The organism is Haloarcula sp. CBA1131 (assembly GCF_008728975.1).
GTDB lineage: Archaea > Halobacteriota > Halobacteria > Halobacteriales > Haloarculaceae > Haloarcula > Haloarcula hispanica.
Genome location: NZ_RPCY01000002.1, coordinates 1 through 115,343, shown reverse-complemented (window position 1 = coordinate 115,343; position 115,343 = coordinate 1). Strand labels below are relative to the sequence as shown.

Annotated in this window: 98 protein-coding genes and 6 pseudogenes (1 of these 104 running past the window's edge); 47 read left to right on the top strand and 57 right to left on the bottom strand. The window is 61.6% G+C overall.

Annotated elements, in window-relative coordinates; all coding sequences use genetic code 11:
• Positions 1-2,095, top strand: a pseudogene (locus tag Har1131_RS15930) (FAD-binding and (Fe-S)-binding domain-containing protein); it begins 949 nt to the left of the window's first position.
• Between the two features lie 35 nt (positions 2,096-2,130).
• Here the strand turns inward: Har1131_RS15930 and Har1131_RS15925 are convergent.
• From Har1131_RS15925 to Har1131_RS22175, 7 genes and pseudogenes are all read right to left on the bottom strand, one after another.
• Positions 2,131-2,577, bottom strand: a complete 447-nt coding sequence (locus tag Har1131_RS15925; RefSeq protein WP_151147416.1) for a hypothetical protein — start codon at positions 2,575-2,577, stop codon at positions 2,131-2,133.
• Positions 2,565-4,319 carry an Nramp family divalent metal transporter gene (locus tag Har1131_RS15920; RefSeq protein WP_050038426.1) on the bottom strand — a complete coding sequence of 585 codons (1,755 nt, stop codon included), beginning with the start codon at positions 4,317-4,319 and terminating at the stop codon, positions 2,565-2,567. Before Har1131_RS15920 ends, Har1131_RS15925 begins: the two co-directional genes overlap by 13 nt.
• A gap of 8 nt (positions 4,320-4,327) precedes the next feature.
• Entirely contained in the window at positions 4,328-4,897 is a 570-nt protein-coding gene (locus Har1131_RS15915) for a helix-turn-helix transcriptional regulator (protein WP_014031253.1), read from the bottom strand.
• Positions 4,898-5,112: 215 nt separating this feature from the next.
• Positions 5,113-6,446 (bottom strand): annotated as a pseudogene (locus tag Har1131_RS15910) (metallophosphoesterase).
• Positions 6,447-6,570: 124 nt separating this feature from the next.
• The gene (locus Har1131_RS15905) at positions 6,571-7,575 is read right to left on the bottom strand and encodes an alcohol dehydrogenase (RefSeq protein ID WP_191907495.1); all 1,005 of its coding nucleotides are present in this window, start codon (positions 7,573-7,575) and stop codon (positions 6,571-6,573) included.
• Between the two features lie 199 nt (positions 7,576-7,774).
• Complete coding sequence (locus Har1131_RS15900; RefSeq protein ID WP_008312162.1) at positions 7,775-8,599, bottom strand: M48 family metallopeptidase; 825 nt, start codon at positions 8,597-8,599, stop codon at positions 7,775-7,777.
• A 129-nt stretch (positions 8,600-8,728) separates the two neighbouring features.
• Positions 8,729-8,986, bottom strand: coding sequence for a class I SAM-dependent methyltransferase (locus Har1131_RS22175; protein WP_225308142.1), 258 nt, complete (start codon positions 8,984-8,986; stop codon positions 8,729-8,731).
• A 510-nt stretch (positions 8,987-9,496) separates the two neighbouring features.
• Here Har1131_RS22175 and Har1131_RS15890 point away from each other — a divergent pair.
• The 5 genes from Har1131_RS15890 to Har1131_RS15870 all read left to right on the top strand — a co-directional run bounded on the left by Har1131_RS15890 (position 9,497) and on the right by Har1131_RS15870 (position 14,016).
• On the top strand, positions 9,497-10,117 hold the full coding sequence (locus tag Har1131_RS15890) for a hypothetical protein (protein ID WP_225308141.1): 621 nt from the start codon (positions 9,497-9,499) through the stop codon (positions 10,115-10,117).
• 156 nt (positions 10,118-10,273) lie between these two features.
• Positions 10,274-11,065, top strand: a complete 792-nt coding sequence (locus tag Har1131_RS15885) for an aldo/keto reductase (protein WP_079891654.1) — start codon at positions 10,274-10,276, stop codon at positions 11,063-11,065.
• Between the two features lie 146 nt (positions 11,066-11,211).
• Complete coding sequence (locus Har1131_RS15880; RefSeq protein ID WP_146417883.1) at positions 11,212-12,210, top strand: DMT family transporter; 999 nt, start codon at positions 11,212-11,214, stop codon at positions 12,208-12,210.
• 86 nt (positions 12,211-12,296) lie between these two features.
• Entirely contained in the window at positions 12,297-13,043 is a 747-nt protein-coding gene (locus Har1131_RS15875) for an NAD(P)-binding oxidoreductase (RefSeq protein ID WP_014031245.1), read from the top strand.
• 49 nt (positions 13,044-13,092) lie between these two features.
• Entirely contained in the window at positions 13,093-14,016 is a 924-nt protein-coding gene (locus tag Har1131_RS15870; RefSeq protein WP_014031244.1) for an LLM class oxidoreductase, read from the top strand.
• Positions 14,017-14,133: 117 nt separating this feature from the next.
• Here Har1131_RS15870 and Har1131_RS15865 read toward each other — a convergent pair whose 3' ends face one another.
• Complete coding sequence (locus tag Har1131_RS15865) at positions 14,134-14,505, bottom strand: cupin domain-containing protein (protein ID WP_014031243.1); 372 nt, start codon at positions 14,503-14,505, stop codon at positions 14,134-14,136.
• A 315-nt stretch (positions 14,506-14,820) separates the two neighbouring features.
• On the opposite strand from Har1131_RS15865, the gene Har1131_RS15860 reads away from it, so the two are divergent.
• The 3 genes from Har1131_RS15860 (at position 14,821) to Har1131_RS15850 (ending at position 17,426) form a co-directional block, all read left to right on the top strand.
• Complete coding sequence (locus Har1131_RS15860) at positions 14,821-16,527, top strand: cbb3-type cytochrome c oxidase subunit I (RefSeq protein ID WP_174878676.1); 1,707 nt, start codon at positions 14,821-14,823, stop codon at positions 16,525-16,527.
• A gap of 227 nt (positions 16,528-16,754) precedes the next feature.
• Positions 16,755-17,021 (top strand): hypothetical protein, encoded by a 267-nt coding sequence (locus Har1131_RS15855; protein WP_014031241.1) that lies wholly within the window; start codon positions 16,755-16,757, stop codon positions 17,019-17,021.
• A 3-nt stretch (positions 17,022-17,024) separates the two neighbouring features.
• Entirely contained in the window at positions 17,025-17,426 is a 402-nt protein-coding gene (locus tag Har1131_RS15850; protein WP_008312181.1) for a PIN domain-containing protein, read from the top strand.
• 103 nt (positions 17,427-17,529) lie between these two features.
• Here the strand turns inward: Har1131_RS15850 and Har1131_RS15845 are convergent, their stop codons facing one another.
• Complete coding sequence (locus Har1131_RS15845) at positions 17,530-18,132, bottom strand: bifunctional 2-polyprenyl-6-hydroxyphenol methylase/3-demethylubiquinol 3-O-methyltransferase UbiG (protein ID WP_014031240.1); 603 nt, start codon at positions 18,130-18,132, stop codon at positions 17,530-17,532.
• Between the two features lie 134 nt (positions 18,133-18,266).
• Here Har1131_RS15845 and Har1131_RS15840 point away from each other — a divergent pair, with 134 nt between their 5' ends.
• From Har1131_RS15840 to Har1131_RS15815, 5 genes are all read left to right on the top strand, one after another.
• Positions 18,267-19,112: a DUF726 domain-containing protein gene (locus Har1131_RS15840; RefSeq protein WP_014031239.1), complete on the top strand. Its 846-nt coding sequence runs from the start codon at positions 18,267-18,269 to the stop codon at positions 19,110-19,112.
• A 106-nt stretch (positions 19,113-19,218) separates the two neighbouring features.
• Positions 19,219-19,464 (top strand): hypothetical protein, encoded by a 246-nt coding sequence (locus Har1131_RS15835; RefSeq protein ID WP_050038431.1) that lies wholly within the window; start codon positions 19,219-19,221, stop codon positions 19,462-19,464.
• Positions 19,465-20,132: 668 nt separating this feature from the next.
• The gene (locus Har1131_RS15825) at positions 20,133-20,843 is read left to right on the top strand and encodes a metallophosphoesterase family protein (RefSeq protein ID WP_050038432.1); all 711 of its coding nucleotides are present in this window, start codon (positions 20,133-20,135) and stop codon (positions 20,841-20,843) included.
• Positions 20,844-20,847: 4 nt separating this feature from the next.
• Positions 20,848-23,361, top strand: a complete 2,514-nt coding sequence (gene ppk1, locus Har1131_RS15820; protein WP_151147405.1) for a polyphosphate kinase 1 — start codon at positions 20,848-20,850, stop codon at positions 23,359-23,361.
• Between the two features lie 140 nt (positions 23,362-23,501).
• A complete protein-coding gene (locus tag Har1131_RS15815) occupies positions 23,502-24,173 on the top strand; it encodes an AIM24 family protein (RefSeq protein WP_014031234.1) in 672 nt (223 codons plus the stop codon).
• An 11-nt stretch (positions 24,174-24,184) separates the two neighbouring features.
• Here the strand turns inward: Har1131_RS15815 and Har1131_RS15810 are convergent, their stop codons facing one another.
• The 3 genes from Har1131_RS15810 to Har1131_RS15800 all read right to left on the bottom strand — a co-directional run bounded on the left by Har1131_RS15810 (position 24,185) and on the right by Har1131_RS15800 (position 26,995).
• A complete protein-coding gene (locus Har1131_RS15810) occupies positions 24,185-24,853 on the bottom strand; it encodes a class I SAM-dependent methyltransferase (RefSeq protein WP_191907493.1) in 669 nt (222 codons plus the stop codon).
• A gap of 73 nt (positions 24,854-24,926) precedes the next feature.
• Positions 24,927-26,396 (bottom strand): MATE family efflux transporter, encoded by a 1,470-nt coding sequence (locus tag Har1131_RS15805; RefSeq protein WP_014031232.1) that lies wholly within the window; start codon positions 26,394-26,396, stop codon positions 24,927-24,929.
• On the bottom strand, positions 26,396-26,995 hold the full coding sequence (locus Har1131_RS15800) for a TetR/AcrR family transcriptional regulator (protein ID WP_064289004.1): 600 nt from the start codon (positions 26,993-26,995) through the stop codon (positions 26,396-26,398). The genes Har1131_RS15805 and Har1131_RS15800 overlap by 1 nt, the downstream gene beginning before the upstream one ends.
• Positions 26,996-27,173: 178 nt before the next feature.
• Here Har1131_RS15800 and Har1131_RS15795 point away from each other — a divergent pair, with 178 nt between their 5' ends.
• Complete coding sequence (locus Har1131_RS15795; RefSeq protein ID WP_008312200.1) at positions 27,174-27,764, top strand: TetR/AcrR family transcriptional regulator; 591 nt, start codon at positions 27,174-27,176, stop codon at positions 27,762-27,764.
• 73 nt (positions 27,765-27,837) lie between these two features.
• Here Har1131_RS15795 and Har1131_RS15790 read toward each other — a convergent pair whose 3' ends face one another.
• From Har1131_RS15790 to Har1131_RS15775, 4 genes are all read right to left on the bottom strand, one after another.
• A complete protein-coding gene (locus Har1131_RS15790; protein WP_225306823.1) occupies positions 27,838-28,092 on the bottom strand; it encodes a hypothetical protein in 255 nt (84 codons plus the stop codon).
• A gap of 213 nt (positions 28,093-28,305) precedes the next feature.
• A complete protein-coding gene (gene ric / locus Har1131_RS15785) occupies positions 28,306-29,016 on the bottom strand; it encodes an iron-sulfur cluster repair di-iron protein (RefSeq protein ID WP_151147402.1) in 711 nt (236 codons plus the stop codon).
• Between the two features lie 77 nt (positions 29,017-29,093).
• Positions 29,094-30,158, bottom strand: coding sequence for a DUF2249 domain-containing protein (locus tag Har1131_RS15780; protein ID WP_151147399.1), 1,065 nt, complete (start codon positions 30,156-30,158; stop codon positions 29,094-29,096).
• A 263-nt stretch (positions 30,159-30,421) separates the two neighbouring features.
• Positions 30,422-30,889 carry a metal-dependent transcriptional regulator gene (locus Har1131_RS15775; protein ID WP_151147396.1) on the bottom strand — a complete coding sequence of 156 codons (468 nt, stop codon included), beginning with the start codon at positions 30,887-30,889 and terminating at the stop codon, positions 30,422-30,424.
• Between the two features lie 128 nt (positions 30,890-31,017).
• Between Har1131_RS15775 and Har1131_RS15770 the strand changes: the two genes are divergently transcribed.
• Positions 31,018-31,512: a hypothetical protein gene (locus Har1131_RS15770; RefSeq protein WP_079980861.1), complete on the top strand. Its 495-nt coding sequence runs from the start codon at positions 31,018-31,020 to the stop codon at positions 31,510-31,512.
• Positions 31,513-31,570: 58 nt separating this feature from the next.
• Here the strand turns inward: Har1131_RS15770 and Har1131_RS15765 are convergent, their stop codons facing one another.
• Both Har1131_RS15765 and Har1131_RS15760 read right to left on the bottom strand, forming a co-directional pair.
• Positions 31,571-31,750 carry a hypothetical protein gene (locus Har1131_RS15765; protein WP_023843008.1) on the bottom strand — a complete coding sequence of 60 codons (180 nt, stop codon included), beginning with the start codon at positions 31,748-31,750 and terminating at the stop codon, positions 31,571-31,573.
• Between the two features lie 355 nt (positions 31,751-32,105).
• Positions 32,106-32,384 carry a PRC-barrel domain-containing protein gene (locus Har1131_RS15760; RefSeq protein ID WP_050006946.1) on the bottom strand — a complete coding sequence of 93 codons (279 nt, stop codon included), beginning with the start codon at positions 32,382-32,384 and terminating at the stop codon, positions 32,106-32,108.
• Positions 32,385-32,732: 348 nt separating this feature from the next.
• Between Har1131_RS15760 and Har1131_RS15755 the strand changes: the two genes are divergently transcribed.
• Positions 32,733-34,088: a BGTF surface domain-containing protein gene (locus Har1131_RS15755; protein WP_225308140.1), complete on the top strand. Its 1,356-nt coding sequence runs from the start codon at positions 32,733-32,735 to the stop codon at positions 34,086-34,088.
• A 187-nt stretch (positions 34,089-34,275) separates the two neighbouring features.
• Here the strand turns inward: Har1131_RS15755 and Har1131_RS15750 are convergent, their stop codons facing one another.
• Positions 34,276-34,893, bottom strand: coding sequence for a helix-turn-helix domain-containing protein (locus tag Har1131_RS15750; protein ID WP_151147393.1), 618 nt, complete (start codon positions 34,891-34,893; stop codon positions 34,276-34,278).
• A gap of 63 nt (positions 34,894-34,956) precedes the next feature.
• Positions 34,957-36,257: pseudogene (locus Har1131_RS15745) on the bottom strand (S8 family serine peptidase).
• A gap of 561 nt (positions 36,258-36,818) precedes the next feature.
• On the opposite strand from Har1131_RS15745, the gene Har1131_RS15740 reads away from it, so the two are divergent.
• Both Har1131_RS15740 and Har1131_RS15735 read left to right on the top strand, forming a co-directional pair.
• Complete coding sequence (locus tag Har1131_RS15740) at positions 36,819-37,670, top strand: type II CAAX prenyl endopeptidase Rce1 family protein (protein WP_050038438.1); 852 nt, start codon at positions 36,819-36,821, stop codon at positions 37,668-37,670.
• Between the two features lie 204 nt (positions 37,671-37,874).
• A complete protein-coding gene (locus Har1131_RS15735; RefSeq protein ID WP_146417890.1) occupies positions 37,875-38,606 on the top strand; it encodes a creatininase family protein in 732 nt (243 codons plus the stop codon).
• Positions 38,607-38,839: 233 nt separating this feature from the next.
• Here Har1131_RS15735 and fdhF read toward each other — a convergent pair whose 3' ends face one another.
• Both fdhF and Har1131_RS15725 read right to left on the bottom strand, forming a co-directional pair.
• Positions 38,840-42,151: a formate dehydrogenase subunit alpha gene (gene fdhF, locus Har1131_RS15730; RefSeq protein ID WP_151147390.1), complete on the bottom strand. Its 3,312-nt coding sequence runs from the start codon at positions 42,149-42,151 to the stop codon at positions 38,840-38,842.
• Positions 42,148-43,671, bottom strand: coding sequence for an NADH-ubiquinone oxidoreductase-F iron-sulfur binding region domain-containing protein (locus tag Har1131_RS15725; protein WP_151147387.1), 1,524 nt, complete (start codon positions 43,669-43,671; stop codon positions 42,148-42,150). The genes fdhF and Har1131_RS15725 overlap by 4 nt, the downstream gene beginning before the upstream one ends.
• A gap of 178 nt (positions 43,672-43,849) precedes the next feature.
• Between Har1131_RS15725 and Har1131_RS15720 the strand changes: the two genes are divergently transcribed.
• The gene (locus Har1131_RS15720) at positions 43,850-44,119 is read left to right on the top strand and encodes a hypothetical protein (protein ID WP_011222717.1); all 270 of its coding nucleotides are present in this window, start codon (positions 43,850-43,852) and stop codon (positions 44,117-44,119) included.
• Between the two features lie 21 nt (positions 44,120-44,140).
• On the opposite strand, the gene Har1131_RS15715 is transcribed toward Har1131_RS15720, so the two are convergent.
• Both Har1131_RS15715 and Har1131_RS15710 read right to left on the bottom strand, forming a co-directional pair.
• Entirely contained in the window at positions 44,141-44,521 is a 381-nt protein-coding gene (locus tag Har1131_RS15715; protein ID WP_007190568.1) for a Rid family detoxifying hydrolase, read from the bottom strand.
• 90 nt (positions 44,522-44,611) lie between these two features.
• Positions 44,612-45,022: an EamA family transporter gene (locus Har1131_RS15710; RefSeq protein ID WP_004966000.1), complete on the bottom strand. Its 411-nt coding sequence runs from the start codon at positions 45,020-45,022 to the stop codon at positions 44,612-44,614.
• Positions 45,023-45,194: 172 nt separating this feature from the next.
• On the opposite strand from Har1131_RS15710, the gene Har1131_RS15705 reads away from it, so the two are divergent.
• Together Har1131_RS15705 and Har1131_RS15700 are read left to right on the top strand one after the other, a co-directional pair.
• Positions 45,195-46,445, top strand: coding sequence for an NAD-binding protein (locus Har1131_RS15705; protein ID WP_151147382.1), 1,251 nt, complete (start codon positions 45,195-45,197; stop codon positions 46,443-46,445).
• Between the two features lie 102 nt (positions 46,446-46,547).
• Positions 46,548-48,404, top strand: coding sequence for a BCCT family transporter (locus Har1131_RS15700; RefSeq protein WP_050038443.1), 1,857 nt, complete (start codon positions 46,548-46,550; stop codon positions 48,402-48,404).
• Positions 48,405-48,422: 18 nt separating this feature from the next.
• Here Har1131_RS15700 and Har1131_RS15695 read toward each other — a convergent pair whose 3' ends face one another.
• A complete protein-coding gene (locus Har1131_RS15695) occupies positions 48,423-48,995 on the bottom strand; it encodes an aminodeoxychorismate/anthranilate synthase component II (RefSeq protein WP_014031214.1) in 573 nt (190 codons plus the stop codon).
• Positions 48,992-50,503 carry an anthranilate synthase component I family protein gene (locus Har1131_RS15690; protein ID WP_050038469.1) on the bottom strand — a complete coding sequence of 504 codons (1,512 nt, stop codon included), beginning with the start codon at positions 50,501-50,503 and terminating at the stop codon, positions 48,992-48,994. Before Har1131_RS15690 ends, Har1131_RS15695 begins: the two co-directional genes overlap by 4 nt.
• A 317-nt stretch (positions 50,504-50,820) precedes the next feature.
• On the opposite strand from Har1131_RS15690, the gene Har1131_RS15685 reads away from it, so the two are divergent.
• On the top strand, positions 50,821-51,714 hold the full coding sequence (locus Har1131_RS15685) for a bifunctional methylenetetrahydrofolate dehydrogenase/methenyltetrahydrofolate cyclohydrolase (protein WP_151104125.1): 894 nt from the start codon (positions 50,821-50,823) through the stop codon (positions 51,712-51,714).
• A 42-nt stretch (positions 51,715-51,756) separates the two neighbouring features.
• Here Har1131_RS15685 and Har1131_RS15680 read toward each other — a convergent pair whose 3' ends face one another.
• Positions 51,757-51,957, bottom strand: coding sequence for a hypothetical protein (locus Har1131_RS15680; RefSeq protein ID WP_008312239.1), 201 nt, complete (start codon positions 51,955-51,957; stop codon positions 51,757-51,759).
• 151 nt (positions 51,958-52,108) lie between these two features.
• On the opposite strand from Har1131_RS15680, the gene epsC reads away from it, so the two are divergent.
• Positions 52,109-52,972, top strand: a complete 864-nt coding sequence (gene epsC, locus Har1131_RS15675; protein ID WP_050038445.1) for a serine O-acetyltransferase EpsC — start codon at positions 52,109-52,111, stop codon at positions 52,970-52,972.
• 202 nt (positions 52,973-53,174) lie between these two features.
• Here the strand turns inward: epsC and Har1131_RS15670 are convergent, their stop codons facing one another.
• The 12 genes and pseudogenes from Har1131_RS15670 to Har1131_RS15615 all read right to left on the bottom strand — a co-directional run bounded on the left by Har1131_RS15670 (position 53,175) and on the right by Har1131_RS15615 (position 65,493).
• A complete protein-coding gene (locus Har1131_RS15670) occupies positions 53,175-54,479 on the bottom strand; it encodes a dicarboxylate/amino acid:cation symporter (RefSeq protein ID WP_151147379.1) in 1,305 nt (434 codons plus the stop codon).
• 332 nt (positions 54,480-54,811) lie between these two features.
• The gene (locus Har1131_RS15665) at positions 54,812-55,744 is read right to left on the bottom strand and encodes a DMT family transporter (RefSeq protein WP_014031209.1); all 933 of its coding nucleotides are present in this window, start codon (positions 55,742-55,744) and stop codon (positions 54,812-54,814) included.
• 323 nt (positions 55,745-56,067) lie between these two features.
• On the bottom strand, positions 56,068-56,706 hold the full coding sequence (locus tag Har1131_RS15660) for an HAD family phosphatase (RefSeq protein ID WP_064288993.1): 639 nt from the start codon (positions 56,704-56,706) through the stop codon (positions 56,068-56,070).
• A 1-nt stretch (position 56,707) separates the two neighbouring features.
• A complete protein-coding gene (locus tag Har1131_RS15655) occupies positions 56,708-57,082 on the bottom strand; it encodes a Rid family detoxifying hydrolase (protein WP_014031207.1) in 375 nt (124 codons plus the stop codon).
• A 10-nt stretch (positions 57,083-57,092) separates the two neighbouring features.
• On the bottom strand, positions 57,093-57,935 hold the full coding sequence (locus Har1131_RS15650) for an SDR family NAD(P)-dependent oxidoreductase (RefSeq protein WP_146417897.1): 843 nt from the start codon (positions 57,933-57,935) through the stop codon (positions 57,093-57,095).
• Between the two features lie 49 nt (positions 57,936-57,984).
• Entirely contained in the window at positions 57,985-59,154 is a 1,170-nt protein-coding gene (locus Har1131_RS15645) for a mandelate racemase/muconate lactonizing enzyme family protein (RefSeq protein ID WP_146417898.1), read from the bottom strand.
• Positions 59,155-59,198: 44 nt separating this feature from the next.
• On the bottom strand, positions 59,199-60,350 hold the full coding sequence (locus Har1131_RS15640; RefSeq protein ID WP_151147373.1) for a hypothetical protein: 1,152 nt from the start codon (positions 60,348-60,350) through the stop codon (positions 59,199-59,201).
• Between the two features lie 40 nt (positions 60,351-60,390).
• Entirely contained in the window at positions 60,391-61,236 is an 846-nt protein-coding gene (locus Har1131_RS15635; RefSeq protein ID WP_008312256.1) for a carbohydrate ABC transporter permease, read from the bottom strand.
• Positions 61,233-62,171 (bottom strand): carbohydrate ABC transporter permease, encoded by a 939-nt coding sequence (locus Har1131_RS15630; protein WP_050006943.1) that lies wholly within the window; start codon positions 62,169-62,171, stop codon positions 61,233-61,235. The genes Har1131_RS15635 and Har1131_RS15630 overlap by 4 nt, the downstream gene beginning before the upstream one ends.
• A gap of 9 nt (positions 62,172-62,180) precedes the next feature.
• Entirely contained in the window at positions 62,181-63,539 is a 1,359-nt protein-coding gene (locus Har1131_RS15625) for a sugar ABC transporter substrate-binding protein (protein WP_064289118.1), read from the bottom strand.
• A gap of 55 nt (positions 63,540-63,594) precedes the next feature.
• Positions 63,595-64,394, bottom strand: a pseudogene (locus Har1131_RS15620) (creatininase family protein).
• A 1-nt stretch (position 64,395) separates the two neighbouring features.
• Complete coding sequence (locus tag Har1131_RS15615; protein ID WP_151147370.1) at positions 64,396-65,493, bottom strand: ABC transporter ATP-binding protein; 1,098 nt, start codon at positions 65,491-65,493, stop codon at positions 64,396-64,398.
• A 531-nt stretch (positions 65,494-66,024) separates the two neighbouring features.
• On the opposite strand from Har1131_RS15615, the gene Har1131_RS15610 reads away from it, so the two are divergent.
• The 4 genes and pseudogenes from Har1131_RS15610 to Har1131_RS15595 all read left to right on the top strand — a co-directional run bounded on the left by Har1131_RS15610 (position 66,025) and on the right by Har1131_RS15595 (position 70,256).
• The gene (locus tag Har1131_RS15610; RefSeq protein ID WP_014031198.1) at positions 66,025-66,807 is read left to right on the top strand and encodes an IclR family transcriptional regulator; all 783 of its coding nucleotides are present in this window, start codon (positions 66,025-66,027) and stop codon (positions 66,805-66,807) included.
• 136 nt (positions 66,808-66,943) lie between these two features.
• Positions 66,944-67,183, top strand: a pseudogene (locus tag Har1131_RS15605) (aldehyde dehydrogenase family protein); the annotation flags it as partial.
• 630 nt (positions 67,184-67,813) lie between these two features.
• Entirely contained in the window at positions 67,814-69,052 is a 1,239-nt protein-coding gene (locus tag Har1131_RS15600; RefSeq protein WP_050038452.1) for an MFS transporter, read from the top strand.
• Positions 69,053-69,155: 103 nt separating this feature from the next.
• On the top strand, positions 69,156-70,256 hold the full coding sequence (locus Har1131_RS15595) for a carbon-nitrogen hydrolase family protein (RefSeq protein ID WP_050038453.1): 1,101 nt from the start codon (positions 69,156-69,158) through the stop codon (positions 70,254-70,256).
• A 133-nt stretch (positions 70,257-70,389) separates the two neighbouring features.
• Here the strand turns inward: Har1131_RS15595 and Har1131_RS21870 are convergent, their stop codons facing one another.
• The gene (locus tag Har1131_RS21870) at positions 70,390-70,557 is read right to left on the bottom strand and encodes a hypothetical protein (RefSeq protein WP_175055176.1); all 168 of its coding nucleotides are present in this window, start codon (positions 70,555-70,557) and stop codon (positions 70,390-70,392) included.
• 408 nt (positions 70,558-70,965) lie between these two features.
• Here Har1131_RS21870 and Har1131_RS15590 point away from each other — a divergent pair, with 408 nt between their 5' ends.
• Positions 70,966-71,619: a helix-turn-helix domain-containing protein gene (locus Har1131_RS15590; RefSeq protein ID WP_014031192.1), complete on the top strand. Its 654-nt coding sequence runs from the start codon at positions 70,966-70,968 to the stop codon at positions 71,617-71,619.
• A gap of 171 nt (positions 71,620-71,790) precedes the next feature.
• Here the strand turns inward: Har1131_RS15590 and Har1131_RS22725 are convergent, their stop codons facing one another.
• Positions 71,791-72,066: a hypothetical protein gene (locus Har1131_RS22725; protein ID WP_151147367.1), complete on the bottom strand. Its 276-nt coding sequence runs from the start codon at positions 72,064-72,066 to the stop codon at positions 71,791-71,793.
• Positions 72,067-72,400: 334 nt separating this feature from the next.
• Here Har1131_RS22725 and Har1131_RS15580 point away from each other — a divergent pair, with 334 nt between their 5' ends.
• Complete coding sequence (locus tag Har1131_RS15580) at positions 72,401-72,898, top strand: dihydrofolate reductase (protein ID WP_014031190.1); 498 nt, start codon at positions 72,401-72,403, stop codon at positions 72,896-72,898.
• Positions 72,899-73,135: 237 nt separating this feature from the next.
• On the top strand, positions 73,136-74,512 hold the full coding sequence (locus tag Har1131_RS15575) for a glycine cleavage system protein T (protein ID WP_014031189.1): 1,377 nt from the start codon (positions 73,136-73,138) through the stop codon (positions 74,510-74,512).
• A gap of 295 nt (positions 74,513-74,807) precedes the next feature.
• Here the strand turns inward: Har1131_RS15575 and Har1131_RS15570 are convergent, their stop codons facing one another.
• The 3 genes from Har1131_RS15570 to Har1131_RS15560 form a co-directional block, all read right to left on the bottom strand.
• Positions 74,808-75,668: a methylenetetrahydrofolate reductase gene (locus Har1131_RS15570; RefSeq protein ID WP_151147364.1), complete on the bottom strand. Its 861-nt coding sequence runs from the start codon at positions 75,666-75,668 to the stop codon at positions 74,808-74,810.
• A 78-nt stretch (positions 75,669-75,746) separates the two neighbouring features.
• Positions 75,747-76,943, bottom strand: coding sequence for a hypothetical protein (locus Har1131_RS15565; RefSeq protein WP_151147361.1), 1,197 nt, complete (start codon positions 76,941-76,943; stop codon positions 75,747-75,749).
• Positions 76,944-77,081: 138 nt separating this feature from the next.
• Positions 77,082-78,038: a succinylglutamate desuccinylase/aspartoacylase family protein gene (locus Har1131_RS15560; RefSeq protein WP_151147358.1), complete on the bottom strand. Its 957-nt coding sequence runs from the start codon at positions 78,036-78,038 to the stop codon at positions 77,082-77,084.
• Between the two features lie 367 nt (positions 78,039-78,405).
• Between Har1131_RS15560 and Har1131_RS15555 the strand changes: the two genes are divergently transcribed.
• The 4 genes from Har1131_RS15555 (at position 78,406) to Har1131_RS15540 (ending at position 85,599) form a co-directional block, all read left to right on the top strand.
• The gene (locus tag Har1131_RS15555; RefSeq protein ID WP_151147355.1) at positions 78,406-80,976 is read left to right on the top strand and encodes an FAD-dependent oxidoreductase; all 2,571 of its coding nucleotides are present in this window, start codon (positions 78,406-78,408) and stop codon (positions 80,974-80,976) included.
• A gap of 216 nt (positions 80,977-81,192) precedes the next feature.
• Positions 81,193-83,745, top strand: a complete 2,553-nt coding sequence (locus Har1131_RS15550; protein WP_151147352.1) for an FAD-dependent oxidoreductase — start codon at positions 81,193-81,195, stop codon at positions 83,743-83,745.
• Positions 83,746-83,801: 56 nt separating this feature from the next.
• On the top strand, positions 83,802-85,064 hold the full coding sequence (gene ilvA, locus Har1131_RS15545) for a threonine ammonia-lyase (protein ID WP_050038311.1): 1,263 nt from the start codon (positions 83,802-83,804) through the stop codon (positions 85,062-85,064).
• Between the two features lie 91 nt (positions 85,065-85,155).
• The gene (locus tag Har1131_RS15540; RefSeq protein WP_014031182.1) at positions 85,156-85,599 is read left to right on the top strand and encodes a universal stress protein; all 444 of its coding nucleotides are present in this window, start codon (positions 85,156-85,158) and stop codon (positions 85,597-85,599) included.
• A 6-nt stretch (positions 85,600-85,605) separates the two neighbouring features.
• On the opposite strand, the gene Har1131_RS21865 is transcribed toward Har1131_RS15540, so the two are convergent.
• Entirely contained in the window at positions 85,606-85,767 is a 162-nt protein-coding gene (locus Har1131_RS21865) for a hypothetical protein (protein WP_005533017.1), read from the bottom strand.
• 414 nt (positions 85,768-86,181) lie between these two features.
• Here Har1131_RS21865 and Har1131_RS15535 point away from each other — a divergent pair.
• A pseudogene (locus Har1131_RS15535) lies at positions 86,182-87,941 on the top strand (BCCT family transporter).
• A gap of 77 nt (positions 87,942-88,018) precedes the next feature.
• Here the strand turns inward: Har1131_RS15535 and Har1131_RS15530 are convergent.
• Positions 88,019-88,627: a hypothetical protein gene (locus Har1131_RS15530; RefSeq protein ID WP_050006941.1), complete on the bottom strand. Its 609-nt coding sequence runs from the start codon at positions 88,625-88,627 to the stop codon at positions 88,019-88,021.
• A gap of 106 nt (positions 88,628-88,733) precedes the next feature.
• Between Har1131_RS15530 and Har1131_RS15525 the strand changes: the two genes are divergently transcribed.
• Complete coding sequence (locus Har1131_RS15525) at positions 88,734-89,165, top strand: hypothetical protein (RefSeq protein ID WP_225308138.1); 432 nt, start codon at positions 88,734-88,736, stop codon at positions 89,163-89,165.
• Between the two features lie 115 nt (positions 89,166-89,280).
• Here the strand turns inward: Har1131_RS15525 and Har1131_RS15520 are convergent, their stop codons facing one another.
• Positions 89,281-89,514 carry a hypothetical protein gene (locus tag Har1131_RS15520; protein WP_014031178.1) on the bottom strand — a complete coding sequence of 78 codons (234 nt, stop codon included), beginning with the start codon at positions 89,512-89,514 and terminating at the stop codon, positions 89,281-89,283.
• Between the two features lie 25 nt (positions 89,515-89,539).
• Positions 89,540-91,939 carry a dihydropteroate synthase gene (gene folP / locus Har1131_RS15515; RefSeq protein WP_050038313.1) on the bottom strand — a complete coding sequence of 800 codons (2,400 nt, stop codon included), beginning with the start codon at positions 91,937-91,939 and terminating at the stop codon, positions 89,540-89,542.
• Positions 91,940-92,265: 326 nt separating this feature from the next.
• On the opposite strand from folP, the gene Har1131_RS15510 reads away from it, so the two are divergent.
• Positions 92,266-94,011, top strand: coding sequence for a formate--tetrahydrofolate ligase (locus Har1131_RS15510; RefSeq protein WP_014031176.1), 1,746 nt, complete (start codon positions 92,266-92,268; stop codon positions 94,009-94,011).
• Between the two features lie 85 nt (positions 94,012-94,096).
• On the opposite strand, the gene Har1131_RS15505 is transcribed toward Har1131_RS15510, so the two are convergent.
• Positions 94,097-94,690 carry a cyclodeaminase/cyclohydrolase family protein gene (locus Har1131_RS15505; protein WP_050038314.1) on the bottom strand — a complete coding sequence of 198 codons (594 nt, stop codon included), beginning with the start codon at positions 94,688-94,690 and terminating at the stop codon, positions 94,097-94,099.
• A gap of 152 nt (positions 94,691-94,842) precedes the next feature.
• Between Har1131_RS15505 and Har1131_RS15500 the strand changes: the two genes are divergently transcribed.
• Entirely contained in the window at positions 94,843-95,223 is a 381-nt protein-coding gene (locus Har1131_RS15500) for a hypothetical protein (RefSeq protein ID WP_050038315.1), read from the top strand.
• A gap of 52 nt (positions 95,224-95,275) precedes the next feature.
• Here Har1131_RS15500 and Har1131_RS15495 read toward each other — a convergent pair whose 3' ends face one another.
• From Har1131_RS15495 to Har1131_RS15470, 5 genes are all read right to left on the bottom strand, one after another.
• On the bottom strand, positions 95,276-96,244 hold the full coding sequence (locus tag Har1131_RS15495) for an electron transfer flavoprotein subunit alpha/FixB family protein (protein WP_014031173.1): 969 nt from the start codon (positions 96,242-96,244) through the stop codon (positions 95,276-95,278).
• A gap of 2 nt (positions 96,245-96,246) precedes the next feature.
• A complete protein-coding gene (locus Har1131_RS15490; RefSeq protein WP_064288977.1) occupies positions 96,247-97,020 on the bottom strand; it encodes an electron transfer flavoprotein subunit beta/FixA family protein in 774 nt (257 codons plus the stop codon).
• A gap of 43 nt (positions 97,021-97,063) precedes the next feature.
• Positions 97,064-99,598, bottom strand: a complete 2,535-nt coding sequence (locus tag Har1131_RS15485) for an FAD-dependent oxidoreductase (RefSeq protein ID WP_151147615.1) — start codon at positions 99,596-99,598, stop codon at positions 97,064-97,066.
• 920 nt (positions 99,599-100,518) lie between these two features.
• Positions 100,519-101,829, bottom strand: a complete 1,311-nt coding sequence (locus Har1131_RS15475; RefSeq protein ID WP_175055172.1) for a hypothetical protein — start codon at positions 101,827-101,829, stop codon at positions 100,519-100,521.
• Positions 101,826-102,518 (bottom strand): hypothetical protein, encoded by a 693-nt coding sequence (locus tag Har1131_RS15470; RefSeq protein WP_225308136.1) that lies wholly within the window; start codon positions 102,516-102,518, stop codon positions 101,826-101,828. The genes Har1131_RS15475 and Har1131_RS15470 overlap by 4 nt, the downstream gene beginning before the upstream one ends.
• Before the next feature lie 309 nt (positions 102,519-102,827).
• Between Har1131_RS15470 and rdfA the strand changes: the two genes are divergently transcribed.
• On the top strand, positions 102,828-103,424 hold the full coding sequence (rdfA, locus tag Har1131_RS15465) for a rod-determining factor RdfA (protein WP_014031168.1): 597 nt from the start codon (positions 102,828-102,830) through the stop codon (positions 103,422-103,424).
• A gap of 40 nt (positions 103,425-103,464) precedes the next feature.
• On the opposite strand, the gene Har1131_RS15460 is transcribed toward rdfA, so the two are convergent.
• Complete coding sequence (locus Har1131_RS15460) at positions 103,465-105,423, bottom strand: archaea-specific SMC-related protein (RefSeq protein ID WP_050038316.1); 1,959 nt, start codon at positions 105,421-105,423, stop codon at positions 103,465-103,467.
• Between the two features lie 244 nt (positions 105,424-105,667).
• Here Har1131_RS15460 and Har1131_RS15455 point away from each other — a divergent pair, with 244 nt between their 5' ends.
• Genes Har1131_RS15455 through Har1131_RS15435 form a run of 5 tightly spaced genes read left to right on the top strand, consistent with a single transcriptional unit; the run spans position 105,668 to position 109,691 of the window.
• Positions 105,668-106,807, top strand: a complete 1,140-nt coding sequence (locus tag Har1131_RS15455) for a PTS fructose transporter subunit IIC (protein ID WP_014031166.1) — start codon at positions 105,668-105,670, stop codon at positions 106,805-106,807.
• Positions 106,808-106,821: 14 nt separating this feature from the next.
• Positions 106,822-107,298 (top strand): PTS sugar transporter subunit IIA, encoded by a 477-nt coding sequence (locus Har1131_RS15450; protein WP_014031165.1) that lies wholly within the window; start codon positions 106,822-106,824, stop codon positions 107,296-107,298.
• Complete coding sequence (locus Har1131_RS15445) at positions 107,295-107,582, top strand: HPr family phosphocarrier protein (RefSeq protein WP_050006938.1); 288 nt, start codon at positions 107,295-107,297, stop codon at positions 107,580-107,582. The genes Har1131_RS15450 and Har1131_RS15445 overlap by 4 nt, the downstream gene beginning before the upstream one ends.
• Entirely contained in the window at positions 107,575-109,260 is a 1,686-nt protein-coding gene (ptsP, locus tag Har1131_RS15440; protein WP_151147326.1) for a phosphoenolpyruvate--protein phosphotransferase, read from the top strand. Before Har1131_RS15445 ends, ptsP begins: the two co-directional genes overlap by 8 nt.
• On the top strand, positions 109,257-109,691 hold the full coding sequence (locus Har1131_RS15435) for a PTS fructose transporter subunit IIB (protein WP_014031163.1): 435 nt from the start codon (positions 109,257-109,259) through the stop codon (positions 109,689-109,691). The genes ptsP and Har1131_RS15435 overlap by 4 nt, the downstream gene beginning before the upstream one ends.
• A gap of 53 nt (positions 109,692-109,744) precedes the next feature.
• Here the strand turns inward: Har1131_RS15435 and Har1131_RS15430 are convergent, their stop codons facing one another.
• Positions 109,745-110,506 (bottom strand): glycosyltransferase family 2 protein, encoded by a 762-nt coding sequence (locus Har1131_RS15430; protein WP_014031162.1) that lies wholly within the window; start codon positions 110,504-110,506, stop codon positions 109,745-109,747.
• A gap of 327 nt (positions 110,507-110,833) precedes the next feature.
• On the opposite strand from Har1131_RS15430, the gene Har1131_RS15425 reads away from it, so the two are divergent.
• Positions 110,834-112,150, top strand: coding sequence for a glycosyltransferase family 4 protein (locus Har1131_RS15425; protein ID WP_146417784.1), 1,317 nt, complete (start codon positions 110,834-110,836; stop codon positions 112,148-112,150).
• A complete protein-coding gene (locus tag Har1131_RS15420) occupies positions 112,143-114,065 on the top strand; it encodes an alginate lyase family protein (protein WP_225308135.1) in 1,923 nt (640 codons plus the stop codon). The genes Har1131_RS15425 and Har1131_RS15420 overlap by 8 nt, the downstream gene beginning before the upstream one ends.
• A gap of 78 nt (positions 114,066-114,143) precedes the next feature.
• Here Har1131_RS15420 and Har1131_RS15415 read toward each other — a convergent pair whose 3' ends face one another.
• Positions 114,144-115,343 carry a glycosyltransferase family 4 protein gene (locus Har1131_RS15415; protein ID WP_014031159.1) on the bottom strand — a complete coding sequence of 400 codons (1,200 nt, stop codon included), beginning with the start codon at positions 115,341-115,343 and terminating at the stop codon, positions 114,144-114,146.

Genomic DNA, 115,343 nt, shown 5'->3' with positions numbered 1-115,343 from the left:
GGGACGTCGCCCCGATTCTCGATCACGACCCCTCGGCCGTCGAGGTGATGGACGACGTGCTCCTCGACCTCGCTGCGGAGACCCCGGAGTTCGCTGACGTCGTCGGCATGCTCCCCGAGGAGACGGACTCGACGCTGCTCGTCGAGTTCTACGCGGATTCGGCCGAGGACGGCGCGCAGAAGGTCGCCGACCTGCTCGCCGACCGACTGCCTGACTACGACGCTCGGGAATCGCCGCGTGACGGGGGGCTTCCGTCACTGATGCCCCCGTCAACGCTGTCGATGCACTGGAGGCATACGACGCGGACCGGCAGGCGAAGTTCTGGAAGATGCGCAAGGCCGGTCTGCCGATCCTCCTGTCGCGGACTGGCGACGACAAGCACTGGCCGTTCGTCGAAGACACGGCTATCCCGGCCGAGAACCTCCCGGAATACGTCGCCGATATCCGGGAGCTGTTCGACGAACACGACACGTTCGCCTCCTACTACGCCCACGCCGGCCCCGGCGTGTTGCACATCCGGCCGCTGTTGAACCTGAAATCCGAGGACGGTATCGAAACGATGGAAGCCATCTCCGACGCTATCACGGACCTCGTCGTCCAGTACGACGGGTCGGTGTCGGGTGAACACGGTGACGGCCGTGCCCGGACCCAGTGGAATCGCAAACTCTACGGGGACGACCTCTGGGAGACGTTTCGTGACCTGAAGACGGCCTTCGACCCGGACTGGCGGCTGAATCCGGGCAACATCTGCGGCGACCACGACCCGGCCGAGAACCTCCGGTACGACCCGGACTACGAGTTCGACGCGGGCTTCGAACCCACGCTCGACTGGGACAACGAGAACGGGTTTCAGGGGATGGTCGAACTCTGTCACGGCTGTGCGGGCTGTACCGGCCACCAGGAAACCACCGGCGGCGTCATGTGTCCGACCTACCGCGCCGCCGAGGAGGAAATCACCAGCACTCGTGGTCGGGCCAACATGCTCCGGTCGGCGATGGACGGTGACCTCCCCGAGGACCCCACCGACGAGGAGTTCGTCACGGAAGTCCTCGACCTCTGTATCGGCTGTAAAGGCTGCAAAAAGGACTGCCCGAGCGGCGTCGACATGGCGAAGCTCAAAGCCGAGGTGGTCCACGAACACCACCAGCGTGAAGGTATCTCGCTGCGGGACCGGCTGTTCGCCAACGTCGAGACGGTGCTCTCGCTTGGGAGCGCGTTCGCCCCGGTGTCGAACTGGCTGCTGGATTTGCCGGGCTCGGGGTTCCTTATGGAGAAAACGGTCGGTATCACCGAGGAACGGACGCTGCCCGCCTTCCACCGGACTACGTTCCGGGACTGGTGGGCTGACCGCGGCGGGGCACTGATTGCTGCGAACAAAGCCGAGCGGAAGGCGCTCGTGATCGCCGACCCGTACACGAACTACAGCCATCCCGATGTCGGGAAAGCGGCCGTAGAAGTGTTGGAGGCGGCGGGCGTCCACGTAGTTGTGCCTGACGGTGTGACCGATAGCGGCCGTCCCGCATTCTCCAAGAGTATGCTGGACCACGCTCGCGAGACGGCACGAGCGAACGTCGACGTGCTCGCACCGCGAATCCGCGACGGCTGGGACGTGGTCACCATCGAACCGTCCGACGCGGTGATGTATCAGGTCGACTACCGGGACCTCCTCTCGGGCGACGACGTCGACACCGTCGCGGCGAACACGTACGGCGTCTGCGAGTATCTCGACACGTACCGGCTGGGAGAGGCTATCTCCTTCGACGAACCGGGCGGCTCGCTGGCGTACCACGGCCACTGCCACCAGAAGGCGACGAAGAAAGACCACCACGCCGTCGGCGTTCTGCGCCGGGCCGGATATGCTGTCGACCCGCTTGATTCGGGCTGTTGCGGGATGGCAGGGAGCTTCGGCTACGAGGCCGAACACTACTCGATGAGCGAGGGCATCGCGGACCTCCTCCTGGGCCAGATTGACGATTCGCCTGCCGAGCGAGTCGTCGCGCCCGGCGCGTCCTGCCGGTCCCAGATCGACGACTTCGGCGACGGTGACGCGGAGCCGCCACATCCCATCGAGATGGTCGCGGCCGCGCTCCAGTAGCACGGCCCGCATCGCTGGCTCCACGAGCTACGAGGTCAGAACCCGATACCGTCTCGCTGTCGGACTGTCACGTCGTGTCCGTCGACTGTCGACCGAAGCGCCTGCGTGAAGGGCTCAGCGTCGAACTGCCCGTGGACTCTGACTGTTGTGGCGGAGCCCGTTCGGGGTCGCGCTGTGATCTTTGGCCGACCGACCCGGCCGCCAGAGTGGACCTCGATTTTGTCGAGTGTGTCGTACGACTGTGTCTCGACCGTTTCGGCGGTTTCGAGAGCCGCGTGGACGCCCTCTTCGACCACCCGTGATGCGAACGCCGCGGCCCGCTGGTCCGGCGACCCGAACAGCAGGTCGACGGGTGTCAAATAGTCGTACTCGACGAAGTAGGCCCGCTCCGTACAGAACAACACGTCGACCATCCGGAGCGGGTACGACCCCCGCATCGTGTAATGCAAGTGGACGCGGAGTTCGTCGGTCACGAGAACCACCCTTGCGCGGTGGCGGCGTCAGTGACTGTCCCGTTTGCCGTGACTTTCGCGCGTCCCACTCGATACATCGTATACGCCTGGACGAGCAGGCAGATCGCCCAGAGGGCGTACCCTCCCAGTGCGCTGCCGAGCACCGTCGTCTGGACGGCAAACGCCTGCAACCCCAGCTGTGTCGCTAGCCCGGTCCCGATCAGGAGGACGCTGAAGTAGCCGAAAAACGCCGCGGCGACCCACATTGCGACAATGCGACCCCAGCCCGGCATCGTGTGCTCCGGCAGCCGGACCGTGTTGACGAGCTGGACGATGACGATGTACGGCCACATCAACAGCCCGGACATCGCCGCGCCGACGACCAGGAGCCCGAAGGGATCGGATATCGATATCGGGAGGGTGAGGATGAAGATGCCCCAGCCACAGAAGACGGTCAGCAGTCCCCAGAACAGCCGGGGCAGGCTCCAGCCCGCGTCCCGACCGTACAGCTCGTAGATGATGTCGGAGCTGTTCCGGACGAACGACTCGATGATCGCGTATTCGGTCGTGAACAGGGCGAGAAACAGCGTGACGTAGATGACGCTCGTCGTGAACCCGCCGACCGACGGCGCGATCTCGATGAGCCACATATCGACCGCGTCGCTCGTCGCTCCCGGTGCCTGTGACACCGCGATGACGACCAGCATCGTCGTGACGAGGAGGAGGCCCAGCAGGAAGGTCAACAGGTGTTCGAGCTGTGTCACGCGCCACCAGCCGCGCCACCGTTTGAGGTTTTGCGTGTCCGGGGTGAACGTGAACCCGTCCTCGTGGACCGTCTCGGGGTCGTCGCCGGCGAAGGGGTTCTTGATCCGGCCCTGGTACCGCCCCATCCCGTAGCCCTTCTCGCGTATCCAGAGGCTCTGTGAGAGGTTGAGGTAGCCCCCTGCGCCGGCATAGGCCAGCGCCCCGACCAGCACGGCGATGGTCCCGACCGGCGAGTAGTCGCCGACCTCCGTCAGGCTCCCCGGAACACCGACCAGCACGTCCACTGACCCGATGAGAACGAACAGCAGCAGGGTGAACGCAATAGACAGCGCCACCAGAACAAGCTGGAGGCTCTCGACGACGTTGTACATCAGCGGCGTCACCTGGTAGGTAATCCAGATGAACACCATGAGCGCGATGCCGAACAGTCGCCAGCCGACGATGTCGACGCCGGCGACGTCGTACGTGCCGAGTCCAAGGCCCTGTGCGCCGATCTGCGCGGCGCTCGCGGCCCACCCCGGCCAGCCGAGACTGATGAACCCGCCGACCAGCATGGCCAGCGGGAGAACCGGATGGACCCGTTCGAACGCCCGAAACACGCTCTCACCGGTCGCCAGTGTCCACCGCTGTATCTCCGTATTGATGACAAAGTGGAGACAGACCGCCACGAGGAACAGCCAGTACAGTCCCCAGCCGTAACTGGCGACCAGATGCGGCCAGAACAGCGTCTCACCGCTGCCGAGCGACGCCCCCAACATGATCGCGCTTGGGCCGACGACGTGGCGGAGTTTCGGCACTTTCGGCAAGGAGAGTTCTCTGAACCGCCCGCCCGTCCCAGTGTCCGGATGGGCATCGCTCTCCGGTGCCGCCTCGAGGTTGTCGTAGGCGACCGGCGTGTACGATGAGATGGGATACCGCTGCTCTTTGCGAGAGGCGTACACTTCCGATGTCTCTGACTCCGCGTCTTCCGTTACGTCCGACTGTTCCGTCGGCTTTTCCTCTGGCATCGGTGAACTCACCCACCGACGTAGTGCCAGACGTGCTCGTGGTCGGCGGCCAGGTCGACCTGTGGGAGGTCTTCGAGCGCGGGTCCGATAGCGTCCCACCACTCGTCAGCGGTCTTGTAGCCCGCCGGATGCTCCTGAAACACCTCGGTAATGAGCTTCCCGGCATCCGTGTTGGGGTTTTCACGGAGGTAGTCGTACGCGGCCCTCAGCGCTGCACGCCGGTCGTCGAGTACGTCCCCCGTCCCCGGCAGGTCCGCGTCGGCGATACTGTGTTCGACCGGCGGCTCTCGTTGCTGCTGTTGCGCGTCCGAGCCGACGAGCTGGGAGAACGGGATCCACCAGACCCGGCTCCGTGCGCCGACCTTCCGCGTTTCCAGCTCACCCCGCTCGACGAGTACTTCGAGCTTGTTGTGTGCCGTTTTCCGGGAACAACCGAGTGCGTCCATCACATCGGTTGCCGTCAACGGCTTCGCCTGGTCCGTTCGGTCTCGAAACACCGAGAGCACTCGCTCCGGTGTGAACTCTGCCGTGGACGGTGGCGACCCGTCAGCCCGACCATCGTCCGCGGTATTGCTCATACGTAGCCATTACAGTCGTATGTAATAGACTTTTCTGCAGAGAACTCCGATCCGGGAGCAAACGACCTCCTTCCGTCTGACGCTCGATGGGTCTCAATTTCACACGAAGGTAGGAAATCACTTCCCGGTCGACGCACCGACAACGGCTGTTGCAGATATCCCAAATCCGGTCCACTTCCGACAGCAACCACGTTGCCGTCGGACCGGTCCACCCCTTACTCGGCCGGTTCCCGCGGCGGCACCGACTGCTCGGTTTCCACGACCGCACGGTCGGGGAGTTCGGGGTTGGGTGTCCGACCGACCGTCAGCAGGCGTTCGGTGAGTGTCAGCTCCTCCGGACTGGGGCTCGGTTTCTGGACTTCCTCGTAGTCGACGACCACCTGCCCGTCTTCGGCCGTAATGCGCACCGCACAGAGCTGGTAGGAGGGGTAAAACACCGGCGGAAGGAGCCCGATGATGCCGTCCCGACGGTGGAGGCGTTTGAGCCAGGTCCCGCTGTTGACGACCAGCCCGCCGTCTACCGACTGCACGCTCGGCCGGTGCGTGTGACCGTAACAGAAGACGACCACGTCTTCCTTTTCGTCGAACACTTCCCGGGCGGCTTCCTTGTACGGTGTCTGGGTATCGACCGTGAGGTCGGTCTCGAAGACTCCGAACCGGTTGATGGTTTTCTTGATGTCCTGTCGCAGAAGGTACAACGGGATGCCCACGAGCAACAGCAGCCCGGCCAGCGACGCGTTCACGACAAGCAGCATCCAGATGGCGGTGCCGACCGTGCCGAACTGGCCAAGAAACGACGTCGTCGTTTCGACCGGCGCGGACCAGACGCCCAGCAGGTTCAGCGCCGCCAGAATCGCCAGGATGGCGCTGATGTTGAACAGCAACAGGAACGGGACCAGCGCGTACCGCAACAGCGGGTTCATCTCCCGATAGAAGTACTTCGAGAGCATCCACACCGGGACCCGCTCGGTCGGCGTTACGGCCTGGACGTCCTTGAGCCAGTTGTACCGACCCCGGTCCGACAGCTGGCCGGCCCGACTTGTCACGAGCGTGTTGTAGTAGTAGCCAAGCGGCGTCACGTTGGTGTCCCCCAGTCTTCGATGCGGTTGTTGGGGTCCTGCTGATTGCCGTGTTCGAGGTGGATGGCTTGGTCCCCCACCGGACGGGTAATCGACTTCGACTGGACAAGGTCTACGTTGTACGCCGCGAACCGCTCCACGTACTCGTCGTAGGCCGCGAGTTCGTGGTCGTGGTTGCCCGGTATCAGCGTGATCTGGATGTTCTCGCCGGTCTTTCGCAACTGCTCGAACAGCGACGGATAGGTCTCTTCGAGGGCGTCGAACTTCTCCAGTCCCGACATGCCGGTGAACTCCCACAGCCCGAACGCGTCGCCGTTGATGAGTAGTTCGGCGTGCTCGTCGGTGGTCTCTAACCGCCCCAGAAAATCGAGTAGTTCGTCGAGAAATTCCACGTCCTCTAGCTGCTCGTCGCCGCCGATGTGGAGGTCGCTGATGACGTAGTAGACGCGGTCGTCGGCGGTGCCGTCCATTGAATACGGGTTCTTGATCCACAGACAAAGGCGTTGCTCTCCGGGAAATCACGACGGGAAATTGTGGTCTCAGCCGGGACTGTGGCGTATAGACGCGCTTCAACCGATATCGAGACCTGCTCGATTACAGTTCCAGCACGGCCCGGAACCGCGCTTCGTTGTCGATCATCCGCCCGTATGCTTCGTTGACGTCTTCGAGCGGGTAGGTCTCTATCTCCGGCGCGATGTCACGGAGCGAACTGAACTCCAGCGTGTCCTGTGAGTCGCGCGCGTGTCCGGAGGCCCAGCCTTCGACACCGCCCCGGCTCTGGACGAGCTGCTGTGCGCTCACTTCCACTGGCTCGCCGGGAACGCCGACGACTACGACTGAGCCATCGACGCCGATTCCGCTGACGATAGAACTGATGGCGTCACTCGACGGTGCCGTCGCCAGCACGACGTCGGCCCCACCGAGTTCCTGTAGCCGCTGGCCGGCATCCACGTCCGCCGCGTTGATGAAGTGGTCGGCTCCCAGCTCTTTCGCCAGCGATTCCTTCTCCGGCGTTCGGGAAATGGCGGCCGTCTCGAAGCCGGCCGCGTGAGCATACTGGACCCCGAGGTGACCGAGCCCGCCGACGCCCTGCACCGCGACCAGATCTCCGACGTTCGCATCGCTGTTCCGCAGCGCGTTGAACGTCGTCACGCCCGCACAGAGTAACGGCGCTGCGGCCGCCGCGTCCAGCGCCTCCGGAATCTTGGCGAGCGCTTCCGACGGTGCGGTCATGTACTCGGCGTAGCCGCCATCGTAGCTCAGCCCAGTGATTTCGCCGTTCTCACACTGGAGGAAGTTCCCCTGTCGACACTGCTCACACGTCGAACAGTGGCCGCCGTGCCAGCCGACGCCGACCCTGTCGCCCACGTCCCAGGCATCGACAGCGTCGCCGACGGCATCGACGTGTCCAGCCACCTCGTGGCCGGGAACCCGCGGATAGGAGACGACCGGGTTGGTCCCCTCTTTCGTGAACACGTCGCTGTGACAGATGCCACAGGCGTCGACCGAGACCCGTACCTCGCCCGGGTCGGGTTCGGGCACGTCCCGTTCGACGACCTCGAAGTCTGCCCCTGCCTCAGGCACGACCGCCGCTCGCATTGTGTCTGACATAGCGATACTTCCGGCTCGACGCGGATAAGCGGCCAGTTACCAGAGAGTTGTACGAGAGCGTCGGCTGCGATACAGCCGTGCCAATCGGTTCAGTCCGCCTCCCGATTCATACTGCCAGCTGTACGTCTGTGAAGAATCTCGCCACCTCGGGGTGGCAAATACCTTGAAATAGTTACAGCCGGCAGTATCAGGACCGGAGCCGCTGAATGCGCTTCTCAGTCGGGGGATGGGTCGAGAACAGTTTCTCGAACAGCCCCTTGTCGGCGTTGAAGATACAGAGGGCGTTCATGCTGTCCTCGACTTTCGATTCGCGTCCTTCAGCACCGCGAGAGATTTTTTCGAGCGCACGGGCCAGCGGCTCGCCGGTGCCGATGGCGCGGCGCGCGTCCGCGTCGGCGACGTACTCCCGATACCGTGAGATAGCCAGCACGAACACCATGACCAGCGCGTTCGCGAGCGAGGAGGCGATCATCGCCATGATCCAGGAGCCAACGTTTCGCTCGCCGCCGAACAGTACCGCGAAGTAGGCGACGTAGCCGACGAGCATCCCGATAGACTGGCCGACGACCATCGTGATGACGTCCCGGTTCTTGATGTGGGCCAGTTCGTGTGCGATCACGCCCTCCAGTTCGTCGTCGTCGAGGAGTTGCATCAGTTCGCTCGACACGACGACGACACCCGCACCTTTCCGTCCGACCGCGAAGGCGTTGGGCACGCCCATGTCCATCACCATCAGCCGGGGCTCCTCGATATTCATATCTCTGCAGAGCCGCCGGACCATCTGGTGGACGTAGCCGAACCGCTGGTCGTCCGGCATATCCTCCGCGCCACGGAGTGCCAGCCACTTCCCGAGTTTGTACTGGATCGCCGGCACCACGAGGATTCCGACGAGGAGCACCGGGACGAGCGGCAGGCCCAACAGCACCGACAGTGCCGTGCCGGCGAAAACGTAGAACGCGAACAGAATCGCACCGACGACGAGCATCCGCACCTGTAATCCGAAGTCTGCCATACAGGGTCAAGTCTGTCCGGCCGTATAAACCGTCTGGCCGACGATGCCGCTCGTGTCACTGGGTTTCGCCGCAGATGTGGTGACGACTCCGAGGAAATTCGCCGGCTTAGTCGGTACAGCGGACGGTCCTTACTCCCTGGAGAGCGCGTAACTCCGACGGCCGTGCGTTTCGAGCGTGAGAGACGCCAGCCGCCAGTCGGTCTCCGCACAGAACTGGTGGACGGCAGGGATGACGCCGTTCACGATTTTGTAGTCGTCGCCCACGATGTAGCCGCCCGCTGTGACGGCCCGCTGGCTCTCCCTGAGTTCGGCCAGCGTCGCCTCGTACTCCTGGGAGCTGTTGATATACACCCAGTCGAGCGAGTCGGTGTCGGCATCACGGGGCACGGTGATCGGCTCGGCGTCCCGGTGGTGCCCTGATGCTCGCTGAATCGCCGCTTGACAGCCTGGCGCTCCCCGTCGATTTCCCACTGATCGACCAGATAGAGGGTCTCCGGCTGCGTGATCCGGACGATTGATTCGGTGAAGGAACCGTCTCCGGGCCCGAACTCGGCGGCGGTCGCGCTGGTCGGCATGTGTTCGAGGAGGGCCGTCCGGTGGGGGAGGAGTTGCACGTTTTCAAGCTCTGCTGCCGGGAGCGACTCCGGGACGGCTTCCTCTCGGTCCAGAACGGTTGCCGCTGCGGCTCCCCCGGACGTGTCGGGTGGGAACGCGGTCTGGTAAAGTCCGGCGACCACCGGGTAGCGGCGGTCCGGACAGGACTCAGTGATAGCGCGTTTCACCCGCGATAGTGACGTTCTGCTGTCACGATACCGCAACGGAGCGTAAAAGTATGCTGACTCCGACTCTCACTGGAGAGCCGAAAACCTATGCGCTTGGGTTCGAAACGACCCTGGCATGTCTCTCTCCCGTTTTGTCGGGCGGTTCCGGCCTTACTCCGTCCCGCTCTGTCTGTTTGCCCTGGTGGCGATCGCTGTGCTGTTCGTCCCGCCTCTGGTTCTCGGGGGCGCGACCGGCCGCACGTACGCCCTGACCATGGCAGTTCTCATCGTCGCGATCTCGTCGGTCCTTCCGTATGCCGTCGCCGTCGGTGTGCTGACCGTCCCGTTCCTCTACACTGGAATCGGTAGTTACGCGGCCCCAGAGGTGTTGCCGACCGATGCAGAGCCGTTCGGGCTGGCTGCAGCACTCCGGCACGTCATCGCTGGCATCTCGTACGTCGTCGCGGCCACCGCCGTCGGCGCTGTCGGCATCGGCCTCGATTTCGCGGCCTCCAGTGGTTCGGACCCGTTTCCGGCGGTCGGTTTCCCACCGTTTCCGGCACTCGGGTTTCCGCCGTTCTTGGTGCTCGGTGGCATAGTCGTCGCCGGTGTCTACGTTGCGGTCCAGCTGTGGCGGTACGAGCGACCGGTTCGGGGCCTGGGGTGGGAGACGGTTCTCGGGACGGTCGTTCTTGGCACGTTCCTCGCCGCATCGCCCGTCGTCGCGCTCTGGATTTTCGGGTCCTATGGCTTCTGAACGACCGTACACTACCTGTAGTAGCCAGTCAATCTGCTGTCCGTCCGATAATCGGCGCTACCCGCCGGCTTCCAAACGGCTTAAAGTCGCAGGCTCCGGTATCCGATAATGACTCAGCAACAGTCCTCGACAGACGGCGGTCCACGAGCGAGCGGCATGCCGATGCTCGGTCTCGGAACGTGGCAGAACGACGACGCGGAACAGTGCGCCGAAAGCGTCCGGACGGCCCTGGAGGCCGGCTACCGACATATCGACACCGCACAGGCCTACGACAACGAAAGCGCCGTCGGCGACGGTCTCGCTGCGGCTGACGTGGACCGCGACGATATCTTCCTGGCGACGAAGGTCTGGATCTCGAACCTCTCGCACGACGACGTGATCGAGACGACCGAGGAGAGCCTCGACAAACTCGGCGTCGATTCGGTGGATCTGCTGTACGTCCACTGGGCGGCGGGCGAGTACGAACCCGAGGAGACGCTTCCGGCGTTCGACGAACTCGTCGACCGCGGCTTGATCGACAACGTCGGCGTCTCGAACTTCGAACCGCACCACGTCGAGACGGCGATGGACGTGCTCGATGCTCCGGTGTTTGCAAACCAGGTCGAGACGCACCCGTTCCTCCAGCAGTCGGAACTCCGCGAGCACGCGGCGGAACAGGACTACGAACTGGTGGCATACTCCCCGCTGGCACGCGGTGAAGTGTTCGGTCACGACGTCATCGAAGCCATCGCCGACGACCACGACGCGAGCGAAGCGCAGGTCAGCCTCGCGTGGCTCCGCGAGAAGGGCGTGACGGCGATCCCGAAAGCCACGAGCGAAGCCCACATCACCGATAACCTGGCGAGCCTCGACCTGTCGCTCTCCGACGCCGAAATCGACCGTATCGACAGCATTGACACGGTCGACCGACGCGTCGATCCGGACTGGTCGCCCGCCGCCTGGGACTGAATCGATTTCGAGCTTTCCCGGTGGGAGTTGCCGATACGACTGTCGGTCCGTGACACCACGTCTCCCACAGCCCTCTTCACATTTCGACCCGTTACACAGGTAATGAGATATCTTCGCTCTAACGGGTGGTCCAACTGACCTGGCCGATGCTGCGGTCCACGTTTTCTGATCGTCCCTCACTCCCGGCCCGTTACCGTGACACCGCGCTTTTCGTCCTACTCGCGGTATTGTTCGGTGGCTCGTTCGTCGCGATCAAAACCGGGCTCCGTGAGCTGCCACCGGTGCTGTTTGCCGGTCTCCGGTTCGACCTGGCAGCGATGACGCTGCTTGGCTACATCGTCCTTACCCGGCCCCGGTCGACGTGGCTGCCACGGACGCGCGCGGACTTCGTTGGAATCGGGATGGCGGCGCTGTTCCTGATCGCACTCAACAACGGGCTGTTGTTCCTCGGTCAGGGCGCGACCACGCCCGCAGCGGCGTCCGTGATGTACGGCCTGAACCCGATACTCGCCCCCGTGTTCGCCTGGTGGCTGCTGGGTGACCGACTATCGTGGCTCGGTGCGCTCGGTATCGGTATCGCGCTGAGCGGCGTTATCCTCATCGTGCAGCCGTCGCCGTCGACGTTCACCGATGCGAGCGCCATCGGGCAACTTCTGGTCCTCGGCGCGGCAGCGGCCGTTGCACTCGGTAGCGTGTTCCTCCAGCGTGTCGGCCCCCAGATGGACAGTACACCGCTGACTGCGTGGGCGATGGCTGTCGGCGCGGTGTTGCTCCACATCGCGAGCCTGCTGGCCGGGGAGCCACCTATGGCCGTCATCGGCATCGGCCCCGAAACGATTGCGAGCATCGTGGCCGTGGGCATCCCCTCGACGGCAGTCGCGTACGCCATCTACTTCGGCCTCATCAAGCGTATCGGCCCGGTCCGTGCGAATCTGGTCGCGTACGTCGTGCCGATTTTCGCCGCGCTCATGGGCTGGGTACTGCTGGGCTCGTCGGTGTCACTGTGGACGTTCGTCGGCTTCCTGGTCGTCGTTGCGGGCTTCGCTCTCATCGAGCGTGTGACCATCCGCATGGAACTGCGCCGGCTCTATCACCGCTTCGAGGAGACATCCTCGTCCCAGCAGACACCGCCGTGTGACGACTGACGTCTGCGGTTGCAGTAGAGCGATCACGATCTGGATTTGACGAAACAGGCCCAGCCAATCATGTACCGGCAGCCCCAAGCCACGATATGGACCCTTCTGACGTGGAGACGGTGTTTGTCGCCGGAGCCAGCGGCGGGACCGGGCGCGCGACGCTCCGACTGCTCAGTTCGCGCGTGCCGACGGTCCGAGCACTGACCAGCACACCGTCGAAAACAGACGACCTGCAGGCGGCCGGCGCTGACGAGGTCGTCGTCGACGACTTGCTGAACCCGACTGCGTTGGCCGAGGCGCTGTCGGACGTTGATGTCGTCCTGAGCGCCGTCGGCTCGAACATCACGGACGTCTGGTCCCGGGACGAGTACGTCGACGGTGCGGGAACCATCAATCTCCTTGATACGGCCGTCGACGCTGGCGTCGAGGCGTTCGTCATGGAATCCGCTATCGGCGTGGGTGACGAGCCGGCCAGTCCGCTCGCGACGGCCTTCGACGTCGTCATCCAGCCGATACAACGTGCGAAAGCGGAGGCCGAGGCCGCGATTCGCGACGCCCCGGTCCGACACACGATCCTCCGCCCGGGCGTGCTCACGAACGGGCCGCGAACTGACACCGTCTCCGTCGCCGAGCCCGGAGCGAAGCTCTGGGGCAGCGTTTCGCGGGCTGACGTGGCCCGACTGATGATCGCATCGCCCGTCACACCGGCAGCCGAAGACCGGACGCTGGAAGTCGTTGCCAAGCCGTCGTTCCCGGACCGTGCGCTAGATGTCGAGTGGCAACTCCCCCGGAGTGGGGCGTCGGAGACCGTGGCAGTTGATACGCCGGACGACGACCCGTAGTGGGCAATCCACCCGTGTGCAAATACGCCTCCAGCGTGAAAGGCGGCTGATGACTGACGTGGACCACGCGAACGCTGGCTATCGGCGGCTGTTCGGGGGGGACGGCCTCTCGTTCGGCCTCGGGTTCCCGCTCACGGGCGAAACGGAGTCGACGCCGGATATCGACGCGGAACTCCGGCTCGCAAGCCACGCCGAAACAGTCGGCTTCGACGCGCTCTGGGCGCGAGACGTGCCGACGTACTGGCCGCGTTTCGGGGACGCCGGCGGGGCCTTCGACCCGTGGTCCCTGCTGTCCCACGTCGCCGCCCACACCGAGTCGGTGGCGCTTGGCACCGCGAGTATCGTTCTCCCGCTGCGCCATCCCCTCCACATGGCGAAATCGGCTGCGACCGTCGACCGGCTTTCCGACGGCCGTCTCGTGCTGGGCGTCGCCTCGGGCGACCGCGACCCGGAGTATCCGGCGTTCGGCGTCGACCCCGAGAACCGGGGCCAACTCGTCCGCGAAAGCGTCGAGGCGCTTCGCGTGCTCTGGCGCGAGGAATACCCGACGCTCGATGGCTCCTGGGGCTACCTCGACGGAGAACTCGATGTCCTCCCGAAACCGACAACGGACACGCTCCCGCTCTTCCCGACCGGCAACGCCAGACAGTCCACGGAGTGGATCGCCGAGAACGGCGACGGCTGGATATTTTACCACCTTCCCGAGTCGACCCTGGAGTCGTATCTCGACACATGGCGGAGCCACGCGTCAGAGAAGCCGTTCACGATTGCCGTTCAGGTCGAGTTCGCTGCTGATCCGACGGCGGAGCCCGAACCGCTCCACCTGGGCTATCGTGCCGGCGTCGAGTGGTTCAGAGAGTACTTCCGACGGCTCGAAGAGCACGGCCTCGACCACGTTATCGTCGGGCTTCGAGCGGCGGAGCCAGAGGCGGCGATGACGACCTTCGCAAGCGAAATCATCGACGAACTGTGACTCCAGCTGTCGATACCGTTCCTGCGAAACTCGCGGCGGATGACGCTTCCGTCGATCCAATCGACTGCCTGCCGTATTCCGGTTTGGACTTCCCAGCAACAGCCCTCTGAGCTGGGCTTACGGATCGAACTCGTTCTGCTTGAGCCCTTTCCGGACCGGTTCGTGTTCGGCGTCGGTCGGCGGCGGTGCCGTCACCAGTAACGCCTCCAGCCGACCATCCTCGTCCGCTTTGACACCGCGGTCGGTGTCGGCCTCGACGACAACTACGTCGCCCGGCTCGACCGCCCGCTCCGTGTCTCCATCACGGACGATACCGCTCCCGGACTGGACGTGTATCGCGACGTCGCTCGCGGGCGCGTGCACCGGAATAAACTGGCCGGGTTCGAAGTAGCCACAGACGACTTTCATCCGGTCGCTGCGGAACACTTCGACAGCCGAGAACTGGTCGTCGTCGTATTCCCGGACGGCGTCGAAATCGGTCGCTGTCATCGCGCGTCCTCCTCGTCACTGCGGTCTCGAAGAACTACAGGGCCGAAGTCGCGGCTGGTCGATGCGGACTGGCTCGAACGCCGGCCAGTGCGCACACTCGCTCGCTGTCGGTTTCGGTGCTGTGGGTGCATCGCGAGGAGTTCCGACCGCACGACGGAAAACCTCGGTCCCGAACCGCTTCGTCTGTAGACGCGCCGCTTCGTACTCTGGATGCATATAAACTGTCTCCGAACATCTTCCCGATAAGAACCACGGGCAGTCCGTATAAAGACCCTCCAAATGGTGTCTGTAGGCGCATTGGCGACGACAGTACTGATGGCGATACTGCTCGTCGGTATCGCTGGGATACTCGCACGGATCGAAGACTGGCGGTCGTATACGATTGCGATCGGTGGCGGCCACGGGGCGCACGAACGCACCCACGCGGAGAAGCCGAGCGGGATTCTCCGGTGGCTGACGACGGTCGACCACAAGGATATCGGGATTCTCTACGGCGTGTTCGCCGTCGTCGCGTTCGCGTGGGGCGGTATCGCCGTGGTTCTGATGCGGTTCGAACTGATGTACCCCGCTGAGGACTTCCTCAGTGCCAGTGCCTACAACGGCCTCCTGACGACCCACGGCATCACGATGCTGTTCCTGTTTGGGACGCCAATGCTGGCGGCGTTCTCGAACTACCTGATCCCGCTGCTCATCGGGGCCGACGACATGGCGTTTCCGCGAATCAACGCCATCGCGTTCTGGTTGTTGCCGCCGGCGGCGCTGCTCATCTGGGGTGGCGTCCTCGGCGGGCCGTTCCTCGAAAACATCGAACCGGCACAGACCGCCTGGACGATGTACACGCCGCTGTCGATCGAACAGCAGAACCCCGGCGTGGACCTGATGCTGCTCGGCCTCCACCTCTCGGGCGTCGCGGCGACGATGGGGGCGATCAACTTCATCGCGACTATCTTCACCGAGCGGAGCGAGGACGTGACATGGGCCACCCTCGATATCTTCTCCTGGACTGTCCTGGTGCAGTCCGCACAGATCCTGTTTGCCTTCCCCTTGCTGGGCAGCGCGCTTGTCATGCTCCTGCTCGACCGCAATCTCGGGACGACGTTCTTCACGCTCGACGGCGGCGGCCCGCTGCTGTGGCAGCACCTGTTCTGGTTCTTCGGCCACCCCGAGGTGTACATCCTCGTCCTGCCGCCGATGGGACTCGTGAGCTACATCCTGCCCAAGTTCTGTGGGCGGAAGCTGTTCGGATTCAAGTTCGTCGTCTACTCGACGCTGGCGCTCGGAGTTCTCTCCTTTGGCGTCTGGGCGCATCACATGTTCGCGACGGGTATGGACCCTCGACTACGGGCCTCGTTCATGGCGGTCTCTATCGCCATCGCCATCCCGAGCGCGGTGAAGACCTTCAACTGGATGGCGACCATGTGGAACGGCGCGTTGCGGACGACCGCGCCGTTCCTCTTCTGTGTCGGGTTCGTCGGGAACTTCATCATCGGCGGCGTCACCGGCGTCTTCGAGGCCGCCATCCCCGTCGACCTCATCTTACACGACACATACCACGTCGTCGCTCACTTCCACTACGTCATCATGGGCGGGATCGCCTTCGCTGTTTTTGCGGGCATTTACTACTGGTTCCCGCTCTACACAGGTCGGTGGTACCAGCGCTCGCTGGCGAAGTGGCACTTCTGGCTGACGCTTGTCGGGACCAACGTCACCTTCTTCCCGATGGTCCTGCTCGGCTACGCCGGAATGCCCCGCCGGTACGCCACGTACGCTCTGACCGCTGGCCCGGTGGACCTGTTTACGCTCCTGCACCAGCTGGCGACGCTGGGTGTCGTCCTGCTGGTCATCGGCCAGCTCATCTTCGTCTGGAACCTCGTAACCTCGTGGCTGGAGGGCCCACTGGTCACGGACGGCGACCCCTGGGACCTGGCGGCGACGGACCAGTTCCCGCGGGAGTTCGCGTGGTTCGAGCGTGAGCGGCTCCCGGCGCTGGCCGACGGCGGCGAAGAACCGACCGGGGATTGATCTCCGAGTTCTTCTGGTTTCCCGTTCGCGGTACCCTTCTTGGTTGTTCTACGGTCACCTCTAGAGTAGTATAGAACCGTTATCACACCCACTTTGAGACGGTCAATACAACTCAAGCAGTAAATGAGCTTGAAAATTGGTCGGACTGGACGACTCAATATGGGCGGGAAATCTACTATATTTACGGGAATATTTTTATTCTTTCCCACACTAAGGCTGAATACGTCATGTCGAAGACGACAGACGAACGAGGACGGATCTACCTCCCGAAGGATGTCCGCGACCGGTTCGGTGACCAGTATCGTATCGTTGAACTCCCGAGCCACGTCGCACTCTTCCCAGTTGACGAGGACCCGCTAGAGGGCCTCCGAGCGGCCGTTGGCGATGCTTTTGCAGAGACAGAGGCCGACAAGCTGAAAACTGAATCGCGGAAGGCGATATCACGAGAGGTTCAAGAGGAAGCGAAAGATCGGACACAGGATGGCGAGGCGTAAGTCGTGTACGTTGAAACTGACTTTCTCACCGCACTGTTGAAGGACGACGACTGGCTTCAGGACGCCGCAGTCCGCGCCCTCGAAGAGCACGATGACATACATACCTCGATACTCGCGTACGCCGAGGTTCTGGTGCTGTTCTACGACCGTGAGGCGGCCGAGTACGAGATCGATGCGCCGCGGGCAATTACCAACCTGCTCGAACTGGTTCCAATCGTGCCGGAAGAGCACGAGGACGCGGTTCTAGCCGCCGCAGCGTTCCTCGACGAGTACGATCTCACCCCATTCGATGCACTCCACGCTGGACTCGTCACAACCGGCGAAGAGCGAGTCCTTTCGACCGAGCAGGACTACGACACTGTCGGCCTCGACCGCACATCGTTGGAACCTGCGCCCTCTGAGTGAAGATGGTAGATACGCAGACCGACTGTGCAGCTTGTTCAGTCTACACTGCCTGAAATCAATAGCCTGTGACGAGTTGTCTGACACCCTGTCTCCGTCTGCTACCCTACTCCGAGATGTCCGGATACGACTGCCGACCGCCCTGTGACTTCCTGGCGACCAGTTGGGCGGTGGCTGCGGTCGTCCCGTCCCTTGTTGCAGTGCGCTCGTCGTAGTGCAACACCGTCAGGCCGAGTCCGGCCCTGAGCAGTTCGTTCGAGGCGAACCGGTACCGCTCCCCGGAGGGGCCGCCGTCCACGTCGTCGGTCGTCCGGAGGTGGTGCTGGATGAACAGACAGCCGCCGTCGGCCAGCGCCTCGATAATGTCGGGGAGGCGGTCGACGGGGCGATAGAAGCTAACCGTAATGACGTCGTACGTCGACGCCGGGTATCCGAACGAGTCGAGGTCCGCCTGTATCCACTCGATATCGTCTTCGACGCCCACTTCGCGTGCGTTCTCGCGGGCAATGTGCAGCCCCGCTCGCGATTGGTCGACCGCATCGACGCGGTACCCGGCCGCTGCGACCGGGAGCGCGTTCCGTCCGGTCCCGGTTGCGACGTCAAGCGCCCGACCCGGTGGAAAGGTCGGCAGGTATCGTTCTAACACCGGATGTGGGTCCGGGCGCTGTGGGTACGTGCCCGCTCGGTATCGCTCGTCCCAGGTCGTCATGGCTCCGTCAACCGCCCGCCGAAACATGAAGCCTGCGGGCTGTGACACAGCTCTTGCGTTGCTTCCCGTTTCCGGACGCGACAATCTCAACTGACTTATCGGTACACCTGTGACCTATCCACAAGCTACTAGCCATGGACAGTCAAACGGGTGTGACCAGACGGCGGCTGCTCATCGCTCTCGGAAGCGGACTCGGTCTGCTCGGGGGCGGCGGTGCCTACGTGTACTGGTCGCTACAAGGCGACTCGGGCGGGTACACTGCGCCGGACTCACAGCCGGTCGTCACTACGCGCGGGCTCCTCGACGCGGCGGAGGGGCCAGCCTTCGAGACTGGTGGCATGTGGTCGTTCGACGACGCGTCGGAGGTGTTCCTGTTCGTCCACGGATTCAGTACCGACGCCGAGAGGGCGCGCGACAATGCCTATACGGCGCAGGTAGCACTCGACGGAACACGGCCCACACCGGTTATCGCGTACAGTTGGGATTCCGATGTCGAGTGGGAGCAGGCGAAGGACAACGCCGAGGCGAACAGTACCCACCTCGCTCAGTGGCTGGTCGAGTGGGCCGAAACCGACGGCCGGCCGGTCCATTTGCTCGCGCACTCACTTGGTGGGCGTGTGACCGGTGAGACCCTCCGGGTGCTTGCCGAGCGAGGGGCGACAGACGCGCTTGCCTCGGTGTCACTGCTCGGTGGTGCCATCCCCTACGATAGCGTGGTGCAGGGTGGCCGATACGGCGACGCCATAGCGGCCGTTGACGCACCGGTGTCGAACTTCTACAGCCACAACGATAAGGTCCTTTCGTGGGTGTACCGGGCATCGGATCGGACCCACGCCGTAGGCCACGCTGGCACTCGTGACGCGGGGCCGCTTCCCGACGGCTACCAGGAGGTGAACGTCACTGACCTCGTTGCCGACCACTACTCGTACTTCGAACCGGGCGAGGGGTGTCTGCCGCGTGTCGTTGCCGGGATCGAGTGACGTAGCTCTATTTTCCTGCTGCTAGTAGAACTAAATATGGCGGAAGTGTTGTTCATCCTATGGAAGCCACTGTCAGACCAACGGCTGTTACACGCTGGAGCGAGACATGAGCCTCTTCACTGCTGTTGTCGTCTTTGTGGTGGGACTGCTCTCCGGTATCGTCATCCGATGGGTCGCTGGACTCGCTGCTGCTCTCGCGCTCGTCTTAGTGCTGTTGGGCGCGACCACTCCGGATATCGGCCTCATCACTTTTGTAATGGAACAGTACTATCACGGCAACGAACTGCTGTTTCTCGCCGGATTGCTGTTCGGGCTGGACGCCGAACACACCAGAGATGCTGTCGAGGGGTGACTCACAATCCTCGAACTCGCTGAGCCTGTTGGACTGGCGTTTCGGGGGAAGTGTCCATCAATGACGAGCGCTTGAGTGCGCTGTCACAGTGTTGCTGGTCCAGATAAACCGTGGTTACGCTTCAGGACAGAAAATATACGAATGGCGGATATCGCTGTCATACGTGAGTGACCCCGCGGGCGTTCTGAGTAGCGTTGCAACTGAGTAAAGGTCGCCGGCCGCTCCCGCTGACCAGTCCAGACGCGAGCGTGAACGTGATGCCTGTGGCGGTTTCGTCGACCGAAAAAAACGGCGTCGAGCGCGGTTCCCTGGGCGTACCAGAGTATGCCGCCGAACACCACCGCAGCGACCGGTACCAGCACACTCACGAGACCGAGTATCACGAGCGGCGGGTATCGAAACGGCTGGGGTGACTGATAGCCCGCCGGCGTTGCAGGGCGCAACGTGTCGGCGGGAGTGTAATCGCTTGTCGGCATACCCGTGATTCAGCCGGAGGACTGAAAAATCAGAATGTCACTTCCGCCCTGTTGTAACTGAGAAGCAACCAGTCACCGCCGGTTGGTTCGACAGCAGGCGGCGAGCATATATTCGCTCTCATACAGCTATATAGAACTCATATAAAGCACCTATACCAGATTCACCGATGTTTCACAAACGACCTTACATAGATGGCTTCACCACCGACGTTTCATCCGGACCTCGGCGCACCACACCAGCGAATCCGCGGTCACAGATGGGAGGAAATCTACGTTGTCGGCGACGTCCACGGGTGTCGTCCGACCCTCGAACGCCTCCTGAACCGGTTAGACCCCACCCCGGACGAACTCGTGGTCTTCGTTGGTGACCTCGTCCGAAAAGGTCCGGACAGCGCTGGTGTCGTCGACATGGTCCGGCATACGCCGAACTTCCTCACCGTCCGTGGCAACAACGAGCAGAAACTCATCGACGGCCGCAAATCGATTCCGTCGTTGACCGACGACGACCTCTCGTGGATGGCGTCGCTCCCGGTGGCAATCTCGTGGGACGATTCGCTGGTCGTCCACGGTGGCGTCGACCACCGCAAGTCAATCGCGGAGCACGAACTGACTGAACTGCTGAACATGCGCTCACTTGTTTCGGACGGAAGCTACGACCGCCCGTACTGGTTCGAAACACGCCGTGCTGACCCTCGCATCTTCTTCGGTCACACGGTGCTTTCCGAGCCATTCGAGACACCTACTGCGGTTGGTCTAGACACCGGGTGCGTCTACGGCGGGCAGTTGACGGCGTACCAGTGCTCGACGCAGGAGTTCGTCACGGTGGACCCGGAGACGACCCACGAAGCCCGGTCGTCCGATAGCATCGTCGACCCGGAGCGTGCCCCGCCGACATCAACGTAACCCGATGGACCACGATTCAGAACCCGCCATCCCCGCGTACGAGCCAGCGGATGTCGACCTGACCGACTCGTCGCTGTATCTCAACCGTGAATTGAGTGCGCTCGCGTTCCAGCGGCGCGTGCTCCACGAGGCGCTGGACGAACGGAATCCGCTGTTGGAACGGGTCCGGTTCCTCGCTATCGTCACTCGCAATCTCGACGAGTTCACGATGAAACGCATCGGCGGCCTCAAACAGCAGATAGAAGCCGACGTGACCGAGACGGCCCCAGACGGTCGAACGCCCGAGGAGCAGTTGGCGGCGGTCCACGAGACCCTGCGGCCGATGCTAGCGACGCAGGCCCGCTGTTACCGCGACGCGATTCGTCCCGCGCTTGCTGCGGAAGGTATCGAGATTCTCGACTACGACGACGCTGCTGCCGCGGAACAGTCTGAACTGCGAACCTACTTTGAGGAGTCTGTGTTGCCGACCCTGACACCGCTTTCGTTCGACCCGGCACATCCGTTCCCGTTTATTTCTAATCGGTCGCTCTCGCTCGCTGTTCTCACCCGGCATCCGAACGCCGAGGACCCGACGTTCACCCGAATCAAGATTCCGCCGAACAGGCCGCGGTTGGTCCAACTCGGGGACGATACTCGATACGTACTGCTTGAGGAGGTCATCCGTGCGAACCTCGATCTGCTGCTGCCGAACGTCGAAATCGTCGACACGGCCCTGTTCCGACTGACCCGCAACGCGGAGGTCCGACGTAATCAGGAGATTGCCGAGGACCTCATTGACATGGTCGAAGACGTCCTCGAACAGCGGCGATTCGCGTCGGTCGTCAGAATGGAACTCTCCCCCGACGCCGACTCCCGTATTCGCTCGACGCTCGCGACACAGCTCGGTCTCGATGAGCGCGAGATATACGACCTCCCGGGTCCGCTGGATTACCGGGATTTCGCGGAGTTGACCGACCTTGACCGACCGGACCTCTCGCTGGATGAGTGGACGCCACAGCCACACCCCCGTCTCAACGGTCACCGACAGCAGTCGTTTGGGAGGCCGGATACGACGGATCCGAGTGTCTTCCGGCGCATTCAAGACGGAGACATATTGCTGCATCACCCGTACCACGACTTCACGGACACCGTCCAGCGGTTTCTCTCAGCAGCAGCCGAAGACCCGGACGTTCTGGCGGTGAAAGCAGCTATCTACCGGACCGCAAGCGACTCACAGATCATCCAGTCGCTGATAACGGCCGCTGAAAACGGGAAACAGGTGGCGGTGATGGTCGAACTGAAGGCCCGCTTCGACGAGCAGAACAACCTCGAATGGGTTCGCAAACTGGAGGAAAACGGTATCCACGTCGCCTACGGAACGGTGGGGCTGAAGACCCACACGAAGACGGCGCTGGTCGTTCGGGAGGAAGACGACGGCGTCGAACTGTACTCCCACATCGGCACGGGGAACTATCACTCCGAGACGGCGAAGGGATACGTCGACCTCGGACTGTTGACCGCCGACCGTGACATCGGCCGCGACCTGACCAAGGTGTTCAATTTCTTCACCGGGCCGTCGCTGGACGAGGAGTTCCGCGAACTCCTCATCGCACCGGTGACCATGCGCAAGGAGTTCACCCGGTGCATCCGTCGGGAAGCACAGCACGCACAGGCCGGTCGGCCTGCCCGTATTGTCGCAAAAATCAACGGACTCGAAGACCCCGGTATCGTCGCCGAACTGTACCGCGCATCGATGGCAGGCGTCGACATCGACCTCATCGTCCGCGATATCTGCCGCCTCCGACCCGGACTGGAAGACATCAGCGAAAACATCTCGGTGTACTCGCTCGTCGGCCGCTTTCTAGAGCATTCCCGTATCTTCTACTTCGAGAACGGCGCACGGGGCGACCCCGCTACCGAAGACGACTGGGGCGACCCCGAGTACTACATCGGTAGCGCCGACTGGATGACCCGCAACCTCGATTACCGGGTCGAAGCAGTCACACCCGTGACAAGCCCCAAAATCCAGCGCCAACTCCGTTTCACCCTCGACCTCCTCCTCTCGGACAACCGCAAGCTCTGGGAGATGGACAGCGACGGCGAGTACCACCAGCGGTATCCGGACGACGGCGAGCGCGTGATCAGCGCACAGGACATCCTGATGCGAGAAGCGCTAAAAGCCGGTCGCTCTGAGAACCTCATTACAGGTATCCCCGGTGACTATCCGATAGCCGGTGACCTCTGTATCACAGGTGATGGCACTGAACAGCCAACTGAGACAGGTGCCGAGTCGAAACCACTGACTGAATCCGAGGGTGAGTGTACGGTTTCTGATGCCGATACAACTGACGAACCTTTTGAAGTCACGGACGGTGGAAACCCTGACGAAGTTCTGGCCACATACAGCGACCGGTGGTACGTCCCGGACAGCGTCGTGTACAACTACGCTGTTCGAACACCCGATGGAGAGCGGCGCTACCTCAAAACCAAAGCTGGCGTCACTGATCTCCTCGAACGACTGTATAGCGATACGGAATAGCTATTCGGCTATACTCGCTCTCCGCTTCTTCTCTGTCCGCTCGCAGTGTAACTCCTCGATATGTGAAATGTTCGCACAAAATGCGTTTTAATCCTTCACGAGGCCTATGAGCATGGCCTATCGAGTGTCCCGATGTAACTATGGACTTACAGGAATTCGTCCGCTCCAACGCCCCCGCAGACGGTGGCGATGGGTTCCAGAAAGAGAACAACAGGCTACTTGACATCCCACTCGATGGGACTGTGATGGTCAAAGCCGGGTCGATGGTCGCGTACACCGGCGAGGTCACGTTCACTGGCAAATCCTCGGCGGAAGGCGGTATCACGGGCTTCGTCAAGGAGGCCGTGAGCGGCGAAGGGACGCCAGTCATGGAGGCCGAAGGGAGCGGCCACCTCTACGTGGCCGAGAACGGCAAGAAGGTACAGGTGCTGGCCCTCGATGACGGAGAATCGATATCGGTCAACGGCACTGACGTGCTCGCGTTCGAATCAACTATCGACTACGAAATCAACACTGTCGGCAGTCTCTCTGGCATGGCTGCTGGCGGCCTGACGAACGTCTACCTCACCGGCCCCGGCGAAGTCGCGCTGACGACACACGGCGACCCGCTGGTGATGACGCCGCCGGTGTTCACCGACCCGGACGCGACCGTTGCGTGGAGCTCGAATCTCTCGCCGTCTATCGAGATGAACAAGACCTTCGAAATCGGCCAGACCTCTGGGGAATCGATCCAGATGGAGTTTACCGGTGACGACGGCTTTGTCGTCATCCAGCCAAACGAGGAGGAGTCTGTCACGCAGAGTCAGAGCTAATCGCCGCCGAGTTACCGCGTCGAAGACACCGAGCGCTTGCGGAGCCGTCCCCGAACGAACGGCCGGATTGGCGTTATGCCCAGATTGAGTCGCTCGATTTCGACGACGTCGAACGACTGTTCAGCGACGAGCTGCGTCCCCGTCTGTCGGGTGAGGTGGCAACCGCCGGCGAGACGCCTCCAGAGCGGTGCGAGGGCTGACTGTACCCGGGCGCGCCACCCGTCGTCGATGACGTGCTCGAAGAAACGCAGTTCGCCGCCGGGTTTGAGTACGCGGACGATTTCACTTATCGCGGACTCGACCTCTGGAATCGTACAGAAAACCATGGAGGCGATGACGACGTCGAACGTGTCCTCGTCGTACGGGAGAGCTTCCGCCGGTGCCGACTCGATATGAATCGGCGTGGCCTGCGCGTTTGCCTTCTCCTCCGCCTGACGCCGCATATGCGGGTCTGGCTCGATAGCGTGAACCTCCGTCGAGGCGGTCGCAACGCTCTCGAAATACGGAAACATCGCGCCGGTTCCAGCGCCAAGATCCAGTACCGTTCCATCCAGATTCGCTACCAGATACTCACGATGTGGTCGCAAGAGCGTCCGCTCAACGAGTGCCGTAGCCGGATCGTAGATAGCTGCAAACAGCGGCGACGCGGGCTCCTGACTGGCGTTCGGTTCTGCGGGCATAGCAGCAGTAACGGCGGCTCCCCTGAAAGCATTGGTTCACTCGAAGGGTGTCACACGCGCTCGCACCCTGCTGTCAGTCTCCGTCAGCCGACATCTCGACGCCCGCTTCGTCGATATCGACCTTGGCTTCGGTGAGGTTGCTGTCTCGCCACGTCCCGCGTCGATACCAGCCGTAGGCGATGAGCGCCCCTGCGACGTTCGAGACGGCGAACGACAGCCAGATGCCGGTCTCGCCGAGCGGCACAGCGGCGAACCACGCAATCGGGAAGCGGATGATTCCGAGCATCAGCACGGAGATGGCCGCGGCGGTGAGCGTCTTCCCGGCACCGCGGAAGCTCCCGGTGTAGGCCCGCATGATACCGATGAAGCCGAAGGACAACGCAACGTAACGGAGGAACTGCGTCGTGATTTCGACGACTTCGGGGTCCGTCGTGAACAGGTCGGCTATCGGTGCGGCGGTGAACCAGACGAGGACCCCAGCAAGGGTGAGCACGCCGAAAAGCACCGTCGCCGCGAGGCCGGCCGCTTTCGCTGCCCGATCCGGTTTGTCGGCCCCCATGTTCTGGCCGGTCATCGTCTCGACGCCGCGAGCGACCGCGATAGCCGGCAGGAAGACGACCGAGAACACGCGCGTTCCGATGCCGTAGGCGGCGACGACCGTGTCCGGGAACATCGCGACGATGACCAACAGCAGGTTCATCGACAGCGCACGCCCCGTCCCCTCGACGGAGGCGGGTAGGCCAATGCGAACGAGACGGCGGAGATACGAGAGGTCCGGTGCCATATCGCGGAGGTGAATCTGGACGCCGCGGTTCCCCCGGAACATGATCGCCAGCCCGACGACCAGCGCCAGCGCCCGGGAAAAGACGGTCGCGATGGCGGCCCCTTCGATGCCGAGTTCGGGGAACGAGACAGTACCCACGAGCGGCGCGTTCTCGACGACTGTCCAGCCAAATATCAGGAACGGGTCGATGATGATGTTGAGCACAACTGAGCCGAACATGACGAGCATCGGCGTTATCGTGTCGCCGTAGCCCCGCATGAGCGCGACGAAGACGAAGAAGCCGAACATGAACAGCAGGCCGAGTGAGATGACCTCCATGTAACTAGTCGCCATGGGGAGGACGTCTTCGGACGCGCCCATCAGGCTCAGAAACGTATCGACGCCGAGATAGCCCGCGATGCCGAGAACGAACGAGACGATGACGGCGAACGTGACCGTCTGTGAGGCGGCGTACTCGGCGTCGCGCTCCTCGCCTGCGCCGGTAAACTGCGCGACGAGGACGCTGCCGGCGACGGATATCCCCATCCCGAGCGAGATGAGGAGGAACACCATCGGGAACGCGAAGCTGATTGCAGCCAGCGCGTCCGTGCTGTACTGGCCGAGCCAGAACGTGTCCGCGAGGTTGTACGCGGTCTGGAAGAGATTCGTGATGACGATCGGCATCGAGAGGAAAAACAGCGGCTTCCCGATGCCACCCGACGTGAGGTCGAACTCCTCGGGCCCCTTGAACAGCGCACTAACGCGACTTCGAATCCCCATCAGCGGGTCGCCTCCGCTGGCGTGTCCGTCAGGAGATGGGTCTCAGCGTATCGCGTAATCGTCTCTTTGAATCTGTCTATCGAACGGTCTGTGGCGACGTGTCGGGTATGGGCACCTGTAATCGCCGTCACGAGAAACTCCGCTGCGACGGCCGGCTCGACCCTGCTATCGAACTCCCCGGTTTCGACGCCGGCCGCGATGATTTCCCGCAGCCGGTCGAAGAGCACGGCATCGAACCTGGCCAGCTGTGTCCGGAAGGCGTCGTTGTACGGGGCCTGTGCCTTTATTTCGAGTATTGCCGTTCTGAACTCCTGACCGGGCGTCTGTCGCCCATCAGTGAGAACGGTGTCCAACAGCGAATCGAGTTCTTCCCGCGGTGTACTCCCGTCGACGCCCGTTATCTTTGCAGTGTATCGTTCGTACAAGAAGTCCAGAAACTCGGTAAAGAGGTTCTCTTTGCTGTCGTAGTAGTAGTGAATAGACGCTTTGCTCCGGTCTGCCTCGGCAGCGATGTCTTTGACCGTGAGCGCGGCGTACCCGTGCTGGCAGAGGGCGCGGAACGTCGCGTCGAGAATTTCGGTAGCTGTATCGTCATCCATGGCGGCTGTGACGGAACTTACTAACTAGTTAGTCAAAAACGCTTTGAAATCCACAAAGTGATCGATTGGCATTGATTACGTCTATTCTGGCGGATAAAAACTTACTAACTAATAATTTATGTACTCAATGTTATGCGGGTCACAACGGTTATCCAACCGTAGGTGAAACCGTTACTCAATGGCTGGACCATCGGACCGCACCTTCTCGGACCAGACCGAGGAGATAATGCAGGCGACCTACCGGGCGCTGCGCGAGCACGGGTACGCCGATCTCACGATAAAACGGATCGCGGACGAGTACGGCAAATCGACGGCTGCAGTGCATTACTACTACGACACGAAAGACGACCTTCTTGCGGCCTTTCTTGATTATCTGCTGGAGCGGTTCGTCGATTCGATTCACGACGTCGAGACGACGGACCCCGAAGCCAGACTGGAAATCTTGCTCGATGAACTGCTCGTCAAACCCCAGGAAAACCCCGATCTCTCGGTCGCCCTGTTAGAGATGCGGAGTCAAGCACCGTACAAGGAGGCGTTCAGCGACCGGTTCCGACAGAACGACGAGTACATTCGGTACATGCTCAAGGCGGTCATCAATCACGGGATCGACGAGGGTGTGTTCAGCGACGTCGACGCGGATCACGTTACCCGTTCGCTGCTGACGATCATCGACGGTGCCCGGACCCGCGCCGTGATGCTGGATGACACCGAGGAACTCGAAACAGCCCGACAGACGGCGAGTGAGTACGCCGACGCGATGTTACGGTAACCAGCCACCTTGTACCGCCACCGCTCAGTCGCCGTGTGTCTGCATCACAGAGTCCTGACGACACCGGCTATCGTTACCTTGAAGCCTCGGTTCCACAGACGTCACAGCCTATCGACCAGAGGGCGATTAGCGCGATAACGGCCGGCACATGCGCGAGGACTAGCAACGGAACGACGAGTCGACCGAGGCCGAGGGAACTGCCCAGGGTGCGGACACCAGTTCCGAATATCGGGAGCGAGAGCAACGCTCCGAGTGTTATCACGCCTCGTATGGACAGCGACTGTTCGTCGATGACGTGACGGAGATGCCGAATATGGTCACGTATCACGAACACTGCACCTCCTCTGTGACGGCTGAGGGCGGGTTCTGGGCTGTGTCTGTCCTCCATTTTTAGGCTTACCTAAACACATTCAGGCCCGACTGCGACCAGGTACACGAAAATGCTTTGCACGAACGTGTTCGACACCTCGGAATGATTAGTTGACAAATCCTGGGTGGAGATGAGCAGGACTCTAAAGGCTGCCAATCGGCCTTTTGACCGTCAGACTTGGCCCGCAAGCCGTGATTCGACCTGCGGGAACAGGACGTTGTTCTCCTTGTGGACGTGCATATGTGTGTCCTGTTCCAGTGTTTCGAGTCGTTCGAGCAGGCTCTGATAGCTCGGACAGGCGTCGTCCGGAACCGCGTACCCGTCGCTCAGCTCTGCGATCCGTTCGAGGTGCTCGGCCGTCGCTTCGTGGTCCGATTCGAGGTCCGCGAGCGCCTCGTCCAGACGCGCTCTTTCCTCGCCTGTGAGTTCGTCTCTGCTGTCGAGCTTCTCGATGACGGGGAACACGTCCTGTTCCTCCTCTGTCGTGTGCTGACTCATCTCCTCGGCCAGTTCGAGGACTTCCCGCTCGATGTCCGCCAGCTCTGGATGCTCTTCCGCGTGGACGCTCCGAACTTTCTCAGCGAGTTGTTCCAGGGCTGGCAGCTCCTCGCGGAGGTACTGATGGTGGCTGTCGACGACGTGTTCGATGAGGGCAGTCATCGATTCCCATTCGTCCCCGCGCTCCTCCCTTTTTTGACGCGCCTCGTCCAGTTGCTCCCGGACGGCATCGAGATCGAGGTCCGCTTCGGTACAGGCTGTCCGGAGCATCTGGTCACCGCCACAGCAGAAATCGAGCCCGACTGCTTCGAAGACGCGAGCGAACGCCGGGTTCTCTCTGACGAGTGCGCCGAGCGGTCGGTCCGGATCGATTGGTTCAGTCATTGGTAGCTGTTACTTGCGTTCGTTGTAGGGAGCGCTCTGTTCCCCCTGTTCTCGGCGTTTGGGTCCGTAGTCCATGGTCAGAACGGGACCTCCGTCTCTTCGTCGGCTGACTCGTCGACGGTCGTCTCGGCCTTTCCGATCAGGACTCTGAACTCACCGGGGTCCTGCTGGCGGTAGGTCCAGCGGAACTCCGGGCCCGCCTCGGCCTCGAACTGGTGGTACAGCGGCTTGGGGTCGTGGTCGTTCACCAGCACGAATCCGCTCCCGGTGTCCAGTTCGGCGTACGCCTCGAAGATCTGCTCGTGTCGCTGTGCCGGCGGGAGATCTCTGACATCGAGTTCGTCGGTAATCTCGACTGACTCGTCGTCAGATGGGGCTTCCGACACGTCATCTGCAGCGGTATCCGATTCACCGAACTCCCCTGTACTCTCAGTTTTCGTGATCTGGACGCGGCAGCGGCCGGGCTCAGATTCGACGACCTCCCAGGCGAACGCGTCGCCGTACCGCTGTCTGAACTCCCGTTGCAGGGGCCGCGGCTCGTGTGGGGCGATGAGTTCCATCGTCCCGCCCTCGGGTATCATTCCGTATCGGTGATGGATCGTCGGATGCCGCTCCTGTTTGGGGATTTCGCGGACGTCGTACCGCGTAACGATGTCTTCACCGGTGGTCTCGGAATCGCCGGTCTTGACGATCTCGACCCGCCATTCACCGCCGCCCTGACTCGCGTAGTCCCACTCGATTACCTCCCCATGCATCGATTTGAGCTCGTGATACAGCGGCTTGGGGTCGTGGTCGTTGACGAGGACGAACCCGTCACCCGCCGCCAGACCGTCGAAGATATCGAGAAGCGCCTCGTGTCGTCGTTGTGGCTTCAGGTCACGGACGTCGATTGTGGGGTGCGACTCGTCCCCGAGCGGTTCGCCGACGGTCACCTGCAGCTCTCGCGGCTCTGCGTCGGGATGTGCGTATTCCCACTCCAGCGACCGGCCTTGTTCCAGCTGGTAGCGCACCAGCTGGGGGTCGATATCCCTGTCGGCCACGACTTCGATGGTATCACCGATCTCGGCTCCCGACAGTACGTCGAAGAGCTGTTCACGGCGTTGTCCTTCCGACTGGTCTCGCAACTGAATCTCTCTTGGCATCTCTATACTGGATGGTACACGAGTGGACTGATGTCACCTGTCCCGAAGGGGTTCGGCAGCATCCCGATCGCTCCACCGATTGCACGGTGCCCAGTCAGGGTATCCCGTCACTGTCGTACCCATTTCGAGACTGAGAACGGGCCGCGGATCCGCTCGCTAATACGTTCGCCGTCACGGTCTTCCGCTGACTTGTTTGACGACGTGGAACGGGCGGTTCCGAATCGGCGAGAGATTCGATAGCGGGTGCTGACACCACTCCCCGTCTATGGAACGCACTGCTCGCCGTCGCCGTCTCCCTCTGGACAGAGGCCCAGACACGCTCCATCCACCTGGCTTCGGAGACGAAACACACCGTTTTTCGGGAGGAGGAAGCCGATATCGAACGCCGTCTGTTCGTCGAGGGTCGTATCTAACACCGATTGGAAGAAGGTGGAAACGACGCAGAAACGCCACCCAACCTCCGTCGCGAGAGCGTCCCCGCGATCCGTGAGCGTCACTCCCTGATATTTTTCGTAGTCCACCAGTCCCCGCTCGTCGAGTTTCGACACCATCTCCGTGACGCTGGCCGGGGTCACGTTCAAGAACTCCTGCAGTTCCCCGGTCGAAACCCGCTCTGTGGGAGATTCCGAGAGGACAGAGACGGCGAAGAGATATCGGCCTGCGCTCCGCTCGATATCGGAAACCGACGGCGTGAGCGACGAAGCGGACCCTGTTTGCGATTCTGAGGACATATCTCTTGGTCTCTCAGCTATTGCGGAAAGTGTAGTCCCGAACCCCTTCGCTCTGTCTCGGGTACGAAATCGACCGAACATCTCTGGCCCCAGGGTTTTGATTAGGTGTGCCTAAAACTGGGTTGCTCATGGGTACGGGAGAAGGTGAAAACGGGGCGATCTCGTTGCTCGGTATCAGACGTATTGCTGACGGCTCGCCGACTCGCCGGGCGGTGTCGGTTCGGTCCACGCTGCTCCTCGCCAGCCTCGTTTCGCTTACTGGATTCGCTTGGGTGGAAACGGGGACGACACTCGTGGACTGGGGGGTCCGGCTCGCTCACGTCGGCGCGTTCTCGCTGTGGTTCGGCGGCGCGATGTGGCACAACTTCGTCGTCTTGCCGACAGTACGGTCCCGACCCGACGCCGGTGAGGCGCTGAAACCACAGGCACACGCGTTCCGCCGCCACCTCCCCGTCGTTATCTCGGTCGTATTCGTGACCGGCGTCTACCAGACTGCCGGCCTCATCGGGTTGTCCGCTCTAGCGCTGCTCGCTTCACCGATTGGGCACCTTGTCGCTGTCAAACTGCTCGTCCTCGCCGTCTTGACCGCAATGGTTGCCGCCAGCTTCAAGCGAAACGGGTAGTCGGCTTTACGGACCGCCACCACGTCCGAGTCGGCATCTCGCGCCGACTGTCTTCGGGTCACGAGGTCCGTTCGCCGGTAATCGTCCACAGCGTACTCTGTATCGATTTGCCCACAAAGTACCCGATAAGACCCCATAGAACGCTACTTTCGACGCCCTGCAACACGGCTCCGACACCAGCACAGAGGACACCGAGGACAACGCCGGGATAGTTCTGTGCAGGCGATAGTACTTCCATAGACCCTTTCAGCTATTTGTAAAAAAGAGCATTTGTCCGAACCTGTTCGTGTCTGCATTGACAGACCGCTACCGAATTGTAGTAACAATTGAAACGATTTCCAACGGCTACTATAGCTGTGGCTGGTCGGGGATACCCTCTTGATGGTGATTCGGGTCCCGCCGACTGGGGCGGAGCCCTCGTATTGTCGACTGACGCCGACGGAAGCACGCTTTTGAACTACAGAACGGGCGTTCTAAACTCGCAAAATGCACCTTGTAACCGTCGCCGCTCGTCCCCATCAGCCAGCGACAATCGGATACACTCAACTACCAACCGCATTCGTTTCGGCCCGTTTGAACAGCCGACGGGTCGCCTACGAGTCCACAGTATCGCCGCCGCCGACACTTTGTTCTGTCGGCGGCTGAATGGTCAGGTGATCCCGCTTCGATTCGATGAGGGACGCCGGCAATCGAATGTCGCCGTCGGAATCCCGCTCAACGCCGAATATCTCCTGCACTTCGCTGTTGATGACAATTGTCTGAAGTTCTCCCGTAGCTGTATCGAGCGTAATGTTTTGCAGTGTGCCGACTTCGCGGCCATCGGTACTCACGACCCGGACGTTGGAGAGCTGGTTTGCGAGGACCGTTCGCATACTAGTCACTCATCCCGAAATTACCATAAAAATACTGATCTCCCCCAACTTCCCACGCCCTGTCGTCTCTTATTGCAAAACGACTGAATATGTTGATGGCATGAACATCGCCGACGCCGAAACGGCATAACAGAGATGACCGTTTGCAGCAGAGCGCCCTCGCCGGCCCTCCAAGCTGATTAGTACTGCCGAGTTCAACGTGGTTTTAAGCTATCGCAGACGGTTTTTCAGTCCCACCGTAACTGCTAATCGTATGCCAGTGAATTGCCCTCCATCTGCAGTCCAGTACTGTCTGCAGTATCGCCCGCAAATATACGCACAGTTGCCCGCTCTGCGGGAGGTGGTTCTGTGAGGGTTCGGTCGGTGGCGCTGGCCGCGGTGCTTATCGCCGCAACGGCGACGGCTCCGGGGCTGGCCGCTGCGGAGCAGCAGGCCACGGTCTCAGAGGACAGTTTTCCACTGCACTCAGACGAACAGCAGGTGATCACCGGGGAGACCACGCTGGAATCCGGGACGGAGATGACGGTCAGAATCCAGTCAGCTGATGCGTCGAACCCATTCCTTCAGCAAAGACAGGTCAGCGTGCAGCCCAATGGGACGTTCGTCGCCCAGTTCGACATGTCCGCGGTGCCGGCGAACACGTCCTACGAACTATCCGCTCATGTCGACGGTGACACGCTGTTTGAACGTACTGGAACCGTCGCTGAGTGCGACAGCAACTGTACTGACCCAGTACCGGATATCCAGACTCCGACAGAGACTGACGAGGACGAAAACGTCGTCACGGTCTCTCAGGGAGAAACCGCTGAAATTCCGGTCTCGATGACTGATGGCGGGAACAAAACGCTCTCCGTCGGCAGCGAGGCAGTCAATTATCAGATCAACGCGACTGTCAGCGACGACGACGAGGACGGTGAGGTGCTGGTCCTCTTCGACACCGCGGCTGCCGGCACCGACGCGGAGACCCTCAGTGTCGCGGACGACGGCGACTCGCTCACCGTGACTGCGACAGAGCCGGAACTCCCGTCGACGCTTGCCCCCGCCGCGTACACCTACCGCGTGTTCGACGGCACGACCGACGATTCGCCGACTGTCGGGACGCTCGTTATCGAAGCAAACGAGACGGCAAACGAGGAGTTCGAGGTCGAGGAGACTGCCGAATTCGGCTTCGAGGAGTCGGTGACCCGGGCTCAACAGGGCGACACTGGCCGGATTCCAATCGTCCTCGCAACCGCTGATGCGGCCACTGTCTCTATCGGGAGCCCGGCCACCAACTACGAGATCAATGCGACCGTCCGCGACGGGAACGGCGATGATCGTGTCGTCCTCCTGTTCGACACCACGGCGGCCGGCCACGACGAACCCACCCTCGAAACCGCGGCGGACGCCGACGCCGTCGCAGTCGAGTCCGGTTCGGAGGTCGCCCTCGATTCGCAACTCGCCGCGGCGAGCTATGAATTGTCGCTGTTTCGCGGGACCGAGGCGGCCGACGAACCCGATGCGGTCGGCACGCTACTGATCACTGATGGCACCAACTCGTCTGCGGATGCGTCCTCCGACAGCGTCGATTCAGTTACCGGCGAAACGCCGGCCCCAGGGCAGTCACAGGACGGTGATTTCGGAATCGGTACCGGCGCTCTCGCCGTCGGTGGCATCCTCGCCATCGCTGGTGTGGGGATCTGCCTGCGGTCTCTTATGAACTGACGCTTCGCCTGACGTCCGCAGGCCGCTTTTCGAAGCAGTATCGGGGCACAGCAAGTCGGCTTTTCTATCAGGGTGATCGTCCCTATTGACCAAACTATACCGTTATCGTTGGGGCTAGATCAGTGAGCGATGCTTTCCTGCCCGCAGATCGCCGCAGCGGAAGTGTCGGCTCGGCTACGGAACTCGCTCAGGCTTGCCCGTCAACCAGTAGGGCGGCTATACCAAGCACCGTGAGACAGAGGCAGAAAAACAGCAGGCCCGGTTCGATGACCTCGAAAACGAATCTAGCGACAGCGTTCGTCCCACTGACCGGCCCTGCGTTCGGACTCGCCGGAGCCAAAACCCCGTCGCCTGCGGTCGCGGTCGCCAGTTTCTCCGCGCCCCATTGGACGAAGAGGCTCGCGAAGCCGATGAGTCCCAGCCCAGTGACGACATCAGCCATCGACTGCTGGAGACGCGGCTCCAGGTCGCGATCGCCGACGAGCACAATCGGATCGCTTGCGGGACCGTACACGGTCATCTCGTTACCCTTCGAGGAGTAGACCGTCTCGACCGGTTCGATGAGCTCTGCGTCTTTGAGATTCGAGACGTGGTAGTGGACGTTCTGGACCGACGTGTCACACCGGTCCGCTATCTCGGACGGCGTTCCAGGCTCGTCGTACAGCGTGCGGAACAGCGACCGGCTGGTGTCCGATGCGAGCGCGTCGAGAACGTCGTCGGTTTCGTTCTCCGCAACACCGAGTACCCGCGGTGATTCGTCTGCTGTCCCGGTCCGCTCCTGTAACGTTTCGATAGGGCTCGACATGGGTCACTGTCGGATATATGATACGGCACTCTTCAAAGGTCTGTGGCTGGGTTAAAACGAGTTTTAACCATCAGTACGATTCTGTGCAGCCCGGACCGCGCGGACTGGCTCGACCGCCCCGTGGCCGGTTCCGTTGTCGAGTCCCGGTCGTCCCACGTCTCTCGTGGTCCGTTCCAGCAGGTGTTCGGTTTCGCGGGGGACAGCGACTCGTTTGCATCCAGCAGCAAGGCTGCGGTGCCACCGACGTAGGGGACTGCGGCCGAAGAGCCGACGAAGCCGTCAGGTGCTGCGGCGGCGAACTGTCTATCCGGGGCCACGACGTCGACGCCGACCCGGTTATCGACTGTCGGGCCTCGTGAACTGAACGGTTCGAGCTGGTCGATACGGCTGTTGTACGCCCCGACAGTGATGGCTTTCCGGGCCGTGCCCGGAGCCACAATGCTGTTCCGAGTCGTCGTGTGCTGGAGGTCGTGCGTCGGTGACACGAGCCGGAGCCGCGCGCCAGTCGGCGATGCTGGCCCTCGAACGACGAGATAGTAGTCGCCGGGTCTGACGTCGGCAACGATACGCTCGTTTGGTACATCGTCACCGCGGTAGGGCTGTGAGCGGGCGACGAGACGGGAGTCGGTTCCGTTCGTCCGGTACAGTTCGACTGTGTACTCCTCGTCTGCATGGCCCCGGTCCCACGAGAGCCAGACCGTGATTTCGGTCCCGCCTCGAACGTAATTCTCCCGACTCCCGTTGGTAAACGTGACCGTCCGATTCTTTACGTCCTCGGACGTGTACTGCCCCGACCAGTGGGATTGCGCGAGATTACCGGCTGGGGCGATGAACACTGACCCACTCTCCGTCGCTCGCGTCGCACTCCGGGCGACCGGTCCGGTTCCATCGCCTGGCTGCCCGTAGAACGAAACGGGTGCGACAATCACGTCGACATCCGCTTGAACGAGCCAGTTGACTGCCTGTCGGTAACTGTCGACGCTATCGACCCGGGCGAGATAGAGGTCGGCGTCCGGTGCGGTCCGCGACACGACGGCGGCCGTCGCGGTTCCGTGTGCCTCCCGTGTGTCGTCTACGGACCCACCGCCGAAGCTCCGTGTTTCGGTGACCTGTCCGGCAATCGTTTCTGACTCCGTATCGAATCCGGTCGGATCGACGATGCCGACCGAGACGTTCGAACCTGTGACCCCGGCCGTGTGGAGACGTGCGAACCGGCCGGCTGCTCCGTCCGACACCGATACTGATGCGGCATCGGCCCTATCCGGACGGGGGTCTGTTGGCCCTGCCACTGCGAGCATTGCGATGCTACCAGTGAGTGATACGATTGCGACGACGGCCAGTAGCAGCACAGTCCGATCACGCACTGCTGACCACCTGCCGCGATACGCCCGTCGGTATGTGGGGCGCCGGCCTCTCAGCGAACACTGCCCGGGAATCGAGTGCCGTACCGAGATGTCCGGCCACTCGGTGATACATATCGCAGAACACGTCGCCTGTGAAAACCGACGCACGTACATTCACATAGCAACAGTATAACCGGCATACACGTCGTTTCATGGTTACTTTCGGTCTGTGGTGTGGGTCTCAACTGTAGTACCAACGCACTGTTAATTGAGCAGTCGACAACGGGGAGGGCGGGGTGTGCCCGTTGCCGTGTGGACACCCGGACTGGGATGGATTCCGATTCGTGGAAACCGGCGGCATACGGGGAGGGCGCTGGCAGCCGGGAACCGTCTCAGGCGGTCGCCGGCGTTTGCCCCGTCGGTCGGGAGCATACTAAAGCTACCAGAGACTAAAAACTGGTTTTAAACGTCGAGAGCTGTGGGTTGTGGCCGATTCACACACCTTGGTACTCGTCGTCGACGGATTTGCACCGGACTGCGAGATGGAAGATAATTTTGGGTCGGCCATCGGATTCCGACTGGATGTTGTGCCCTGATATTGGCCTGCCGAGATTCAGCAGCGGGCCGTTGGTTCCCGTTGTAGCGTACCTCCTGGTAATTGTCGTCCTCTCCGGACTGGTGATCATCTCCCCCGGCGCATCGCCGCCGCCCGTCTTGGGAATGCTCTGGGGTGTCTTCCTCGTCGCACTCACCGTTGGTGCGCTCAGAATTGAGACCGTCTCACCGCGCTCTCTGCTCCCGCCTGTTCGCACACTGATACCCGTGATCGGGGTGGTCATCGCGTTCTGGGGACTGTACAACCTTGTTGCGGTCGCCCTCGCGGTGGGTGGGATCTCCGGGTTCGACGCCTCGCTGTCGAGAACCGCTGCCCACCCGCTGCTGTATCTCGCGGCGCTTTTCAGTTCGCTTCTGTTCACTGCGATCCCGGAAGAACTCCTCTTTCGCACGTACCTGCAGGAGAAATTCACGAGGCTGGCCGGCGGGACGACTCGGCGTGCGGTGCTGGCTGGTATCGGCCTCGTCGCAGTCCTATTTGCCCTGTTTCATCTCCCGCGGTGGTTTCTCGCATCGGGGCACGGCGTCGGTTCCATGCTGGCAGCCAGACTCCTCGGACTGACGCTCATGGGACTCGCTTACGGGAGCGTATACGCACTGACGGGCAACCTCTGGCTCGTCGCCCTGTTCCATGCATCGATGAATCAGCCGCCGGTTGTCGTATCGGTGCACATCCCGACCGAGCTACATCTGGTAGCGAGTGTGATCGAGTATGCCGCCATCGTCTCGCTTGTCTCCCTCACTTTTCGGGTGGTAGAACCTGCCAGGACACCGCTGATCTGGTCACGGCGGAACAACCCTGCCTCGACCGGGGACTGATACTGCCGGCTGTACGTCTGTGAAGAATCTCGCCACCTCGGGGTGGCGAATCTCTTGAAATAGTTACAGCCGGCAGTATGAGCAGTCGCTCCGCAGTTGAGGTGTGGTCCGGGCCGTACGTGTTCCACTTTGTGTAGATGGCAACCAACCGTAACAGGCGGAGAGAGACTGGGCTTTATTTCCGCTTCGTACAGAGACGTGACCATGGATCTACAGACGGAAACCTGGACTGACATGGCGGCTGTCGAGACGAGCCTGGCGCTGCTTCCCGTCGGGAGCACGGAGCAACACGGACCACACGCGCCGCTCGGGACGGACACGCTCGACGCCGAGGCAGTTGCTGAACACGGTGCCGAGCAGTACGACGACCACGTCGTTGTCGCACCGGCAGTCCCCGTCGGCGTCGCCGAGGAGCACCGGGCGTTCACCGGCACGCTGTGGACCTCCGAATCGACGTTTCGGTCCTACGTCCGTGACATCGTCCGGAGCCTCGCCAGCCACGGCTGGGACCATGTGGTGCTGGTCAACGGCCACGGCGGCAACATCGACGCCTTGCGGGAAGTGTCCGGCAAGATAACCCGCCACGACGAGGCCTTCGCCGTTCCGTTCACATGGTTCAACGCGGTCGGCGACCACAGCACCGATATGGGCCACGGTGGGCCGCTGGAAACCTCGCTCCTCCAGCACACGAATACCGAAACAGTCCACGAGGACCGACTGGACGAGGCGGCGGCCGGTGGCAGCGACGGCTGGGGGGAGTGGCAAAGCGGCGTCAACCTCGCGTTCGATTCAGACGAGTTCACCGAAAACGGTGTCGTCGGTGACCCGCGCGAGGGGAGCGCCGAACGCGGGGAGACGCTGCTGGAGCTGGCGACCGAGTCTCTCGTCGACCTCCTCGATGAGATCGCGGACCGACCGGCCGGACCGCGCGAGTGAGAGCTGAGCCAAGAGCAGACAGCTTATATTAAAATCACACTATTTGGTCAGTCTTCAACAGAGTTCACACACGTTTCCCAGTCAAAAGTCTATTATGTCGTTAGTATGGCTAAATATATATTCAAATCTAGTATTTATAGTTAGATCATAATCAGATATGGTTGTATATGCAAAATATGTTGGTGTATCTTGTGGGACAGCTCATGATTCCACGTATTAGCGGACGCCCCGGTTCAGTCGTCGCCCGCCCCTCGCTTCCGGATCTGTTTCCCACCGGCGTCTGGCGTCCGGAGCACCGCTTCGTCCGTTTCCGGTCCCAGGACTTCCACGCGGACGCTCGACACTTTGTACTCGGGGATGCCGGCGGTCGGGTCGAACGTCTCGCCGGTAAGCTTGTTGACCGCGCCAGCTGCGAAGTGCATCGGGATGAACAGCGTCCCCGGGCCGACGCGGTCGGTGACCTGTGCCTTGACGACGATATCGCCCCGCCGGGACTCGACGCGGACGTACTCGCCGTCGGCGATGCCGAGCTTCTCGGCCGTCTCGGGATGTACTTCGACGAAGCTCTCGCCGACGTGGCTCATCAGCCCCTCGACGCGGCGGGTGATCTGGCCCGTGTGCCAGTGATACAGCACCCGACCCGAAGTGAGCGTCAGCGGGTACTCCTCGTCGGGAATTTCGCCGGGGTGCCCGCCGTCGGCCGGAACGAAGCGGGCTTTGCCGTCCTCGAAATTGAAATTGCCGTCCTCGTAATCATAGAGATACGGCGTGCCCTCGTGGCCCTCGTCCCAGCAGGGCCACTGCAGGCCGTGTTCCTCGCCGGATTCGAGCCGGTCGTAGGTGACACCGCCGTAGATTGGCGCGAGCGAGTTGATCTCGTCCATGACCTCCCGCGGGTGGTCGTAGTCCCAGTCGTAGCCCAGCCGTCGAGCCAGCGCCTGCGTGATTTCCCAGTCCTGGCGGGCCTCGCCCGGCGGCTCAGACGTGGGCCGGACCCGCTGGATGCGTCGCTCAGTGTTGGTGAACGTGCCGTGTTTCTCCGGCGAGGTGGCTGCGGGCAGCACCACATCGGCGTAGTCCGCCGTCTCGGTCATGAAGATGTCCTGGACGACGAGGAACTCCATGTCTTCCAGGGCCTCGGCGGCGTGCTGGATGTCTGGCTCCGAGAGCGCCGGGTTCTCGCCGACCACGTACATACCGCGGAGGTTCCCCGCGTGGGCCTCGGCGAGCATCTCCGGCACTTTGAGCCCGGGTTCCTCGGGCGGTCGCTCGCCCCACGCGTCGGCGAACTTCTCGCCGACCTCGTCGTCCGCCGGGTTCTGATAGCCCGGCAGACTCCCCGGCAGGGTTCCCATGTCGCCGCCCCCGCCCTGGACGTTGTTCTGGCCGCGGAACGGCGAGAGGCCGGCGCCCGGCTTGCCGACCTGCCCCAGCACGAGCGCGAGGTCGGCCATCGCGATGAGGTTCTCCGTGCCGTGGCTCTGCTGGGTCATCCCCATCGCCCAGCCGAAGACGACGCTGTCGGCCTCGGCGAGTGTCTCGGCCGCCGAGGCGAGTTCTTCCGGCGACACGCCCGCCAGGTCTTCGACTTTCTCGGGCGTGAACGCCTGGACTTTCTCCCTGACTTCCTCGAAGTTCCTCGTGTTGCGTTCGATGAAGTCCGCGTCGTGGAGGTCGTGTTCGATGATGTACCGAATCAGGCCGTTGAGCCAGGCCACGTCGTAGCCGGGATTGGTCCGGGTGTACTGGTCGGCGTGCTCGGCGATGCCGATTTTCCGCGGGTCGAACACGACGAGGTCGGCCCCGTCGCGGACGTTCTGCTTGATTCGCGTGGCGAGCACCGGGTGTGACTCCGTGGTGTTGGAGCCGCTGATGAGGTAGGCGTCGGCCTCGCCGATATCCTCGTTGATGCGGTTGGTCATCGCGCCGTAGCCGAGCGTCTGCTGGAGCGCGGCGACTGTCGAGGAGTGACACAGCCGGGCGCAGTTGTCGATGTTCTTCGTGCCAAGGACCTGCCGGGCGAACTTCTGGACGAGGTACGCTTCCTCGTTGCTGCCCTTCGAGGAGGCCAGACAGCCCAGCGAGTCGATGCCGTGCTGGTCCTGAATCTCGGTGAAGCGCTCGGCCACATAATCGAGCGCCTCCTCCCAGGTCGTCGGTTCGAGTTCGCCGTCGTCGTTGCGGAGCAGCGGCTCGGTGACCCGCTGTTTGCTGTTGGCGAACTCGTGGCCGAACTTCCCTTTCACGCAGGTCGAGAAGTTGTTCGCGGGCGCGTTGTCAGGGTCATCTACCGGGACGACGCCGAGCGAGTCGCCGTCCTTGCCCCACATCTCGAACCGGCAGCCGACGGCGCAGAACCCGCAGGTCGTTTCCTGCTTGTCGATTTTCGAGAGGCGGTAGTCGCTGACCGCGCTGGCGATGTCGAACAGTCGGCCCTCGGGCATCGTGTTCGCCGCGATGCTCTCGGCGGTGTGTTCGCCGGCGAGGAACGCCTTCTTCCCGTAGTCCTTGGCGATGTCGCCGGCCCGCCGTTTCGCTGCAGACGCGAATCTGGCGAGGCCTTGCTTCCCCTTCGCCGCTCTCGGGTCGTCGGGTTCGAATCCGCGATTCGGTGCTGTGGTGTCGTCGATTGTCTCGACGTCCTCGTGCTCGATGACTTTCCCGATGGAGTTTCGTTGGGTAAAGCCGGGCAACGGGAGCGTCGCCGCGCCGTCGATGCCCTTCTCTGTCAGCGATCCAGTGGGGCAGACGGTGGCGCAGTGGCCACATGAGACACACTCCGAGTCGTGCATGGTTTCGGCGTCGGACTGGAAGCCGATACGGGTGTCCTCGCCGTGGCCCTCGATACGGAGGACGCCCTCGACCTGCACGTCGTTGCAGGCGTCGACACAGCGGTTACAGAGGATGCACTTGTTACGGTCGATCTGGATGAACGAGGAGGTGTCGTCGATGGGTTCGTACTGGTCGCGCTCGTCGAAGACGCCGTAGCGGGGGTGATCGACGCTCTCGCTGATGGCGGCGTCCTGCAGTTCACAGCGGCCGTTGCCGTTGCAGGTGGTACACCGGAGGTTGTGGTTCGACAGCACGAGGTCGAGATTGACGCTACGGGCCTCCTCGGCGTCAGGGGTGTCTGTCGAGACGGTGAGGCCGTCCTCGGCGGGGAACGAACACGACGGGACGAGGCCGTGTTCGTCGGTCTCGACCATGCAGGTGCGACACTCGCTGCGCGGGCCGATCTCGTCGCTGCAGTCCCCATCGCGGTCGTAGTAACACAGCGCTGGCACGTCGGCGTCGTCTTCGACGCCCTCCGCGCCGGGGTCGACGCTGACGATATCGTCGTCGAGGTCCTGTAGCGCGTCGATGATAGTCGAACCCGGGGCGACGGTCACCGGCTCGCCGTCGACAGTGAGCGTCGTCGGGTCGTCCGTATCGGTACCCACGTCGGGGTCGTTGGCGGTTCCGGTCTCGAACTCTTTGGTGACTGGCGTCTCAGGCTGTGGGTCGTGCAGGTCGGGAACTCGTGGAATCGATTTATCTGTGCTCATAGTTTCTCCGTACAGGTGCCGCTGGGACAGTGGCCGTCGGTGTGAGCGCGGAACTCGGGTTCGAACTCGTCGATGGCTGTGGTCACTGGCCGCGGCGCGTGCGCGCCGGTCTGGCAGTTACTCGACTGACGCATCACGCGACCGAGTTCACGTATCTTGTCGCTCTCGAACGAGCCATCGTATATGTCGCGCAGGAGTTCGGCGAGCTGTTTCGTCCCCTCGCGGCCGGGGACGCACCGACCGCTGTTCTCCATCGACGCGAACCGTGCCCGTTTTCCGACCGTCTCGACGGTGCATCGATCGCTGTCGAACAGTTCGACGACGCCGTTGGTGCCGAGCCCGGCAGCCCGGAGCGACTGTGCGGTCGGTGCCATATCAAGACTGCGCGTGACACCGCCGAGGACGCCGCCAACACAGGCCATCTTGAACGAACCGTCCATCTCGACCGCCTCGCGAACCGCTGCGAGGCTTGCGCTCGACCTGAGTTCGACTGTCGCCGAGTCCGCAACGTCGCCGGCGACCGCTACGATTCGCGTCCCGGGGTCCGCCGCGTCAGCGTCGACGCTATCGGGCTCGGCGACGGCTCGCTGAACCTGCGCGAACGTCCGCGGTGTGTGGACGACTGTTGGGCGGCCGTACAGGCCTCGTTTGGCCGGTGATGGCGGCTGGAGCCGCGGTTCTACGCGGTCGGCCCCCTCCAGTGCTTCGAGCGCCGCCGTGGGCTCGCCGGCGCGGAATTCGTCCGGGCCGGCTACCAACTGTGGAACGACAGGGAGGGTGTCGGCGGCTGCGTCGATTGCCTCGCGGAGGTGCGCCTGCAAGTCGGTCTCCGACTCGTTTACATAGACGACAGCGTCGCCAGCGTCCACGTACTCAGCGACCGCCGCAATCCCGTCGAGGACTGCCATCGGTGTGCCGGACAGGAGCGTGTCGTCGCCCGTCGGGAGGTCGCTGGCGTCGTTGGCGTTACAGACGACCACTGGGTCACCGTCGGTTTCGCTGGCTGTTTCCCACGTATCGGCGACCGGTTCGTCAGCGGCGGCGTCCCCGCGACCGCGGCCCAGCAGCCCGGCTCCCGCTGCAACGTCGGCGGTCCGTTGGGTTGAGACGAACGACCAGTCGGCCGGCGAAAGCGGGGCGACCCAGCCACAGGGGCCCAGTACGTTGCGGCGGCCGACTGAGAGCGGGCCACGCTCCGGGGCGGGGAGCGACGCCGTTTCGGGGTCGTGCTCGACGACAGCGTCCGCATCGGCTGTCGGTACTGTCCCCGCTTCCAGTTCGTCGATGAGGTCACGGACGGTCGCCGGTGACGGGTCGCTGTAGAAGGCTGTCCGTCCGCTACGTGTAACCATCACTAGCGGTGTGGCTGCTGTGATGCCCGTTGGCCCTGTCCTGACGACCGGTGTCGAGTCCGCCGTCGTCCGCGCCGCGGCGAGGACCCGGTCCCCGTTCTGTGACCGGCCGTCCGTCGACACCCGGACGGCGGTCGAATGAGCGAGGGCCGTGGTTTCCCGTGTCATACTCTGTGCCTCGTGTTGAACGATTAAAAACCCCAGCCGAGCGGTCCCGGGACCACTGGTTGCAGTGGCGTCATCGACCCACACAACATATCACTTGCTTACACAATAATGGGACAGCGCTGGCCGAGTCGTTCCGCTGAAACAATGAGGCAGCGGGACGTTACCCCCAATCGAAATCATGAACCCACGGTTCGAGGAAGTCAAGACGGAGGCGTCAGCCGCGATAACCGAGGCCGACCTGCGCTCGGTGTACACCGGCATTATCCACGAGGACGGCCGCCACGAGTACTATTTCGGTAACGACACCGAGGAGGCGGCCGAACTCCGCGAGGCAGCGGCCATACAGCTCGGAATGTTGCTTCGCGTCCTTGCGGACCGCTCGGACAGTAGCGTCGACGAACTGACGACGCTCGCCGCAGAGCGAGCAGAACAGATGGAGTTGCGATAAGATACGGAACGGCCGCGCTCGCTACTCGGTGGTCGCGATAGCTTCGATTTCGACCGCTGCACCTTTCGGGACCGCACCAACGCCGACGGCGCTCCGCGCCGGTGGCTCCGATTCGAAAAACTCGCTGTAGGCCTCGTTGAACGAGTCGAAGTCGTCGATGTCGTCGAGATAGACGGTTGTCTTGAGTACGTCGTCCAGCGAGAGGTCTTCTGACTCCAGAATCGCCGCGACATTGTGAAGACACTGCCGCGTCTGGTCGGCGACTGGCTCGTCGTCGAGGAGTTCGCCGTCTGTCGTTAGCGGGAGCTGTCCGGCGGTGATGAGGAGGTCGCCGTTCGACGTTGCCTGACTGTACGCGCCGACCGCGGCCGGTGCTTCGTCGGTACTGACTACGCGCTTCATATCCGGCCGTACCTGCCCCCATCTCATAAACCCCTGCTGTGACGGGGGACACTCACACAACGTTCTCGAAAGCCAACCAGTTGTGTCCAGTCACTGATTGATGACGACAATCGCTATCAGCGCCAGACCGATGCCGGCGGCTTTCGTCAACGTCATGGACTCCCCGAACGCGATAACGCCGATGACTGCGGCAGTGATGAAGTACATCCCGCCGATGGTGGACACGATCGACGTGGGCCCCACAGTCACGCCGACGAACGTCGAGACCACGCCGACGGCCGCCGCGACGCCCGCTGCGCCGGCAAACATCATCCCCCGGTTCGTGACGACGAACGATGCGTCTGAGACAACGACGTATATCCCGGTGACGACCGTTGCAGCGGCGTAGGACACGAACGCCGCGGTCTCCGGGTCCATTGTACTTGACGCGACGTTGCCAAACGCTATCCAGAACCCCCAGGCTATCATCGTCCCGAGCCCGAACAGGACGGCGGCGTTCATCTGTCCGCTCTCCAGATGAGTCGGCTCCAACTCTCTCTAAGCGTCCTTGGCGAACGGCGACACCCATGCTCGTGCAATCGACGCATTGATTCGGTCGTATGTGGCCCGCTGACTTGAGTTCGGTGCCCGCTCGCCGCGTGTTTTTTATATTGACTCCGACAAAAGTATGCTAATGGCTAACGTCCCAGAAGACTCGTCGGACCGGACGCTGGAGGACGTGTTCTATCCGGCTGACAGAGTCCCGTTCGTCGAGTGGGACGAGCTATCCGGCGCAAAACCGACGGTCGTCCTGACCGGGACGGTCGCGCTGCTGGCGTTCGTGACCGGCCTTTCGAATCTGAGTCAGGCGTCGCTTGCACTTAATGGCCCGCTGACCGCCGTCGTCGACCTTCCGCTACCGTTCGTCAGGTTCGGTGGGGTGTTGTTCGCGTTCGTCCTCGGCATCGTGACGGTCGGGCTCCAGCGGCGCAAACAACTCGCGTGGCGCGTGGCGGCCGTCGTGCTTCTCGGTCTGGTAGTACTGCCGCTTACCACGTTTCAGCCAACTGATATCCCGTTGTTGTTGCTGACGCTGGTCACGTACCCGCTGCTGGTCCGCAACCGTCACCGGTTCGACCAGTCTCTTGACCTCTCGCCGATTCAGATCGCATCGCTGTCGGCGATTTTTGGCGTCGTTCTCTACGGGACCGTGGGTGCCTACGGGCTGCGAGGCCAGTTCCTCGAACTCGACAGTTGGGGCGACGCCGTGTACTACGTCGTCGTCACAATCGCGACGGTTGGTTACGGCGATATCACACCTGTGACAGCGGAAGCACGGTGGTTCTCGCTCTCTATCATCCTGTTCGGAACCGGCGCGTTCACCGTCGCCGTAGGCGCGCTCATTGGCCCCGCTATCGAATCCAGAATGGCGACAGCGTTCGGAGTCATGACAGCATCAGAACTCACACTCCTCGAGGACCACGTCGTGGTTCTTGGGTACGGAGACGTTACGGCATCGCTGCTTGAGGAACTGGGCGACGAGACGGAGGTTGTGGTTGTTACCCCCGATGAGGAGACGGTCGCGTCGCTGCAGGGCGAGGGCGTGAATCTGCTCACCGGTGATCCCACCGATGAGGATGTCCTCAGGGACGCACGCGTCGGGACCGCAAGCGGTGTTGTGGTGGGGAGTAACGACGATGCCCGCGACGTGCTTGCGGTCATCGCGACGAAGAACGTCAATCCGGACATCAGAACAGTCGCGGCGGCGACCGCCGAGAAACACGTCGAAAAGTTCCGCGCTGTCGGGGCGGACGAAGTTATCAATCCCCGCTCTATCGGCGGGCGGCTCCTGGGCCAGTCGGTGCTGGGCCGCGGGTCGAGCGAAGCACTGCTGGACGGAATCGAGACGGACGGCGACGGACCCGAAGCCGACGCCCCCGAGTAAACTGTCTTGCAGCCTGCTACCGACAGGATCGAGACGCCCTGACTCCAGTTTGAAGCGCGCTCTGGGATAGTAATATATGTATTCGATACTGAATATCAACGTATGGCCACCTCGGACGCCAGTGGCATTTCGGAGATTGTCGGCCGGCTACTCGTGCCACTGTGTGCCGCGTCCGGGGCGCTCGTGCTCGCGGGGTTCTTCTTTCCGACGCTCGTCGGCGAAGCCGTGACCGGCCCGGCGTGGCTGACTATCGCGCTCGTGTTTTTCAGCTCGGGACTCTGTTACATAGCGCTCCTTCCCTACTCCGAAGACGCCACTGCGCCGGCCGCGGCCGATGTCCTGCTCCGTGTCCGCCGGACCAGTATCAGGCGGGCCGTCCGCGAGTTCCTCACACAGCACGAGCCAGCCATCCTCGCGTTCCCGGTGCTCGTGTTCGCCGCGTTCTTCGGGCTCCAGATCGCATTCCCTGCACGGACGACGGGTGCCGTCGACGCCGCTGCTGCCACAGTCCTTCGCGGCGGCGGCCCGCTGTTTCTCGCCGCGGTCTTCCTCTCGGTCTGTTACTGTCTGTTTCTGTTGCTTGGGCCCTGGGGTGAGATCAAACTCGGCGGTCCGGACACGGAGCCAAGCTACACGTATCCGACGTACTTTACGCTCGTTTTCACCGCCGGCATCGCGGCCGGACTGGTGTTCTGGGGCCCCACTGAGGCCCTGTTTCACTACGACCAGCCACCGCCGTACATCGGGGCAGCAGCCGGGTCGCCGGGCGCCGTCAACGGCGCGCTTGTGTACACCCTCTTTCACTGGGGCGTCTCGGCCTGGAGCGCCTACGCTGTCATCGGCGTCCCGATAGCGTACTTCGCGTTCACGCGGGGCGCTCCGCTCCGGGTCTCGACAGTGCTGGCACCGCTGCTCGGTGTCGATACACTCGATTCGGCCTGGGCCACACTGGTCGATACGCTGGCCGTCTTTGCCACTATCGGGGGCATCGCCACCTCGGTCGCACTCGTGAGCGAGCAGTTCCTCGCCGGGATCAATTACCAGTGGGACGTGGCGGCCGGTGAAGTCGGACCGGTCCTGTTCGTCGGCGGATTGACGCTGATATTCGTGGTCTCCAGCGCGACCGGGATTCACCGCGGCATCCGTCGCATCGCCGGTCTCAACGTCGTCCTGTTCGGACTGTTCGCGCTCCTCATCGTTGCCGTCGGTCCGCGGTCGTTCATCCTCCAGCGCGGGACGCAGGCACTCGGGACCTACGTGGTGGCGTTCGTGCCGTTGAGTCTCCACACGGGCGGGCAGTGGGTCGCGGCGTGGACCGTCTGGAACTGGTCGTGGTGGTTTTCGTGGGCACCCTTCGCAGGGCTGTTCATCGCCGCACTCTCCCGCGGTCGCCGGGTCAGAACCGTCGTGTTCACGAGCGTCGTCGCGACCTCGACAGCGACGATGGTCTGGTTCCTGCTGCTCGGTGGCACGTCGCTGTTCATCCAGCAGACGGGTCGGGCCGATATCCTCGCCGCTATCGCACAACGCGGTGGTTCGGAAGCCATTGCCGGGTTCCCGCTGTTCGCGTCGTTGCCGCTTGGACAGCTCCTGATGTTCCTGTTTCTCGCACTCATCATCGTGTTCATGGCCACATCGGCGGACACCTCGACGCTCGTCGTTTCAGTGCTGGCGACGCGACGGGGGATGGCACCGTCGGCGACGCATATCGTCTTCTGGGGCGTTTTTCAGGGTGCGGTCGCCGTCTCGGTGTTGCTTCTCGGGGGCGCTGAGACGCTACAGGCGCTGGCCGTTCTGACCGGCGGCCCGTTCGCCGTGATATCGCTCGTGGCGGTCGGTGGGCTGACCGTGACATGGTATCGGGACGAACAGGACCACACATCCCTCGTCAGACGTGCGGTCAGGAAACTGCCGGACATTCAGACGCATCACGATGTGGACCCACCAGAAAAGAAATAAACCGCGGGCGCTGCGGTTTCAGGCCTCGGCGATTCCGGTACAGAAGTTCTCGACGATCTGTTTCCCGGCGTCAGTGAGGATGCTCTCCGGATGGAACTGGACGCCGATGTGTGGTTTCTCGGCGTGCTGGACGCCCATCACGACGCCCTGCTCGTCGTTGGTGTAGGCCGTCTCCTCCAGCTCGTCCGGGAGCGCTGCCGCCTCAACGGCCAGCGAGTGATACCGCCCGACCTCGAACGGGTCGTTGATCCCGTCGTATAGCCTCGTTCCATCGTGGCGGACCTCCGAGGGCTTCCCGTGGACCACGCTCGGCGCGTGGCCGACAGGAGTCCCGTGGGCCGCACAGAGCGCCTGGTGGCCCAGACAGACGCCAAGCGCCGGGTACTCTGTCTCGGCGAACACGTCGATGGACACGCCGGCCTCTGCGGGCGTCCCGGGCCCCGGCGAGACGACGATGCCGTCCGGGTCGAGTTCGTGGATGCCCTCAACATCGATAGCGTCGTTCCGGCGGACCGTGACATCGTCGAACTCGCCGACGTACTGGACCAGATTGTAGGCGAAGGAATCGTAGTTGTCGATAATGAGTATCATCGCATCCCCTCCATCGGTTCGGTCTCGGATTCGACGGCGAACGACCCCTGTTCGCCGAGCGCCTCGTCGACGGCAGTAACGAGCGCCCGGGCCTTGTCCAGTGTCTCCCTGTACTCCGCCTCTGGAACGGAGTCGTGTACGATGCCGCTCCCGACGCGGAGGCGGTACTCGCTGTCGTAGTGAACCAGCGTCCTGATCGTGATGTTCAGCGTCGCACGGTCGTCGAAACCGAACATCCCGATACTGCCGGTGTAGGGCCCCCGTCGGGTCCGCTCCACCTCGTCGATAATCTCCATCGTCCGCGGCTTCGGCGCGCCGGTGATGGTCCCACCGGGGAACACGGCTGCGACCGCGTCGGCGATGCTCACTGCGTCGCGCAACTCCCCTTCGATGAGGGAAACGAGGTGCATCACCTCGGAATACCGGTCGACGCGGCGGTACTCGGCGACGTCGACGGACCCATACTCGCTGACCTTGCCGAGGTCGTTGCGTTCGAGGTCGACCAGCATGGCGTGTTCAGCCCGCTCCTTCTCGTCGCTACAGAGGTCTGCCTCAAGGTCCTCGTCTTCGGACGGCGTCGCGCCTCGCGGGCGCGTCCCGGCAATCGGCTCCGTGAGCAACTGGTCGCCATCGACGTCCAGCAACAGCTCCGGGCTGGCGCTGACAAGGTCGACGCCGGGGAACTCAAGCAGGGCTGAGTACGGAGCCGGATTCACCCGACGGACAGCGTCGAAGGTGTCGACTGGGTGGACGGCCGCCGGGGCGGTCAGCCGGTGTGAGACGTTTGTCTGGAACGTGTCGCCGTCCCTGACGTACTGTTTTATTTGCCGGACGCGGTCGGCGAAAGCTGCTTCGCCGCACTCGCTCTCGAACGTGGCCTGACTCGCAGCGGTTGGCTGGGACTGGACGTGTTTCTCGCCGTGGATGGCGTCCTGTGCTAGCTCTCGGGCCATCGTCCGGCCACGCTCGAATGCCGATTCAGGCGACCCGTTGACGGTGGGACAGGCCGTTACATGTATCTCGACGTCGCCGTCGTGTGGCTCCTCCCACGCGGCGATGCAGTCGAACACGCCAAACTGAAGCCGTGGGAGGCCGTCCGAAACGGTAGTCTCTGGGATATCTTCCAGTTCCCGTGCCACGTCGTAGGAAAGCCAGCCGAACGCGCCACACGGGTACGGAACCGTACAGTCGCCGCGCTCTAGGTGTTCGCGGTCGAGTAGCTCGTCGATGGTCTCGATACTCGGACTCCCGCCGTCCTGTGCGGGCGTCGCGCTCGCAGAGACTTCGATTTGCTCGACCGGATCGACGCCGAAGTACCCCCAGCCGGATTGCCCGCCGGTCGTCTCGAGGTAGAAGCCGTCTGTGTTCCCGTCCCGGGCGCGGCGATACGCCTCGAACGGGTCAGGGACTGTGACGCGCGCTTCGACCGGCACGCGAGCGCCGTCCGCTGCGGTCCTCGCGGTTTCGATGAACGATTCTCTGTCGGTGCTGAACCGAATCTCACTCATAGTGCAGTTGCTCCCGGACGAGAGGCTCATGCCTCCCGGTATGGTTGTGTAGACCAACCACGGGTTCGGACAAAAACCTTCGGTACCTCGCCCCTTTACCCGAAATACTGTCGAATTGTCGACCGCTTGTGGTTGCACGCTGGACGAATAGCCGATGTCACTTCAAAGGCTGGATTATTCCCCATCGCCGACTATTCCGGCGGGGGTTGAGACGAGTATCGAACGCTTGCCCAGCCCCGACAGCCGACCGTCCAGCAGCGGTTCCCACTCCGGACGCCTGACCGGGGACTCCCGGGCCGATAGCGAACACAGCAATAATGACTACAATAATCGACGGCAACGAAATCGGCGACCAGATCACAGCGGGCGTCGCGGCGTGCACGGACACACTCGTCAGCGAGGGTGTCACACCAGGGCTGGCGACGGTGTTGATGAGCGACGACGGCGCGAGTGAAACGTACGTCTCGATGAAACAACAGGCCTGTGAGGAGATCGGAATCGAGGGATTCCATTACGAAATTAGCGCGGACGAACCGGCTGAGACGCTGTTTTCGGCCATCGACGAACTGAACGCGGACCCGGCCGTCCACGGCATCCTCGTCCAGATGCCGGTCCCCGACCACGTTCCCAAGCGCGACGTCTTGGAGCGGATCGATCCAATGAAAGACGTCGACGGGTTCCATCCCGAAAACGTCGGCCGGCTCGTCGCCGGCAATGCTCGATATAAGCCCTGTACGCCCCACGGAATACAGAAGATACTGGCCGAAACTGGTGTGGAGACGGAGGGGAAAGACGCTGTTGTCGTCGGTCGCTCGGACATCGTCGGCAAGCCGATGGCGAACCTGCTCATTCAGTACGGCCCGGGCGGAAACGCGACAACGACCGTGTGCCACTCCCGAACTGACGACCTGGCCGAAAAGACTCGCAACGCGGACATCGTGATCGCCGCCGCCGGGGTTCCGGAAATGATAGACGGATCGATGCTCTCGGAGGGCACCACAGTCATCGACGTGGGTATCAATCGGGTCGATGCTGACACGGACAAGGGGTACGAACTCGTCGGGGACGTGGACTTCGAGAGCGCGAAAGCGAAGGCAGACGCCATCACGCCGGTCCCGGGCGGCGTCGGCCCGCTCACCATCGCGATGCTGATGTACAACACCGTGAAAGCCGCCAGCCTGCAGTCCGGCGTCGATATTTCACTCCCGTAGGATGGGCGCGCTGGCAGTCCGCCGGGCTACCTGCGTGGATTGCTACACGGTTTCGACTTCGCCACATTCCGGGCACGTAATCAGGAGTTCACCGGCCGGGTTCTGCCCCCCTTCGATGACGTTGTGGCCGCTAGCACACTGTTCGTGCATATACACCTCGTGGCTGTCGTGCTCACGCAGCCAGATGTGGCCCTCCTCCGGTGGGGAGACGATGCCGTGACAGAAGTAGCACTCGCCGTTCATACAGACTCGATGACAAGCCAGTCTCAAATAGCTACCTCTCAGTGTGGGATGCTGCTCGTTTTCAATTCTACAGCGTCAGCGAGATCACAACATATAGCGGAAAAGACAACTATTGTTTCAAAACTAAGATGGTTCAGCCCAACCATCCGATATGGACTACTGTTACACGGGCGACACACACGAGAAACTGTTCGAGGCATACCAGGCCGACGAAGAGCCGTTTCCCACACAGACACAGATGGAGTTTCCGCGGCGGGAACACCGACGGCCGGAAGTCGACATCCTCAAGCGACTGTTCTTCCCGACCTGCTGGAACGCCGCTGAACTGGTCCGGGACGAACTCGCCGTGCTGGACCGTCTCGACACCCTTGGTGGCCTCTTCTTTGCCGGTATCAGACCGTACGCCGGATCTGACCCCGCCGAGACAGTCGACGCCGTCATCGATCAGCTCCCAGCGGTTCGCGCGCGACTCAAAAAAGACGTCGAGGCCGCGTTCAAAGGCGATCCGGCGGCGAAGACGTACATGGAGATAATCCGGTCCTATCCGGGCTTCATGGCGATACTCGTACAGCGGGTCGCACACACACTCTACGAGGCCGGGGCATCCGAGTACGCTCGCGAACTCACCGAATACGCCAAGACTGAGACCGGTATCGACATCCACCCCGGCGCTGAAATCGGCGACTACTTCTTCATCGACCACGGAACCGGTGTCGTCATCGGTGAAACCACGACCGTCGGCGAGTGGGTACGCCTCTATCAGGACGTAACGCTCGGCGCGCTCCACTTCGAGGCCGACGAGAGCGACGAACACAGACTGAAAAAGGGGTACAAACGACACCCCGACATCGGCGACCATGTCGTCATCGGCGCGGGCACGAAAGTTCTGGGCGCTATCACCGTCGGCGACCACGTCAGCATCGGGGCGAACTCCTGGGTCACCGACGACGTTCCGGACGAGACGAAAGTGTACGTCACTGACCACCCGACACAGGAACGGAAACGAACCAAATAACACTGCGACGGTACCGCACGGTTTCTGAAACCGCAAAACTACACTACTCGTCGGACAAACGGGCCTGACTGGTGTCACCGGCCCGGAAATCGCTCACACTGCTGTTGTCAGTTCAGCCGCCAGAAGTATTTCGGCTCTTATAGGTTAAGATAACAACTGTACCAGCATTAGTTTCTGTTTCAATCTCTACCGCCGTGGTCCTCTAGTCGTCACCGGGAACGAACTCGGCGACGCCGCTCAGATTTCGTGACCAGACGCCCTCATTTAGGTCGAGTCCGTCGTTCCACTTCCCGACGACGGTCGAAACCGCGAGGTCGCCGGTGACGTTGTTCATCGTTGCAATCCGCCCGAGGATCGGGTCGACGCCAGCGACGAACCCGACGACCTCCAGTGGGAGGCCGACCTGTGTGAGAATCACGGTGAGCATGACGATGCCCGCTCCCGGAACGCCGGCGGTTCCGATGCTGATGAGGACGGCCACTATCAAGACGAAGACCTGTTCAGTGAGCACCAGTGGCTGTCCGACGACGTTCGCGGCGAACATCACGGTGACTGCCTGCCGGATGGCGGCCCCGTCCATGTTCGCCGTCGCACCGACTGGGAGGGTGAACGAATACACCCGCTCGGCGATCTGCAGGTCTTCGTCCGCATTGCGCATCGTGACAGGGAGCGTTCCGCTCGAGGACCGAGTCGCGAACGCGGTCACCATCGCGTCTTTCGCCCCGCTGAGGAACGCAATCGGCGACACGTCGGCAACCACGCCCATCAAGAGAACGAGATAGGTGAAGCCGATGTGAATGACGATTGCGATAGTGACTGCCAACACGAGTTCGCCCAGTGAGGAGAACAGGCCGATCCCTTCAGTGCCGATTCCGGACGCCATCAGCGCGAACACGCCGAGCACACCGAATTCGAGGACTCCCCGAACGATGACAAACATCGCTTCAGCACCAACCTCAAACGCTTCGAACACCGAATCAACGCTATCCGCGAGCGCGTCTTGCTGGGAGCGGACGTACGTCAGCGCGATTCCGAATACGATGACGAAGAAAACCGTCGCCAGCAGATTCCCCTCCGCGAGCGCCGCGACCGGATTGTTCGGCACGATTCCGAGAACGACATCCAGCAACGACGGCGGTGCTTTCGATTGCGCTTCACCGCCGCCGAATTCGAGGCCACGGCCCGGCTGAAGCACGTTCGCAACCGCAAGGCCAATGATGCCTGCGAGGGTCGTCGTCAGGGTGTAGAGCCCGACTGTCGCACCGCCGATCCTCCCAAGCTTCGCGGGGGAGAGCTGTCGAATCCCGGTCAGCAGTGTGAAGACGATGATCGGGATGACCAGCATATTGAGCAGCCGAAGGAAGAGGTCGCCCACTGGTCTGACCACGGCCATCTGCTCCCCGAACGCGATACCGGCACCTGCACCCAGTATGAAGGCGACGAAGATACGCCAGATGAGTGGGATAGATCGATACCGGCTCCATAGCGTGTGAATGGGTTGTAGCATAGTATACAGCAACGGGTAGTCTTATAAAAACCCGTCAGCCCCGCCAGTATGTGCACGCGGCTATGATGCGGGCTTCGCTTACAAGATCCCGTTTGCAGACGGATTTGTCGGTACATAACAAGTCCTGTCGCCGATCCACTGAAAAGATAACAAAATAGCGGCTGTAGTCCGCTTGTTTTCAGAAACCCGAGGCCGCTGTCACTCCTGCCTGACGGTCATTATTGCCGTTTCCAGCTTCGCTGTTTATTTTCTCGAACCCATCAGGGTGGTCCACTCAATGACTGTCTTCGGACTCTGTTCAAGCAGTGACGGCCTGCGACCCCTGACTCCATTCAGTCCGCCGGGGGGCTGGTTTTCGGTTCGACGACCCGACGCAGTTCCGCTCGCAACGTTGCCCACTTCGCTGCGATGAATCCCATGAGGATGCATGCGAACCCACCAACGGTCGCGAGTGTGACCTGCTGGTCAAGCACGAGCCAGCCGGCGAGCGCGGCGAACAGCGGAATCACGTACTCGATGAAGCTCATCTCGATAGGACCCAGCTGGTCAAGTAGCCGGAAGTACAGCAGGAAACCGCCGATACCGGCGACGACGGCCAAATACAGTAGCGCCGCAAACGCGGACAGCGTCCACGATGCGTCTGCAAACGACTGTCCGGGGAGCGCGAGCACGGTGACATGGAGGACAACGGCCCCGATAGCCATCAACCACGCCTGTGTGGCCAGAAACGACATCGACGGACTGGTGTCGTGCGTGACGACGGCCGGGATAGCAAACGCCAGCGCCGACGCGAACACGAGCGCGATCCCGATAGTGCTGCTGAGGAGATTCGCCGGGTCGGGGTCAGCGATGACGATGACGCCGACGAACCCGAGTACTACGCCGACACCGGTATTCGCGGTGAACGTGTCATCGCTGGACGCGAGCTTCGTCAGCGCGGGCGTCACGACGGGGACGAGACCGAGCAGGACGGCGGCGACAGCCCCGGTGACGTACTGCTGCCCGGTGAACAAGAATACGTGGTGGACTCCGATCATAAGCGCACCGCCGACGACGACGTACACGTAGTCATCGCGCGTTTGCGGTCGTTCTAGCGACCCTGTAACGGCTAACGCGGCGAACAGGAGGACGGAGGCGATGTCGAAGCGGGCGGCGGCGAACGGTACCGGCGGCAGGTCGGCGAGGCCGACGTCTGTCGCCATGAAGGCAGTACCCCAGATTGCAGCCAGGAGGAGAAAGCAACCGGTCGTTCGATAGCGACTCATTCAGTTGTCGGTCACCTCCCGACGGTAAAAGGGCCGTCGAAGCCCGTTGCAAATTGCTAGATGTTGCCACTGCGCCAGCGAACACTTGACGCAGAGCTGACGGCTACATCGGATCTGCCTGGATAATACCGGCCGGAGTCAGTACGTTACTTCGACAGTGGGCCAACTCTCACACCGAACGCTACGTCTCTTTGAGGACGGGTGTCTGGATATACTCTCTACTATCTGAACAAGGAAAAGATAGTTTTGCAAGCATATATTGTAAATACACTGGAACAAAGCACTCATTTGGAAATATACACCCTCATTTGGAGATTACGAGGCTAAATTCTCGGGATGAGGTTTTGAACCTCTCGTATGTCCGCACTCTCTACGATTGTATCCGCTTCGTCGATTGCTGTCTCGGGAATGCGTTCGTCCGGGTCGAACAACACCGCGGTATCTGCCTCGACGAACGCCTCCGTATCAGTGTGTGAATCGCCGATATAGGTGATTGACGAAGGGTTCTGCTTGATTCGGATCTCTCTCAGTAGTTCTCCTTTCTGGTCGGGCCCGACACCGACATCGATACCCGAAATCCGGCCATCTTCGAACCGAAGCCAGTTTCCGCGAACGAACGCTGGCTCGTACTGCTCGAACTGCGTCGCGAGGTTTGCAACGCCGGCGCTGAGAATGCCGAATCGGATATCCGTATGCTGGAGGTGCTCGAGGAGGTCGACGGCACCCGCTTTCGGCTTGACGGCCCGGGTCGCACGGGTGATATCTGCTCTGGTGATATCGTTCGCACGCCACACGTCGACCGCGCCTCGACACCACTCCGCGAACGTAATCTGACCGGCCTCGAACCGCTCCATCAGTGTATCGGCCGCGGGTGTCGTTCCGTAGAGTGTGTGCAACAGCTCGAACCCACCCCGCTGTCGAGTGAGTGTCCCATCGAGGTCGAACACTACTAGATGCGACATACTACCGTTCCGCGATAACTTCTATCTCGACGTCGATGTCCACTGGTAGTTTAACTACCTCCACAGCGCTGCGAGCGGGATAGGGGGGTGACATGAGCTCACCGTACACTTCGTTCACCTCGTCGTAGTACCGCATATCCTTCACGAAAACCGTCGCTTTCACCACATCGTCGAGTGAAGCGTCACCGGCATCCAGAACAGCCGCTACGTTCCGGAGTGTGCGCCGAGTCTGTTCGGCGGGCGTGCCCTGGATTACCTCGCCGGTATCCGGGTCGACCGGTCCCTGACCGGAAACGTAAATGCGGTCACCGCTAGCGATTCCTTGTGAGTACGGGCCGATACTATCGGGGGCGTCGTCAGTTGTTAGTTCTTCCATGGGTCGTGAGTCAATTGGTTGTCGGCTGGTCGTCTGCGTCGTAGACTTCGTTGATGAACGATGTCGGCAGGCTCGTCGTCAATCCGCCGTCGAGCACCAGATTCTCACCGGTAACGAAACTCGACAGGTCGGAGGCAAGGAACAGGGTCGTATCTGCGACTTCCCGCGGTGTGCCGAACCGACCGAGTGGGTACTGGTCGAGCCAGCGCTCCCGTGCGCTCGTCTCACCGGTCCGTTCCTCCGTGTTTTCCATCTCTGCCCGCCTGTTCGCTGTTTCGATGGTCGCCGCCGAAATAACGTTCGAGCGGATTCCGTGCTGACCGTAGTGGGCGGCAATGTTCCGGGAGAGGGCCAGCAGTCCACTTTTCGCCTCGGAGTAGCCGGAGAGCCCGATACCGAACAGGCCGTTGACTGAGCCCATATGGATTATCGACCCACCGCCAGCGGCGACCATCGCTGGCAGTACCTCTTTGCTCAGGAGGAACTGGCTTTTCAGGTTCAGGTCGACCATCGATTCGAAGGTCTCCTCGTCACACCGGTGCAACAGATTGGCGGACTCGTCTGCGCCGCCAGCGTTGTTCACGAGCACCCGAATGTCCCCGAACTCCTCGATGGTCGTGTCGACGAGGTCCTGTACCGCCGCCCGGTCTGTGACGTCACATTCGACCGGAACAACGCGGCCATCGTGTGTGTCGGTCAACTCCGTCGCAACCGCTTTGACGTCCTCGTAAGTGCGCGAGCAGACGACGACGTCGCCACCCGCTTCGGCGAACCGGGCCGCGATCTCGCGCCCGATACCTCGCGACGCTCCAGTCACAATGGCTGGCCGGTCCGCTAATGATAACTCTACCATGACACCGACACCCACGTAAGCTGCCCTCTTGAAAGTTGCTCTCCGCCGCTCATGTGATTCGATACTCCTCGACGGTGTCCACGTCGATACTGATGCCCAGACCGGGTCCCTCCGGGGCGGGGAGGCAGCCGTCGCTGATTTCGAACGGAGCCTCGATGACGTCTGCCTCCCAGCCGTAGTACGTCGAATCCGGGGGCAACGAAAAGCCCGGGATGCCGGTGAACGCGTGGAGGATCGCCGCGGTTCGAATCCCCAGATCGAACGCACAGTGGTGCGTAAAGGGAACACCGGCGTCTTCGAGGATGGCGGCCTGCTGTCGAATACCACTGATGCCGCCGGCCGGAGTCAGGTCGATAACGCCGACGTCCATCGCGCCGGCTTCGACGAGCGATTGCAGATTATGCGAGATGTACGTATCCTCATTCGGCGCGATAGGCTGGCGGAGTCGTTGCCGGAGTCGGGCAAGCGACCTGTGTGAGTCGACTCGAATCGGCTGCTCCATGTACTGCAGGTAGATTCCAGCGTCTTCGAGCATCGCGCCGACCCGAACTGCTTGGTCGAGCGTCCAGCCCTGGTTCGGGTCGAGCCGGAACTCTAGCTGGCCGTCGACTTCATCGTGCATCGCTTTGATTCGCTCGACGTCCTGTCGCCAGTCCCGACCCGCCTTCGTTTTGAGGACAGTGAAGCCGGCTTCGAGCGCTTCTCGGGCCTTGATACGGGACTCCTCGGGCGAGAGGATACCAAGACAGAACGCAACGGGGACAGCTGTCGGTGCAGTACTGTTGCCATCGACGGTTTGCCGGTGTTGCTGAGTGCCCTGTGTCGGTGCCGTCCACCCGCCGAGAAGTTCGTATACCGGTCTGTCGAGGGCTTTGCCGACGATGTCCCAGCAGGCTGTTTCGACCGCCGCAAAGAACATATCTACGTTCGTGTACTCGACGAACACCTGTCGTCGGAGCCGCTCGATTTCGAACGGCGACTGGCCCTCGATCATCGGGCCAACGCCGTCTTCGATAATGGATTCAGTGGCCGCCGGTGACAGGAAGACGCGCATCTCTCCCCAACCGCTAATCCCCTCATCTGTGTCGACACGGACGAGCACGCGTTCCATCGAGTGTAGTTTCCCGTGATTTGTCACGTACGGCCCGATACCGAGATGTTCATCCAAGTCGGCCAACGGTACATCTACAGTGACCGCTGACACGCCGGTTATCTCCATGCATCCCTGTCGTTCGGGAACCGATATCAAAGTACCGCTTGCCCCTATCCGCGCACCGCGTCGACGGCGGTTCCGACCCACTCCAGTGACTGCTCCGGAAGCAGTCCGTAATTATAGAACGAGAGCCGCGGCACTCCCTTCGAGTTGAGGGTCTGTACGATATCGACAACGGTCGCCTCGTCGTGGATGGCTGGATGGCCCGGCAGGAGCCCGACGTGGAGTGGCACGTCATCGACAACTGTCTCGACGGCGTCGTATGCCTCTATGACCGCTTCGCTCGTCGACTCGTAAGCCGGAAGGCAGTAGTAATCGACATGGTTCGAGAGTGCCTGCAGGTCGGCCCCGACGACCCACTCGCGGCCGGGCTCCGGTGCGCCGACGTAGTAGCCAAGCGGCGTCGTTCCAGCGGCGTCAGCCAGTCTGGCGTACAGTGACGACAGCGTCCGTTCGCGGACATCGACGTATGCGGCGACGGTCTCGTGCTCCGCGAGCCAGCCTTCCGGCGAACGATCGTGTGCCACGTCCCCGGCGACGATATCGTCCAGCGCGCCGGCGACAGTCGCGCGTACCCGTTCAGTATCGACGCCCGCGGCCTTCGCATTCTCGCGACAGTGCGGGCAGAAGCACAGCCCAAGCAAGAATTCGCCGAGTGTGCCCAACTGCGCGTGGATCTTCTGATGATGCCATCCAAAGCCCGTTCCGTAGAAGTAATCGAACGTTTCCAGTTCGATCCGAGCGAACTCATCGCGGGACGCCAGATCCGAAACCAGCGCCGAGAGATACGTCTGGACCGCGGGCTGGGAGGGACACAGGCCGAAGATCAGGTCGTCACCGTGTGCCGATTCCAGCGTGTATTCGGGGTTGGCCATCCCGAGCCGGGAGTTGTGACAGCCGACTGTCCAAGAATTGAGTGAAAGCTCCGACAGGTCGGCGGCGATGTCGGCGACCCAGTCGCTGTCCATCTTCTCGTACGGAACTGGTTCGAGGTCGCCGTACTCCGGACCAGGCTCGAAATACGAACTCGCGCGGGCAAACAGCGTCCGTCGCTCCGGACTGTGCGGCGTGAACGCCTGCACAGTGTGATAGTTCGTCGCGAGGTTCAGCTCGTCGATGCCGATGTCACGCAGTCGCCGTTCCACCTCCGCTGGCCCTTCGTCCAGAAGGTCCCACGGGTACGCCCACATCGCGAATTCCATACGCGACCAACTATCGCGGCGATAATAAAAGTAGAGGCAGCTACTCTTTGACCGCGCCAGCCGTCATCCCTGCGACGATATACTCCTCCAAGAAGGCGAACAAAATCAAGAGTGGGATAATGCCGATAACAGACACAGTGAGCATCATCCGCCAGTCGGTCTGCAGCGCGCCGACCATCGAGAAGACCCCGCGCGGGATGTTGTACTTCGCACTGTCAGTGAGGAAGGTGAGCACGAACAGCAGCCGGTTCCAGGCGTAGAGGAAGGTGTAGGTGACACTGGCGACCAGCGCTGGCTTCGTGAGCGGGAGTACAATCTTCGTGAGGATTTGCAGTTGGCTCGCCCCGTCGATACGCGCAGATTCTTCGAGCGCGACGGGTATCGTCTTGAAATACCCGTACAGCATCCAGACGTTGAACGGGAGCGTGAACGCCGCCGCCGGGACGATCACAGCGAGATAGGTGTTGAACAGCCCCATCTGGGTGATAACGTCGAAGAGGCCGACGATCAACACGACCGGTGCGAACATCTGGACGACCAGCACGGAGAGGAGGAAGGTCCGTTTCCCCACGAAGTCGTTCCGAGCACACGAGTACGCGGCCGGTATCGCTAACAGGAGCGTCAACACGACCGTCCCAACTGAGATGATGAAGCTGTTCCCGACCCAGAGCAACACGTCGGTCTGTGTCCAGACCTGCAGATACGCCTGTATGCTGGGGTCGCTGGGGACCAGCGTCGCTGGCGCAGCGAATATCTCTGATTCCGGCTTGAGCGTGCTCGAGAACATCGCGTAGAACGGCAACATCATGAGCCCGAGCAGTCCGATCAGCACGCCGTAGAGCCGGACTTTGCGGAGATTGCTCCGGTCGTGGCCTGCCATCGTCATAGCTCGTCACCCCCTCGCGTGTAGATGCGCAGGTAGATGATAGCGAAGACAAACAGGAACAGGAACCCGATGACACTGTAGGCGGCTCCGCGTCCGAGGTTCCCGTTCTGGAGCCCCACCTGATAGATGTGGATGACGAGCGTCGCCGTCGAACTGATCGGGCCGCCGCCGGTCATCGTCCAGATGACGTCGAAACTGACGAACGTCCATATCGTCGACAGTAGCGTGGCAATCAGGACGACGCTCTTCAGCTGTGGGAGCGTGATGTACCGGAACTGATGCCACTTCTCGGCACCGTCGATGGCGGCTGCTTCGTACAGTTCCTGGGGTATCGACTGCAGGCCCGCGAGGAAGATAATCGCCATGAACGGTGTTCCGATCCAGATATCGGCTACGACGACGCCGAGCCACGCGATACTCGGGTTTCCGAGGATACCGATTCCCTGCTCGATGATGCCGAGTTTCAGCAGGATCGCGTTGAGATAGCCGAACTGCGGGTGCTCTATCCATCGGAACACTACAGCGGAGATAGCGTATGGAATCCCCCACGGAATGAGAAACGCCGTGCGGAAGAACTTCCGACCGCGGATGTCTCCCTTGAGGTGAACGGCTATCAGCAGTCCAAGCAGTGTCTTGCCCGCGACGCCAACGACGACCCAGCGACCGGTCTGCCAGAGCAGGCGGTAGAAGATGTCGCTGTTGAATATCTCGACGTAGTGCTGGAGCCCGACGAACGTCTCGATGTTCGAGTCGGCGGGTGACTGGTACAGTGACAGCCGAAACGTCTCGATAATCGGGTACCCGACGACGGCCAGCAGGAACACCGCTGCGGGGGCGATGAGAAGGTACGCCCGGCTGTTGCGCTGGACGTACGCCAATCCTCGTTCGAGACGTGAGTCGTCGGACGTCTCGGTGTATTCCTCTGCCAGACTCATCCCTGTCTGTCACTCCATGGCATCTTCGAGATCACTCTGGGCATCGTTGAGCGCTTTCTGCGGTGACTTCCGGTCCGCCAGTGCCTCCTGAATGGCCTGGACCATCCGGTCGTTGAATTCGCTGAAGTTGCTGAGCTTCGGCCGGGCACGAGCGTACTGTCCCGCCTCGACGAACGGCCCCCAGTTCTCCGAATCCGAGAAGTACGAGCGCTCACCGACGGCTTCGACGACGGGGAGGAACCCTTTCTGCTTCGAGTACTGGAACCGCCGCTCCTCGTCGAAGTAGAACCGGATCAGGTCCCGGGCGAGGTCCTTGTGCTCGCTCTGACTCAGGACGGCGAGCGTGTCGATAGTGAACAGGCTGTACCGGCCCTCAGGGCCACGCGGCACCTGTACGATGCCGTAGTCGAAGTCGACCTCGCCGTTTTCTTTTGCGGTGGTGATGTTGAGTCCCGTGTAGACGTGCCCGATAACCATCCCGAGGTCACCGTTCTCGAACAGCTGTCGGATGTCCTGCCGAGTCGAGGAGAGCGGTGACGACTGTGTGACGTTGTGTTCGAGGTGGAGGTCGGTGTACAACGAGAGGGCCTCGACAGCGCCGCTGGAGTTCACGACCGGCAGTCCCTCGTCGTCGACGAGGTCCGCGCCGTGTGACCAGTGGTAGTGGTAGTACTGCGACCCGGTCTCGATTGCGTCGGCCCCTGCAAGTCCCAGCGCTGGTACGCTCGCATCACTGTCACGGATCTGCGTTGCGGCATCCAGCATATCCTGCCACGAATCGAGCGACGGGTCTTCGGGGTCGAGCCCAGCCGTCTCGAAGACGTCTTTGTTGTAGTACAGGCACTTGTTCGAGGCGGCCCACGGCACGCCGTAGTGAGAGCCGTTGTACATCGTTCCTTCGGCCACGCCGTCGTAGAACTGCTCACCGAACTCCCCGTCCATCATGTCGTCGAGCGGTTCGAGCGCGTCCTTGCCTACGAGCTGTGGGATCCAGCGTGCCGGCCACCGACTGACGTCGGGCGCCTCGCCGCCGTCGACACGGTTGTTCACGGTCTGGCGTGCGTTGTCCCACGTCACGCTGGTGAACTCTACGTCGACGTCGTGTTCGTCCTCGAAGGCCGCGTTGTTCTCCTCGAAGAACTGCTTGATGTTGTCTCCAACGCCCATCGTGAGGAACTGCACGCTCTGCGTACTGCCGTCGCCCCCGTCACCGCCGCTCCCACTGTCGCCGTCACCACCGTCACTACCGCTCCCACCGTCGCCGCTACACCCGGCGATGGCGATGGCACCGCCTGCGCCGAGTGCTTGGAGAAGCTGTCGGCGGTCGATACTGTCCTCGACAGACCTGTCGTTGTTATCGGGCTGCATCATTAATGTCACCTACTTCCATGTACATAATTCTTTGTGTTCTGTGGCTCATTGGTCAGGAATTGCTCTCGTGAATCGCGGTCATGAGGGCCGCGAGTTCGTCGCCGATGACCGAGCGGATTCGTTCGCCTGTCTCGGCAGTCGCCTGCTTCGGCGTTCCGATGGCACCGGACGTGGAATACTCGTCGAAGGAACGATAAACGGCGACGTTGCCCCCGTCGAGCAGGTCCTGTCCACCCCATCTGTAGTGTTCGTCCATCGGTTCCCCGTCGCGGACCTCCGGGTCGCCCACGAGGTCCGGTCGGAGCGCAAGCATGAGGGACGTCTCGAACTCGCCGCCGTGGGCCATCCCCCCGTCTCCGTCGTTCGGAGTTCCTCGATTCGATCCGACGCCAGGTGGAAGTACGTCGTTCCGAGTACTTCCGCATCGGTGTCGACGCCCACTGTACTCACGACGGCGTCGATGAGCGAACTGTTCCCGCCGTGGCCATTGACGAACAGCACCGCGTCGAATCCGTTCTGGATGCCAGCGTGTGCGATATCCTCAAGCGTTGCTCGTAAGTGTGCGAATTCGAGCGACAGGGTCCCACCGAACGACAGATGGTGTGGCGAGAACCCGCTCCAGATCGGCGGCGTCACGACGACAGGCACGTCGTCCAGACGCTCGACAGCAGTGTCGACCATCGCCTCGACCAGGAGTGTGTCGGTGACGACCGGGAGGTGGTTCCCGTGCTGTTCGACGCTTCCGACGGGAATAACGAGAACAGAGCCCGGCTGTTCGCCGACACCTCGGATCTGACTCGCCGTCATTCCAGCCCACTCGCTCTCTTTCCGACCGATAGTATCGTACAACATATTACGCTGATTCTGTCCGCTGTAGCTGGTTCAGTTCCACTCGCTCGCCGTCGGGACCGAACAGATGCATATCCTCCGTATGAAATCCTAACGCGATTTCGTCGCCCCGTTCCGGGCGGTACTCGCTATCGACTCGGGCCACGACTTCTTTCGACCCGTCTGCTGTCTCCAGATAGAGGAAATTGTCCGAACCCATGGGTTCTACGACGTCCACGACCGTATCGATGTACGACCCGGCGTCCTCGGCGACGAAATCCTCCGGACGGACGCCTAGCGTGTACTCTCCATCCGGAATATCGACGTTGAGCGTAAACTCCACACCTGCTGAGTGGACCGTCGTACGTCCACCGCTATTTGTCACGCTCACCTCGAAGAAGTTCATCGACGGCGACCCGATGAATCCCGCGACAAATTTGTTGTTGGGCTCGTCGTAACAGCGTTCCGGCGGTGCGACCTGCTGGAGTTCACCCTGATTGAGAATCACGATCCGGTCGGCCATCGTCATCGCTTCCGTCTGATCGTGTGTGACGTAAATTGTCGTCACGTCAAGCTCTTCCTGAATCCGCTGGATCTCCGTACGCATCTGGGTCCGAAGCTTCGCATCGAGATTCGACAGCGGCTCGTCCATCAGAAACACCTCTGGGTCGCGGACGATAGCCCGCCCAAGCGCGACGCGCTGTTGCTGGCCACCCGAGAGTTGCTTCGGTAGGTCGTCCATGAGATCCGAAATCTCCAGTAGCTCGGCGGCCTCGGCCACGCGTTGCTCGATCTGATCGTCGTACTCGCCTGACAGCCGAAGCCCGAAGGACATGTTATCGCGTACGGTCATGTGCGGGTACAGCGCGTAACTCTGGAACACCATCGCAATGTTCCGGTCCTGTGGACGAACGTCGTTGACTACGTCCCCGCCGATAGCAATCTCACCGTCGGTGACTGTTTCGAGGCCGGCGATCATCCGAAGTGTGGTCGACTTGCCACACCCGGATGGTCCGACAACGACGACAAACTCTCCATCCTCGACGGCCAGAGATAGGTCCTCAACCGCAAGGACGTTGTCGTCGTATACCTTGCTGACGTTTGATAGTGTAACTTCGCTCATACCGAGTAGAAGAAGCATCGCAATCATCATTAATAAATGTTGGTAGTACCGGCACAGTCAGGCAGACCGATCACATCGAAACCGGCAGCGCCTTGCGGAGCAACGCCCGGTATGACTGCGTAGCCGGCGGTTCTGAACCGAGGCCCAAACGTCACACCCGTACGTACGACCTCATTCCGTGATACAGAAGACGGAGCAGAGAACTACTACTTCGCGGAAAATGGGATCTCAGAGCGGTTCCAATTCCTTTCAACCAGATTGAAAGCCACTTGTTGCGCTCGTGTGGAACAGACGAATGTCACAAAGCGACGTTAGAGTAACTGTAACTGCTGAATTAGGGACTGGATCTTACGTCCCACATGCTCGTGTGGTATGTTGTCACCCTTCGCGAGTGACAAGGCCGAGGAAAATAACATCCGTACTCATGTTAGAATAGACAACATCGGTGGATAGTACCACTTTCCAACGTGATTGGAAACATTTTGGCTCTCGGCGGAATCTATTTCACTCTGCAAAAAAAAAAGCGCATCCATGGCCTCGCAAAACAACAAAACGATCAGTGCGGTTGAGACAACGCTGGATATTCTCGCCGCGCTCGAAAAACGTGAACCGGTCGGTCTTTCCGATCTCGCGTCTCATCTGGATATACCCACAAGCACTGTGTTTATTCACCTCAACACACTCGTCCAGCGTGACTACGTCGTCAAGGAATCCGGGCAGTATCGCCGGTCTTTCCGCTTTCTGGAGCTGGGGGGCAGCGTTCGGCAGAGACTAGACATCGGTCGACTGCTTCGCAATAAAGTTGAGGAACTCAGCAGAGAGACCGGTGAGATTGCTGGTGCCGGCATCGAAGAGAACGGCCAGCGGGTCATCCTCTACAGGAGTTCAGGCGGAAAGGCTGCGGGCGACGAAATCCCTATCGGGAATCACACCGAGATGCACTGGACATCGCTGGGCAAAGTTATTCTGGCGCATCTTCCGGTCGAAAAACGAAACGAAATCGTTGCCGACCATGGACTTCCGAAAGGGACTGATAACACGCTGTCATCCCGGTCCGATCTCGAAGCGGCCCTCAAGCGAGTCCGTGACCAGGGCTACGCGATAGACGACGAGGAGCATCTCAGGGGCGTTCGCGGTGTCGCCGTGCCGATATTCAACGACGAACAGGAGGTCATGGTCTCCCTCGGTATCACTGGGCCCAGAGATAGATTCACCTCTAGGTATATGGCAAATCTGTTAGAGATACTTCGATATACGAAAAACGAAATCGAAGTTCGAAGTCAGTACTACGAATACAGTACTATAGACGGATAGACGGGTGGCCGACGTTGAAAGACGTCGACCGCCCGGAGCCGGACCCGGATGGCGTCGTCGCTCAGGTCAATTCCTGCGGAGTCTGCCGGAGCGACTGGCAGGGCTGGGTCGGTAACTGGGACTGGTTCGACTACATATACAGACCACTGCCGCCCGCATCGCTCCCGTTACTCTCGAACTGGGCGGGAAGTCGCCGCTCGTTGTCTTTCCCGATGCGGACGTGGAAACGGCAGTCGACGCGGCCACGGCAGGCGTCTACTACAGCACCGGTGAGACCTGTGACGCATTGTCGCGGGCCATCGTCCACGAAGACATCCACGACGAGTTCGTCGACCGACTGATGACCCGGGCTGAATCGTTCACGCTTGGTGACCCCGCCTTGACTTGCCCGATGAAACACACTGTTCTGATTTGATAGCCAATCCTGGAGGCTCAATACAAATACTGAATTACGTATCACCTCTTGCGAGTATAAACATATCCAGCACAGTTCTTCTGAATATGCCCCGAACGAATACTGAGTTCAGACTGGTAGTTTGTATAACCGAAAAGATAGAACGAAAATTGGGAAATACCAGACCATACCTCTATGCTTGTACCTATACTATGGGTGAGTGTCTATATATCCGATTGCTTTCCTGCTTCTGTTTGGGTGTCGTGCCACGGGTTCCACGCTCGTGCTACGCCGCACTCGGCAACCACTCTGTTGTATCATCCGCTTCAGGCCCCATGGTTTCAATACGCTCTGTTATCTCATTCGGAAACAGTGACTCTCAGTCGCCACCGCACCTCACCAAGCAGTTTTTTCGGTGTTGTTCGGGAACTGCTCGCCAGACGCTCGCCACTCGAACTGACTGAGCTTCTCACTTCTATAGTAACAATTGAAACGATGTACACACTGATCGCACTGCCGCCGTGCGATCAGGTGTGCATTGATTTTCAATGGCTACTATAGCTCCGGTGCCGACTACGACAGTACGATGACCGAACGCTCATCCCCGCCAGAATGACACCACAGGCTACTGATTCCGATATTTCGGACACCGCTGCTGAGACACCTGTTCAAACAGCCGACTCGACGTGGTGGCTTGTAGCGGGTGCAAGCCTCATCTCGTTGGGACTGGCTGCCTACGAGATCGTCCCTGCAAGCGTGACACCACTCATTCAGGAGTCACTACAGGTCGGGCCGACAGCCGCCGGCCTCCTGGTCGGGGTCATGTTCGGCACCGCTGTCGTCGTCAGTCTCCCTGTCGGGGCTGTGCTGGACCGGACCGATTCGAGGACCGCGATGGCACTTGCGGTGGGCACGTTAGTCATCGCCGGGACGTGGGGCTGGCTAGCCGGTCGGCGTGGCCAGTACCAATCAATCCTCGCGTCGCGTGCACTGGGAGGAGCTGCGTATGTCATCGTCTGGAACGCCGGCATCGACATGGTGAGCCGGGCCGTCGACGGCTCCAACCGTGCGACAGCAGTCGGCATCTTCACTGCCAGTGGGCCGGTCGGCTTCGCACTCGGACAGGGAACGGGGCCGCTCATCGCCCAGCGGTTCGGCTGGCCGGCTGTCTTTCTGGCATTCATTGGCCCCGCCCTCGCGGGCTTGGCCGTCTTCTGGCCGGCGAGCCGCGGGCACGGCGGGAGCCGCGGCGATGCCCCGTCCCTGCAGGAATTCGGGGCAGTGCTCCGGAGCCGGAACGTCTGGCTCGTCGGTGTCCTCGGCTTCCTCGGCTACGCGCTGTACCTGTTCGTGAATAGCTGGGGCTCGTCGTACCTCACGCAAGGACTGGACTTCTCCCTGGCCGTAAGCGGACTCGTCGTTGCCGTGTTCCCCGCCGTTGGTGTGGTCTCTCGAATCAGCGGCGGGCTCATCTCGGACCGGGTCTTCAACGGCAGACGGCGACCGGTCGTGTTGTCGTCCTTCGGCCTTGCTGCGCCGCTTCTCCTCGGGTTTACGCAGTTTCGCTCGTTGCCACTGCTTGTTGCCGTCCTCCTGCTGATCGGGTTTGCGGTCCAACTGACGCTTGGCCTCTCGTTTACGTATGTTCGAGAGCTCGTTGATCCGCCCGTCGCTGCGACGGCGGTCGCGTTCCAGACCAGTATCGGCCTGGCAGGGGCATTTGTTGCACCGATCGCTGGTGGAGCCGTAGTAAACAGCGTCGGATTTGAGCCAGCGTTTTTATTGGCTGGCACGGTTGCTGTCGCCGGTCTCATCGTCGCCTGGCAGGCCCCAGAACCGGAACGTCAGTAGGGTAGTACGGACGCAGTTCAGACTATGGCGACGGAATGCTGAGCCCAGATTCGCACCGTCTTCGGACAAACTGATTTGATGATGGTCTGTATATTGCGAACGAATGCCAGCCGAATCGTTCACACTCGCGGCCGCGCAGGTAGAGCCAGTCTACCACGACAAGGAGGGAACGCTGGACAAGACATGCCGGTATATCGAGCAGGCGGGACGGGACGGTGCAGACATCGTGGTCTTCCCGGAGACGTACTTCCCGGGGTACCCATACTGGCGAGGTAGCGTCTCTATCTCCAGATGGACCGACCTGATGGTGGACCTCCAGAAGAACAGTCTCCACGTCGACGACGAGGCTATCGAGGTACTCGGTGAGGCAGTCGCGGAGGCGGACCTCACACTCGTGCTGGGCACGAACGAAGTCAGTGACCGGCAGGGAAGCGAGACGCTCTACAATTCGCTGTTTTACTTCGACAGTACGGGGGAGCTGATGGGTCGACACCGGAAACTGATGCCGACCCACGAGGAGCGAGCCATCTGGGGCCGGGGCGACCCATCCAGCCTGGCCACGTATGAGACGGATATCGGTTGGCTCGGCGGTCTCATCTGCTACGAGAACCACATGACGCTCTCGAAAGCGGCGCTGACCGCAATGGGCGAGGAGATACACGCCGCCGTCTGGCCCGGCTTCTGGAAACAACACGGTCATCCAGGGGACAAGACTCGAGCGGAGACGAGCGAGGCCGTGGATACCTGTGATATCTATCCCGCCATGCGGGAGTACGCCTTCGAAACCCAGTCGTTCGTCGCTGCGTGCTCAGCGTACATGAGCGACGCTGTTCCAGACGGTTTCTCTGAGGACGAACTCGGGTTCAACGTCGCCGCGGGCGGGAGTATGCTCATCAACCCGGCGGGGATTGTCAAGGCTGGTCCGCTGGTCGGTGAGGAGGGGCTCCTGACTGCCGAGTTCCAGGACGACGAACGGCGGGCGACAAAGGCGTACTTCGATGCGATGGGTCACTACACCCGCTGGGACGCAGTGAGCCTGTCTATCAACGACGAAACGTTGGCGCCCTCACAGCCGCGAGAACCAAGCAAAAATCCGGTCGCCGGAACCAGTTCACTCTCGGCAGCACAGGCACAAGCGGTCGCCGACGAGTACGACGTTCCTGTCGAGGCTGTCGAAGCTGTCGCCGATAAACTGACCGACTGACCACGATTAGTTATAGTAGCCATTGAAAATCAATGCACACCTGATTGCACGGCGGCAGTGCGATCAGTGTGTACATCGTTTCAATTGTTACTATAGGTACCCTCAAATAAACCACACATGCTACGCGGCTGAGTTACTTATTGTAACTGTCCGGAATCAGCACGACGCCGTGGAAGTCGAAGAGGTCGGAAACAGCCGCCTCGATACGACCGAAGTTCGGCGGTAGCGCGACTGCCGGTAGATAGAAATCGACGTTTGAGAACTCGCTATCCGCGGTGGATTGGTTTTGTGGTTCACTCATGTCAATACAATATACTGGGTACAGCCTTCTAAGCTCATTGTAGGATAATTACGGGTATTTATTACGCACAATTATAAACGATTGTTAATACACATTCCGATAGAGACGTGTGCTACTCGCCGAATTGGCTGGTTCAATGACACATGTCTTCTGAGTTGTTTCTCGTTACTTCGTCGCTTAGACTGCGTCCGGAGACTCGTTCTCATTGGTGAAAACACAGTCTCGCTAACACGATCGGGGCCATTTGGGACGGCAGTCAGCTTTTTATTTTTGCCCTCGTGTGTGCACCTGTGCATGTAAACATTGACGTGGAGACTCCGCGTACATACAGCAGTTCACAGATGATGCCACTCCGTTGTCGAACTGGTATTCGTCTTTGACGCTTCGATTGTAATCTTCGTACCTAAAATGTCAATAACGACGAAAATACACATCGAACACGAACGCCTCGCTCTGGTTCCAACGTTACAGAACCTCGAAGACATAGCGATACGTGTCATCACACAGGGGAATACCGATCCGGGCTCCACCGTGTTTCCGTTCCTCATCGAGTATCGTGACAGAGACCGACTCGAAGAGATGCTCGATGCCGATCCGACAGTCCAGAGCTACGAACTCGTCGACTGGACCGACCAGACCGGCATATACTACATCGAACACACCCCCGAAACGAAACTCATCAGCTCAGTCGTCACGGATGTCAACGGATTTCTCGTCCATACCGAAACGAAGGGCAACGGATGGCTCGTCCGACTCCTCCTCCCCGACCGAGAGGCACTCAACACGATCTGGGAGTATGCCAACGAGAACGACATCTCGCTCGATATCATCGAAATCTACGGAAACACGGACACCGGCGGCGAATCGTCGTACGGCTTGACCGATGAGCAGCGGACCGCGCTGACAACCGCATACGAAAACGGTTATTTCGGAGAACCCAGGGATATCTCCTTGAACGAAGTCGCAGACGAAATCGGATTGTCCTCGACAGCGATGAGCGGCCGTCTCCGGCGGGGTATGCGGAACCTCATTGCAGCAACAATAATCGACAGAAAGGAGTGAGTCCACAGATCCGCCACTGGGAGCGCTCGGAAGGCGTTCCAATCGTTTTACCGATTTAAACCAACTCTCGTGACACCGAACCGCATTTGAAACTGTATTCTGGAGTATGTGCACAAAACTATCAAAAAGAGAGTCATTGGGGCAGATCCTGAACCTATCTAACCGTGGTGTTTACTCGGATCGCCCGCTCGAATCCTTTTGGCGGTAGACCGGTCGCAATGCTGTCGCGTCTTTGTTGTATCCCAACCACACGCTCAACGCTGTTGCGGCGAAGACAAGATACACGGGGAACAAGAGAACAAGTGCGTATCCAGCAAACACCGGTGTCAGGACGTCTAGCCAGTACAGTGTTGCAATCCCGGCGAGTCCACCGACCGCGCTCGCGATAATTCCCAGGCGAAACGCCTGAGCAGCGGCGGGACCGGGCGACAGGTGAATCGTATCCATACGGCGTTTTATATGGCTGGTACCTCATAAGTCGCGCGCGAGATACGCTATCAAGGTCCGGGCTAGCATTGGTGTGGCGACATCCAACTGATTCAGATCCAAACGGCAGGATTCCAGTTCCAGAATACGACTTGCTGTCACTTGAAACAATGTCCGTATAGTAGCCATTGAAAATCAATGCACACCTGATCGCACGGCGGCAGTGCGATCAGTGTGTACATCGTTTCAATTGTTACTATAGCTCGGGCAGCGGATTTGATGCGTCGGTTTCGAGCGGTGGCCTCGCTCGTCGGTGGGACGGACTTATTACCAGCAGCCCGACAAAGAGGTACGTATGAAACTCTCGCTGATCGCCGCTGTTGCGACTAACGGCGTGATCGGTGCCGGCGGCGACATTCCGTGGCAGTATCCCGAGGATCTGATACATTTCAAACAGACGACTATCGGTCATCCGGTGATTATGGGCCGGCGTACCTTTGAGAGCATCCGCCGTGATCTCGACGGCCCACTCCCGGAGCGATTGAACATTGTTCTGACTACGACGCCGCGTCACCTTCCTGACAGTGTCACGGCTGTCACCTCGACGACGGCGGCGTTGACCGAAGCGGCCAACAGCGGCGCATCTACGACGTATGTCATTGGCGGCGCTACTGTGTACGAGCAGTTTCTCCCAAAGGCCGACGAGCTAATCCTCACCGAACTAACGGCAACATTCGACGGCGATACGGTCTTCCCGACCGTCGATTGGTCGTGCTGGTCCGAGACGGAACGAACGACACACAGCGACTTCGACATCGTCAAATACACCCGAGCCAGCAGTGACTCGGACTGATATCTGTCCGAACAGTCACACCAACCGCTCGGTCGTGTTCCGTGCCGGTCGTTTCGTACTACAGCTACCAGTTTCAGCCGAGTAGCGAGATACCAGATACTGTTGAATATTCATGTTCTGGGGCTGTTAAACAACGGTTTTGAGTGTCGAAATTGCCCGCAAAGTCCCTCCCGCATATAAAACCCAGAAGCAAGTAACAATATCCTTTATTAGTATTTCACATCTTCTTTCATAGGCATGACCGGTAACGAGGAACATCCTAACCATCCCAGTGTCGACCAGTCAGATCGGACTGTCCCCCGTAACCTCCGCCAGACTGGTGACCCCAACATCGAGATGTTGGTGTCAACGCGCGTTCGAAAGTCCCCGTTCTTCCACAAGTCGTTCAACGAGGAGGGTGCCTGGCGGGCAACTGTCTACAACCGCCTCTATCACCCGCGCGGTCTCATCGAGCCCGAGGACGGCGGCGTGATGAAGGAGTACGACGCACTGACCAACACTGTCACCCTCTGGGACGTCGCCGTAGAGCGCCAGATTCGGGTCAAAGGGCCCGACGCCGAGGCGCTGACGAACTACGTCGTCACCCGCGACGTGACAGGTATGGACGCCATGGACGGAAAGTACGTCATCCTCTGTAACGAGGACGGCGGCGTCCTGAACGACCCCGTTCTCCTGCGCCCCGAGGAAGACGAGTTCTGGTTCTCCATCTCGGACTCGACGCTGATGCAGTGGCTGCAGGGCGTCAACGTCGACAACGACTTCGACGTCGAAATCGATGAGATCGATGTGGCTCCGATGCAGATCCAGGGCCCGAGGGCGCTCGACGTGATGGTCGACGTCGTCGGCGACAAGGTCAAAGACGTCCCGTACTACGGCCTGATGGACGCCGAAATCAACGGCTGTGATGTGTTGATCAGCCAGACCGGCTTCTCGGGTGAGAAAGGCTTCGAGGTCTACGTCAAAGACGCGATGGAAAACGCCGAACAGGTCTGGGACCCCGTCATGGAGTCCGTCAAAGACCACGACGGTCGCCAGATCGCACCGGGACACCACCGCCGGATCGCCGCCGGTATCATGTCCTGGGGCCAGGACCTCGACCACGAGACCTCGCCGTTCCAGGTCAACCTGGGCTACCACGTTCCCGACGACAAGGAGGCCGACTACATCGGCAAAGAGGTCCTCGAAGAGCAGAAAGACCAGATCGAGAACGGCAACTACCCGTTCGAGCACAAGCTCATCGGCCTGAAGATCGCTGGCGAGCCGATCCGTGACTACGCCCCCGACTTCTGGCTCATCTCCGACCCGGACACGGGCGAAGAGTGTGGCTACCTCACCTCGCCGTGGTGGAACCCGGATCTCGAAACCAACATCGGGATGGGATTCGTCCCGGCCGAGAAGATTCAGGAAGTCACCGACACGCCGCTCAACGACGAGATCTACGACGAGGAACTTGATCTGGAGTTCCAGGTCCATCTCCCCGACGAGTACGCCGACGAGCCCGGTGAGCCGGTGTTCGCGACCGCCGCGAAAGTGCCGTTCAAGGAGTCTGTCAACCCGAGCGCCCGTGAGCAGGCGAAGCTCAACGCCCGGAAAGAGGCCGAAAGCGACGACTAATCCCCACTCCGTCTGTCCCAGCAATTCACACACTCATCTGTCGCCCGACGCCGTTTTTGCTACAGATTGTAGATTCCGGTCTTCACTGACACTGTTGTAGCCCTCCGCCCCCTCTCCTGCAGTTCCGCAGCCGTATAGATGCTGCTCGGAAAATATCAACTCACGTTTCTTGCTGGACTGCGTTGGGGATACTCTGGCCACAGTATGGCTCGCTGGCAGAGACTGCCAGCGAGACGGCCGAAAACAGGTTACTTGGAGCTGGGGTTCCCGAGTCTGGACAATAAGTAGGTGAGTTTCAGGAGTCGAGACGGTTGTGCCGCCACCGCTCCGTGTCGGGCGTCTGATTGAACGTGTAGATGTGAACCCCGCGGATGTTGTACTCGTCGTCCCCGACGTAGGGCGCGAGGCCGTCGATGAGTTCGTCGGGTTCGTAGGTCCCGCGGGAGCCGACCAGTTGCTTGACGAACCCGAGAATGCCCGTCGTCTTCCTGAGGAATTTGATCGAATCACCGACGCCGACCTTTTGAGAGATTTGCATCAGGCGCTGGTAGTTCATCACGCCCGGGATACCGACTTCGACCGGGAGTTCGATACCGCGAGCACGGATGTCTTCGACCCACTCTACCACGGTCTCCGGGTCGTAACAGAGTTGGGTGACGATGTACGTCGCGTACGGCGCTTTCTGTGCCATCGACTCCGCCAGCGTCTCGTCGTCGATGAAGTCGTGGCCCTCGGGGTAGCCTGTGATTCCTACTTCCGCGAATGAGTACTCGGTCTCTGCGAGCGCTTCGAGCAGGTCATGCGCCGACTCGTACTCACCGGCCGGTTCCTCGCGGTCACCTCCTGGGACGAAGATGTCCGTGATGCCTGCCTGCTCAAGTCGCTCTGCAATCGCTTCGAGTTGCTCCTGGTCTTCCACATACCGGGCCGCGATGTGTGGCACGACATCGTACCCCATTTCGGCAGCTTCCTCCGTCTTTTCGACGGTTTTCTCGATGCCGAGTTGTGGTGAGGTCGTGATTGCGATAGTCGCATTGTCGGGGAGGTGGGTAATCTCCTCGTCGAAGCTCTCGAACGGCATCAGTTCGAACCGGGCGCTCGTCAGCAGCGTCCGGACACCCTGACTGTCTGAGACAGCGCGTGTTCCGAGGGCCATGAGTTGCCAGACATAAGGCGCACCCGTACTTTTCTCTGTGGGTGGGGCATCGAACCCATTTATAAGAAATCGCTTCTATCACGCGCTATGAGGCGCACACTGCCGGATCCGACTGGCCACAGTCCCGTAGGAGACAGCGTGGTCCGGTTCGTCCGCGAGCCGGCACAGGACGAGATCTAACAGATTGAGTTCCGCCAGCAGGTCCCGGGTCTGGCCACGGTCGAGACTCAGGCATCGCTGTACCTCGTACACCGTGTCGGAATCGACGACCGCGTCCGCGACGTCTTGCAGCTGGACATCAGCTGGGAGTCCAATCCCGTCGGTGACCAGTTGCTCGTCTGGAAGTTCCCCGACCGAACTCTCGGAACCAACTGACTCGGCCGAAACGGGTTCGGCCACACTGACCTGTCCGCCCCCGGCATCGACTTCACCCTGGCTCGCGCCGTTGTCAGACTGCCCTGATTCGGCCGCTTCTTCTTCCTCGTCGCTGGAGGTGTTGTACGTGTTCGGGACGTGGATGTCCGCTTCTATCATGTATCGTCGGACCGTCTCGGAGGAGACATCCATCTGTATCTGCTCGGCGATCTCCCTGAAGTTGTCACACTCGTCGTACAGTGCTTGCAGGTAGTCGGTGTCCTCGTACGGTGGGACGGAGTCGTTGCGGACGGCGGCGAACGGGCCGTATTCAGAGTTGTTCTCGCGATCAGACTCAGGAGCCGCTGTAGCCGCGCCGTCCGACTGTGGGCTTTCCCGTGAACCGTCACCTCCCTCACTGACAGACTCTGAATCCGAGATATCCGAACCGTCGAGCGCGTCAATGTTACTCTCGACGGCATCGGCCGAACGCGCTACGGTGCCTGTTGCTGAATCGCTATCGACAGCTGGCTCCGGCCCACAGTCGACGCTGGCTGCCTCGTCTGGCGCGCCCATGGCATCAATTGTCAGCTCTACCGTCAGGAGCAAGCCGTCGTCAGTAACCGTCGCCGAGGCATCACCTATCGACAGTGAGGTCCCAGCGGTCGACGGAAGTTCAGTGGCCGACGGTGAGAACGTGACTTCGAGGTCACCACTGTCGGTTAGATTCGCCGTCTCCGGGCTGAGACCTTCGTCAGCGCCGCCGCCGGAACGCAGCGAGACCGGCATCGCCACCGTCACATCGAGGACTGCATCACCGGTGTCGGCCGGCAATGCTTCGACGGTCTCGATGGACCGACCGCGGGATTCGTACGCATCGATGACCTCCGCGAGCGCCGTGAATGCGGTGTGAAGTCCCATGTCATTGAGTGACTATGACACGTTATGCTGTAGAGATAGGTGTGGAATACCGAACCCATTTATAAACTTCCCCAAAACTACGGCTAGCAACACACGTCTGAAACAGTGCCCGCAGGCGGCTCCTCGGATACGTCTCGGTTATCGCGGTGTCGCGATGCCTGCGAGGCGTTCCCCTTTCACGACGACAGACTCCTTGGCAAGCGAGAATATCACTCCTCGTTCTGTCGCTGAGACGACCTGTTGTTGCTCGAACGAGGAGGGTTCGTAGACAGTCCCCAGTCGCTCCCCGGCGTCGACAGTGTCACCGACGGCGATGTCCGGCCGACATTCGAACAATCCCGATTCCGACGCGGTGACCGGCTCCGCGTCGTTTCGGAGTACCGTCTGTGCCGCCTTCGACTCCGGCTCTGCCGGGAGGACTGCCCACTCGCGCAGGAGATTCTGTATCCCGTCGACACCAGCCGCAACCGCGTCCTGTGCTATCCGGCGACTGTTCGATAGCTCCGCCGTGATAACCGGAATTCCGGCTGCCGCAGCCGCAGCACGGAACGTCCCGCCAGAGCCGTCGTCGCCGGTGTCCTCGGACTCGTCGGTGATTCTGTAGGAAGTACCGAACGCTTCGGCGAGGCGCTCGGCGGCCGGGTCGCCCGCCCGGCATCTGACGTGTTCCAGCATATCTGCCGTGCCGGTGTGGAGATCGACCGCGGCGTCCGCGTCTTTTACGAGTTCCCACAGCCGAGCGGCAAACTGTTCCTGTAGGCTTCCGGACTCGTCTCCCGGCCACACGCGGTTCAGGTTCGGGTTCATCACGTCGTACTCGCCGGGGGTCATGTACGACCGGTGATCGAACGCGAGCTGGTTCACGACTGGGATGACAAGTACTGTCCCGGCGATAGCCGCGTCGGTCAGGCGGTCGTGCAGTCGCCGTAACGCGGCTGGGCCGTTGAGTTCGATGCCGTGTTGCGCCGCCTGAATATACACTGTCGGCCCGGGGCTGCCGACGTACCGGTGGACAGTCACGGACACGGCTCGTCCTGACGGGAGTCTCCCGAGCCGTCGGTCAGTCGTCGTGTGCGTGACGGCGGTGTAGTCCATATCGATGCCCGGCGGCGCGCAGGCAAAAGCGCTGGGAGTAGGAGCGTCGCTGGGCCACACGGAGCGGTGCTGTGATACTCCTTCGGAACAGAATCACTGACCGGTAGAGCGGCTGTCGCCGGTGTGAAACCCCGTATCATAAAAATCACAGAGGGCTGTTAACATATAACTTGACAGTACAATAGCGTGTTGGACACTGCTCGGAGTTTCTGACCGGAAGCGACAATCACCACAGGGGACCCAAATCTATTAACAATGGTACTCCTGTTATTCTGAAACACTACGTGATAATGCGATGTCAGTTTGCAAAGGAGGTGGACCAGGCGGTAACTATATTGCCACGCCATAGCACGTTCTACCCAGAGTCATGGAGCCTACCGATAGCCTGCCGACCCAGGCCGATACCGTCATCGTCGGTGCCGGAATCGTCGGCTGCAACATCGCCTACCAGCTGACAGCGCTCGGCCGTGAGGACGTGGTCGTAGTCGACCAGGGGCCGATGCCAACCACTGGTGGATCATCCACCCACGCTCCCGGAATCATGTTCCAGACCGCGGAGCCGAAAGTCCTCAGCCAGTTTGCGGACTACAGCCGTCGGCTGTACTCGGACCTCGAGGGCGCGGATGGGCAGCAGGCCTACAACGAAACAGGCGGCATCGAAGTCGCGCGCAGCGAGGAACGCATGGACTTCCTCCAGCGTCGCGTCGAATACGCCAAGGCCTGGGGCATCGAGGACCCGCAGTTGCTCTCGCCCGAAGAAGTCACCGAGCACCTCCCGCTGGTCGACGCCGACCAGATCAAGGGCGGCTACTACTCCCCGACGGACGGGCAGGTCTCGGGCGTCGTCGCGTGTGACGCACTGGCCAGGGAAGCGATGGACGGGGGCGCGAAGTTCGTGCCGCACACGCGCACCGAGGACGTCGAAACAGCGGACGGCGAGGTCCAGGCCGTCGTCACGGAGAACGGTAGTATCGAGTGTAACGAGGTCGTCGTCGCGACGAACATCTGGGCCCGTCAACTCGGCGAGAAACTCGACGTGCACCTGCCGGTGACGCCGGTCGAACACCAGTACACGATGACGGAGTCCCTCGACGAACTGGCCGACAGCGCGGTCGACATCACGGACCACCCGCTGTTCGAGAACTACGAGAACGTCTCCGGGGAGAAGGCAAAACGGCTCCTCGTGGGTCCGGACCGGCCGATTCTCCGCGACCAGGACAACGCGATGTACTACCGGAACCACGGGGACTCCTACGGTATCGGCTCGTACAACCACGAGCCAATCGTGCCCGATCCACAGGACCTCGGCGGCAACGACCCCGACGGCGAGCAGGGCTCGGTCCACGAGTTCACGGACTACCACATGGACAACGCGACACATCCGGACCGGCCGGACAAGGCCCCGCGACAGGCCAGCGACGAGCTGTTGCCCGCGACGGCCGGCAAGGAACTCGAACACAAGTACAACGGCATGTTCGCGGAGTCGCCCAACGGACTCCCCGTGATGGGGCCCGTCCAGGAGTACGACGGCCTCTGGACGGCGGCGGCCATCTGGGTCACCCACGCCGGCGGTGCCGGCAAAGCGCTCGCCGAGTGGATGGAACACGGCGTCCCGCGCCTCCCTGACGGCCCGATTGACCTCGCCCACTGCGACGTGAACCGCTTCGACGAGCACGAGGGCAGTTGGGACTTCGCTCGGGACATCGGCGGCGAGGAGTACCGCATCGTCTACAACATCATGCACCCCAAGTGGGTCTGGACCGACAAACAGCGGGACATCCGTCGGACTCCGATGTACCACACCCACAAGAAGTACGACGCCGAACTGTGGGCCGAGGCCGGCTGGGAGGAACCCCACTGGTTCGACTCAAATGCCGACCTGCTGGCGGAGTACGGTGACCAGATCCCCGACCGCGAGGGCTGGGAAGCGAAGTACTGGTCCCCCATCGAAGGCGCTGAGGCGCTGAACGTCCGGGAGAACGTCGGCCTCCACGACATGACTTCCTTCAACAAGATAGAGGTCATCGGGAGCGACGCCGGCGAGTTCGTCCAGTACCTCTGTACGAATGACATGGATATCGACGTGGGCGACGTGAAGTACACGCTGATGTGTAACGAGGCCGGCGGCGTACGAGCGGACATCACGGTCACGCGAACCGACGAGGACCGCTACCTCCTGTTGACGACCGGCCGCGAAGTCGGGAACAACCATGTCGCGTGGGTGCGCGAGCAGTCCCCCGACGACGTGGTCGTCAACGACGTGACCTCCAGCCTGGCGGCGATGGTCTGTACCGGCCCGAACGCCCGGAAGGTCCTCTCGAAGATCACCGACGTCGACCTCTCCGACGACGCCTTCCCGTTCTTCACGAGCCAGCAGTTCTTCGTGAAGAACATTCCCGTCACCGCGCTCCGCGTCTCCTACGCGGGCGAACTCGGCTGGGAGTTCTACACGCCCTCGGAGTACGGCGAACGCCTCTGGGAGCACATCATGGAGGCCGGCGAGGAGTACGGTATCCGGCCCTATGGCAACGGCGCGCTGAACTCCCTCCGTATCGAGAAAGGCTTCCGCCTCTGGGGGAAGGACCTCCACACGGAGCACAACCCGTACGAGGCCGGCCTCGGGTGGGCCGTCGACCTCGAAACCGACTTCATCGGCAAGGAGGCCGTCGCCGCGGCCGCCGACGGCGACAACATCGACCACAAGGTCGCGTGCCTGACGCTCGACGACGAGGATGCCGTCGTGCTGGACAACAAGCCAGTCCTCGACGGCGACGAGACTATCGGCTATCTCCACAGCGCCGAGTACGGTTACACCGAAGGGGCCTGCGTCGCGTACACGTACCTGCCGCCCGAGTACGCCGAACCCGGGACCAGCGTCGAAATCCTCTACGAGGGCGAGCGGTACGACGCAACCGTCCGCGAGGAACCGCTCGTCTGAGAGCGGTCTGTGACCAGCCGCTGGTTCTATCGGGATTGTAACACGCTGTGGTTCAGTCCCGCACTGCGGTTTCTTCTCGCTACCTACTGATACCCGACGGCTCGACACTGGTCGAAATACCTCTCTGTGACTCCTCTACCCGACGTTCTCTTTTTGCGTGGGTTCCGGCCACCGGTGTATTTAAGAATATGACAGAGACAGTCACAAACGAGATACATGAGCACAGAGACTCCCCCGTCTCGGGCGGATACTGTTGTTATCGGTGCCGGGGCCGTTGGGTGTAGCGTCGCGTATCACCTGACGGAACTCGGCGCGGAAGACGTCGCAGTCATCGATCAGGGGCCGCTGCCCGTCACTGGCGGGTCGTCAGTCCACGCACCCGGCATCATGTTCCAGACGTCGCCGTCGAAGATACAGACGAAGACAGCCTACTACACCAGTCGGCTCCTCTCTGATGCCGACGTCTACGACGAGGTCGGTGGCATCGAAGTGGCCCGGAGCGAGGAGCGCATGGACTTCCTCCGTCGACGCGTCGAGTGGGCGACTTCCTATGGGCTGCCGGAACCGCAGTTGCTCTCGCCCGAGGAAGTCACCGAGCACCTTCCGATGGTCGACGAGGACGAAATCCTCGGTGGCTACTACTCGCCGACTGATGGACGCGTCGACGGCATCGGCGCGCTCCAGTGGTATATGGAAAACTCTTCGGCGTCGTTCTACGGGAACACGGAGGTCACGGATCTGGATGTTTCGGGGGGTGAAATCAACGCTGTCGAGACCGGTCAGGGCCGCATCGACTGCGAGCGAGCGGTCATCGCGACGAACAACTGGGGCTACCAGACCGGCCAGCTGGCCGGGCTCGACCTCCCGATTGCGCCAGTGGAGCACCAGTACGTCGTCACCGAACCGATGGACGAACTCGCTGACGCTGAGACCTCGGTGGGCGACAACACGACCGGACTGGAGGTCCCTGGGGACCGCTCTATCGCTGAGTACATGAGCGAAGGGCCACACCAGCCAGTCGGCCGCGACCAGGACCACTCGCTGTACTTCCGGACCCACGGCGACGCGCTCGGGATGGGCTCGTACAACCACGAGACGCTCTCGGTCGACCCCGAGGCGATGGGGAAGAACTCCGAGGAACACCAAGCGTCAGTTAGAGGGTTCACGAAGGAGCATTGGGAGACACCGACCCACCGCGGCCGAGACAAGTCGGCAAAGCAGGCCTTCGACGAACTGCTGCCGGCGACACAGGACGTGGAATACGAGGCCACCGAGAACGGTATCTTCGTATTCACGCCCGACGGGATGCCGGCCGTCGGCGAGACGGCGCAGGTCGACGGCCTCTGGACCGGACTGGCTATCTGGTGGACCCACTCCGGGGGCTACGGCCGCATCCTCGCCGAGTGGATGGAGAACGGCGTTCCGCGACTGCCGTCCGGCCCGGTCGACACCGGCGGCATTCACGTCCGACGGTTCGAACCGCACGCGGGCGAGAAGGACTACTTCGTGGACCGCGGGGCCAAGCAGTACGAGCAGGTGTATAGTATCGTCGAGCCGCGGTGGCAGCCCGACGACCACCGGGGGCTCCGGACGAGTCCGTTCTACCACCAGCAAAAGGAACTCGGCGCGGAGTTCTACCAGAGCGGCGGCTGGGAGACGCCACAGTGGTACGAGTCGAACGCCGACTTGGTCGAGAAGTACGACGACCGGATTCCCGCCCAGGACGGTTGGCAGGGCATCAACCGTTCGAAAATCGAGGCCGCCGAGCATCTCCACACCCGCGACAAGGTGTCGATGTTCGACATGACGACGTTCAGCTCGATCATGGTCGAAGGCGAGGGGAGCCAGGCGTTCCTCCAGCGGGTCTGTAGCAACGACATGGATCTCGACGTCGGGCAGGTCCGCTACTCGCTGCTGTTGAACGAGGGCGGTGGCATTCTCGCGGACATCACGGTCGTCAAACTCGACGACGAGGAGTTCATGGTGACGACCGGCGGCGGGAACTCCCCCGGCATCCACGGCGGTCACCTGGAAGACGAGGCCCCCGAGACGGTGTCGGTCCACGTCGAGGAAGGCGCGAAATCCACAATCGGCCTCTGGGGGCCGAATTCGCGGCTCCTCCTCCAGCGGTGTACCGACACGGACGTGACCAACAACGGCTTCCCCTATTTCAGCGCCAAGCAGATGTACGTCGGCGACGTGCCGGTCATCGCGCTCCGGGTCTCGTACGTGGGTGAACTCGGCTGGGAGCTGTGGACGCCGACGGAGTACGGCCAGCGGCTCTGGGAGACGCTGCAGGACGCCGGAGAGGACCTCGGTGTCCGGCCGATGGGCGGCGGTGCACTCAGTTCAATGCGGTTAGAGAAAGGCTACCGCCTCTGGGGGACGGACATCGACACGGACTCGAACCCCTTCGAAGCTGGACTCCCCTTCGCTGTCGACATGGACACAGACTTCATCGGCAAAGAAGCTCTGGAGGCCGCACGCAAGGCAGGTATCGACAGCAAAATCACGCCGGTCACGCTCGACGACTCGACGGACATCATGCTGAGTGGGCGGCCGGTGCTGAAAGACGGCGAGGCCATCGGCTACGTGCAAGCCGGAAACTACGGCTACAGCATTGACGAATCAATCGCGTACACGTACGTCCCGACCGAATACGCCGAAGCCGGCACATCAGTCCAGATCCAGTGTGAGGGTGAGACCTACGACGCGACGGTGCGGGACGAGCCGCTGTTCGATCCGGCTCGGGAGCGCATCACCAGATGACAGGCCAGCGCACCGACCCACCAACTTTGACATAAGGCCCACGACGATACGAACACATGACACAAACCGAATCGGACACCCTGCCCGTCACATACGCGGACATCGAACGAGCCCGCGAACGCCTTGACGACGACACAGTCGTCAAGAAGACGCCGGTCGAACGGAGTACGTCTCTCGGTGAATTCGTCGACGCCGAGGTCCACCTGAAGATGGAACACCTCCAGTGGACAGGCTCGTTCAAGACCAGAGGCGCGTTCAACAAGATCTCACAGGACGTCGCCGATGGCGTGGAGTCGTTTGTCGCCGCCAGCGCCGGCAATCACGCACAGGGCGTCGCCCTCGCCGCGACGAAATGTGGGGCGGAGTCGACGATTTTCATGCCGGAGAACGCGCCACAGGCCAAAATCGACGCCACCAGAGGCTACGGGGGGAGCGTCGAACTGGTCGGCAACGACTTTCAGGAGACGATGTCTCACGCCAAAGCCGTCGTCGAGGAGACTGACGCCGAGTTCGTTCACGCCTACGACGATTTGGACATCATTGCCGGACAGGGGACCCTCGGTACGGAAATGTATCACGACTGCCCTGATGTCGACACGGTCATCGTCCCCATCGGCGGCGGCGGACTTATCAGCGGTGTCTCGACCGCAGTCAAGCACCTCTCGCCCGAGACGCGCGTCGTCGGCGTTCAGGCGACCGGCGCGGAGACGGTCCACGAAAGTCTCGACAAAGGGATTCCGGTCGTGCTCGACGAGGTTGACACAATCGCTGACGGCATCGCCACCGGCGGCATCTCGGAGACGACGCTCGACATCATCGAGGCGAATGTCGACGAGGTCGTGACTGTCTCGGATACCGACATCGCACAGGCAATTCTCCTGTTGATGGAACGGGCCAAGCAGGTCGTGGAAGGTGCCGGGGCCGCCTCCGTGGCTGCCGTACTGAGTGACAGCCTCGACGTGTCGGGTGAAACGGTGATGCCGCTGCTCTGTGGCGGGAACCTCGACATGACACAGATGCGAGAAGTTCTCATCCACGCGCTCACGGAGCGCCAGCAGCTCCTTCAGCTTCGGGTTCGCATTGACGACCAGCCGGGTGTGATGGAGGAGATCTCGGGGGTCATCGCCCGGCAGGGAGCTAACATCCACGACGTTCGCCACGAGCGGTCCGTCGAGAACCTCGAAATCGGGGAGGCGTACCTCGTCTTCAACGTCGAGACGAGCGGTGCCGAGCATGCACAGACCATCATTACGGCGATACGCGACGCGGGCTACCCCGTCGATAACGTCGCACGGAAGGCCCAAAACGGCGCACTGTGAGCCGGAATCGGCATTCAGCTCGACGGATCGACGCCACGAGCGGGGAAACCTATAACAGGTGTGTGGGGGAATTACACATGAGTCAGGCACCATGTACGACCACATACTCGTCCCGTATGACGGCAGTGACGAGGCCCGGAGAGGGGCAGAACACGGCATCGAACTCGCCGCTGCACTCGGCGCGACAGTCCATGCATTGTACGTCATTGACCTGCCGGGCACGCCGCGTGCGCTTGCGCTCAGAGATGACGAAGAGGAGATGCGCGAGGAGTATCGAAACTACGGGGAAGAGGTTCTGGCGAATCTCGGGAACGTCGCCCAAGAGCACGGCGTCGATTACAAGACGCATTTCAAAACCGGCGCACCCAGCGAGGAAATCGTCGAGTTCGCTGAAAACGAAGACATGGACGCGATTGTCCTGGGCTCGGCGTTCCGTGGAAAGCTCGGGAACCTGCTCGGTGGGACAACCGATAAAGTGGTCCGGACGTCGAGCATTCCAGTCATCAGTCAGCGGATGAGTGTCAACGACATTTGACACCAGCTACGCGTCTATCAGTCGCGTCTCACGTATGTAGATCACCAGGCTGGCGCTGAGGAAACTGAATCCTGCGAGTCGGAAGTCGCCGACTGTCATCCCGACGAGGCCGACGCCCATCAGCAGTGCTGCCACCGCGGCTGCCCCTGTTGCCAGAAGTCGTGCCATACTGATGCTAAGTGGGAGTCCGAAATAAATACGCACCCATCAAGCGGTGAGACAATCGAAGACTCGTCGACAGCCAGCAAACCTCAATGTACTAGATAGGAGAAATGTCTGCCGAGTCACAGCCGTACAGTGCTTCAGTCCGTGATATATTGGTGTCTAAGGTGAAGTTTTATTACAGTTGCATCAGTGCATAAGTATGAGACTGTGTAGCACACAAAACACGCCGACAATAGCCCTGCGGGCACGTCGTGTCCGCCCGAGCGAGTACAGTAAGACAAACAGGATGCGACTGCTGTAGGCGCGCTACGCCGGGATGTCGTTACCATGACGGTGGCAACGGACTACGACAGAGGACGACCGCGACTACGACAATGAGACACCACAGACCAGTACCGCGTTCGAGAGGGGTAACGTATGGCAAACAGTGACGACCAAACCGGGGAAATGTCTGACGGGCTTCAGGTCGAGTTGTTCCATCCGGAGTCCGACCGCGAACCCGGTGATACGAACATTCAGGCGGCTGGATTCGACATCCATCCGGTGGTATTCCCGGTGGCGCTGGTGATCATTGCGCTGTTCATCGCAGTGACGATACTGCTCGGTGACACCGCAGCCTCGGCGTACACATGGCTGTTCAATACCATCGGGGACACTTTCGGCTGGTTCTACCTGCTGGCGGTGAACGTGTTCATCATCACACTGCTTTACTTCGCGTTCAGCAAGTACGGCAATATCAGAATCGGCGGCGTCGAGGCCGAAAAGGAGTTCAGCGACTTCTCCTGGATGGCGATGCTGTTCAGCGCCGGCATGGGTATCGGCCTCATGTTCTTCAGCGTCTCGGAACCGCTGTACTACTTCCAGAACCCCCGAGCTTCTTCGGGGCCGAAGCGGGGACCGGCGCAGCGGCGTCCGCCGCGATGGCGCAGACGTTCTTCCACTGGGGCTTTCACCCGTGGGCGGTGTACGGCCTAGTGGGACTCGGCCTCGCGTTCTTCTCGTTTAACCGGGGACTCCCACTCACCTTCCGGTCGATATTCTGGCCCCTGCTGGGCGAGCGGATTTACGGCTGGCCGGGCCACATCATCGACCTCGTGACGGTGTTCGCGACGCTGTTCGGGCTGTCAACCTCACTGGGACTCGGTGTTGCACAGGTCAACACGGGGCTCTCCTACGTGGGCGGCGACATGCTCGGTGCGGTGAGTGTCCCGACAGGGACCTGGCCGCAAGTCGCGCTCATCGCCGGGATCACGCTCATCGCGACCCTCTCGGTCGCAGCGGGGCTCGACGGCGGTGTCAAGCGGCTGAGTACGCTGAACCTCTACCTGATGTTCGCACTACTCGGGTTCCTCGTCATCGTGGGTCCGACGGTGTACATCTTCGGGACGTGGGCAGAGGGCCTCGGCGCGTACTTCGGAAACATTCTGGCGCTCGGGTTCTTTACCGGGACGCTCAACGAAGCGGCGAACGGGACCCCCACCGCCTGGACCGTGTTCTACTGGGGCTGGTGGATCGCGTGGTCGCCGTTCGTCGGGATGTTCATCGCGCGCATTTCGAAGGGTCGGTCCGTCCGGGAGTTTGTACTGGGCGTGCTGTTCCTTCCATCGATGTTCTCGACGCTCTGGCTCTCGGTGTTCGGCGGCAGCGCGATGTTCAACTCCCTGCTGGGGAACGGACAGGCGCTGGCGACGTACAACGAGGTCGGCCAGACCGTCGCGATGTTCGCCCTGCTGGAGCAGTTCCCGCTTGGCGTGGTCAGTGGACTGATCGCGACGCTGCTGGTCATCACGTTCTTCGTCACGTCGTCTGACTCCGGGTCACTGGTCATCGACCATCTGACTTCGGGCGGAAAGCACGACGTGCCGCGAACACAGCGGATATTCTGGGCCCTTACCGAGGGCCTTGTCGCGTCCATCCTGCTCATCGGTGGCGGTCTGACGGCGCTCCAGACGGCCGCAATCACCACAGGACTCCCGTTCGCGTTCATCCTGTGTCTGATGTGCTATACAGTGTATCTGGGGCTCGACAACGAGTACCAGATACTCGAATCGGAAGAGTTCGCAGAAACGATTCAGGACCTCTCTGAACGGGATGATGTCGACGTCGTGACCGCCGGCGACGAAATGGTGACAGATATCTCCGACCCGGGAGACGACACGGCGACGGGTACCGACTGAAACCTCTCGTTTTGGCGTTTTCCGACGCGACCGGTAGTGTCAGATGCTATAGCCAACAGCGGCCGAAACCGTTCACGCTACCGGCCGCCCAGTTCTGTTTCGACCGTCCGTTCAGAGTGTATCCAAATCCGGGCAGAGCCGCCGATTCCGAACGCGGCGATGGCGAGGCTGGACACGATACTGCCGGCGGGTGAAAGCAGAACCCACGAGACAGCGCTGAGAAACGCTCCGATGAGGAGCCCGTATGTTGGTCGGCGGCTGCCAAAGATATCAGTGAGGAGTGTGCCGACCACGAGAAAGCCGAAGCTTGTGAGTACCAGGACGAACGCACTACTGATGAGAATCGCGACACGGACGAATACCCCGCCAGCGACGCTGAGGCGGGCTAGCGTTGTTGCCCCGTAGAGGCCGACGATACCGACGATCACGTACCCAGCGATGCCGTAGAGGACGGCCGTCGCCGGGCTGTCCGAAATCGCGTCAATCGACTCGTTGACGTAGTTCCGCCGCAGCCGGAGCACCAATGCGCCGGCCACGAGCACGAGAACGAACGAGACGAGCCCGCGGAGCGGTCTGGACAGTTCGGTGCCAACGCCGGGCATCAACTGTCCCACGACGGGATTCACAACAGTTGCCGCCAGTCCCGGGACGGTCGGCGCAACACCGACAGCCGCGTCAACACTCATATGCCACATACCGCGGGTCGCCGTGAAAACCTATCGACCGCTCACCATCGGGTCAGCGTTCGTACTGCCCGGAAATTTAAGCCGTCAGAATACATACCATGTCACAGTGTCTGGATGGCTCGCAGCTCTGCTCTCGAAGCTTGTCTGGGTCGGCAAGCGGGTGGCCGCGCCACTCCAGCAGAGTGACGGGCCGAACAAGTTCAGGCTGTCGAGCATGGACACGGCAACGACGACGTACGACGGTGACATTGGGTGGGCGAGACGGCCGCCAGCGACGGTCGAATGTCCGCGATGCGAGTCGGAAATCTTCCAGCACAACGCGCGTGACAGCATCGACTGTCCGCGGTGTGTCGGCGAATACAGCCACGACGAGTTCGCCGACCTGCAGCTCCTGTATCTCACCTGCCCGGTCTGTCGGAGCCGGATGGAGCACGGGCAACGCCACCCCGAGCGGTTCGACATCCCCGAGTGGGCGACCTGCACGGACTGTCGGTACCACTGGGAGTTCGAACACTCCTACGACCGCAGTACTGATTGAGACGATGGGTACACTGATCACTGCTGCCGTTTGGCCGGTATGCGTTGCTTCGAAACGGCTACGAGATCAAAAGCAGGGTGATGCCCAGTTCCAACACGCGAGTGGGATTCTGCCGTCAGTAATACTTCCAGTCGTCCTCACGGCTCCCTTGCACGACGCCGTCGTCCTCCTCACTGTCCGCCTCTTCTCGCTCATCGGGCCAGCGGATACCGTCTCCGATGAGGCTCTTGTACGCGAAGGCACCCAGACCGACGAGCATCAGCAGAAGGACGACGGTGCCAGCGACTGCTGCCACCTGCCCGACGGATTCGAGCAGGCCCGAACCGAGCTGAACTGGAAACTGTAGCATACATACTGTTCGGGCTGCACAGGTATCACTGTTGTCGCATCTGAGACGGTCGCGACGCCGTCGCTGAGACCGTCTTGAGCACGGCGTTGTTCTCGGAGACGTCGTGGACCCTGACTGCGTCAGCCCCACGTTCGGCGGCCAGCGCTGTCGTGGCCAGAGTCGGTGGCAGCCTGTCCGCACCGGCGTCGCTCATGTCGGCAAACATCGACTTCCGGGAGTGCCCGACCAGCACCGGACAGCCGAGCGCGTGGAACTCGTGGAGTCGGTCGACGAGTTCGAACGATTCGGCGGCGTTCTTCCCGAAACCACAGCCGGGGTCGACGATAATCTGCTCGCGGTCGATGCCGGCTTGCTCGGCGAGCAGGATCTGTTCTGTGAGGTCTCGAAGCACGTCGTCGACGACGTCGTCGTAGGTCACAGTTCGACCTGGGTCCACTGGCGCGGACAGGCTATGCATCAGGATGACGGACGCGTCGTGGTCGGCAACCACGAACCGCATCTCGGGGTCCGACAGTCCCGACACGTCGTTGACGATGTCGGCACCCGCGTCCAACGCCGCGTCAGCGACGGCGGCTTTTCGGGTATCGACGGAGACAGTCGCATCGAGCGAGGACACGGCCTCGATAACGGGCACTACGCGGTCGATTTCCGTTTCGACGGACACCGGATCTGCGCCGGGCCGCGTGCTTTCGCCGCCGATGTCGATGATATCCGCCCCGGACTCGATCATCTGTTCCGCGTGACTGACCGCGAGGTCGCGGCGGTTGTACTCGCCGCCGTCGTAGAAACTGTCCGGCGTGACGTTGAGAATACCCATCACGGCCGCCTCTTCCCTGTCGAACGGCGGCGGGAACGACCTGTCAGACAGCGTGCCTTCGAGTTGCGTGGCGAGCCGACCGAGCCCCAGCCCTGTCGAAGCCAGTCTGTCAGTGAGCTGTTGAAACTGTCGCGGCGTTCCCGACAGCGTCGTGTCGACGAGCTTCTCAGGCATCCCGACAGTCGAACAAGTACAGGTACCGCCACAGTCCTCGAGCTCCTGTTTTAGGACTCCCGCCTGGTCGCGCCGCAACGTGACCGAAAGCATCTGCTGGTGGATTTCTGGTTCACTTCCGGCTTTAGCAGTCTCTCCCGTCGACGCCTGCTGGAGGTTGTCCCCGGGAACGACCAGCCGGCTCCAGCGGTCCCGAGCTTCGGCGACTGCGTAGAGCGATCCTGCGACGAGCACGAAGTCGTCCGCGTCGGCCGCCGCTATCGCCCGTTCGGTGGCTTCCGGAACGGACTCGACTCGCTGGACCTGGGCTGCCTGGCCCTCGAACGCCGCAGCGAGCGACTCCGTACTCGCGGCTCGGTCCACCTTCGGTCGCGCGGCAAACGCTGTCTCGACGGCCGGAAGCGTCGCGATCATCTGCTCGTACTCTTTGTCTTCCATCGCGGCGAAGACCACATGGAGGTCGTCGTAGTCGTATCGCTCGATGAGTGTCGCCAGCGTCGCCATCGCGCCGGGGTTGTGGGAGCCATCGAGGACGACCATCGGGTCGGTCGACCGGACCTCGAACCGCCCCGGCAGCGTCGCGGCCCGCAGCCCCTCGGATATGGTTTCCGTGTCCACGTCGGTGAGTTGTCGGGCCAGCGTCGCGGCGACGCCGGCGTTTTCGGCCTGGTGCTGACCGAGCAGTTTGAGGTTCGATTCGAGCGCCCAGTCCGGCCCCGTGAGGGAGATGCGGTTCTCGACGGCCGAGCGCATCCCGTTCTCCACCGCAGTGACGTCGGCCGCCTCGCCGCCGACGGTGATGGTGTCGGTAATCCCCTCGATTGCATCGAGGGCAGCGCCGGTCGTTCCGGTCACGAGCGGGGCGTCTCCGGGCGCGACCTGTGCTTTGTCCAGAGCGATCTCCTCGATTGTGTCGCCGAGCAGATCGGTGTGTTCTAAACTGATACTGGTGACGGCGCTTGCGACGGGATCGACCGCGCTCGTGGCGTCGTACCGGCCGCCGATACCGACTTCCAGAACTGCCACATCGACGTCTTCGACATCGAAATGATAGAGCGCAAGCGCGGTGAGTACCTCGAAATGCGTCGGCTTGTCGTCCTCGGCGGCCAGGCGGTCGATACATGGCTCGATCTGTTCGACGAACTCCGTCACCCGCTCTTTGGGTATCCGGCCGCCGTTGACCGTGACTTGCTCCCGAAAGCCGTTCAATCCCGGCGAAGTGAACAGGCCGACGTCCAGCCCGGCGGCTCTGAGCACGCTCTCGGTCATCTGGGCGGTGCTTCCCTTTCCGTTCGACCCGGCGATCTGCACGCTGTCGAAACTGTTGTCCGGGTCACCGAGATGTGCGAGCATACGCGCCGTCGTATCGGTCCCCAACTTGGGCCGACGGCGTTGTAGCGACTGCAGGTAGTCCGCCGACTCGTGGTACTCCATACCATAATTGGGCGGCGGCGGCCTGATTAATTTATCGCCAGAGGGTTCTGCGTCGATAGCACGTAACGAGGTGGAGCACCCTCTTCAGGCCGAAACCCACGAGAAACTCCTCAATGGCGGCCCGGAAACCGTGATCGAGTCATTTCGTAGATCCCGACGTCGCTGCCGCTGCCGTCCGGACTGCTGCTGGGCCACGGAACCAATCTCGTAAGCCGAGATACATGATGTGGCTTACGCGGTCCGTAACGGCGTCTCGAACACATCCTATCCCGATAGTATCAGGTTCACTAACATTATTACGACGGTGTAGGGAAGGGCTAGTCGAGATGTCTTCACAGGATGAGCAATCCGCGACCGAAGAGACACAGGAGCCGATTCCTACGGACTACGATATCGCCCAGTCGACCGAGATGGAACCGATCTGGGAACTGGTAGAGCCGTGGGGACTCGGCCTCGACGACCTCCAGTACTTCGGCGAATACACCGCGAAAGTCAAACAACACGCCATCGAGCGCCTCCGTGAACAGGCCGAGGACAAGGAGCAGAACCTCGTCCTGGTAACCGGGATGACCCCGACGCCGAAAGGCGAGGGGAAGACGGTAACGACCGTCGGCCTCGGACAGACGCTCAACCACGTCGGCGAGGAAGCGATGATCGCCATCCGGGAACCGTCGCTTGGCCCGGTGTTCGGCGTCAAAGGCGGCGCAGCAGGCGGCGGCCGGTCGCAGGTCCTTCCGATGGAGGACATCAACCTCCACTTCACCGGCGACCTCCACGCGCTCACCTCCGCACACAACCTCATCGCCGCGATGCTCGACGCGAAGATCTCGCAGGGTGACGACCTGAACATCGACATCAACAACGTCTCCTGGCCGCGCGCTATCGACATGAACGACCGCGCGCTCCGGGAGACCGTCGTCGGCCTCGGCGGGAAAACCGGTGGGACGCCACGGGAGGACAGCTTCCTCCTTACCGCCGCCTCAGAACTGATGGCGGTGCTGTGCCTGGCGAGTGACCTGGGCGACCTCAAAGAGCGAGTCAGTCGCATCATCGTCGCCTACGACGAGGACGGCGACCCGGTCACGGTCGAAGATATCGAAGCGACCGGCCCAGCAACCATGCTACTCCGGGACGCGATCAAGCCGAACGTCGTCCAGACCATCGAGGGGACGCCGGCGCTGGTCCACGGCGGGCCGTTCGCGAACATCGCCCACGGGACGAACTCGCTCGTCGCCGACAAGACTGCCTTCGGCATGGGCGACTACCTCGTCACCGAGGCTGGTTTCGGCTCCGACCTCGGGGCCGAGAAGTTCATGGACGTGGTCTGTCGCAAGGGCGATATGACGCCGAACGCCGTCGTGCTGGTGGCGTCGGTCCGCGCGCTCAAATACCACGGCCTCGACCAGTGGCCGGTCGACTACGACGAAATCGACGAGGCCGGCGTCGAAGCCGTCGAAGCGGGCTTCTCGAACCTCGACAAGCACGCGACGAACCTCCAGAAGTTCGGCGTCCCGGTCGTCGTCTCCGTCAACCGCTTCCCGGACGACACCGACGAGGAGATTCAGGCCATCTTGGACCACTGCCGTGAGGACCTCGGGGTCAGAGCGGCTGAGTCGAACGTGTTCTCCGACGGCAGCGAGGGCGGCGTCGACCTCGCGGAGAACGTCATCGAGGCAACCGAGGAGAGCAACGAGGAGGACTTCCGGATGCTGTACGACGACGAGGACAGCATCAAGGAGAAGATCCACACCGTCGCGACCGAGATTTACGGCGCTGACGACGTGAAATACACCGGCGGCGCGCTCGACGACATCGAGCAGATGAACGAGCTCGATTTCGACGACTACCCGGTCGTCATGTCCAAGACGTTCCACTCGCTGAGCGACGACGCGAGCCAGAAGGGCGCGCCGGAGGGCTGGGAACTCGAAATCAGCGAAGTGTACCCGTCTGCCGGAGCTGGCTTCCTGGTCGCTCTCACGGCCGACGCGCTCACGATGCCTGGCCTGCCGGCCCGACCGGCTGCCGCCGACATGGACATCGACGAAGACGGTAACATTTCGGGGCTGTTCTGACGAACCGGCCTCGCGTCCCAGCTCCTGTGGCTCGTCCGCTCGATTTTTAACGGATGCCGCTCGGCGTTCGACGAGGTGACGACGCTCACCGCTCCGCGTTTGCGACCGCTTCGTCGAGCGCCGCTTTGCCGGCCGCTTCTGCCTCGTCTGCCCGCTGTTTCATCGCTGCCACGAATGATTCGTCGTCGATCATGTCGAGATTGGCCCGGACAGTCGCGACGGACGCCTGTAGCGCCGCCGCCGCGAGCAGCGCCCCGACGGCCGCGTCCGGGACAGCGACCGGCGTCCCCTTCGCAGTCACCGTGCGGGCGTGCTCAACGACGTCGAGACAGACCTCGGCCGTCTCCAGTGGCACTTCCGTCGAACGTTTCGAAGCCGCCTGCATCCGGGCGTCGTCCCCGGACTCGATTGCGGCCCCGACCGCGTCGACCGTGGCTGCGTCCTCGTCGGCGAGGGCAAGCAGCCGTTCTCGCCGGTCGGCCAGCGTGTCACCAACCTCGCTTAGTTCATCAGCCGCTGCCTCGGACCCGTCTGTGCCGACAGTGTGGATACAGACCATCTCACAGAGCGCCGCGCCCATCGCGCCGCCGACGGCCGCGACCGCACCGCCGCTCGGGGTCACCTGGTCCGACGCGACGTCGTCGAGAAACTCACTGATAGGCTGGTCCGCGAACGTCATCTGTCGGGCTCAACCCCAGTCGGCTCTGGTGATTGACTGTCCATACCACGGCACTCTCGCCCCACTCGCCTAATGATTTCCCTGAAGGTATTCGCCCTCCGCGTGGGCCGTTCCGTCACAAAGGCTATGACCGGACTCTGTCAAGACGCTGTATGGCGTCTTCGTTCGAAATCGTCCAGCCAGCGACGGTACCGACAGAGCAGTTCAACACCTGTGAGACAGAGGTCCGGAAGCTCACGGACCCGCTCGGCTGTACGGAGATGCGGGTGAATCAGGTCATCGTCGAACCGGGATCGGTGACGACACCGCATACACACGACGGCCAGGAGGAGGTGTTCGTCGCGACGACCGGCGGCCAGATAGTCATCGAGGGTGACGTCCACGATGTCCCCGAGGGCGGGGTCGTCCGCGTCCACCCGGACACGGTCCGGAATCTCTGTAACCATACTGAAGAGACGCACGTCTGGCTCGCTTTCGGCGCGCCGCCCGTGGGAACTGTCGAGAACTTCGGGGACTACGTCGTCAAAGAATGAGCCGAGGCGGCCAGCCCGTCAACCAAGTCCGCACACGGAACGGCTGCCCGTCTCAGCCCCCGTCTCCCAGCGCGTCGTTCAGCTCCGGCACGACCTCGTGGAGGTCGCCGACGACGGCGTAGTCGGCCTTCTGCATGATGGCCGCCTCCGGGTCGGTGTTGATAGCCAGGATGTTGTCCGCACCCTTACAGCCCACCATGTGCTGCACCGCACCGCTGATACCGCAGGCGACGTAGAGGTCCGGGCTGATCTTCGTGCCCGTCTGTCCGATCTGGTCGTTGTGCGGTCGCCAGCCCTCGTTGACGGCGGCCCGCGACGCGCCGACGGTTCCGCCGAGGCTATCGGCCAGCGTCTCCAGTTTGTCGTAATCTTCCGGACCACCGACACCGCGCCCGCCGCCGACGACGACGCGGGCCTCGCCGAGCGACACACCGGTCTCGTCGGACTCCTCGACTCGGTCGACACTGACCCGGAACGCGCTCTCGTCGAGCGACGGCTCGAACGGCTGGACCGTCGACTCAACTGTCTCTGTCGCCGTCTCCGGCGAAAACTCGTGTTCCGCCGCAGTCACCAGTTTCGTGTCACTGTCAAGGCGTGTGTGTTCGACGAGGCTACCACCCCATCGCTGGCGCGACAGTTCGTACACGTCGCCGGCCTCGACGTCGAGACAGTTGGCCGCCATCGGCAGGTCGCGCCTGGCACCGACGTGGGCTAGCACCTCCTGTCCGCGGTCAGTCCCCGGGGCGACGACTGCGTCCGGGTCCGTGGCGTCGAGCAACTGCGCGATACTCTCCGCCCAGGCCTCGGGTGCGTACGTGTCAAGCCGCTCGTCACCGACGTGGTGGAGCGTCTCTACGCCGTAGTCACCGAGTTTCTCCCCGAGCGCCGCCGATTCTGCGCCGAACGCGACGGCTTCGAGCGCCGCGTCGGTCGCCGTCGCCAGTTCACGGGCCAGCGTGAGCGCCTCCAGCGAGGGCTCTTCGGGACTTCCGCCCGCATGTTCGACGAGGCTCAGTATCACAGTCAGATCACCTCCAGGTCGTCGCGGAGCAGGTCGACGACTGCGGGTACGGCGTCCGATCCATCGCCGAGCACCTCGGCCGAGCCCTCCGTGCTCTCCGGCGCTTCCAACCGGACTTTCTCGATACCCCCGTCGAACTCGCTGGCGACTGGGTCCTGCCGCCCGATCGACTGTTTGCGCGCCTGCATCTTGGCGCGCATCGAGGCGTAGCGGGGCGTGTTGAGCCCCTCCCTCACGCCGACGGCCGCTGGCAGGTCGAGTTCGTACACCTCGGTCCCACCAGTCACGTCGCGCTCGGCGACGGCCGTCCCGTCCTCAATCGTCAGGTCTGACACGCCCGCGACGAACGGCACGTCCAGCCGCTCGGCGACGCGAACCCCGACCTGGTGGTTCGCCACGTCGGCCGATTCGTTCCCGAACAGGAGGAGGTCGAACTCCGGATCGGTGCCGGCGTCGCCGCTGAGGGCGTCCGCGAGCGCGGCCGCCGTTTCGCGAGGCCGCCACTCCTCCCCGTCGGTTTCCAGCAGCGTCGCCTCGCCGGCCGTCATCGCGAGCCCGGTCCGGAGCTGTTCGTCGGCGTCCACCGATCCGAGCGACATCACGGTGGCCGTCCCGTCGTGGTCGTCGGCCACCTGAATGGCCTCCTCGACGGCGCACTCCTCGTGGGGCGATATCGTGAACCCCAGATGGCTCGTGTCTATCTCCTGTTCGTCGTCGGTCAGTGTGAGCTTCGCGCCGGTGTCCGGCACGCGTTTGATGCAGGCTACGGTGTCCATGTCGTGTCTCCGTCGTTCGATTGCAGTCGGTTCACTGGCTGTGCTAGCTCCTGATGCGCTCGTTCTCCGGGTTGAACAGGGGCCGGCTCCCGACGACCTCGACGGTCACCGGATACTGCTGGCCCATGTACTCGACCTGGAGGCTCTGCCCTTCCTCGGCGTGGGACTGCGGGAGGTACGCCATGAGGAGGTGCTTGCCAACGCTCGGGCCGGTCCCGGCGCTGGTGACGTACGACCGACGACCCTCGTCGTCGACCAGAACGTCCCCGTTCTCATCGAGGACCGGTTCGTTCCCGAGCATGAAGCGGCGCTCGCCGCCCTCTGGCGCGTGGTCGTCAACGGACAGCGTACATAGCGTGGCCGTATTCTCCTCGTCGATAGCCTCTGCGTAGGCTTCCTTCCCGATGAAATCGGCGTCCTTGACACTGTGGAAGGTCAGCCCCGCTTCCGCCGGGTTGTACTCCAGTTCGAGTTCGTGCCCGAACAGCCGGTACCCCTTCTCCAGGCGGCCGGTCGTCCCGTAGACGCCCATGCCGGCCGGCCGGACATTGTGGTCCTGGCCGGCCTCCCAGAGCACGTCCCAGAGCCGGCGGCCCTGACCCATCGGAGCGTAGATCTCCCAGCCCTGCTCGCCGATGTAGGAGAGCCGCATCGCCCACGCGTCTACCTCGCCGACCGTGATTTCCTGTGCCGTGTACGGCTCGAACGCGTCGTGGGACATGTCTTCCTCGGTGACGCCCTCCACCATATCGCGGGCGTTCGGTCCCCAGACGCCCAGCGTGCACAGCGACTCGGAGCGGTCGATCATCGTCACGTCGGCGTCGTCCGGGATGTGGCCGCCGAACCAGGCCCGGTCGGACCCGCCCGCCGCGCCGCCGGTGACGACTCGGTAGTGCTTGGGGCCGAGTCGGGCGATTGTCAGGTCCGAAACGAAGCCGCCGTTTTCGGCGAGAATCGGCGTGTACACGGTCTTGCCGACGTCGACGTCGATGCGGCCCACGGCCATCCGTTCGAGGTAGTCGACGACGTCCGACCCGCGGAAGTCGAAGATGCTGAAGCCCATATCGCCGATCATCGAGACGTGCTCGCGGGTGTGGAGATGTTCCGCGAGGATAATCGGCGACCACCACCGCGAATCCCACTCGTTGGGCCGCTGGAACTCGGCGAGTTCGTCCTCGTACCGGCCCAGTAGATCGCTGTTCGATTCGTACCACTGCGGCCGTTCCCAGCCCGCGGCCTCGAAGAACTCCGCGTCGAGGCCGGCCTGCTTCTCGTAGAACGGGCTCGTCCGGAGTTCCCGCGCCGACTGGTACTGTTCGGCCGGGTGGACGATGTCGTATATCTTCTGGAACCCTTCGCTGGCCCGGTCCTTGACGAACGAGCGGGAGGTCCCGTACTCGTAGAACCGGTTCACGTCGGCCCCGTGGAGGTCGATATCCGACCAGCCACGCGTCATCCACTGGGCAACCGCCTCGCCGATGGCCGGGGCTTCTTTGATCCAGATTGCGGCACACGACCAGAGCCCGTCAACGTCCTGCAGTGGGCCCAGAAGCGGTGCACCGTCTGGCGTCTGCGAAAGTAGGCCGTCGATTTCGTGGCGGATGCCGGCCTCGGGGTCGTCGAGGAGTTCCGGGACGATCTCCAGCGCGTCGGCCATCGACTGCTCGAAGGCGTCGTCGGTCAGCGGCGGCTGGGTCGGCGACAGCGGCGCTTCGTCGATGGACGGGATGTCCTCGACGTCCCAGAGTATCGGCCGGTGTTGATACGACCCGACTTCGAGGTCGTTCCCGTGCTGGCGCTCGTACATCTGGGTGTCCATGTCGCGGACGACCGGGAACGAGATTTCGCCCTCGTAATCCTCGAAGAAGGAGATCGGACCGACGCTGACCATCTGGTGCACCGCCGGCGTCAGCGGGATCTCGACGCCGGCCATCTCGGCGAGCTTCGGGCTCCAGAGCCCGGCCGCGATGACCACCTCGTCGGCCGTGATGGTCCCGCGGTCGGTCTCGACCGCCTGTATCGACCCGTCTTCGACGTGAAGGTCGAGCACTTCGGTGTTGGGCGAGACGTGCAGGCCACCCTCGGTGTACTCGTCCGCCCGCGCTCGCATCACTTCACCGGCCCGGAGCGGGTCACACGTCCCGGCGCCGGTGCTGTAAAACCCTGCCTTGACGAGGTCAGTGTTGACGTAGGGTACGAGCGCTTCGACTTCCTCGGGGGTCAACAGCTCCGCCGGTTCGCCCCACGCCTTCGCCGACTGGATTCGGCGTTTCAGTTCCTCGACCCGTGCCTCGGTGCGTGCCACTTCGATACCGCCGCTGTTGGTGAACGTGTCCATGTCCCGGTACTGCTCGATACTCCGTCGGGTGAGGTGGGTCATCTCCTTCGAGTGTTCCACCGGCATCAGGAAGTTCGAGGCGTGACCCGTCGAGCCACCGGGGTCGGGCAACGGCCCCTTGTCCAGAATCGCGATGTCTTCTCGCCCCATCCGGGCGAGATGGTACGCGAGACTGTTTCCGACGATACCGCCACCGATGAGTACTGTCTTCGCCGCTGACGGCAGCGAGTTCGAACTCATCGCGGTCTCACCCGTATGCTGGCGGACCGAACTGTACTCTCGCCGCTCGTGGTGATAGCTCTCAACATCATCCGTTTTGAGGGTGGCCTCTTTCCGGAAAGAAGCAGGGGCCACAGTTCTGCGGTGATTTATATATATGTATATATCTGGGACGCAGACCGCCGGAAATCGTTCGTTGTTCAGGGAGTCAGCAGCTATAAACCCCTGTTTCTGTTCGGTAGTCGCGTCGACGGGGCCACGCTGACGTTTCAGAGTCGGAGGGACGGGCAGAATACTCATTCTGTAAAAAAACCAATGGTATGAGTTTTGTGCCGTCCGTTGGAATGGTTCCGACGCGCTCTCTGGTCGTCGTCTCGGTCTCCGGATCGAAGGTACGCATGACCGGTTTCGACCCGGCCTGAGAGTCCTCCGTCAGTTGGGTCGCAGTATCGTATTGATGTGCAGGCTCCTGTTCCCGGGAATCCATTACAGCCAAACGGGATGACGTGACGTACCACGCCGCTGTCCTCACTACCCCGTGCTCGAATGACAACGGTAACGTCATGATTTCACGCCAAGAGAGATCACCGACTGTTACTGTCGTGTATTATACCCGCTGAGTAATACCAAGAGAGCAGGCCGAAGGCATTGCCTGAACCTTGAGAGTCCGCTCTGTCACCGGTCTCCCGACATCACTCGCGCTGATAGCGGTGGGTGCTGCTTCGGTCCCGATTTCTATAGGGCGGTGCAGTTCAGGAATAGCGACAGCCCATTCGATGTCGGGCTGGCCGTCCACGGGGCCGAGAATAACAATCGTACCAACATTAGCTCACAGAGCCTATCAGTATCAGAGGGATGTTGTGAAGAAGGAACTACATAACAGTGTGGCGGCGCGTGGTCGACGATCGCCGAAGCAGTTGTGTCGCTGTTGTCGTGCCGTTTCAGTCGGCCTGCAGCGCCCGGACTGTTTGGTGCGTCGCTGCCGACACTGAACGGGCGAGTGCCGTCGCGTGCCAGTAGTCCGCAACGCTTCTATCGAGCGTGGTGGCCGATATCTCTCCTTGATGATGTGTTAACTCACGGTCAGCGGCCATGACCTTGTGGCCGGCGTCGACGAGAACTGTCCGGGCCAGTGCTGACCGTGAAGTCGATTCAAGGGCCGCGGTGAGTGCACCGTACGCGGTCTGTCTGATGTCTCGAACCGTTTTCGCATCCGATGGCCGAGCGAGTTCGTCCGCCTCCCGACGTGACTGAATGCGGTCAAGCGCTCGGAACCGGGCGATCTGGCTGTTCGCATCGACAACAGCGCTCGCGGGTCCGACGGCATCAGTGAGGCGGCTGAGACCGCTCTCCACCTCCCAGCGGAGTTCGTCCACAACCATCTGTCCCGGAGATCGCTCGTCAGCGGCCGTTTCCGGCGGCAGGTCCGCCTGCCTGTCGCGGATGTCCACAAGCAGTGTTTCTGCTGCATCTGTCAGCGTCGGCCTGACTGTCCCAGCATCGGATGGAAGCGAAGCAGCGAACCGCGCCCGCAGGTGGCGAGCGTCGTCGAGATACGCCTGTGCCGACTCGGCCGTCTCACCCCATTCGGCGACCGACAGTAACTCCGACTCTTCTCTGGGTAGGACGTCCATGTCACTGGCCCGCTCCAGTCCCGTCTCGATACGGGCGTGGACTAGCGCCGCGCGCACCGGGTCAATCCCGATGTAGTCATGCTTCTGCCGGGTTTCGTGGGCCGCAGACACGGTCCTTTCGTGCTCGTTTCGGAGCGGAGCAGCGGTACGGCCACTCTCGACAACACTCCACCCCGCAGCGGCGTAGCGGGCGTTTTCGCGAGCGCGACGCAACGACCGGAGCGCCATCAACCCGGTTCGGGCCGTCCGCGCATCGTCGAGGCCGTCTGAGGCGTTACTGGCGGCATCTGTCAGGTGCTGTCGGATGTGACCGTTCGGGATTTCTTCGGGGCCCAACGGTGTGGGAAGCGTCGCCAGCAGCGAGCGTATCCGCTCCCTCGCGGCGTCGAAATGCTCCGCTGTGATGTCGACCGGGATCGAAGGAGAGACAGGGGATTCTCGCTCTTCGTCGCGCGGGACATCGGGCAGATTGTAGGCATCGATAGTTGCCTCGCGTTCCCCACCCAGACTGTCGATACTGCTACAACCAGCGATAGCACTGGCCCCAACCAGGGCGAGCACACCACGGCGGGTCATCCGACCGGACTCCCCGCCCGTCGCGGACGTGTCGTCGGTCATGCCTGCTCACCACCAGTCTGGGTTCGGCGGTCGCTATCCGAGGCTGACCCGCCCCCGCCCTCGCCCTCGGCATCGACTCGCTGGCTGTCACAGGCGCTCCCACCGATGGAGGAGGAGTAACTGGAGATGTCGTCGGCGTTGACTGTATCGGGAATCCGGATGAACCACACCGCGTACACCTTGTTGCCTGCTGTGCACGGTTCGTCGTAGGGGCGACTCACTCGGCCGTAGTCGGTCGAGACGCTGTTCGTCGTCCAGCTGACCTGACAGAGCGTTAGTCGAAAGCACTCCTCGACCATCACGTTCTGGACGTAGACGGTTTCCGTGTCGAAGTCAGTCTCGTCGAGGAAGGTTTCGACCAGCGAACTGTCCACGTCTCCGGCGACGGCGAGCCGGTCCGCTTTAGATTCCGTATCGATAATCTTGGACTCCAATCGATGGGAATGCTGGCTTTCGGTTGGCCGACCGTCTCCATCGTCGAGCCAGACAGGCTGCCGGTCGGCGTCAACGCGTGTGACAACTGCCGCCGGGTCGGACTCCATGCCAGCTCTCGGAGCGGTCGAGCCATCGTTTTCGGAAGCGGTGCGTGTTGATTCGTCGCTGCCCTCGAACATTCCACTACAGCCGGCCAGCATCGTCGCTAGCCCGCATGCGCTGTGGAGGAGGGTACGTCGAGTGGAGGGGACCATCGTGTAATTTCCCGCTTGTAATGTCAGGTATAAAATTCTCGTGGTAGATGGACGTTACCGAGAGCGTACCAGACATCCCGAAGAATAGATCGAGGAGCGACTTTCTATCGTATTCGGTACTTGTATATCTGCGAATTCAGGCCTTATGTAACTATATTCGGCTCTATTGGCTTATATTATACACATCCGCGGTCAAATACATCCCTGTGAGTGATGTCTTCTGGAACCAAGAAGTATGGCTGCTAAGTGGTGGAGAGACGCAGATATCGCAACAAAACGGCTAAACCGGATCGACGCGTTCTGGCGATAATGGGGTCAGCGCAGTCGAAAGTCGCACAGTTGATCGAAACGTATGGACTGACGTCGATGGGAACGGAACTGGAGCACGCGTGGCTCGGGAAGAATAGGGAACGGCAGAGTCTCCGTGACCTCGCTGATCGGTTCAATCAAGCGCTGCTTGTGGCTGCAATCCGCAATTCGGGCATGGACGTCATCGACGGCGAACCGGCGAACTTCTATCGACTCCTGACGGACGACGACGTCAGTGCGGGCAAACGGATCGAAGCGCGGAACCGACTCGAACGGGCAGGTATCGACGTCGATACGCTGGAAAGCCAGTTCGTCACGTATCAGGCGATTCGGTACTATCTCACAGAGGTTCGTGATGTGAGCTACGAGCCTGAATCCGAAACTGAACAGGTCGAGCAGGAACGCGGGACAATAGACCGCCTCCGCAGCCGCGTCGAGACAATCGTCCGGGACACGGTCGACCGACTGAACACCGCTGACAAACTCACTGTCGGCGAGTACCGAGTGTTCGTGAGCATCGATATTCGCTGTCAGGACTGCGGGACACGCTACGGCATCAGTGACCTTCTCGACCGCGGCGGCTGTGACTGTGAGTGAGCGCTCAGTAGATTCGGTCTTTGGGGGGACCACAACAGGATCAGATATCCGTAATCCGGTTGTAACTATCCGGAAGCGCCTGCGCGTCCTCGGGGAGCAACGCGACGACGAGATAGGTGGGGTACTCCGCGAAGTACTCGACGAGCGAGGCGATGCGCTCCGCATCGATGGCTTCCAGTGAGTCAAGCAGCATGAACGGGACGTCCTCGTACACGTCGTGGACGAGGTAGCCGGCGAGTGCGAACACGAGCCCGGTCACTTCCCGCTCACTCTCGCTCAGATGGCCGACAGTGTCTTCGTAGACAGTTCCACCGTCGGTACTCCTGACGACGTGGAGCGTGAACGTCGATCCAGTGACGCTGTCGTCGCTGTTATGGACCGGGTCATCGGGCGTGTCGGTCCGTTCGAGCCAGATCCGTTCGATGTTGCCGTAGCCGAGAATATCGAGCAGGTCGTCCATCTTCTCGTTGAACTGGTCGGTCGCCTCGGCTTCGAGGCGGTCGATACGTGACCGGAGGTCGATCAGCTCGTCAACCACGTCTTCCCGTTGGGCAGCCAGTTCGTCGTTTCGGCGGATGTCCGACTCGATGTCGGCGATCTCCTCGCGTACCTCGTCTCGTTCGGATTCGAGCCGGTCCAGTTCCAGCTCCAGTTCGTTCGCTTTCGTATGGAGTTCGAGCACTTCGTCGAACTCTTCGGTTCGGAGCGAGGTGACCCGCTCCTCGAGTTCCTCGACGCGGGCGGAGAGGTTGTTGCGTCGCTCTCGGAGGTCGACAACAGTCGTCTGCCGGCGCTCGATTTCGGCGTCGACCTCCTCAATCGTGGCGGTGAGTTCTCGCGCTCGCGTGCGCGTCTCCGCAATTTCGTCACGTCGGTCGGTCAGTTCGTCGAGTTCATCGTCGATATCGTCGATCTCCGTGACCGTCTCCTGAAGGTGGTCACGCATACTCTGGAGCGTCGACTCGATACGGTCCGGTTTCACTCGCGAGCCACAGGTCCAGCAGGTCGTCTTTGACCCCTTATACAGCTGGTCCGTGATGTCACCCACACTTTCTGGCTTTGCGTCGATAGCGTCGGTTATCTCCCGGTGCTCGCCGGACAGCAGTTCCTCGTTGAACCCGACGACGTTCTGCAGTCGGGTGGTGTACTCTGAGAGCTCTCGTTTGCGCTCTCGAAGCCGGTCGATGTCCGATTCGAGCGCTTCGAGTCGCTCGTCCGGCGATTCCGGAAGCCCGGATCGTTCGACCGCGAGGCTCCCTCGCTCGTCGCGCAGTGCCGCGATACTCTCCTGTTCTGACTGGATATCGTTTCGCACACGTTTCAGTTCGGATCGAGTCGCCTGGAGTTCATCGAGGGCCGTTTCGAGTTCGTCCCTGTTTTCCTGGGTCGTCTGGAAATCCACGTCCCGCTCGTCGATTCGGTCCTCCACGCGCTGGAGTTTGTCTCTGGTCTCAGTGATCTCGTCGCGCAGAGTTGCCTGTTGCCGTTCGAGATCCGGGAGGTCACGCTTGAGCGACGCGATACGATCGAGTTCCGCATCGATCTCTTCCTTGCGCTGTTCGGCCGCACGTATCTGTCGGTGGATCGACGCCACGTCGACGGGCCGCATAATGATCTCGCGAAGGTCCTCACCCCGCTCGACGGCTCGTCTGGCCTCGTTGTCTTCGAGCAGGAACGCGAACAGATCCGCAACCGTCAGGTCAGTGAGCAGGCCGAGGCCCGACCCGGTAACCCCGTTGTCCGTTCTGGTCAGTGTTTGGGTGTACGTCTCCTCCCCCAGTGAGAGTTCGACGTGCCCCTGGTCGGCGTCACCTTTGATGCTCGCCCACTCGCTCCCGTGAGCGGACATCACCGCCTGTAGAAACGATGTCCGATTAGTCGCGTTCCGGCCTCGGAGCACAGTCACCCCTGGTGGGACCTCGACTGTCGTCTCGTCGATCCCCCCGATTTTTTCGACGGTGAACGTAGCCACCTCCCCAGATACCGAGAGTGAACCCATATTTCGGTGTGTGCGAGTGACGGATATAAGCACTATGGCGCGTGTGGCACCACACATTCCGATTTCTATCCCAGTAGTTGCCTGCGGCTAACAAGCATATGTCTGTTATTCCAACGGATTCGCGGATCTAGTTCCGTGCAGAAACAATCGCCTAAATCCAGATAGCAAACAATTTCGGTAAATAACACTCTCAAACGTGTACCTTTATATTACACAATGGGCGTAGCTGTCGGTGTCGTTGACCATGACAGATCAAGACCGGGCCGAGAGTGCGCTTCGCGCCCACGTAACCTCCGTCAAGGAGGACCTGATGACGGGCGTATCGTTCATGATCCCCTTCGTGACTATCGGGGGTATCTTCCTCGCCGTCGCGTACGCGATAGGGGACACACAGACAGTGTTCGAGAACACCGGCTCGGCAGGCTGGTTCCTAGCACAGGTCGGTACCGCCGGGCTGACGATTATGGTTCCGATTCTCGGCGGATACATCGCGTATGCCATCGCCGACCGTCCGGGACTCGCCCCGGGATTCCTGCTGGCATACATTCTCCAGCAAGGGAACGTCGTCGCCGAAGCGGCGACAGTAATCGGTATCTCCGGCGGCGAAGCCGGTGCCGGCTATCTCGGCGCAATCGTCGCTGGGCTGCTGGCCGGGTACGTCGCGCGTTTCTTCAAGAACCTCGACGTCCCCGAGTTCATCCAGCCGATGATGCCGGTACTGCTGATCCCTGTCGCGACAATGGCGGTTCTAACGCCCATCATGCTGTTCGTGCTGGGCGTCCCTGTCGCACTCGCCAACGAAGCCCTGACCTCTTTCCTGCAGTCGATGCAGGGCGGCCAGGCTATCGTCGTCGGCCTCATCCTCGGCGGGATGATGGCCTTCGACATGGGTGGTCCCGTTAACAAGGTCGCTTACGTGTTCGCGACTGGGCTCATCACGGAGGAGATCTACGCACCGATGGCCGCGGTGATGATCGGCGGGATGGTTCCGCCGATCGGCCTCGCGCTCTCAAACTTTATTGCACCGCACAAGTACGCGGCCGAGATGTACGAGAACGGAAAAAGCGGTGTCGTGCTCGGCCTGTCGTTCATCACCGAGGGCGCGATTCCGTACGCAGCCGCGGACCCGCTGCGCGTCATCCCGGCTATTGTGGCCGGTAGCGCTGTCGGCGGCGCGACCTCGATGGCCCTCGGCGTCACGATGCCCGCACCCCACGGCGGTATCTTCGTGGTCCTGCTTTCGAACCAGCCACTCGCATTCCTGGGCAGCATCCTTCTGGGCTCACTCGTGACGGCCGTCGTCGCGACGGTGATCAAACCGGACTTCGAAGACCGTATCGACGCCGGGGCGGAGACGAGCACCACGCAACCGACGGACGACTAACTACGGAGACTACAATGACAGACGCAATCGCAGCGGACGACATCGAAGAACTGATTCCGGCCAGCCACATTTCGCTGTCCGAGCCACCAGCCGAAAAGGAAGCGTGTATCGAGTTCTTGCTCGACCTACTAGTCGACGGCGGCAAGGTCGAGGACCGCGACCGCGCACTCGACGCGCTGCTGGAACGCGAATCGGAGACCACTACGGGCGTCGGCATGGGGATCGGGATTCCACACGCGAAGACTGACGCTGTGAACCGCCCGTCACTGGCATTTGCTCACTCCGAAGAAGGCGTCGACTTCGGCTCGATGGACGGCGAGCCGGCGACGCTCATCTTCATGATTCTCGTCCCGGAGGCCGGCGGCGAGGAGCACCTCAACATTCTCAGTTCCCTCTCGCGGGCCCTGATGCATGACGACGTTCGGGACCGACTCCACGAGGCAGAGGACGAGACGACCGTTCAGGACGCACTCCGGGAGGCAATCGCATGACGGTCGTGCGCACTGTGACGATTGTTCCGGAGGCTGGCCTGCACGCTCGGCCGGCGTCGGCGTTCGTCCAGGCGGTCAACGACCACGAGGCCGAGGTCTCGGCCGGTCGTCCGGACGGTGACTTGGTTCAGGCGGCGAGTATGATCGCAGTCACCAGCCTCGGCGTCGGACAGGACGACGACATCAAACTGGTCGCCGACGGGCCGGATGCAGAAGCAGTGCTCGACGAACTGGAGCGGATACTGACAACGCCAGAGGCGGAACTGGACACTGACGATGGCTGAACGCACGCTTCACGGTACCGGTGCGACGCCGCGCTCCGGCGTCGGGTCGGTTGTCTGGTACGGCCGAGACATCTCGCTCCTGGACCCGGACGGCGTGGAAGTCGATCCCGAGACTGAAATCGAGCGGTTCGCCGACGCCGTCGACACCGCCCGCACCGAACTGGAGTCCGAGCGCGAGGCGACTGCCGAACGCGTCGGCGAAGACGAGGCCGCGGTGTTCGACGCGCACATCCAGTTCCTCGAAGACCCGACTATCGAGGACGCCGTCGAGACGATGGTCGGCAACGGGCTCCCTGCACCGAACGCCGTCGACGCCGCGTTCGGCGAACACATCGAGCAGTTCGAGGGGATGGACGGCCGAATGGCCGAGCGCGCGGACGACCTTCGCGACGTTCGTGACCGACTCCTCCGGCTGCTGACGGACGGGGAGCGGGTCGATCTCGGTGACCTACCAGAGGGAAGCGTCGTCCTCGCCGAGCGGCTGACCCCCAGCGACACGGCACAGCTCGACCCGGAACGCGTCGCCGGATTCGCCACGGTCACCGGCGGCCGAACATCCCATGCGGCGATTTTCGCCCGTTCGCTGGCCCTGCCGGCGGTCGTCGGTATCGGCGAGACGCTCGAATCCGTCGAGGGAGGGACAGAAGTCGTGGTCGACGGCGACGACGGGACGCTGTTGGTCGGTCCCGACGACGACGAGCGAGAGGCCGCAGCGAGCGGGTCTGGGGCAGCTATCGTCGACGAGTCCGTCGAAACCACCGACGGGAAACACATCGAGGTCGCGGCGAACATCGGACAGCCAGCGGAACTGGACCCCGCAGCACAACGGGGTGCCGACGGCGTTGGCCTCTACCGCACTGAGTTCCTCTTCCTCGACCGGGAGACGCCGCCGTCCGAAGACGAGCAGTACGAGGCCGTCCGCGAGGTGCTCGACACGTTTCCGGACGGCCGCGTCGTCGTCCGGACGCTGGACATCGGCGGCGACAAGCGAATCCCCTACCTCGACCTGCCGGCGGAGGAAAACCCCTTCCTCGGGGAGCGCGGCATCCGGCGCTCGCTCGACCCCGACTCGGATCTGTTCGCCACACAGCTCCGTGCGCTGCTGCGCGCCGCTGCGGACGGGGCTGGAGACCTCGCCATCATGTTCCCGCTGGTCGCCACCGTCGAGGAACTCGACGGGGCACTCGATGCGCTGGACGCAGCGGCGGCCGACCTCGAAGGCCGTGAAACCGAGGTCGCTGACCCCGAAGTCGGCGTGATGATCGAGACGCCAAGCGCCGTGTTCATGGCCGAGGAACTCGCCGCACGCGTCGATTTCCTCTCCATCGGGACGAACGACCTCACGCAGTACGTCATGGCCGCCGACCGCGAGAACGAGCGCGTCGGCGACCTGCACGACCCCACGCATCCGGGCGTCCTCCGCGCAATTCGTCAAACAGTCAAGTCGGCCCACGACGAGGACGCCTGGGTCGGGATGTGCGGCGAGATGGCCGGCGACCCGGACCTGACGGAACTGCTCGTCGGCCTCGGCCTGGACGAACTCAGCATGAGCGCCGTGACGATTCCGGAAGTCAAGACGGCCGTCAGCGAAACCGAGCACAGTGCCGCGAGCGAGCGCGCAGACCGCGCCCGACTCGCCGCAACGCGCAGCGAAGTTCACGACACACTAGAACTATGAAACTCGTCGCAGTCACCTCCTGCCCGACTGGGATCGCACACAGTCAGATGGCAGCCGAGAACCTCGAACAGACAGCCGAAGAACTGGGCCACGAAATCAAAGTGGAAGTCCAGGGCGCGATGGGGGCTGAAAACGAGCTCTCCGAAGCGGACATCGAGTCCGCCGACGCCGCCATCATCGCCTCGGACACATCGGTCAGCCAGGACCGGTTCAGCAATATTCCGCTGATCAAAGGCACTGTTAAAGACGCCGTTAACGACGCCGAAGGGATGATCGCTGACGCCATCGAGGCCGCCGACGGCGACGTGCCGGACACCGAAGTCGACTCCGACGGGACCGAGTCCACGGAGACGGGGTCCGACCAGCAGCGCCGCCGCGGCGGTGACCGCTCGAAGAGCCTCGTCGCTCGGCTGAAGCGACTGTTCAGTTGAGACGGTCCCACTGTCGTCTCTATCGTGGTTGGTTCCGGTCGCACGTCCCCGATCTAATCGGTCTCCGCTGTAGTCAGGTGGTCCGAACTCGCCAGTTCATACGTCAGGTAACCGTGGAGCATCCCGATATTGCTCACGACCTGTCCGACGGTGCTGATAATCGATTTCGACACGGTTGAGTCGAGATAATATGTCGGTATCAGTATGAATCTCATAATCCGCCTCGGAACGTTTTCGCCTCTGATCTTGTAGTACGGAATGGACTCTTTACCGTGCCGGTATTGTTTTTCTAAATAGTCCGGAATGGATTCGGCGAACGGGTGTTCGACCAGCAGATCGGGCGAGTACCACACGGTGTAGGATTCGAAAACACGATCTATCAGTTCAACCTCTTCATGCCCGTACGGGAGACGTTCGTCAAACCCACCGACATCTTCCAGCACATCGCGGCGAATCGCCATATTACAGCCGACGACTGTGTCAGTAACGTGTCCATTATCTCCCTGATCGTATTGGCCAGACAGGCCGCGTGTGTATGGGGATCCGGTGTCGTGGATACGACCGGTAACAGCCGGATATTCGTCCAACAGCTCGGAAACGCGGTCGAAGTACTCGCCTTTCGGGACTGAGTCGTCGTCGAGAAAGACTAGTTTCTCCCCGTTCGCCTCACGGATCCCCTTGTTTCTCGCTGCTGCAGCACTGCCTTCGGTACAGACGAGGATCTCGCCCTCGACAGCGGCGTCCACCAACTTCTCTTCCCAACTGAACTCTATGTTGGGGTCCAGCGTAGGGATGATGATAGATAGTTCCGGCATTTTTGACACACTTGTATATCCAATACCTTGGTTAGCGACTCTAAATACATCGGCAGGCTGAATGGATGATATTTAGGGAGTGGATGAAATCTGTGCTGACCGTCGTCTCGAACTGTAGGCCGTAACTAACAAATTCAGTTCATTGAGAGGATACTGACAGATGTTTACGTATCGTCCCGGCCGGTGCCGTCTGCAACGATTTTTCCGCCATCAAACGCCAAAGCGAACTCCCGGCCAGAGGGATTCCCGAGGAGAGAGAGCTGATGGTAATGTGACGCATCGAGCCGTCCAAATCACCGTCGAGACGCTTTCTCGGAGGTAGTCCAGATGTCAGAGAGAACACGGCAGATCGGAATTATTTCCCAGCAGTATCCCCCCGACAAGAGCGGCCATGCTTCACGGATCCAGAACATGGCGACCAACCTCGATTCCCGGGGATGGGACGTTGAGGTGGTTGCACCACCGCCGTGTTTCCCACACGGTTCGTTCGACCGGGACTGGTACCGGTCGAAAGAGATTCGACAACAGGACGTGACAGTGCGCCGGCTCTGGGCCTGGCAACCGACCGAACCGAACCCGGGAATCGTGTCTAGGCTCGCCTACTATGTCACCTTTGCACTCCATGCGTTCCTGTGGCTCTTGATAACTCGGCGACGGTACGATGTCGTTATGACGACGACGCCGCCGATTTCGACCGGGCTTGCGGGTTTTGTCACGGTGCTTACGAACTCCCTCTGGGTGGTAGATGTCCGCGATCTCTGGATCGATGCGTCAGTGTCGCTGGGATTCATTCCCGAAGATGGGATCATAGAGCACGGCAGCCGGTATTTCCAGCGACAGGTCCTCCATACGTCGGATGCGATAGCAGTGACGACGGAGACATTAGGCGACCATCTCTGTGAGCAGTACGGTGCCGCGCTGTCTGAAAAGCTCCTGTTGGTTCCAAACGGCGTCGACATGGACCGCTTCGCTTCGACCAAATCGGGCGATTCGGTGGTGGACAGCGACGACCCGGCTATCGTCTACGTCGGTAATATCGGCCACGCACAGGCGCTCGATGAGTGTATCCGAGCGATGGGGCGGCTCGACAACGATGCGGAACTCTATTTGATCGGCAGCGGCGACGCAGTCCCGCACCTGCGGGAGGTCGTCACGGAGGCAGGCGTCGAAGACGCCGTTGAGTTCACCGGCCCGATACCTCACGAAGCGGTTCCAGCAGCACTCGACGACGCCGCCATCGGTATCGCGCCGCTACTCGACGACTCGGAACTCGACTACGCCATGCCGACGAAGGTGTACGAGTACATGGGCGCTGGACTACCAGTCGTTACGACTGGACAGGGTGAGCTCGAACGGTTCATCGAGCAGTCCGGCGGTGGTATTCACACTACGCCTGATCCCGGCGGTATCGCAACTGCGTTTGACAGCTTACTCGCCTCAGAAGCCAAGCGCCGCGAACGGGGGCAATCCGGGCAAGACTACGTCAGTCCGACCTACGACCGGAGCCATATCGCCGTCCGTTTCGATGACCAGATACGTCAGCTTATGGACGGTACGTCGACGGCTCCAGCTGGAGAATCGAACCGAACGGACATCGCGCTTGACCACGGAACGACAACCGACGCCGGACCACGGAATGAGTGATACGACGCTCACCGCGCTGTTGGACCGCGACCGAGTGCCGTTGCTGTATCACACTGCACGAAACATGCAGCCCCGGCAACTGGCCGGGATAGCGGAGCGAAAGCTCCGTCATCTCATCGTGCCAGCGGTTCCAGTCGATTTCGACGCTCGCTACGAGGGGTCGGTTCCGGCATCACTGTCCGGCGCACCCGATCCCGTTGCGAGAAACACTGCTTTGCTCCGTGACGCATTACCCTCGTCAGGACAAACCGATTTCCGCGAGTTGTCACAGGGCATCGCTGCCGGCGAAGTGACGTTCAGAAATCGGACAGTGACAGTCGAGTCCGCGTCCGGCGTCGACTGGGTGGGGGCTGGTGTGCCCGAACCGTCGACGCTGTGGGGGCTCCAGTTTCATGGATTCGCGTTCCTCATGTGGCCAGTGTTGGGGTATCAGTCGCCAACTGACTGCACCGCAGTCGAAGAAACCCTCGAACAATGGCTTCGTGATTGGGACAGATCGGGGTCAAACCGGATCGGTCAGCCGGCGTATTTGCGTCGCTCGTGGACGCCCCACGCGGTTTCGCTTCGGATCCTCAATCTGGTCAGATTCTATGCCTGGGCTGAGGACGTGCTTGAACCGCCTCACTCGGCACGGCTCCGAAAGCTCGTTTACAAAAACGCCGCGTTCCTCTCGAATCACGTCGAACACGATATCGGCGGGAACCACCTCATCGAGAACGGTGCGGCGCTGGTCATGGCCGGTCTTTTTTTCCCCGAGTCCGGCCAGCAGTGGGTCAAACAGGGGCTAGATGTGCTCGTCGAAACGGCCGAACAGTTCCGTGCGGACGGCGGCCACTTCGAGCGCAGTCCGATGTACCACGCTGTGACGGTGACGCGGTATCTGACTGTCATCGACCTCCTGAAACGAGTCGGTCGGGAAATCCCTCCGGAGGTTCAGCGGGTCGCGACTGCGGGCGTTCGGTTCCTCCGTGACATGGAGCCACCCGACGGACGCCTACCACTCCTGAACGACTCGGTGTTCGGTCTTGCCTTGCCTCTGCAGAGCTGTCTCGCGTATGCCCGTGCAGTGGGCATTGAACCGACCGATGAGACCACATCCGCGCAGAACGCGCCCACTGCATCGGGGTACTACTGGCTCGGAACCGGTCGGAGCCGCCTCCTCGTCGACGGTGGTGCAATCGGCCCGCCGCATCTCCCCGCCCATTCGCACAACGACCACTTCGCTGTCCTCTGGTGGGCCGACGGGCAGCGGATCCTCACGGACACGGGAGTATTCGAGTACCTGCCAACGACGGAGCGCCAGTACTCACGGAGTGTCGAAGCGCATAATACGGTTCAATACGACGACGTAGAGCCCATTCAGACTGGGGGAAGCTACTTGTTCGGCCGTCGAATCGAACCGGAAGTCGCGTACGAGCACCGCGATGGTCTGACGTGCTTTGATGGCCACTATCGAACCGAGTCCTCGTCACAGCCACAGTACAGTCACCGCCGGCACATCTACGGATCTGACACGTGGTGGCTCGTCTGGGACACTGTCTCGGCCGAAAAATCCGCTCCGATACGGAGTCGATTGCACCTAGACCCGGCCGTCACTGTCCGGTCGACACCGTCCGACGGTCAGCAGCATCTGGTCGTCAGTTCCCTAGAGGGCGGTTCAGAGACCGGAATCGCACATATTTACCCGCTGGATACAGACCGAATTACCCGCGACCAGCGTCCGTACTATCCCGAGTTTGGACGCTCGATGCCACGGACGGGCATAACCCTTCGGACGGATGGCTCGGACGTTTCGTTTGGATTTCTCTTGAGCACGGACGATATTGATACGGTAGACGTAACCCGTGACGGAGACGAGGCAACGGGGGTTCAGGTGGGGACCGTGTTTCAGCCACTCACATCTATCGAGGACTGACACCGTCCGGTGTTCACACCTCTGTAATTCGTTTCGCTCTTCGCGTCCGAGTTTCCAGTATGGTCGTCTGGGTCGCTCTTATGTCTGCAGGCCCTTGCCTTCGAACTCCGCGTACAGTTCCCGAACGCGGGTAGCGTACCCGTCCCAGGTCCAGCCCTGATTGACGAGTCGCTGGTGGCCGTTCGACCCCAGTTCTGCTAACCGGTCAGAATCGGTGGTAAGCGACTCCAGTGCATCGGCAAGCGCGGTCGCATCGCGAGGCTGGATGAGTACGCCGGTCTCTCCGTCGACGACTTGCTCGGAAACACCACCGATATCCGTCCCTAACACGGCGGTTTCAGCCGCCATTGCCTCGTAGATAACTGTCGGTCGGCCTTCTGCGCGACTGGGTAACACTAACAGGTCAGCGACGGTCAGCCACCGGCGAAGCGCCAGCGATGTGATGCCCGTATAGACGTGGCGGCCACTGAAATCACTCTCTGCCAGCGCCGCTTGAAGTTCCGAGCGCTGTGCCCCACCGTGGCCGATGAAGACAAACTCGGTATCAGGAAGCGACAGTTCCGGGAGGACAGTCGTTACCTCCGGGATACCCTTTCGTTCGCAGAACTCGCCGACGAACAGTGCCACGGTGGCGTCAGCATCGATGCCCAGTTCCCTGCGGAGCTGTGACTCCTGGTCAGTGGGATAGCGCTCAGGGGTTGCGCCGATAGGGACGGTCTCGACTTTCTCTGAAGAGACGTGGGAGCGAGCGGTATCAGCGAGTGCATCACTCACACACAGCACTTTTGAGCACGCCGTGAGCGTTTCGTCGACCCGTGACCGGACACCCCGAGCGAGGTCTTCGTAGTTGTTCATGAAATGACCGTGTGAAACGACAAACAGCGGAACATCGTGGTTACGACAGTACGGCAGTAACCCGTACCCGTCAAGGTAGATGTGACACGCCTGAACGAGGTCGGGCTCCTCAAACGTTTCATCAACGTATTCCGAGACTCGCTTTGCGAACGAATCGCCCGAGAGGCCGTAGAACAGTCGCTTTGGGAGGAGGTACCAGAACCGGGGGTGGTGCACGTCGTATCCGTCCCACTCCTCGACAGATGGCAACATGTTGTACTCCGATTTCGGGCCAACAGGCGGTGCAAAAGGCCGCGGCGCAACTGCGTCCACGGACAGTCCACTGTCCTGCAATGAGCGGATAATTCGATGGTTGAAAAGGCCGATATACGGATTGATACTGTCGGGATGATTAACAGCACTAGCCAGAACCCGTGACACCAT

What these genes read in the sequence shown, in the direction of transcription:
- Har1131_RS15920 (WP_050038426.1), bottom strand. Translation starts at nt 4,319, where the DNA reads ATGCCAGAGGAAAAGCCGACGGAACAGTCGGACGTAACGGAAGACGCG.
- Har1131_RS15915 (WP_014031253.1), bottom strand. Translation starts at nt 4,897, where the DNA reads ATGAGCAATACCGCGGACGATGGTCGGGCTGACGGGTCGCCACCGTCC.
- Har1131_RS15905 (WP_191907495.1), bottom strand. Translation starts at nt 7,575, where the DNA reads ATGCGAGCGGCGGTCGTGCCTGAGGCAGGGGCAGACTTCGAGGTCGTC.
- Har1131_RS15900 (WP_008312162.1), bottom strand. Translation starts at nt 8,599, where the DNA reads ATGGCAGACTTCGGATTACAGGTGCGGATGCTCGTCGTCGGTGCGATT.
- Har1131_RS15890 (WP_225308141.1), top strand. Translation starts at nt 9,497, where the DNA reads ATGTCTCTCTCCCGTTTTGTCGGGCGGTTCCGGCCTTACTCCGTCCCG.
- Har1131_RS15885 (WP_079891654.1), top strand. Translation starts at nt 10,274, where the DNA reads ATGCCGATGCTCGGTCTCGGAACGTGGCAGAACGACGACGCGGAACAG.
- Har1131_RS15880 (WP_146417883.1), top strand. Translation starts at nt 11,212, where the DNA reads ATGCTGCGGTCCACGTTTTCTGATCGTCCCTCACTCCCGGCCCGTTAC.
- Har1131_RS15875 (WP_014031245.1), top strand. Translation starts at nt 12,297, where the DNA reads ATGGACCCTTCTGACGTGGAGACGGTGTTTGTCGCCGGAGCCAGCGGC.
- Har1131_RS15870 (WP_014031244.1), top strand. Translation starts at nt 13,093, where the DNA reads ATGACTGACGTGGACCACGCGAACGCTGGCTATCGGCGGCTGTTCGGG.
- Har1131_RS15865 (WP_014031243.1), bottom strand. Translation starts at nt 14,505, where the DNA reads ATGACAGCGACCGATTTCGACGCCGTCCGGGAATACGACGACGACCAG.
- Har1131_RS15860 (WP_174878676.1), top strand. Translation starts at nt 14,821, where the DNA reads ATGGCGATACTGCTCGTCGGTATCGCTGGGATACTCGCACGGATCGAA.
- Har1131_RS15855 (WP_014031241.1), top strand. Translation starts at nt 16,755, where the DNA reads ATGTCGAAGACGACAGACGAACGAGGACGGATCTACCTCCCGAAGGAT.
- Har1131_RS15845 (WP_014031240.1), bottom strand. Translation starts at nt 18,132, where the DNA reads ATGACGACCTGGGACGAGCGATACCGAGCGGGCACGTACCCACAGCGC.
- Har1131_RS15840 (WP_014031239.1), top strand. Translation starts at nt 18,267, where the DNA reads ATGGACAGTCAAACGGGTGTGACCAGACGGCGGCTGCTCATCGCTCTC.
- Har1131_RS15835 (WP_050038431.1), top strand. Translation starts at nt 19,219, where the DNA reads ATGAGCCTCTTCACTGCTGTTGTCGTCTTTGTGGTGGGACTGCTCTCC.
- Har1131_RS15825 (WP_050038432.1), top strand. Translation starts at nt 20,133, where the DNA reads ATGGCTTCACCACCGACGTTTCATCCGGACCTCGGCGCACCACACCAG.
- ppk1 (WP_151147405.1), top strand. Translation starts at nt 20,848, where the DNA reads ATGGACCACGATTCAGAACCCGCCATCCCCGCGTACGAGCCAGCGGAT.
- Har1131_RS15815 (WP_014031234.1), top strand. Translation starts at nt 23,502, where the DNA reads ATGGACTTACAGGAATTCGTCCGCTCCAACGCCCCCGCAGACGGTGGC.
- Har1131_RS15810 (WP_191907493.1), bottom strand. Translation starts at nt 24,853, where the DNA reads ATGCCCGCAGAACCGAACGCCAGTCAGGAGCCCGCGTCGCCGCTGTTT.
- Har1131_RS15805 (WP_014031232.1), bottom strand. Translation starts at nt 26,396, where the DNA reads ATGGGGATTCGAAGTCGCGTTAGTGCGCTGTTCAAGGGGCCCGAGGAG.
- Har1131_RS15800 (WP_064289004.1), bottom strand. Translation starts at nt 26,995, where the DNA reads ATGGATGACGATACAGCTACCGAAATTCTCGACGCGACGTTCCGCGCC.
- Har1131_RS15795 (WP_008312200.1), top strand. Translation starts at nt 27,174, where the DNA reads ATGGCTGGACCATCGGACCGCACCTTCTCGGACCAGACCGAGGAGATA.
- ric (WP_151147402.1), bottom strand. Translation starts at nt 29,016, where the DNA reads ATGACTGAACCAATCGATCCGGACCGACCGCTCGGCGCACTCGTCAGA.
- Har1131_RS15780 (WP_151147399.1), bottom strand. Translation starts at nt 30,158, where the DNA reads ATGCCAAGAGAGATTCAGTTGCGAGACCAGTCGGAAGGACAACGCCGT.
- Har1131_RS15775 (WP_151147396.1), bottom strand. Translation starts at nt 30,889, where the DNA reads ATGTCCTCAGAATCGCAAACAGGGTCCGCTTCGTCGCTCACGCCGTCG.
- Har1131_RS15770 (WP_079980861.1), top strand. Translation starts at nt 31,018, where the DNA reads ATGGGTACGGGAGAAGGTGAAAACGGGGCGATCTCGTTGCTCGGTATC.
- Har1131_RS15765 (WP_023843008.1), bottom strand. Translation starts at nt 31,750, where the DNA reads ATGGAAGTACTATCGCCTGCACAGAACTATCCCGGCGTTGTCCTCGGT.
- Har1131_RS15760 (WP_050006946.1), bottom strand. Translation starts at nt 32,384, where the DNA reads ATGCGAACGGTCCTCGCAAACCAGCTCTCCAACGTCCGGGTCGTGAGT.
- Har1131_RS15750 (WP_151147393.1), bottom strand. Translation starts at nt 34,893, where the DNA reads ATGTCGAGCCCTATCGAAACGTTACAGGAGCGGACCGGGACAGCAGAC.
- Har1131_RS15740 (WP_050038438.1), top strand. Translation starts at nt 36,819, where the DNA reads ATGTTGTGCCCTGATATTGGCCTGCCGAGATTCAGCAGCGGGCCGTTG.
- Har1131_RS15735 (WP_146417890.1), top strand. Translation starts at nt 37,875, where the DNA reads ATGGATCTACAGACGGAAACCTGGACTGACATGGCGGCTGTCGAGACG.
- fdhF (WP_151147390.1), bottom strand. Translation starts at nt 42,151, where the DNA reads ATGAGCACAGATAAATCGATTCCACGAGTTCCCGACCTGCACGACCCA.
- Har1131_RS15725 (WP_151147387.1), bottom strand. Translation starts at nt 43,671, where the DNA reads ATGACACGGGAAACCACGGCCCTCGCTCATTCGACCGCCGTCCGGGTG.
- Har1131_RS15720 (WP_011222717.1), top strand. Translation starts at nt 43,850, where the DNA reads ATGAACCCACGGTTCGAGGAAGTCAAGACGGAGGCGTCAGCCGCGATA.
- Har1131_RS15715 (WP_007190568.1), bottom strand. Translation starts at nt 44,521, where the DNA reads ATGAAGCGCGTAGTCAGTACCGACGAAGCACCGGCCGCGGTCGGCGCG.
- Har1131_RS15710 (WP_004966000.1), bottom strand. Translation starts at nt 45,022, where the DNA reads ATGAACGCCGCCGTCCTGTTCGGGCTCGGGACGATGATAGCCTGGGGG.
- Har1131_RS15705 (WP_151147382.1), top strand. Translation starts at nt 45,195, where the DNA reads ATGGCTAACGTCCCAGAAGACTCGTCGGACCGGACGCTGGAGGACGTG.
- Har1131_RS15700 (WP_050038443.1), top strand. Translation starts at nt 46,548, where the DNA reads ATGGCCACCTCGGACGCCAGTGGCATTTCGGAGATTGTCGGCCGGCTA.
- Har1131_RS15695 (WP_014031214.1), bottom strand. Translation starts at nt 48,995, where the DNA reads ATGATACTCATTATCGACAACTACGATTCCTTCGCCTACAATCTGGTC.
- Har1131_RS15690 (WP_050038469.1), bottom strand. Translation starts at nt 50,503, where the DNA reads ATGAGTGAGATTCGGTTCAGCACCGACAGAGAATCGTTCATCGAAACC.
- Har1131_RS15685 (WP_151104125.1), top strand. Translation starts at nt 50,821, where the DNA reads ATGACTACAATAATCGACGGCAACGAAATCGGCGACCAGATCACAGCG.
- Har1131_RS15680 (WP_008312239.1), bottom strand. Translation starts at nt 51,957, where the DNA reads ATGAACGGCGAGTGCTACTTCTGTCACGGCATCGTCTCCCCACCGGAG.
- epsC (WP_050038445.1), top strand. Translation starts at nt 52,109, where the DNA reads ATGGACTACTGTTACACGGGCGACACACACGAGAAACTGTTCGAGGCA.
- Har1131_RS15670 (WP_151147379.1), bottom strand. Translation starts at nt 54,479, where the DNA reads ATGCTACAACCCATTCACACGCTATGGAGCCGGTATCGATCTATCCCA.
- Har1131_RS15665 (WP_014031209.1), bottom strand. Translation starts at nt 55,744, where the DNA reads ATGAGTCGCTATCGAACGACCGGTTGCTTTCTCCTCCTGGCTGCAATC.
- Har1131_RS15660 (WP_064288993.1), bottom strand. Translation starts at nt 56,706, where the DNA reads ATGTCGCATCTAGTAGTGTTCGACCTCGATGGGACACTCACTCGACAG.
- Har1131_RS15655 (WP_014031207.1), bottom strand. Translation starts at nt 57,082, where the DNA reads ATGGAAGAACTAACAACTGACGACGCCCCCGATAGTATCGGCCCGTAC.
- Har1131_RS15650 (WP_146417897.1), bottom strand. Translation starts at nt 57,935, where the DNA reads ATGGTAGAGTTATCATTAGCGGACCGGCCAGCCATTGTGACTGGAGCG.
- Har1131_RS15645 (WP_146417898.1), bottom strand. Translation starts at nt 59,154, where the DNA reads ATGGAGATAACCGGCGTGTCAGCGGTCACTGTAGATGTACCGTTGGCC.
- Har1131_RS15640 (WP_151147373.1), bottom strand. Translation starts at nt 60,350, where the DNA reads ATGGAATTCGCGATGTGGGCGTACCCGTGGGACCTTCTGGACGAAGGG.
- Har1131_RS15635 (WP_008312256.1), bottom strand. Translation starts at nt 61,236, where the DNA reads ATGACGATGGCAGGCCACGACCGGAGCAATCTCCGCAAAGTCCGGCTC.
- Har1131_RS15630 (WP_050006943.1), bottom strand. Translation starts at nt 62,171, where the DNA reads ATGAGTCTGGCAGAGGAATACACCGAGACGTCCGACGACTCACGTCTC.
- Har1131_RS15625 (WP_064289118.1), bottom strand. Translation starts at nt 63,539, where the DNA reads ATGCAGCCCGATAACAACGACAGGTCTGTCGAGGACAGTATCGACCGC.
- Har1131_RS15615 (WP_151147370.1), bottom strand. Translation starts at nt 65,493, where the DNA reads ATGAGCGAAGTTACACTATCAAACGTCAGCAAGGTATACGACGACAAC.
- Har1131_RS15610 (WP_014031198.1), top strand. Translation starts at nt 66,025, where the DNA reads ATGGCCTCGCAAAACAACAAAACGATCAGTGCGGTTGAGACAACGCTG.
- Har1131_RS15600 (WP_050038452.1), top strand. Translation starts at nt 67,814, where the DNA reads ATGACACCACAGGCTACTGATTCCGATATTTCGGACACCGCTGCTGAG.
- Har1131_RS15595 (WP_050038453.1), top strand. Translation starts at nt 69,156, where the DNA reads ATGCCAGCCGAATCGTTCACACTCGCGGCCGCGCAGGTAGAGCCAGTC.
- Har1131_RS21870 (WP_175055176.1), bottom strand. Translation starts at nt 70,557, where the DNA reads ATGAGTGAACCACAAAACCAATCCACCGCGGATAGCGAGTTCTCAAAC.
- Har1131_RS15590 (WP_014031192.1), top strand. Translation starts at nt 70,966, where the DNA reads ATGTCAATAACGACGAAAATACACATCGAACACGAACGCCTCGCTCTG.
- Har1131_RS22725 (WP_151147367.1), bottom strand. Translation starts at nt 72,066, where the DNA reads ATGGATACGATTCACCTGTCGCCCGGTCCCGCCGCTGCTCAGGCGTTT.
- Har1131_RS15580 (WP_014031190.1), top strand. Translation starts at nt 72,401, where the DNA reads ATGAAACTCTCGCTGATCGCCGCTGTTGCGACTAACGGCGTGATCGGT.
- Har1131_RS15575 (WP_014031189.1), top strand. Translation starts at nt 73,136, where the DNA reads ATGACCGGTAACGAGGAACATCCTAACCATCCCAGTGTCGACCAGTCA.
- Har1131_RS15570 (WP_151147364.1), bottom strand. Translation starts at nt 75,668, where the DNA reads ATGGCCCTCGGAACACGCGCTGTCTCAGACAGTCAGGGTGTCCGGACG.
- Har1131_RS15565 (WP_151147361.1), bottom strand. Translation starts at nt 76,943, where the DNA reads ATGGGACTTCACACCGCATTCACGGCGCTCGCGGAGGTCATCGATGCG.
- Har1131_RS15560 (WP_151147358.1), bottom strand. Translation starts at nt 78,038, where the DNA reads ATGGACTACACCGCCGTCACGCACACGACGACTGACCGACGGCTCGGG.
- Har1131_RS15555 (WP_151147355.1), top strand. Translation starts at nt 78,406, where the DNA reads ATGGAGCCTACCGATAGCCTGCCGACCCAGGCCGATACCGTCATCGTC.
- Har1131_RS15550 (WP_151147352.1), top strand. Translation starts at nt 81,193, where the DNA reads ATGAGCACAGAGACTCCCCCGTCTCGGGCGGATACTGTTGTTATCGGT.
- ilvA (WP_050038311.1), top strand. Translation starts at nt 83,802, where the DNA reads ATGACACAAACCGAATCGGACACCCTGCCCGTCACATACGCGGACATC.
- Har1131_RS15540 (WP_014031182.1), top strand. Translation starts at nt 85,156, where the DNA reads ATGTACGACCACATACTCGTCCCGTATGACGGCAGTGACGAGGCCCGG.
- Har1131_RS21865 (WP_005533017.1), bottom strand. Translation starts at nt 85,767, where the DNA reads ATGGCACGACTTCTGGCAACAGGGGCAGCCGCGGTGGCAGCACTGCTG.
- Har1131_RS15530 (WP_050006941.1), bottom strand. Translation starts at nt 88,627, where the DNA reads ATGAGTGTTGACGCGGCTGTCGGTGTTGCGCCGACCGTCCCGGGACTG.
- Har1131_RS15520 (WP_014031178.1), bottom strand. Translation starts at nt 89,514, where the DNA reads ATGCTACAGTTTCCAGTTCAGCTCGGTTCGGGCCTGCTCGAATCCGTC.
- folP (WP_050038313.1), bottom strand. Translation starts at nt 91,939, where the DNA reads ATGGAGTACCACGAGTCGGCGGACTACCTGCAGTCGCTACAACGCCGT.
- Har1131_RS15510 (WP_014031176.1), top strand. Translation starts at nt 92,266, where the DNA reads ATGTCTTCACAGGATGAGCAATCCGCGACCGAAGAGACACAGGAGCCG.
- Har1131_RS15505 (WP_050038314.1), bottom strand. Translation starts at nt 94,690, where the DNA reads ATGACGTTCGCGGACCAGCCTATCAGTGAGTTTCTCGACGACGTCGCG.
- Har1131_RS15500 (WP_050038315.1), top strand. Translation starts at nt 94,843, where the DNA reads ATGGCGTCTTCGTTCGAAATCGTCCAGCCAGCGACGGTACCGACAGAG.
- Har1131_RS15490 (WP_064288977.1), bottom strand. Translation starts at nt 97,020, where the DNA reads ATGGACACCGTAGCCTGCATCAAACGCGTGCCGGACACCGGCGCGAAG.
- Har1131_RS15485 (WP_151147615.1), bottom strand. Translation starts at nt 99,598, where the DNA reads ATGAGTTCGAACTCGCTGCCGTCAGCGGCGAAGACAGTACTCATCGGT.
- Har1131_RS15475 (WP_175055172.1), bottom strand. Translation starts at nt 101,829, where the DNA reads ATGACCGACGACACGTCCGCGACGGGCGGGGAGTCCGGTCGGATGACC.
- Har1131_RS15470 (WP_225308136.1), bottom strand. Translation starts at nt 102,518, where the DNA reads ATGGTCCCCTCCACTCGACGTACCCTCCTCCACAGCGCATGCGGGCTA.
- rdfA (WP_014031168.1), top strand. Translation starts at nt 102,828, where the DNA reads ATGGGGTCAGCGCAGTCGAAAGTCGCACAGTTGATCGAAACGTATGGA.
- Har1131_RS15460 (WP_050038316.1), bottom strand. Translation starts at nt 105,423, where the DNA reads ATGGGTTCACTCTCGGTATCTGGGGAGGTGGCTACGTTCACCGTCGAA.
- Har1131_RS15455 (WP_014031166.1), top strand. Translation starts at nt 105,668, where the DNA reads ATGACAGATCAAGACCGGGCCGAGAGTGCGCTTCGCGCCCACGTAACC.
- Har1131_RS15450 (WP_014031165.1), top strand. Translation starts at nt 106,822, where the DNA reads ATGACAGACGCAATCGCAGCGGACGACATCGAAGAACTGATTCCGGCC.
- Har1131_RS15445 (WP_050006938.1), top strand. Translation starts at nt 107,295, where the DNA reads ATGACGGTCGTGCGCACTGTGACGATTGTTCCGGAGGCTGGCCTGCAC.
- ptsP (WP_151147326.1), top strand. Translation starts at nt 107,575, where the DNA reads ATGGCTGAACGCACGCTTCACGGTACCGGTGCGACGCCGCGCTCCGGC.
- Har1131_RS15435 (WP_014031163.1), top strand. Translation starts at nt 109,257, where the DNA reads ATGAAACTCGTCGCAGTCACCTCCTGCCCGACTGGGATCGCACACAGT.
- Har1131_RS15430 (WP_014031162.1), bottom strand. Translation starts at nt 110,506, where the DNA reads ATGCCGGAACTATCTATCATCATCCCTACGCTGGACCCCAACATAGAG.
- Har1131_RS15425 (WP_146417784.1), top strand. Translation starts at nt 110,834, where the DNA reads ATGTCAGAGAGAACACGGCAGATCGGAATTATTTCCCAGCAGTATCCC.
- Har1131_RS15420 (WP_225308135.1), top strand. Translation starts at nt 112,143, where the DNA reads ATGAGTGATACGACGCTCACCGCGCTGTTGGACCGCGACCGAGTGCCG.
- Har1131_RS15415 (WP_014031159.1), bottom strand. Translation starts at nt 115,343, where the DNA reads ATGGTGTCACGGGTTCTGGCTAGTGCTGTTAATCATCCCGACAGTATC.